At 49.9% G+C, this 97,560-nt stretch carries 89 protein-coding genes and 1 tRNA gene (1 of these 90 cut by a window edge); 49 read left to right on the forward strand and 41 right to left on the reverse strand.

The features are described from left to right. The 3 genes from rho to trxA all read right to left on the reverse strand — a co-directional run. On the reverse strand, window positions 1-757 hold the 5' portion of the coding sequence (gene rho, locus C6Y40_RS19985) for a transcription termination factor Rho (protein ID WP_105936163.1). 509 nt of this gene lie to the left of the window's left edge; the window shows 757 of its 1,266 coding nt (coding positions 1-757); it begins with the start codon at window positions 755-757; its stop codon lies off the left edge, out of view. Window positions 758-957: 200 nt separating this feature from the next. Then, on the reverse strand, window positions 958-2,292 hold the full coding sequence (gene trhP, locus C6Y40_RS19990; RefSeq protein WP_105936164.1) for a prephenate-dependent tRNA uridine(34) hydroxylase TrhP: 1,335 nt from the start codon (window positions 2,290-2,292) through the stop codon (window positions 958-960). A gap of 141 nt (window positions 2,293-2,433) precedes the next feature. Further along, on the reverse strand, window positions 2,434-2,760 hold the full coding sequence (trxA, locus tag C6Y40_RS19995; protein ID WP_105936165.1) for a thioredoxin TrxA: 327 nt from the start codon (window positions 2,758-2,760) through the stop codon (window positions 2,434-2,436). Window positions 2,761-2,859: 99 nt separating this feature from the next. Between trxA and rhlB the strand changes: the two genes are divergently transcribed. Beyond that, entirely contained in the window at window positions 2,860-4,143 is a 1,284-nt protein-coding gene (gene rhlB / locus C6Y40_RS20000) for an ATP-dependent RNA helicase RhlB (protein WP_105936166.1), read from the forward strand. A gap of 17 nt (window positions 4,144-4,160) precedes the next feature. Further along, window positions 4,161-5,672 carry a Ppx/GppA phosphatase family protein gene (locus C6Y40_RS20005; RefSeq protein ID WP_105936167.1) on the forward strand — a complete coding sequence of 504 codons (1,512 nt, stop codon included), beginning with the start codon at window positions 4,161-4,163 and terminating at the stop codon, window positions 5,670-5,672. Window positions 5,673-5,691: 19 nt separating this feature from the next. On the opposite strand, the gene hemB is transcribed toward C6Y40_RS20005, so the two are convergent. Genes hemB through tatA form a run of 7 tightly spaced genes read right to left on the reverse strand, consistent with a single transcriptional unit; the run spans window position 5,692 to window position 11,304 of the window. Next, window positions 5,692-6,693, reverse strand: a complete 1,002-nt coding sequence (gene hemB / locus C6Y40_RS20010) for a porphobilinogen synthase (protein WP_105936168.1) — start codon at window positions 6,691-6,693, stop codon at window positions 5,692-5,694. A gap of 9 nt (window positions 6,694-6,702) precedes the next feature. Continuing rightward, entirely contained in the window at window positions 6,703-8,586 is a 1,884-nt protein-coding gene (locus tag C6Y40_RS20015) for a sensor domain-containing diguanylate cyclase (protein ID WP_105936169.1), read from the reverse strand. A 13-nt stretch (window positions 8,587-8,599) separates the two neighbouring features. Then, entirely contained in the window at window positions 8,600-9,370 is a 771-nt protein-coding gene (locus tag C6Y40_RS20020) for a TatD family hydrolase (RefSeq protein WP_105936170.1), read from the reverse strand. 1 nt (window position 9,371) lies between these two features. Then, complete coding sequence (locus C6Y40_RS20025; protein ID WP_105936171.1) at window positions 9,372-9,947, reverse strand: hypothetical protein; 576 nt, start codon at window positions 9,945-9,947, stop codon at window positions 9,372-9,374. A gap of 59 nt (window positions 9,948-10,006) precedes the next feature. Then, window positions 10,007-10,768, reverse strand: a complete 762-nt coding sequence (gene tatC / locus C6Y40_RS20030) for a twin-arginine translocase subunit TatC (RefSeq protein WP_105936172.1) — start codon at window positions 10,766-10,768, stop codon at window positions 10,007-10,009. After that, entirely contained in the window at window positions 10,769-11,068 is a 300-nt protein-coding gene (tatB, locus tag C6Y40_RS20035; RefSeq protein WP_105936173.1) for a Sec-independent protein translocase protein TatB, read from the reverse strand. Beyond that, entirely contained in the window at window positions 11,068-11,304 is a 237-nt protein-coding gene (tatA, locus tag C6Y40_RS20040; protein WP_105936174.1) for a twin-arginine translocase TatA/TatE family subunit, read from the reverse strand. The genes tatB and tatA overlap by 1 nt, the downstream gene beginning before the upstream one ends. Window positions 11,305-11,604: 300 nt before the next feature. On the opposite strand from tatA, the gene C6Y40_RS20045 reads away from it, so the two are divergent. Both C6Y40_RS20045 and C6Y40_RS20050 read left to right on the forward strand, forming a co-directional pair. Then, window positions 11,605-12,573 carry a hypothetical protein gene (locus C6Y40_RS20045; protein WP_105936175.1) on the forward strand — a complete coding sequence of 323 codons (969 nt, stop codon included), beginning with the start codon at window positions 11,605-11,607 and terminating at the stop codon, window positions 12,571-12,573. 244 nt (window positions 12,574-12,817) lie between these two features. Further along, on the forward strand, window positions 12,818-13,132 hold the full coding sequence (locus C6Y40_RS20050; protein ID WP_105936176.1) for a hypothetical protein: 315 nt from the start codon (window positions 12,818-12,820) through the stop codon (window positions 13,130-13,132). A 44-nt stretch (window positions 13,133-13,176) separates the two neighbouring features. Here C6Y40_RS20050 and ilvN read toward each other — a convergent pair whose 3' ends face one another. Both ilvN and C6Y40_RS20060 read right to left on the reverse strand, forming a co-directional pair. Beyond that, complete coding sequence (gene ilvN, locus C6Y40_RS20055; protein ID WP_105936177.1) at window positions 13,177-13,674, reverse strand: acetolactate synthase small subunit; 498 nt, start codon at window positions 13,672-13,674, stop codon at window positions 13,177-13,179. Further along, the gene (locus C6Y40_RS20060) at window positions 13,674-15,392 is read right to left on the reverse strand and encodes an acetolactate synthase 3 large subunit (RefSeq protein ID WP_105936178.1); all 1,719 of its coding nucleotides are present in this window, start codon (window positions 15,390-15,392) and stop codon (window positions 13,674-13,676) included. Before C6Y40_RS20060 ends, ilvN begins: the two co-directional genes overlap by 1 nt. Before the next feature lie 809 nt (window positions 15,393-16,201). Between C6Y40_RS20060 and C6Y40_RS20065 the strand changes: the two genes are divergently transcribed. The 6 genes from C6Y40_RS20065 to C6Y40_RS20090 are packed head-to-tail and all read left to right on the forward strand — an operon-like array spanning window position 16,202 to window position 23,453. Beyond that, window positions 16,202-17,461 (forward strand): efflux RND transporter periplasmic adaptor subunit, encoded by a 1,260-nt coding sequence (locus tag C6Y40_RS20065; protein WP_105936179.1) that lies wholly within the window; start codon window positions 16,202-16,204, stop codon window positions 17,459-17,461. Between the two features lie 42 nt (window positions 17,462-17,503). Further along, window positions 17,504-18,220, forward strand: coding sequence for an ABC transporter ATP-binding protein (locus C6Y40_RS20070; RefSeq protein WP_105936180.1), 717 nt, complete (start codon window positions 17,504-17,506; stop codon window positions 18,218-18,220). A 1-nt stretch (window position 18,221) separates the two neighbouring features. Beyond that, window positions 18,222-19,535, forward strand: a complete 1,314-nt coding sequence (locus C6Y40_RS20075) for an ABC transporter permease (RefSeq protein WP_105936181.1) — start codon at window positions 18,222-18,224, stop codon at window positions 19,533-19,535. A 10-nt stretch (window positions 19,536-19,545) separates the two neighbouring features. Then, complete coding sequence (locus tag C6Y40_RS20080) at window positions 19,546-20,751, forward strand: ABC transporter permease (RefSeq protein WP_105936182.1); 1,206 nt, start codon at window positions 19,546-19,548, stop codon at window positions 20,749-20,751. A 60-nt stretch (window positions 20,752-20,811) separates the two neighbouring features. After that, window positions 20,812-22,146, forward strand: coding sequence for a sigma-54-dependent transcriptional regulator (locus tag C6Y40_RS20085; protein WP_105936245.1), 1,335 nt, complete (start codon window positions 20,812-20,814; stop codon window positions 22,144-22,146). Beyond that, window positions 22,143-23,453, forward strand: coding sequence for a sensor histidine kinase (locus C6Y40_RS20090; protein WP_240622034.1), 1,311 nt, complete (start codon window positions 22,143-22,145; stop codon window positions 23,451-23,453). The genes C6Y40_RS20085 and C6Y40_RS20090 overlap by 4 nt, the downstream gene beginning before the upstream one ends. A 164-nt stretch (window positions 23,454-23,617) precedes the next feature. Here the strand turns inward: C6Y40_RS20090 and C6Y40_RS20095 are convergent, their stop codons facing one another. From C6Y40_RS20095 to orn, 5 genes are all read right to left on the reverse strand, one after another. Then, window positions 23,618-24,109, reverse strand: coding sequence for a DUF4442 domain-containing protein (locus tag C6Y40_RS20095; RefSeq protein ID WP_105936184.1), 492 nt, complete (start codon window positions 24,107-24,109; stop codon window positions 23,618-23,620). A gap of 178 nt (window positions 24,110-24,287) precedes the next feature. After that, window positions 24,288-27,410: a TonB-dependent receptor domain-containing protein gene (locus C6Y40_RS20100; protein WP_105936185.1), complete on the reverse strand. Its 3,123-nt coding sequence runs from the start codon at window positions 27,408-27,410 to the stop codon at window positions 24,288-24,290. Window positions 27,411-27,648: 238 nt separating this feature from the next. Next, the gene (locus tag C6Y40_RS20105) at window positions 27,649-29,454 is read right to left on the reverse strand and encodes a tetratricopeptide repeat-containing sulfotransferase family protein (RefSeq protein WP_170308547.1); all 1,806 of its coding nucleotides are present in this window, start codon (window positions 29,452-29,454) and stop codon (window positions 27,649-27,651) included. A gap of 251 nt (window positions 29,455-29,705) precedes the next feature. Then, window positions 29,706-29,781, reverse strand: a tRNA-Gly gene (locus C6Y40_RS20110). A gap of 99 nt (window positions 29,782-29,880) precedes the next feature. Next, window positions 29,881-30,426 carry an oligoribonuclease gene (orn, locus tag C6Y40_RS20115; protein ID WP_105936187.1) on the reverse strand — a complete coding sequence of 182 codons (546 nt, stop codon included), beginning with the start codon at window positions 30,424-30,426 and terminating at the stop codon, window positions 29,881-29,883. Window positions 30,427-30,514: 88 nt separating this feature from the next. Here orn and rsgA point away from each other — a divergent pair, with 88 nt between their 5' ends. From rsgA to C6Y40_RS20135, 4 genes are all read left to right on the forward strand, one after another. Next, window positions 30,515-31,561 (forward strand): small ribosomal subunit biogenesis GTPase RsgA, encoded by a 1,047-nt coding sequence (gene rsgA / locus C6Y40_RS20120; RefSeq protein WP_105936188.1) that lies wholly within the window; start codon window positions 30,515-30,517, stop codon window positions 31,559-31,561. A gap of 105 nt (window positions 31,562-31,666) precedes the next feature. Beyond that, window positions 31,667-32,533, forward strand: a complete 867-nt coding sequence (gene asd / locus C6Y40_RS20125) for an archaetidylserine decarboxylase (RefSeq protein WP_105936189.1) — start codon at window positions 31,667-31,669, stop codon at window positions 32,531-32,533. Then, window positions 32,533-33,408, forward strand: a complete 876-nt coding sequence (locus tag C6Y40_RS20130) for a DMT family transporter (RefSeq protein ID WP_105936190.1) — start codon at window positions 32,533-32,535, stop codon at window positions 33,406-33,408. Before asd ends, C6Y40_RS20130 begins: the two co-directional genes overlap by 1 nt. A gap of 5 nt (window positions 33,409-33,413) precedes the next feature. After that, entirely contained in the window at window positions 33,414-34,118 is a 705-nt protein-coding gene (locus tag C6Y40_RS20135) for a glycerophosphodiester phosphodiesterase (RefSeq protein ID WP_105936191.1), read from the forward strand. On the opposite strand, the gene C6Y40_RS20140 is transcribed toward C6Y40_RS20135, so the two are convergent. From C6Y40_RS20140 to gpmI, 4 genes are all read right to left on the reverse strand, one after another. Next, entirely contained in the window at window positions 34,115-34,531 is a 417-nt protein-coding gene (locus C6Y40_RS20140; RefSeq protein ID WP_105936192.1) for a MerC domain-containing protein, read from the reverse strand. The genes C6Y40_RS20135 and C6Y40_RS20140 overlap by 4 nt on opposite strands. A 141-nt stretch (window positions 34,532-34,672) precedes the next feature. Beyond that, on the reverse strand, window positions 34,673-35,491 hold the full coding sequence (locus C6Y40_RS20145) for a divergent polysaccharide deacetylase family protein (RefSeq protein WP_105936193.1): 819 nt from the start codon (window positions 35,489-35,491) through the stop codon (window positions 34,673-34,675). A gap of 125 nt (window positions 35,492-35,616) precedes the next feature. After that, window positions 35,617-36,774 (reverse strand): murein hydrolase activator EnvC family protein, encoded by a 1,158-nt coding sequence (locus C6Y40_RS20150; RefSeq protein ID WP_105936194.1) that lies wholly within the window; start codon window positions 36,772-36,774, stop codon window positions 35,617-35,619. Window positions 36,775-36,782: 8 nt separating this feature from the next. Continuing rightward, window positions 36,783-38,318 carry a 2,3-bisphosphoglycerate-independent phosphoglycerate mutase gene (gpmI, locus tag C6Y40_RS20155; protein ID WP_105936195.1) on the reverse strand — a complete coding sequence of 512 codons (1,536 nt, stop codon included), beginning with the start codon at window positions 38,316-38,318 and terminating at the stop codon, window positions 36,783-36,785. A 345-nt stretch (window positions 38,319-38,663) separates the two neighbouring features. Here gpmI and C6Y40_RS20160 point away from each other — a divergent pair, with 345 nt between their 5' ends. Genes C6Y40_RS20160 through gpsA form a run of 4 tightly spaced genes read left to right on the forward strand, consistent with a single transcriptional unit; the run spans window position 38,664 to window position 40,922 of the window. Further along, a complete protein-coding gene (locus C6Y40_RS20160) occupies window positions 38,664-39,089 on the forward strand; it encodes a rhodanese-like domain-containing protein (protein WP_105936196.1) in 426 nt (141 codons plus the stop codon). A 20-nt stretch (window positions 39,090-39,109) separates the two neighbouring features. Next, window positions 39,110-39,367: a glutaredoxin 3 gene (grxC, locus tag C6Y40_RS20165; protein WP_105936197.1), complete on the forward strand. Its 258-nt coding sequence runs from the start codon at window positions 39,110-39,112 to the stop codon at window positions 39,365-39,367. Window positions 39,368-39,406: 39 nt separating this feature from the next. Next, window positions 39,407-39,913 (forward strand): protein-export chaperone SecB, encoded by a 507-nt coding sequence (gene secB / locus C6Y40_RS20170; protein ID WP_105936198.1) that lies wholly within the window; start codon window positions 39,407-39,409, stop codon window positions 39,911-39,913. A 7-nt stretch (window positions 39,914-39,920) separates the two neighbouring features. Next, window positions 39,921-40,922 carry an NAD(P)H-dependent glycerol-3-phosphate dehydrogenase gene (gpsA, locus tag C6Y40_RS20175; protein WP_105936199.1) on the forward strand — a complete coding sequence of 334 codons (1,002 nt, stop codon included), beginning with the start codon at window positions 39,921-39,923 and terminating at the stop codon, window positions 40,920-40,922. 101 nt (window positions 40,923-41,023) lie between these two features. On the opposite strand, the gene trmL is transcribed toward gpsA, so the two are convergent. Then, window positions 41,024-41,488 (reverse strand): tRNA (uridine(34)/cytosine(34)/5-carboxymethylaminomethyluridine(34)-2'-O)-methyltransferase TrmL, encoded by a 465-nt coding sequence (gene trmL, locus C6Y40_RS20180; RefSeq protein WP_105936200.1) that lies wholly within the window; start codon window positions 41,486-41,488, stop codon window positions 41,024-41,026. Window positions 41,489-41,543: 55 nt separating this feature from the next. Beyond that, entirely contained in the window at window positions 41,544-42,524 is a 981-nt protein-coding gene (locus C6Y40_RS20185) for an alpha/beta fold hydrolase (protein ID WP_105936201.1), read from the reverse strand. Window positions 42,525-42,646: 122 nt separating this feature from the next. Between C6Y40_RS20185 and C6Y40_RS20190 the strand changes: the two genes are divergently transcribed. Next, window positions 42,647-43,021 carry an energy transducer TonB gene (locus tag C6Y40_RS20190; protein WP_240622035.1) on the forward strand — a complete coding sequence of 125 codons (375 nt, stop codon included), beginning with the start codon at window positions 42,647-42,649 and terminating at the stop codon, window positions 43,019-43,021. Window positions 43,022-43,031: 10 nt separating this feature from the next. Here the strand turns inward: C6Y40_RS20190 and C6Y40_RS20195 are convergent, their stop codons facing one another. Next, on the reverse strand, window positions 43,032-43,448 hold the full coding sequence (locus C6Y40_RS20195) for a methylglyoxal synthase (protein ID WP_105936202.1): 417 nt from the start codon (window positions 43,446-43,448) through the stop codon (window positions 43,032-43,034). A gap of 484 nt (window positions 43,449-43,932) precedes the next feature. Between C6Y40_RS20195 and argC the strand changes: the two genes are divergently transcribed. From argC to C6Y40_RS20230, 7 genes are all read left to right on the forward strand, one after another. After that, entirely contained in the window at window positions 43,933-44,952 is a 1,020-nt protein-coding gene (gene argC / locus C6Y40_RS20200; protein ID WP_105936203.1) for an N-acetyl-gamma-glutamyl-phosphate reductase, read from the forward strand. Further along, the gene (gene argB / locus C6Y40_RS20205) at window positions 44,945-45,736 is read left to right on the forward strand and encodes an acetylglutamate kinase (protein ID WP_105936204.1); all 792 of its coding nucleotides are present in this window, start codon (window positions 44,945-44,947) and stop codon (window positions 45,734-45,736) included. Before argC ends, argB begins: the two co-directional genes overlap by 8 nt. A gap of 1 nt (window position 45,737) precedes the next feature. Next, window positions 45,738-46,649: an ornithine carbamoyltransferase gene (locus C6Y40_RS20210; RefSeq protein WP_105936205.1), complete on the forward strand. Its 912-nt coding sequence runs from the start codon at window positions 45,738-45,740 to the stop codon at window positions 46,647-46,649. 14 nt (window positions 46,650-46,663) lie between these two features. Beyond that, window positions 46,664-47,872 carry an argininosuccinate synthase gene (locus C6Y40_RS20215; RefSeq protein WP_105936206.1) on the forward strand — a complete coding sequence of 403 codons (1,209 nt, stop codon included), beginning with the start codon at window positions 46,664-46,666 and terminating at the stop codon, window positions 47,870-47,872. Between the two features lie 2 nt (window positions 47,873-47,874). Beyond that, window positions 47,875-49,257, forward strand: coding sequence for an argininosuccinate lyase (gene argH / locus C6Y40_RS20220; RefSeq protein WP_105936207.1), 1,383 nt, complete (start codon window positions 47,875-47,877; stop codon window positions 49,255-49,257). A gap of 6 nt (window positions 49,258-49,263) precedes the next feature. Beyond that, a complete protein-coding gene (argA, locus tag C6Y40_RS20225; RefSeq protein WP_105936208.1) occupies window positions 49,264-50,574 on the forward strand; it encodes an amino-acid N-acetyltransferase in 1,311 nt (436 codons plus the stop codon). 123 nt (window positions 50,575-50,697) lie between these two features. Continuing rightward, window positions 50,698-51,558, forward strand: coding sequence for an alpha/beta hydrolase family protein (locus tag C6Y40_RS20230; protein ID WP_105936209.1), 861 nt, complete (start codon window positions 50,698-50,700; stop codon window positions 51,556-51,558). A 328-nt stretch (window positions 51,559-51,886) separates the two neighbouring features. On the opposite strand, the gene C6Y40_RS20235 is transcribed toward C6Y40_RS20230, so the two are convergent. Together C6Y40_RS20235 and C6Y40_RS20240 are read right to left on the reverse strand one after the other, a co-directional pair. Then, complete coding sequence (locus C6Y40_RS20235) at window positions 51,887-53,578, reverse strand: NAD-dependent malic enzyme (RefSeq protein WP_105936210.1); 1,692 nt, start codon at window positions 53,576-53,578, stop codon at window positions 51,887-51,889. A 44-nt stretch (window positions 53,579-53,622) separates the two neighbouring features. Continuing rightward, the gene (locus tag C6Y40_RS20240) at window positions 53,623-56,274 is read right to left on the reverse strand and encodes a penicillin-binding protein 1A (protein WP_105936211.1); all 2,652 of its coding nucleotides are present in this window, start codon (window positions 56,272-56,274) and stop codon (window positions 53,623-53,625) included. Window positions 56,275-56,413: 139 nt separating this feature from the next. Between C6Y40_RS20240 and pilM the strand changes: the two genes are divergently transcribed. The 9 genes from pilM to C6Y40_RS20285 all read left to right on the forward strand — a co-directional run bounded on the left by pilM (window position 56,414) and on the right by C6Y40_RS20285 (window position 65,386). After that, window positions 56,414-57,484, forward strand: a complete 1,071-nt coding sequence (pilM, locus tag C6Y40_RS20245) for a type IV pilus biogenesis protein PilM (protein WP_105936212.1) — start codon at window positions 56,414-56,416, stop codon at window positions 57,482-57,484. Then, window positions 57,472-58,053: a PilN domain-containing protein gene (locus tag C6Y40_RS20250; RefSeq protein ID WP_105936213.1), complete on the forward strand. Its 582-nt coding sequence runs from the start codon at window positions 57,472-57,474 to the stop codon at window positions 58,051-58,053. Before pilM ends, C6Y40_RS20250 begins: the two co-directional genes overlap by 13 nt. Continuing rightward, on the forward strand, window positions 58,050-58,658 hold the full coding sequence (locus tag C6Y40_RS20255; protein ID WP_105936214.1) for a type IV pilus inner membrane component PilO: 609 nt from the start codon (window positions 58,050-58,052) through the stop codon (window positions 58,656-58,658). Before C6Y40_RS20250 ends, C6Y40_RS20255 begins: the two co-directional genes overlap by 4 nt. Beyond that, window positions 58,658-59,182, forward strand: a complete 525-nt coding sequence (locus tag C6Y40_RS20260; protein ID WP_105936215.1) for a pilus assembly protein PilP — start codon at window positions 58,658-58,660, stop codon at window positions 59,180-59,182. Before C6Y40_RS20255 ends, C6Y40_RS20260 begins: the two co-directional genes overlap by 1 nt. Window positions 59,183-59,197: 15 nt before the next feature. After that, the gene (locus C6Y40_RS20265; protein WP_105936216.1) at window positions 59,198-60,973 is read left to right on the forward strand and encodes a type IV pilus secretin PilQ; all 1,776 of its coding nucleotides are present in this window, start codon (window positions 59,198-59,200) and stop codon (window positions 60,971-60,973) included. A gap of 290 nt (window positions 60,974-61,263) precedes the next feature. Continuing rightward, a complete protein-coding gene (gene aroK, locus C6Y40_RS20270) occupies window positions 61,264-61,779 on the forward strand; it encodes a shikimate kinase AroK (RefSeq protein WP_105936217.1) in 516 nt (171 codons plus the stop codon). Window positions 61,780-61,799: 20 nt separating this feature from the next. After that, window positions 61,800-62,867, forward strand: coding sequence for a 3-dehydroquinate synthase (gene aroB / locus C6Y40_RS20275; RefSeq protein ID WP_105936218.1), 1,068 nt, complete (start codon window positions 61,800-61,802; stop codon window positions 62,865-62,867). 38 nt (window positions 62,868-62,905) lie between these two features. Beyond that, window positions 62,906-64,342, forward strand: coding sequence for an SPOR domain-containing protein (locus C6Y40_RS20280; RefSeq protein ID WP_105936219.1), 1,437 nt, complete (start codon window positions 62,906-62,908; stop codon window positions 64,340-64,342). A gap of 186 nt (window positions 64,343-64,528) precedes the next feature. Further along, window positions 64,529-65,386, forward strand: a complete 858-nt coding sequence (locus C6Y40_RS20285) for a Dam family site-specific DNA-(adenine-N6)-methyltransferase (RefSeq protein ID WP_105936220.1) — start codon at window positions 64,529-64,531, stop codon at window positions 65,384-65,386. 22 nt (window positions 65,387-65,408) lie between these two features. Here the strand turns inward: C6Y40_RS20285 and C6Y40_RS20290 are convergent, their stop codons facing one another. From C6Y40_RS20290 to C6Y40_RS20300, 3 genes are all read right to left on the reverse strand, one after another. Beyond that, window positions 65,409-65,600 (reverse strand): DUF2970 domain-containing protein, encoded by a 192-nt coding sequence (locus C6Y40_RS20290; protein WP_105936221.1) that lies wholly within the window; start codon window positions 65,598-65,600, stop codon window positions 65,409-65,411. A 21-nt stretch (window positions 65,601-65,621) separates the two neighbouring features. Then, the gene (locus C6Y40_RS20295; protein WP_105936222.1) at window positions 65,622-65,879 is read right to left on the reverse strand and encodes a hypothetical protein; all 258 of its coding nucleotides are present in this window, start codon (window positions 65,877-65,879) and stop codon (window positions 65,622-65,624) included. A 154-nt stretch (window positions 65,880-66,033) separates the two neighbouring features. Further along, window positions 66,034-66,777: a TorF family putative porin gene (locus tag C6Y40_RS20300; protein WP_105936223.1), complete on the reverse strand. Its 744-nt coding sequence runs from the start codon at window positions 66,775-66,777 to the stop codon at window positions 66,034-66,036. A gap of 424 nt (window positions 66,778-67,201) precedes the next feature. Here C6Y40_RS20300 and rpe point away from each other — a divergent pair, with 424 nt between their 5' ends. From rpe to C6Y40_RS20340, 8 genes are all read left to right on the forward strand, one after another. Further along, entirely contained in the window at window positions 67,202-67,879 is a 678-nt protein-coding gene (rpe, locus tag C6Y40_RS20305) for a ribulose-phosphate 3-epimerase (RefSeq protein WP_105936224.1), read from the forward strand. A gap of 25 nt (window positions 67,880-67,904) precedes the next feature. After that, on the forward strand, window positions 67,905-68,912 hold the full coding sequence (gene trpS, locus C6Y40_RS20310) for a tryptophan--tRNA ligase (RefSeq protein ID WP_105936225.1): 1,008 nt from the start codon (window positions 67,905-67,907) through the stop codon (window positions 68,910-68,912). Window positions 68,913-68,927: 15 nt separating this feature from the next. Further along, window positions 68,928-69,581: an anthranilate synthase component II gene (locus C6Y40_RS20315; RefSeq protein WP_170308548.1), complete on the forward strand. Its 654-nt coding sequence runs from the start codon at window positions 68,928-68,930 to the stop codon at window positions 69,579-69,581. 111 nt (window positions 69,582-69,692) lie between these two features. Further along, window positions 69,693-70,853 carry an HDOD domain-containing protein gene (locus tag C6Y40_RS20320; RefSeq protein WP_105936226.1) on the forward strand — a complete coding sequence of 387 codons (1,161 nt, stop codon included), beginning with the start codon at window positions 69,693-69,695 and terminating at the stop codon, window positions 70,851-70,853. 359 nt (window positions 70,854-71,212) lie between these two features. Further along, window positions 71,213-72,421 (forward strand): aspartate aminotransferase family protein, encoded by a 1,209-nt coding sequence (locus C6Y40_RS20325; RefSeq protein ID WP_105936227.1) that lies wholly within the window; start codon window positions 71,213-71,215, stop codon window positions 72,419-72,421. 17 nt (window positions 72,422-72,438) lie between these two features. Then, a complete protein-coding gene (astA, locus tag C6Y40_RS20330) occupies window positions 72,439-73,476 on the forward strand; it encodes an arginine N-succinyltransferase (protein ID WP_105936228.1) in 1,038 nt (345 codons plus the stop codon). A gap of 38 nt (window positions 73,477-73,514) precedes the next feature. Beyond that, window positions 73,515-74,990 (forward strand): succinylglutamate-semialdehyde dehydrogenase, encoded by a 1,476-nt coding sequence (gene astD / locus C6Y40_RS20335; protein WP_105936229.1) that lies wholly within the window; start codon window positions 73,515-73,517, stop codon window positions 74,988-74,990. Window positions 74,991-75,005: 15 nt separating this feature from the next. Further along, window positions 75,006-75,812: a DUF1338 domain-containing protein gene (locus tag C6Y40_RS20340; protein ID WP_105936230.1), complete on the forward strand. Its 807-nt coding sequence runs from the start codon at window positions 75,006-75,008 to the stop codon at window positions 75,810-75,812. Window positions 75,813-75,852: 40 nt separating this feature from the next. Here the strand turns inward: C6Y40_RS20340 and C6Y40_RS20345 are convergent, their stop codons facing one another. From C6Y40_RS20345 to parC, 5 genes are all read right to left on the reverse strand, one after another. Beyond that, window positions 75,853-77,136: an EAL domain-containing protein gene (locus C6Y40_RS20345; RefSeq protein ID WP_240622036.1), complete on the reverse strand. Its 1,284-nt coding sequence runs from the start codon at window positions 77,134-77,136 to the stop codon at window positions 75,853-75,855. Window positions 77,137-77,199: 63 nt separating this feature from the next. Continuing rightward, the gene (locus tag C6Y40_RS25445; RefSeq protein WP_276309527.1) at window positions 77,200-77,322 is read right to left on the reverse strand and encodes a hypothetical protein; all 123 of its coding nucleotides are present in this window, start codon (window positions 77,320-77,322) and stop codon (window positions 77,200-77,202) included. A gap of 283 nt (window positions 77,323-77,605) precedes the next feature. Then, a complete protein-coding gene (locus tag C6Y40_RS20350) occupies window positions 77,606-78,046 on the reverse strand; it encodes a heme NO-binding domain-containing protein (protein ID WP_240622037.1) in 441 nt (146 codons plus the stop codon). Beyond that, window positions 78,009-78,149: a hypothetical protein gene (locus C6Y40_RS25300; RefSeq protein WP_240622038.1), complete on the reverse strand. Its 141-nt coding sequence runs from the start codon at window positions 78,147-78,149 to the stop codon at window positions 78,009-78,011. The genes C6Y40_RS20350 and C6Y40_RS25300 overlap by 38 nt, the downstream gene beginning before the upstream one ends. A 169-nt stretch (window positions 78,150-78,318) precedes the next feature. Then, on the reverse strand, window positions 78,319-80,571 hold the full coding sequence (parC, locus tag C6Y40_RS20355; protein ID WP_105936231.1) for a DNA topoisomerase IV subunit A: 2,253 nt from the start codon (window positions 80,569-80,571) through the stop codon (window positions 78,319-78,321). A 232-nt stretch (window positions 80,572-80,803) separates the two neighbouring features. Here parC and C6Y40_RS20360 point away from each other — a divergent pair, with 232 nt between their 5' ends. After that, the gene (locus C6Y40_RS20360) at window positions 80,804-83,938 is read left to right on the forward strand and encodes a hybrid sensor histidine kinase/response regulator (RefSeq protein WP_420836948.1); all 3,135 of its coding nucleotides are present in this window, start codon (window positions 80,804-80,806) and stop codon (window positions 83,936-83,938) included. Here the strand turns inward: C6Y40_RS20360 and C6Y40_RS20365 are convergent. Next, window positions 83,935-84,624 carry a DUF2982 domain-containing protein gene (locus C6Y40_RS20365; RefSeq protein WP_105936233.1) on the reverse strand — a complete coding sequence of 230 codons (690 nt, stop codon included), beginning with the start codon at window positions 84,622-84,624 and terminating at the stop codon, window positions 83,935-83,937. The genes C6Y40_RS20360 and C6Y40_RS20365 overlap by 4 nt on opposite strands. Before the next feature lie 357 nt (window positions 84,625-84,981). Here C6Y40_RS20365 and C6Y40_RS20370 point away from each other — a divergent pair, with 357 nt between their 5' ends. From C6Y40_RS20370 to C6Y40_RS20385, 4 genes are read left to right on the forward strand one after another with little or no spacing between them, the layout of a single operon-like run. After that, window positions 84,982-85,992, forward strand: a complete 1,011-nt coding sequence (locus C6Y40_RS20370; RefSeq protein ID WP_105936234.1) for an aspartate carbamoyltransferase — start codon at window positions 84,982-84,984, stop codon at window positions 85,990-85,992. Between the two features lie 7 nt (window positions 85,993-85,999). Further along, window positions 86,000-87,280, forward strand: coding sequence for a glutamate-1-semialdehyde 2,1-aminomutase (gene hemL, locus C6Y40_RS20375; protein ID WP_105936235.1), 1,281 nt, complete (start codon window positions 86,000-86,002; stop codon window positions 87,278-87,280). A 30-nt stretch (window positions 87,281-87,310) separates the two neighbouring features. Then, window positions 87,311-88,384, forward strand: a complete 1,074-nt coding sequence (locus C6Y40_RS20380; protein ID WP_105936236.1) for an adenylate/guanylate cyclase domain-containing protein — start codon at window positions 87,311-87,313, stop codon at window positions 88,382-88,384. 16 nt (window positions 88,385-88,400) lie between these two features. Continuing rightward, on the forward strand, window positions 88,401-88,610 hold the full coding sequence (locus C6Y40_RS20385; RefSeq protein WP_105936237.1) for a hypothetical protein: 210 nt from the start codon (window positions 88,401-88,403) through the stop codon (window positions 88,608-88,610). A gap of 99 nt (window positions 88,611-88,709) precedes the next feature. On the opposite strand, the gene htpX is transcribed toward C6Y40_RS20385, so the two are convergent. From htpX to ggt, 4 genes are all read right to left on the reverse strand, one after another. Further along, window positions 88,710-89,588, reverse strand: coding sequence for a protease HtpX (gene htpX, locus C6Y40_RS20390; RefSeq protein WP_105936248.1), 879 nt, complete (start codon window positions 89,586-89,588; stop codon window positions 88,710-88,712). 129 nt (window positions 89,589-89,717) lie between these two features. After that, window positions 89,718-90,596 (reverse strand): transcriptional activator NhaR, encoded by an 879-nt coding sequence (gene nhaR, locus C6Y40_RS20395; RefSeq protein WP_105936238.1) that lies wholly within the window; start codon window positions 90,594-90,596, stop codon window positions 89,718-89,720. Between the two features lie 15 nt (window positions 90,597-90,611). Beyond that, a complete protein-coding gene (locus C6Y40_RS20400; RefSeq protein WP_105936239.1) occupies window positions 90,612-91,529 on the reverse strand; it encodes a Dyp-type peroxidase in 918 nt (305 codons plus the stop codon). A gap of 42 nt (window positions 91,530-91,571) precedes the next feature. After that, a complete protein-coding gene (gene ggt / locus C6Y40_RS20405) occupies window positions 91,572-93,260 on the reverse strand; it encodes a gamma-glutamyltransferase (RefSeq protein ID WP_240622041.1) in 1,689 nt (562 codons plus the stop codon). Window positions 93,261-93,594: 334 nt separating this feature from the next. Between ggt and C6Y40_RS20410 the strand changes: the two genes are divergently transcribed. Continuing rightward, a complete protein-coding gene (locus C6Y40_RS20410) occupies window positions 93,595-94,464 on the forward strand; it encodes a glycosyltransferase family 2 protein (protein WP_105936240.1) in 870 nt (289 codons plus the stop codon). 67 nt (window positions 94,465-94,531) lie between these two features. Here the strand turns inward: C6Y40_RS20410 and C6Y40_RS20415 are convergent, their stop codons facing one another. After that, a complete protein-coding gene (locus C6Y40_RS20415; protein WP_105936241.1) occupies window positions 94,532-96,034 on the reverse strand; it encodes a catalase in 1,503 nt (500 codons plus the stop codon). 415 nt (window positions 96,035-96,449) lie between these two features. After that, entirely contained in the window at window positions 96,450-97,487 is a 1,038-nt protein-coding gene (locus C6Y40_RS20420; protein WP_105933382.1) for an IS110 family RNA-guided transposase, read from the reverse strand. Window positions 97,488-97,560: the final 73 nt, after the last annotated feature.

Raw genomic sequence — 97,560 nt, forward strand, 5'->3', positions numbered from 1 at the left:
GGCGCTTGGCTTTTTCAATAACCATCTCAGCGACCTGAACGTGGCGGCTGGCCGGCTCATCAAAGGTAGAGGCAACCACTTCACCACGCACCAGACGGTGCATTTCGGTAACTTCTTCCGGACGTTCGTCAATTAGCAACACCATCAGTTCACAATCGGGGTGATTAGCCGCAATAGATTGTGCGATGTTTTGCAGTAATAAGGTTTTACCCGCTTTCGGTGGTGCCACAATCAGACCACGCTGACCTTTACCAATCGGTGACGCCAGATCCAGTACACGGGCGGTAATATCTTCTGATGAACCATTACCACGCTCCATGCGCAAACGTGAATTTGCGTGCAGTGGGGTTAAGTTTTCAAAGAGGATTTTATTACGGGAGTTTTCTGGCTTGTCGAAGTTAACTTCGCGGATTTTTAACAGGGCAAAATAACGCTCACTGTCTTTCGGCGGGCGAATTTTCCCGGCGATGGTATCCCCCGTGCGCAGGTTAAAGCGTCTGATTTGGCTGGGTGAAACATAAATATCATCTGGCCCCGCAAGATAAGAAGAGTCAGCAGAGCGCAGGAAGCCGAAGCCGTCCTGGAGGATTTCCAGTACGCCGTCGCCAAAAATGTCTTCGCCACTTTTTGCGTGGGATTTTAGAATCGAGAAAATAATGTCTTGTTTTCTCGCGCGGGCCATATTTTCGAGGCCCATTTCTTCGGCAAGGGCGACCAATTCGCTGATTGGCTTATTCTTAAGTTCCGTTAGATTCATACTGGTGGGTCTTTGTGCTTGAACGTCTTTTAGGGAAATTCGTTAATTAATAAGAATAGTGCTTGAGCCCGGAGGCGGGCTAGTAAGGATGCCAGGCAAGCCTAGACTTAGTAAAGGTAGCACCATATTTTACTATCGTCCAGACTAAATCCCGTAAATGTTAAAAAAAGATTGCGAAACCCTCGCAGCCCTTTTTTCTTCTATGCCGGCACCGGCTGTGGTTGCTCAATACAGCGTAACAACATGGCCATCTCAGGAGAGAATCCCGCAACCGCCGGGATCTTAACTTTATAACCACTGCCCGGTGCTACCACTAATGTTTCATCTTGCTGGGAGCGCAAGGTATCAAGGACAATCTCGGTATTTCCGGCCGGTGTCATCACTTCCAGTTTGTCGTTAACGCTGAAGCGGTTCTTTACTTCCACGTACCACCAGTCGTTGTCACCATGGGTTACCTCACCCACCAGCTGACGGGTATCACTGGCTGAATTACCGCGGGCATATTGCTGATAGTCCTGATGGTTATGGCGTTGCAAAAACCCATCGGTATAGCCCCGGTTCGCCAGGTGCTCCAGTTCCAGGAACCAGTCGGCATCGAATGCCTCTCCCCGGCAGGCTGCATCAATAGCCTTACGATAAACCTGAGCGGTACGTGCGCAATAGTAAAAAGACTTGGTCCGCCCCTCTATTTTCAGCGAATCCACGCCAATCTCCACCAGCCGCTGAACATGCTGAATTGCCCGTAAGTCGCGGGAGTTCATTATGTAAGTCCCGTGCTCATCTTCAAAGGCGGGCATGGGTTCATCGGGGCGCTGGGGTTCGGTTAATAAGAATGCCTGGTCAGTAGGTGTGCCCATACCCAGAGTTGGCTCAACGGCATCACGAGCAGGAATAAACTGGCCGACTTGATTATCCACTGCTGCCTCCGCTTTATATTCCCAGCGACAGGCATTGGTGCAGGCCCCCTGATTAGGATCCCGTTTATTTATATAGCCGGATAACAGACAACGTCCCGAGTAGGCCATACACAAAGCGCCATGCACAAACACTTCAAGTTCGATATCCGGGCAGCGCTGGCGAATTTCTTCAATTTCGTTTAATCCCAGCTCCCGCGACAGGATAACCCGCTTGATCCCCTGCTGCTGCCAGAACTTTACAGCCGCCCAGTTCACGGCATTGGCCTGCACTGACAGGTGAATAGGTAAGTCAGGAAAATGCTCGCGAGTGAGCATTATTATGCCCGGGTCCGACATGATCATAGCATCTGGTTGTAACTCAGCCACCGGCGCCAGGTCCTGCACGAAGGTTTTTAACTTGGTGTTGTGCGGCGCAATATTATTAACGATATACAGCTGCTTATGGTGAGCACTGGTGTAATCCCGGGCTTCCTGCAATTTGGCCAGGGTAAATTCGTTGTTGCGTACTCGCAGTGAATAACGGGGCTGACCAGCATATACCGCATCGGCGCCATAGTGCAGTGCGTATCTCAGGTTTTTCATCGACCCGGCGGGTGACAGTAATTCAGGTTTTCGCATAACGTTAAAATGACCGGTTAAAAAAAGCGCCGAAGCTTAACCAACCTATGTAGTAATGGTATTAACCGAGATCAAATAATGCGTTTTTCGGGCACAAAAAAACCGGCTTAAGCCGGTTTTCTCAGTACGATTTTCACCGTATCAGATGTTTTCGTTCAAAAACTCAGTCAGCTGCGCTTTTGACAGTGCACCCACTTTAGTGGCTGCAACATTACCGCCTTTGAACAGCAATAACGTAGGGATACCACGGATACCGTATTTCGGCGGAGTTTCATTATTTTCATCGACATTCAGCTTGCCAACTGTTAACTTTCCTTCAAAGTCGGTTGCGACCTCTTCCAGAATAGGGGCAATCATTTTACACGGGCCACACCATTCAGCCCAGAAGTCAACCAGCACAGGACCTTCAGCATTGATAACATCTGCTTCGAACTTATCGTCAGTCAACTGGATAATTTTGTCGCTCATTCTTTTCTCCGTAATTGGTCTGTCGCTGAATTGTTCAGCTCTACCATAAGTGTTATATAGAAACTGTTTTTTAATGCAAGCACTGATAAGCTATAAGCTATGCAAACAACTCATTTAACCGAAACACATTTTTCCGATTTACCCATCAATAGCAAAGTCATTGATGCCTTAAATGCTGCAAATTTTACGCATTGTACACCAATTCAGGCGCTAAGCTTACCTCCTTTATTAGAAGGTAATGACATAGCCGGCCAGGCCCAAACCGGAACGGGTAAGACCATGGCATTTCTGGTCGCAACTTTCCACCATATTTTGAGCCGGGAACCAAATCCTGACGGTGAAAAGGAAGGGCCAAAAGCCATCATTATGGCGCCTACACGGGAACTTGCCGTACAAATTTACAATGATGCAGAACTGCTTAGTAAGCATACAGGGCTTTCACTTGCTCTCATTTATGGGGGCGAAGGTTACCAAAGTCAACGCGAAACTTTGCAGGATGGGGTAGATATCGTCATAGGTACGACAGGCCGCATACTGGATTATTATAAACAAGGCGTGTTTTCGCTGAATAATATCCAGGTTGCCGTACTCGATGAAGCAGACCGTATGTTTGACCTTGGCTTTATCAAGGACATTCGCTTTTTATTCCGTCGTATGCCGCCTGCCGCTGAACGCCTGAGCATGCTGTTCTCAGCCACGCTAAGCTACCGTGTGCAGGAACTGGCTTACGAGCATATGAACAATCCTACTCACGTACAGGTTGAAGCCCAGCAAATGACCGCAAGTCGCGTGTCAGAAGAATTATTTTACCCGTCAGACGACGATAAAATAAAGCTGCTGCTAACCCTGATGGAAGAAGAATGGCCGGACAAAGCCATTGTATTTTCTAACACCAAGCATGGCTGTGAGCGCGTTGCCGACTGGCTTGAAGCCGACGGTCACCGGGTCGGTCTGTTAAGCGGCGATGTACCGCAGAAGAAACGCCTGGGTATTCTGGAAGACTTTACCGGCGGCAAACTGGACATTCTGGTCGCCACCGATGTAGCAGCCCGAGGCCTGCATATCGAAGCCGTTTCCCACGTTTTCAACTATGATTTACCCGACGACCCGGAAGATTACGTACACCGTATCGGCCGTACCGGTCGGGCCGGAAAAAGCGGCGTAGCAATTAGCTTTGCCTGTGAGAAATACGCGCTCAACTTGCCGGGCATCGAAAGCTATATTCAGCATGCGATTCCGGTTACGGAATATGTGCAGGACGCCTTGCTTGACGATATTAAGCCACCGAAACCGCGCCAGCGTCGCCAGAACCGTCGCCCGTCTTCGCGTCGCAATAACTCAGGCAGAAGTTCAGGTAAGCGCCCACAGCATAAAAAGAATTAATGTCGCAGTAAAACGTTATGCAGCCACAAACCGATTTTGACGCCGAGACGCTCGGCGAATACTACGCCGCCGTAGACCTCGGGTCGAACAGCTTTCATATGGTGGTTGTACATGTTGCCAATGGCAGCGTGCAGATCATCGGTAAGGTAAAACAAAAGGTCCGCCTGGCGGCCGGTCTCGACAAAGACATGGTTTTAAGTAAAGAAGCCATGCAACGGGGCTGGGATTGTTTGCAGACGTTTGCCGAGCGGTTACAGGACATTCCGGCTTCAAACATCCGTATTGTTGCTACGGCAACATTGCGTCTGGCTGTTAATGCTCAGACCTTTATCGATAAAGCAGAGAAAATCCTCCACCATCAGCTCGACGTCATTCCCGGCGAAGAAGAAGCCCGGCAGATTTACCTTGGCGTGGCCTATACGTCGGCTAATCAGGGCAATTCCCTGGTGATTGATATTGGCGGGGCCAGTACCGAAATTATCATCGGTAATGATATGCAGCCTATCCATATGGTCAGCCTCGATATGGGCTGTGTGACTTTTATGGAGCGCTATTTCCTCGACGGCGAGCTTTCGGAAGCTAACTTCCAGCGCGCCAAAGAAGCTGCCTACGAGCTGCTTGACCCGGTTGCCGATGCTTTCCTTTGCTTTGACTGGCAGAACTGTCTGGGCGCGTCTGGTACGCCTCAGGCGATCACTGAAATTCTGGTAAAGCAGGGGATCAGCGATGCTATCCGGATTGACTATCTGTATAACCTTAGACAGCAGTGTATTGACTGTGGCAACCTGAAAGATTTGGTGATCGATGGTCTTGAGCCTAATCGACAGCCTATTTTCCCAAGTGGCCTGACTATTCTGCTGGCCTTGTTTGAACGATTGAAAATCCGCACCATGAATATTTCCGGCGGCGCGCTCCGCGAGGGTTTGATTTATGGCATGCTGGATAACCTTAAACATAACGACCGCCGTACCCAGACCTTAAATACCGCCATTCGCCGGTACCATATTGATAAGCCCCATGCGGTTAACGTAAAGCAACTGGCAATCAATTTGTGTAAGCAGCTCTGTCAGCAATCGACGTTTTGTCATCTGGACACCGAAACGGTGCTGGATGCGGCCGCCATGCTGCACGAAATTGGCTTGCATATTGAGTACAAAAAACACCATGAACACGGTGCCTATATTCTTAACTATATAGATTTACCTGGTTACACCCGCTTACAGCGTGCCGCTATCAGAGACCTGGTGGGCGGCCATCGACAGGCTATCGATTTGCAACCTTTTGCCTTGTATCACGAGGACGTAAAGCCCATGATGGAAGGTTTGCTGCGGATCCTACGGATCGCAGTGGTTGTGTGTTTACGCCGCCATCAGCAACATATTCCTGCCATTGAGCTGAAAGTCGACGGCCTTGACTGGATGCTGACATTCCCGGAGAAATGGCTCAAGGAGCATCCTCTTATTAATGCGGAACTGGTTAACGAAGCCTGGTTACAACATAAAGCAGGCTGGCACCTGACCTGTCGGTAGGGCCAGCCCGTCAGGTAGCTTAGCGGTTTTGCAGCAGATGGGCCGCTTCCGGTGCAAAATAAGTTAAAATGCCATCGGCACCGGCGCGTTTGAAGGCCAGCAGAGATTCCAGGATAACCTGCTCACGGTTAAGCCAGCCATTGTCGAAAGCCGCCACGTGCATGGCATACTCACCACTCACCTGATAAGCAAAGGTTGGCACTGCCAGTTCAGACTTACAGCGACGCACGATATCAAGATAAGGCATGCCCGGCTTAACCATGACCATATCAGCGCCTTCTTCCAGATCCAGTGCAATTTCAGTCATGGCTTCATCGCTATTAGCCGGATCCATCTGATAGGTTTTCTTGTTACCGCCTTTGATATTTGCTGCAGAGCCGACCGCGTCGCGGAAAGGCCCGTAGTAAGCAGACGCATACTTAGCGGCGTAGGCCATGATGCAGGTATGGACAAACCCGGCCTCTTCCAGCGCATCACGAATGGCACCGATGCGGCCGTCCATCATGTCCGACGGCGCGACAATGTCCACACCGGCTTCGGCATGTGATAACGCCTGTTTAATTAAAATTTCGACCGTTTCGTCGTTCATCACATAGCCGTATTCATCAATCAGGCCATCCTGCCCGTGGGATGTGAACGGGTCGAGCGCGACATCAGAAATAAGCATCATTTCTGGTAGTTCGGCCTTCAGCGTGCGGATGGCTGTTTGGGCGATCGCGTCAGCATTAAAAGCCTCACTGGCACACAGGGACTTTTTCTCTATGGGAGTCACCGGGAATAACGCCAGGCTGCGGATCCCCAGTTCATAGGCCTCTTTAGCTGCTTCTACCAACAGATCGGTGGATAACCTTTCTACGCCGGGCATGGAAGGCACGCTTTCGCGCTGGTTACTGCCAGGCAGCACGAATACCGGGTAAATAAGGTCGGCAGCAGTGAGTTGGTTTTCGGCAACCATCACGCGTAATCCCTCGGTGCGGCGTAAACGGCGCATGCGGCGCGGCAGATATTGTGAATAGCTCATAGTTTTGTCTCAATGTGGTTTAACTGAGGTAGCAACAACCCGGTTTCGACCGGCCTGTTTAGCGGCATACAGCCTTTCATCGGCCAGTTTAAGCAATTCTGTTTCGGCATCTTCATGGGAAATAATTGCACTGGCAACACCGCCACTCAGGGTTAGTGAAATGCTTTCATTATCGATAATACAAGGGGTCTCGGCTAACTGCTGACGAATCGACTCTACCAGCTGACCGGCCCCCTCGGTCTCGGTATTGGGTAAAATAATAGCAAACTCCTCGCCACCGTAGCGGCACACGTCGTCGGACGGGCGCTTAAGTAAGCTATGCAGCATTTGCGCAACATGGCGAATACAGGTGTCGCCAACACTGTGACCGTATTGATCGTTAATTTGTTTAAAGTGATCGATGTCTATCATCGCCAGTGCCAGTGGTGTTTGCTCTCGCCGGCTGCGTCGCCCTTCGGCTTGTAAGCGCTTGTCAAAGTGCCTGCGATTGCGGATGCCGGTGAGCGGGTCGATGGTATTGAGTTTTTCCAATTCGCGGTTAGCATCCGACAACTCACGCAGCGCAATTTCAAGCTCCAGCGTGCGCTCCTGCACTTTGTATTCCAACTCATCCTGAGTCCGCCGTTGCAGCTCAATTAGCTCCTGTTTTGCCGACACTGACTCGCGTTCCTGATCAAGCGCCTGCTCCTTTGCCTGCATCATCTGATCGCGCTGGCGACTGTAACTCATGGCGAGGATAAACGATAACATCAGGGCTTCGATAGTGGCACCGTACACCAGCAGTACCTGTGACGGAATGCTGATATTCAATACACCAAGATTATCCAGGCTGGCCGACAAGGCACTGATCAACAGCGCACTCCACGCCAGCGCGTAATATCCGGCAATACTGATGCGGCGCACGGCAAACCAGATGGCCACCCCCATAATCAGAATAACCGTGATAGTAAGCAGCATTAAAAAGACTTTAATCGAGATGGCATAATCGAGCAGCAATGCGCTCACTGTTAATACCAGAAATGATAGCGCCAGGGCTCTGAAGCATTTGGTAAAGAACGGGCTGTGTTGCCGGACTTCCAGCAGTGAACCTGAAAAAATGACCGCAAAGAACAGCGTGGCGCTGGCCAGAAACCCGACGGCCTGGCTTTGAAACCAAACCTGGTTGGGCCACAGGTACTTATAACCAAAGCCATGCAGACTCGCCAGCGTGAGGCCAAGGCACAGTACGTAACCGGTATAAAACAGAAAGGTCAGATTACGGGTGGTAAAAAAGAAAAACAGATTACTCAGCCCAATGGCCAGTAACAGGCCAAAGAACAGGCCCATTATCAGGTTGGTATTGGCGGTATATTCACTGAATGCCTGGCGCTGCCAAACCTTTACCGGTAATTTCACCACACTGGATGACTGCACCCGCACAAACACCTCTGCCGGCCAGTCATTTTCCGGCAGGGCAAATAAAAAGCTGTTGTAACGCAACTCGCGTTGATTAAAGGGTTCGTTATCACCCGCCGAAAAATGGTGCTGCGCTTCACCCTGCACCACCCACAGGTCAATATTATCCAGCAGGGGGTAATCAATTTCGATATAGGACGGCTGACTATCAAGACTGGCAGAGGCTAACGAAAACCTTACCCAATGGGCTTTATCGCTGTAGCCAAAGCTGATTGGGTTGGTAACCGGGTGCCAGTCGGTATTAGTCTGTGCCTCTAGCTCGGTTAAGGTACCTGGCGACGTGCCTGCGACAGCAGCTCGCAAGTCAGGCGAAAAACTGTGCTGGGTATCATCAAGGGCAGACCGGGTGATTACAATAAGCACCGCCACAACCAACAGGCTGGTTAGTATAAATAACCACTTTTCTGTAACCAGTTTGGTTGACGCAAAAAGCTGCATACTATTCGCTCTGTTAGCCAAATAACTGTTTGGCGTTGTTAAAGCTGATATTTTGTACCTGTTCAACACTCAGCGTTTTGATCTGAGCGACAGTTTGGCCAATATGCGGCAAACAGGCCGGCGCATTATTGCGCTGTCTCGGCTTCCGATCCTTAGGATACAGATAGGGCGCATCGGTTTCCAGAATAAGCCGCTCCGGAGGCAGCTCGCTTAGCGCTTCTCGTAGCGACTCTCCGCGTTTAGCATCACACACCCAACCGGTAATCCCTATGTACAGTCCCAGTGCCAGGTAGGCCCGCATTTCTTCAGGAGTACCGGTAAAACAGTGGGCAATCCCGCCTGCCAGCTTACTTTTAAACGGTTCGAGAATAGCCAGTTGTTCGGTAAAAGCGTCCCTTTCATGCAGATATACCGGCTTGTTGAGCTCAACCGCCAACGCCAGTTGTTCAGCAAACACGGCGCGCTGCACATCACGGGGAGAGAAATCTCGGTTAAAATCCAGACCGCACTCCCCCACTGCCACTACGCCGGGCTGTTTAGCTCTTTCCCGCAATTCCTGCCAGTGTTCAGGACGGGCATCTTTAGCATTATGAGGGTGAACACCGAGAGTATAGCAGAGCTGTTCAGGATACTGTTGATAGTAATCTTCAGCCTGCTGCCATTCATTCGGATGCGTGGTGATAAGACAAAGTCTGGAGACACCGGCGGCTAGTGCGTTTTCTATGGTTTGCTCGACGGGCATACGCGCATCGAACATATTTACCCCGGCATCAAACCAGGTCATGTTATCGGATCCGCTTTACTTTTATGCGGCGATTTACGCCGTCATGACTTAAAAAGAACGCGCCGAGAAAACCGCGTTCGATAGTGACTTCCAAACCGGTGGTTAGCCGCATTGGCTGACTATCTTTTTGTTGCCACTGAGTGCCGTTATCCAGAGTGATTAGCAGTTTGCCACGGGCAGTCTTACCGAGTTGTGAGATAATGGCGGTGATTTCATCAATGTCTTCATCTACCGTTTTTGGTGGTAAACCGAAATCGGCTAGTGCCTGACTGCGCGGCTGAGTCTGCTTGCGCTCATCGCGCCGGGCCTGAGCTTGTTCAGACATGTTAGCAGCCTGCTTTTCACGTGCCTTTTCTGTGCCCGTGAAGGCTGGTTTCTGTGGCTTTCTCTGGTTGTTTTCAGATGGGGTATAACGCTCAAGGGCCGGGTATTGGATGGTATCAAAACAAGCCAGGCGCCGGGAGTCATTGTCGATGGCTTTACAGGATGCAATGGCCTGAAGCAGGTTGTCGGCATAGCTATTTCCCGACACCAGCCACAACAAAGCAGGTAAAATCAAAGCAGACAGTTTTTTCATGGCTGGCATCCCTTGGTTTGGTTTTGTTTTAGTGTCTCAGGCCATATGTTGTAAACAGTTTAGTCCTTCGCGGCGGACTCTTCCTCATCATCTTCGTTTTCATCTTCGTCATCGCGACTATACAATGCGCCGATAACTACACCGCACTCAAACAATATCCACATCGGGATAGCCAGTAACGACTGGGAAATAATATCAGGCGGTGTCAGCAACATGCCAATAACAAAGGCCCCGACAATAACGTAAGGCCGTTTCTGACGCAGGCTGTTGGCATCGGTTACGCCGGTCCAGCAAAGCAAAACAATGGCAATGGGAATTTCAAATGACACCCCAAAAGCAAAAAACAGCTTCAATACAAAATTAAGATAACTGTTGATATCGGTAGCAACGGTTACGCCTTCCGGGGCCACCGAGGTAAAGAATGCAAACACCACCGGAAATACCACGTAATAGGCGAACGCCATACCGGCATAAAACAGCAGGGTGCTGGAAAACAGCAGCGGTGCTACCAGCTTTTTCTCGTTGCGATACAACCCCGGCGCAACAAAACCCCACACCTGAAACAGCACATAAGGGATAGCAATGAAAAACGACAGCACCATGGTTAACTTGAAAGGTGCGAAGAAAGGCGAAGCGACATCCGTGGCAATCATGGATGAATTAACCGGTAACGTCCGTAACAGCGGCTGAGCCAGCAACTGATAAAGATCGTTAGAAAAATAAGCCAGGCAGACAAATACCAGAAATACGCTGAGGACAGCGCGCAGCAACCGTGAGCGCAACTCAATCAGATGCGATATAAGACTATTTTCTTCAGACATTTATGGCTTTTTATACGGTTTTTGAACAGATTCGGCAGCTTCTTTGAGTTCGTCCACGCTGTTTTTCAACTCCGGAGACAAATCCTTGAGCCCTTGTTGTTCCGCTTTTTTTAAATTCTCATGCAACTCGTGAACCCGCAGTTGATGCTCGACTTCTTCCTTGAACCCACTGGCCACGTTTCTAATGCTTCGAATCGTTTTCAGGGTAGAACGCATAGCACCGGGTAGCCGTTCAGGCCCCAGCACGACAAGCGCTAATACACCGATTAACAGGATTTCCCAAAACCCAATATCGAACATTAGTGTTTTTCTTTAGTTTCGCTTTCTGTTTTTACAGATTCGCTACCAGCCTTTGGCTTTTCTTCCACTTTTGACTGTGGCTCTTTAAAGTCAGCGTCTTCTTCTGACACGGCTTTCTTAAACCCTTTAATGGCCCCGCCTAAATCCGAACCAATGCCTTTTAATTTTTTGGTACCAAATAACAGCACAACAATTACCAGCACGATGAGTAGTTGTACCCAACCAATATTGCCCATAAAAACCTCTTGCTTACATCAATGACTACAGTATGCCACCGACTGTCAATTCAAACAGCACTTTTATCGATTAATCGCGATATTCTACCGACCTATTTGTGATAAGCCAGTATTGATTAGTCTGCCGGGCAAAATAATCGCAGGTCAGATCTCTGCCAGCCGAATGTGAAAATTTTATTTGCAGCCTTCGGCATTATCACGCAAGCTAACTTAATCAGTTACAAGCATTTTCATGGAAGTCTGGTGCTTAACTACCAATGTCCGAATGAGACACGCTAACAATAAAAGGAACTGGCCATATTGTTTAAATGCAGGCTATTAGCCAGTTTGCTGCTCCTTTGGTTATGGGTGAATAACCAGGCCCTCGGTCAATCTGATACCACATCGGTTGAACGGGATAAACCGCAGCAAAATCCGCCGGCTACAGAAAGCTGGCTGGATAACTGGCACAGTAATTTTAGTGAGTCAATGGATTACACCGCGCAACGTCTCGATGAGTTTTTTGCGTTGGCAGACAGTGACGAGCATGAAAATGCCAGGGCAGAAGGCAGAGTACGATTTGGCTGGGAGCCCCGTACCCGCGATCTGGCTGCACAGGATTTTCGTTTTCGGGTCCGGGTAAAATTGCCGGCGCTGAAAGACCGCGTGGATTTAATGCTCTCGGATGATGAAAGTTACGACCGGCAGGACTCCATCCGTGCAGCAAGGGATGCGGTTAACGAAAACCGCGATTCCACCACACTGTCGCTGCGCTATCAGGAGGAACAGGACTCGCCGATTTCCCACCGTATTGGTGCTGGGCGGCGGGGCCAGCTGTTCGCAAAAAGTCAGTATGAAAGCGATTACCATTTCACAGATTTCCTGAAAATGGATTACGATGCCGAACTTTACTACTACACCCGGGATCAACTGGGGGCAGAGTTAGGCCTCGATTTTACTTACCTGCTGGCCGATGAAAAATACCTGCGCTTTAATAATCGCTATTATTACCGTGACCGCTTTGAAGACTGGTTCTGGCGACATGAAGTGCAATACCTGCGGCCGCTTACTCAGGAAAGTGCGATATTGTATACCTTTGTGACCAAAGGCCTGACCAAACCCAACCACCACCTCAACGAGGTCTACACCAGTGCTCGGTGGCGCACTAACTACTTACGCTCGTGGCTTTATTTTGAACTTGAGCCGTTCGTAATATGGCTTCGCAAAGAAGACTTTAAGCCCTCTTACGGGGTCGCCATGCGCTTTGAGTTTTACTACGGCCGACAGTAATTGGCCATAGTGCGCCGCTTGCTGATGGTTAAGCTCAAACCATAATGTTTACTTTAAGCCTGATGCTTTATCGCTATACCAGCTTAAAAATAAAACAACATGAAATCAGTGTATTACTCTATGTTTATGTCATTTCGTAATAAATATAGTCCCCAGCCCCTTGCTCACAAACACAGAATTGGGTTTAATAGACCATCTGGACTGGTTAATTATTAATCGTTATACGCAACAAGGAGGGGCATAAGTGCTATTTAAAAACTGCATTAAACTATTATTTTGCCTCGGGCTATCCCTGCCAGCGTCTGCCTTGCAACCGAATCACGATGAACTGCTGGTGCAATTCCAGCAAAGTTTCGGTTATCAGAGTCCGCCCCTGTTTTATACACCCCAGCCACAGCTCAGCGCCAAATTTGACGAAAGTCACCTCAGTGTGTTTTTTTCCTTCTTCTCTGTGGCACTCATTGTACTGGCTATTCGCGGTCAGCAACGTCAGGATTTCAGCCAGTTTCGGGATCCCCGCAAACACCACAGGCTGGCCTTACCTAACCACCAGTTTTAGACAAAAAAAGCCCGGCTAAGCCGGGCTTTTTAGTGTTTGAGTGGTTATGGGCGCAGAGCGCGCTCACCCCGGGCCAGGCCACACACGCCGGTGCGGGATGACTCGATGATCTCTGTGCATTGCGCCATGGTGGTAGCAAAGGCATCCAGTTTATCTGTGGTACCGGTTACTTCCATGGTGTAGTTGTTTAACGATACATCAAGGATGTTGGCGCGGAAAATGTCGGCGTTGCGCTTCACTTCTGCACGAATAGCTTCATTACGGGTTGCTACTTTAATCAGCATCATTTCCCGTTCAATGTGCGCATTTTCTGATAAATCGATCACCTTAAGCACGTCCACCAGCTTATTCACCTGTTTGGTAATTTGCTCAATAACCTTATCATCGCCATGGGTGATGATGGTCAGGCGAGACAAGCTCGGATCTTCGGTTGGTGCCACACATAAAGAGTCAACGTTGTAACCGCGCTGTGAAAACACCCCAACAATTCTCGACAGTGCACCTGGTGCGTTTTCCATTAATACTGAAATAATTCTTTTCATCAGGTTCTCTCCGTCTTGCTCAAGCGCATGTCATCCATCGCGCCGTACTTAATTTGCATGGGATATACGTGTTCATTCTGGTCGACTGCAATATCCATAAATACCAGACGATCAGTGATGCTAAAGCACTTTTCCATTGCTGCGTCTAATTCAGACAGCGAGTCAACTTTGATCCCCACGTGGCCATATGCCTCGGCCAGTTTGACGAAGTCGGGCATGGAATCCATATAAGAATGGGAGTGACGCCCTTTATAAATCATATCCTGCCACTGGCGAACCATACCCAGAGCACGGTTATTCAGTGAAATAATCTTGACCGGCAGGTTGTACTGCAAACAGGTAGACAGTTCCTGAATGTTCATCTGAATACTACCGTCGCCGGTCACAACCACTGAGGTCGCATCCGGGTGAGCGAACTGTACGCCCATAGCGGCCGGTAAACCGAAGCCCATAGTGCCCAGGCCACCGGAATTGATCCAGCGACGCGGCTTATCATACGGGTAATAAAGCGCAGCAAACATCTGGTGCTGACCAACGTCAGAACTAACGTACGCTTCGCCATTAGTGTGCTTGTAGAGTGATTCGATAACCTTTTGCGGTTTGATCACCGACTCTCCCTGTTCGAAGTTCAGGCACTTGCGGCTACGCCACTGAGTGATTTGCTCCCACCAGTCAGCCAGTTTAGCTTTCTGCTCTGGCAGCTCTTCAGGGGTTAACAGGTTTAAAATCTGCTCCAGTACAGTTTCTACTGAGCCAACCACCGGAATATGGGCATTCACTGTTTTAGAAATCGACGCCGGGTCAATATCCACATGAATGATATCCGCATGCGGACAGAATTTTTCGACATTATTGGTAACACGGTCATCAAAACGGGCACCCAGCGCTAAGATGCAGTCTGAGTTGTGCATGGTTTTGTTAGCTTCGAGCGTGCCGTGCATGCCCAGCATGCCGACGAACTGTTCGTGAGTGCCTGGGAATGCACCAAGCCCCATCAGCGTGCAAGTTACCGGCGCTTGTAATAACTCAGCCAGTTGGGTAACTAAGCCAGACGCTTCCGCTGTAATGGCACCGCCACCTACGTAAAGTACCGGACGCTCTGCTTTTTTAAGTGAAGCAACGGCTTTTTTCACCTGCTTCATGTGGCCGCGTACGGTTGGATTATAAGAACGCATGGTGACATCCGAAGGGAACACATAAGGGTGTTCTTCCATAACGTTCACAATATCTTTTGGTAAATCAACCACTACCGGGCCCGGACGGCCGGTATTAGCAATGTAGTAAGCTTTCGCGATGGCATCAGGAATATCCTCAGCCCGCTTTACCAGGAAGCTGTGTTTTACGATTGGGCGTGAACAACCCACCATATCCGTTTCCTGAAAGGCGTCTTCACCGATGTGCATCGATGGCACCTGACCAGACAGAATAACCATGGGGATCGAGTCCATATACGCTGTGGCAATACCCGTTAAGGTATTGGTGGCGCCTGGGCCTGAAGTGACGAGGACGGTACCGGTTTTACCTGTCGAACGCGCGTAACCATCTGCCATATGAGCAGCTGCCTGTTCATGACGCACGAGGACATGTTTGACATCATCCTGAGCAAATAATGCATCATAAATGTCAAGAACGGCACCACCCGGGTAACCGAATACATGTGTAACTCCTACATCTTTTAGCGCTTCCACCACCATGGCGGCGCCCGACATCATCTTCACGGTGTTATCTCCTGTTGGATCATTAATTCAAACTAATCATTTAAGTAATTCAATGAATTAGTTAAAGCAAGTTGCTTGGCTGACAATCACAGAAAGTCGATTGTAAATTGACCTTGGTTGTCGTGTACGCGGACTATATCGAAGGCACCGGGAAGATCAAACAACTTTCTTAATAAAAGTGAGATATATATCCCAAATAGTGAATATAGTAGGATATACATCCTATTTTCAACTATCAAAACCACTAAAAACGAAATTTTTATATTTACATGATTTTAACAGAAGTAATTATCAAAACAGCTCTGCAGCGCTTAGTAATTAACCCCTTGCAAATTTATTACGGCGAAAAAATCAATTTAATTTACCGCATCAAATTAGGATGAATATTTCGTTTAATCTTTTCAGCTTTTTTAGCTCTTCCTTTGGCAATAGCTTATTAACAGCTTTATGGGCCACTGCTGCGATGGGCAACAGCTGCCTCTACACATTCCCGTACCCGGCAAAGCACTGTACCAGTGTAATGGATTTCTGCACACAAAACGAACAGAGCATCCGCCCATATTAAGTGTACGAAGGTGTCCGCGCCGGACACTTAAAGTGTCCGGCATTGATAAAACGGACACCTGAAAACAATAAAGTCAATACAAAACATAAGGTTAAAATATGGCACGCATCTGGTATCTGTGCTGGTAACTGTTCGAGGAGGAACATCCTATGTTACTAATTCATTTTCTTGCCGTACCCGCAATGATACTGATTACCGCAGCATGCATTACCCTGTTGGAATCAATGAACCTTGGTGGCCTGAAATGATCAAGGACACCAGCGCCCAGGACTCTGTGGTTATGCCCAAACGTCGCAACGGCATTAAACGATTAGCTATTATCGCAGTAGCACTGATTGCCGTTGCTCTGTCTGCTCACGCCATTCTTAACACAGCGTCGGCAGCGAAATCTGTGGATCGGGCCAGCGTGCAAATTGCTACGGTAGAACGCGGTGATTTAGTTCGTGATATTGCTGCTACCGGCCGAATTGTGGCCGCCAATGCGCCTCAGGTGTACAGCCCCGAAGAAGGACTCGTAACACTCCTGGTACGGGCCGGAGATTCGGTAAGCAAAGGTCAGCAAATAGCCCGGGTAGACAGCCCGCAATTGCAAAACCAGTTGCAACAGGAACGCTCTGAACTGGCGCGCCTGGAAGGTGAACTGGCGCGCAAATCCCTGGATGCCCGCCGCCAGACGCTGCAGTTAAATAAGCAACTGGACTTAGCCAAAGTAGAACTCAAAGCTGCGGAGCGCGAAAGCCGTCGCGCCAACAAGTCGATTAAAACCAATATCATTAGTCAGATTGACTATGAGAAGGCCGAAGATGAGCTGGCCCGCGCCAGACTCACCGTTACCCATGCTGAACAGGAAGTCGCCCTGGCCAAAGACACACTGGCCTTTGAAGTACAGGCTGCCGAGAACACCCTTGCCAGACAGCAACTGGTTGTTGATGAGCTGCAACGTAAAGTTGGTAACCTGACCATAGCGGCCAGTGTAGAAGGCGTGGTGGGCAATTTGTTTGTTACCGGACGCTCTCTGGTAACCGCCAATCAACCGCTGATGACTCTGGTGGACCTCACCGCTTATGAAGCAGAAATAAACGTTGCAGAGAGCTTTGCTAATGAGCTGGGTCTGGGAATGGATGTTGAGCTGAAAATCGGTCGTCAGACCGTGATGGGCAAACTGTCAGCCATTTCACCGGAAGTCGCCGAGCGGGAAGTGACCACCCGGGTGCGCTTTGATCAAAGCAACCTTAACCAAATTCGTCAGAACCAGCAGGTCACGGCGCGGGTACTGTTGGAGAATCGCAATGATGTGCTTAAGGTTCGTCGCGGCAGCTTCCTCCAATCCGGCGGCTATGTAGCCTACAAACTTAACGGCGACATAGCGAGCCGAATCGACATTGAAACAGGCGCAACCAGCATGCGTGAAGTAGAGATCCTGACCGGCGCAATGCCCGGCGATCAAATCATTGTGTCCAGCTATCAGGGCTTTGCACAAGCCGAATCCATTTTATTACGTTAAGCCTTGCGGCCAACCAGCGTACTTAACTGAAAGGAATACTCCATGTTAATAATGAAGAATGTGAGCAAAGTTTATCAAACCGAAATGGTGCAGACCCACGCCTTAAGAGATTTTGACCTGGAGGTTAAAGAAGGCGAATTCATTGCAGTTACCGGCCCTTCAGGCTCTGGTAAAACCACGTTTTTAAACATTGCCGGCATGCTTGAGCCGTATACCAGTGGCGAATATATGTTGGACGACGTAAATGTGGGCGGATTATCCGACAATCAGCGCGCTGATCTACGCAACCAGAAAATCGGCTTTATCTTTCAGGGTTTTAATCTTATCCCCGACCTGAACTTATACGAGAATGTGGAAGTACCGCTGCGCTACCGCGGTATCAAGGCAGCAGAGCGTAAAAAACGGATTGAGTCCTGCCTGGAACAGGTTGGCCTTGGCAGTCGCGCCAAACACCTGCCCCAGCAACTTTCTGGTGGCCAGCAGCAACGCGTAGCCATTGCCAGAGCGCTGGCCGGCGAACCCCGTTTTTTACTGGCCGATGAGCCAACCGGTAACCTCGACAGCCTGATGGCCCGCCAGGTCATGGAACTGCTGGAACAAATTAACCGCGATGGAGCCACCATTGTGATGGTTACGCACGACCCTGAACTGGCCCGCCGGGCGCCCCGCAATATTCAGATTGTTGACGGCCAGGTGGCCGACTTAACCCTGTATCAGGGCGTTACCGGCCAGACGGATCGTCAGGTGGTAGGAGGCTGATATGTTCCTGCACTATATAGATTTAGGCTGGCGCAGCCTGCGCCGTACCCCGCTGGTAAGCTTTTTGATGGTGCTGGCCATTGCGCTCGGCATTGGCATTACCATGACCAGTTTGTCGGTTTATCACATGATGTCGATGGATCCTATTGAGCACAAAAGCAGCCGTTTATTTCATCCTCAATTACAAACCATGGATGACGGCGAAGATACCTGGTCTGAGGATAACCTGCCGTATCAGTTAACCTATCAGGATGCCAAAAACCTGGCTGAAGCCCCTTTTCCGCAGTATAAAGCAGCGATGCTGCGCACCGGCTTTACGGTGCACCTGGACAACTCTGAAATTCGCCCGTTTATTCAGAATACCCGGGTCACTCACAGTGACTTCTTTACACTGTTTGATTTGTCGTTCATTTACGGCTCCGCCTGGACGCAGGAACAGGCTGATGCAGCCAGTCCGGTCGCGGTGATCAGTGAAGAACTTAACCAAAAGCTGTTTGGCGGCGAGAATTCCGTGGGCAGGCAAATCTATCTCGACGATACCAGCTTTCGGATCGTCGGTGTCATTGCCCCCTGGGAAACGCATATGAAGTTTTATGATGTGAATAACGGCGCCTTTAACAGTCAGGAAAGCATTTATATTCCTTTTAGCCTGATTGCAGCCATGGACATTAATACCTGGGGGAACAGCAACGGCTGGAAGTTCCAGAACATCCGTTCTATGAAGGATAAGCGCCAGTCTGAAATCTTCTGGCTGCAGTTCTGGGTGCAGCTTGAGGATGAGGCCGCGGTCAGTCAGTACGGCGATTATCTGATGAGCTACATGGCAGAGCAGCAAAAGTTTGGCCGCTTTAACCGCGAACAGCTCGAATACGGACTGCGCGATGTGAATGCCTGGCTCGATTACCGCAATGTGGTGTCTGAAGATAATGAAGTATTGGTGGCATTGAGCTTTATGTTTCTGGCGGTATGTCTGGCCAATATTCTGGGCCTGTTACTGGCCAAGTTTATGCGCCGGGCGCCGGAAGTGGGTGTGCGCCGGGCATTGGGGGCCAGCAAGCGTCAGGTCTTTTTGCAACACATTATTGAAGTATCCATGTTAGGCCTGATAGGCGGCCTGATGGGGATCGGTATCGCTCAATTGGGCTTATGGGGCGTGCGCCTTACTCAGGAGTACTACTCACCGCTGGCCACCATGGACCTGACTATGCTGCTGTCGGCACCGGTGATAGCCATCTCCGCCTGTGTGATTGCAGGCCTTTATCCGGCCTGGCTGGTTTGCCGCACCACACCTGCCACCTACCTTAAAACCCAATAGGAGCTGCACGATGTTAGAAATTAAACCCATTATCAATGCACTGCGCCGCTCTAAAGTGGGAGCGATTCTACTGCTGATTCAAATCGCCATTACCACGGCAATTGTTAGTAATGCGGCCTTTATCATTCAGGATCGGATGACGTACCTGCAGCAGGAAACCGGTTATCCGGAGCAGGATATCTTCTCTATAACCGTAATGACCTACGGCAAGGATCGAGATTTGTCTCAGCAGTTTGAGGAAGACGAGGCCTTACTGCGTAACCTGCCTGGCGTGGTGGATGCTGCGCTCAGTAATGCAGTGCCGCTCAGCGGCTCCGGCAGCGCCTCAGGTATGGGTCTGAAACCAGCGCCAGAGCCAGGTCGTAACGTTCGTGCCGGTTATCTGTTTGGTGACGATCACATGCTCAATACCCTGGGCGTCGAGCTTATGGAAGGGCGCAACTTTGCGTCTGACGAAGTCATCGTGACTCAGGACCCTGGCAAAGTCCCTAACGTGGCCATTGTCTCGTCGACTTTTGCCCTGGAAGCTTACCCTGATGGCGACGGCCTGGGTAAACTCATGTACATGGGTGACAAGCCGTTCAAAATCATAGGTATTGTCGATAAGATGAAAGGCCCCTGGCTGAAAGACGACCGGCCGGACAACGTAGTGATTTTCCCCTACATTAAAGCCGAAACCTATCAGCATATTATTGTGCGTACCGAGCCTGGACAGCGCGCTACCGTAATGCAAACGGTGGAAGATAAATTACTAGCGGCCTACGACAAACGAGTGTTCACCAATGTGATCACGCTGGACGAAAATAAGCGCCAGTACAACGCCTCGGATACGTTGATGCTGCGGATGCTGATGGTGCTGATAGTTGTACTGGTGGCAATTACCGCACTGGGCATATTTGGTCTTACGCTGTTTAATATCAGTAAGCGAACCCGTCAGATTGGTACGCGCCGTGCGCTGGGTGCCCGCAAATCAGATATTATTCGCTACTTCCTGGTTGAAAATACCCTGATATGTAGCGGCGGGCTGATTATTGGCTGCACCGCGGCAGTGTTAATGGGGCAGCAGTTATTACAACGCTTCTCACTGCCGGCACTGGAATTTCAATATGTTGCAGGTACAGCAATAATGGTACTGGTGATGACGCTGGTAGCGGTAATATTTCCGGCCCGGCGCGCAGCCCAAATCTCGCCGAGCGTTGCGACCCGCAGTATTTAGCGGTAAGGTCTCAATGTGTTGGCACATAACCCATAACAGGCTGATTAAGCGCTGAAAATGATGGATAAAATTCTACTAGTTGATGATAACCCGGCAGTGCTTGACGCACTGTCGTTGTTACTGGAAATTCATGGTTATACCGTGGTGACGGCGACGAACCCCATGGCAGCCCGGCAAATTGTCAATTACCAGGCCATTTCGCTGGTTATACAGGATATGAATTTCAGTGCCGACACCACGTCCGGAGAGGAAGGCAAGCAGTTATTCAGCGCCTTGCGCGAACTCAACCCCCATTTACCGGTGATCCTGATCACTGCCTGGACCGAGCTTGAGCAGGCAGTGGAACTGGTGAAGGCCGGCGCGGCAGATTATATTGCCAAGCCCTGGGACGATCAGAAACTGGTGAATACTGTAGCTAACCTCATTGAACTGGGCAAAGCCCGCTCCCAAAGCGCCCAACTGGTAAAGCAACAAAGTGCCTTTTTAGATACTCGTGAAGCCGCGGCCCGGGTTGGGCTGGTGTATCAGAGCGCAGCGATGCAGCGCCTCACTGACATGGCGATTCAGGTCGCTAAATCCGACATCAGCGTACTGATTACCGGGCCTAATGGCAGCGGCAAGGAGAAAATTGCCCAGCTCATACAGGCCTGCTCTCCTCTAAAAGACAAACCTTTTATCAGTATCAATGCCGGCGCATTACCACCGGATTTAATGGAAGCCGAATTGTTTGGTGCCGAACCCGGTGCCTACACGGGTGCACAAAAAGTGCGGATCGGCCGCTTTGAAGCCGCTGATGGGGGCACCTTATTTCTCGATGAAATAGGTAACCTCTCGCCCGCCGGCCAGATGAAATTACTGCGAGTACTGCAAACCGGTGAATTTGAACGACTGGGATCGGTGCAAACCCGGCGGGTGAATGTAAGGGTAGTCTCTGCAACTAACGCCGATCTCACTACAGATATCCGGCAAGGCCGATTCCGTGAGGATTTATATTACCGGCTCAATGCCATTGAGCTGAGGCTACCGCCACTGAGTGAACGCCCGGATGACGTAATGCCGTTAATTCAGCACTTCCTGCCCGGTCGCGAGATTGGCCTTGATGTGCAAAAGGCCCTGGCCGACTATCCCTGGCCCGGTAATGTCCGCGAACTCGAAAATGCCTGCAAGCGCGTGGCGGTGCTTAAACCGGATGGAGAAATTAGTCTGGCTGATTTTGCCCTGACCGGCTCAACCACGGTAACCAATACAACACCTAACACCGCAGAGCCGTCCCGCCAGGCACTGGAATTTGCAATCGAAAAACACGAGGGGGTGATTGCCCGGGTTGCTAAAGAATTTGGTATGAGCAGGCAATCGCTGTATCGCCGGCTCAAAAAGTTCGGGATTGAATATTGAGAAGTCCATTACCACCCTTTTTTATGGTTTATGCGGTCACCGTATTTACCGTTGTCATCGCCTTTATACCTTTGATGTGGCTGCTCGACTGGGACGTCAGCTATAAACTAGCGTTATTTACTGCCACTCTCATTGTTTGCCTGCTGATATTGAAAAAGGGGCTCACCAGACTTTCCACCTCACTGGAATCGTTAAAAGTAGGCCTGCTTAATTTTAAAGACGGCGAATTCTCAAATCAGCTTGTTTATCGCGATAAGGATCCGCTGGGCGATTTATGCTTATTATATAACGAGTCGGCAGAAAAGCTGCGGCAGGAAAAGCGTTGGTTACATCAGCGCGAGCTGATGCTCGATAAGGTGTTACAGAACTCCCCTGAAATACTGCTGTTACTCAACGACCACCAGCAGGTAGTGTTCAGTAACTATGCGGCCAGAGACTTCTTTGATGCCAGCGACCGGCTGGAAGGCTTCCCGTTATCAGCCTTGCTAAGCAACATCTCAGCGCCAGCGGCCACCGTTCTTAGGGAAGCAAAAGAAGGGTTATTTACCCTGCCCTGCCCGACTGGCGAGAACGAAACCTGGCATTTATCCATAGGCCGTTTTGTATTGAACAATCAGCATCACATACTGTTTATTCTTAAACAAATGACCCGTGAACTGAGTCGACAGGAAGTGGCCGTCTGGAAAAAGGTGATCCGCATTATCAGCCACGAACTGAATAACTCCATCGGACCGGTGTCTTCCATGCTGCACAGTGGGCGCTTGTTGAGTGAGAACCTTAATGAGCCCCGGCTTACCCGGGTCTTTTCGACCATCGCCGAACGGGTGGAGCATTTAAGTGACTTTGTGCAGGGTTACGGTAAATTTGCCAAACTGCCCGAGCCTAAACCAGAAAGGATAAACCGGGTAGCGTTTATCTCTAAGTTGCAACAGCAATGGCCGTTTCATTATCAGGAAAAAGGGGAAGGCGAACTCTATGCCGATATCATTCAGCTGGAACAGTTGCTTATCAATCTGCTGAAAAACGCCCATGAGTCAGACTCCCATGACGAAGATATTACGTTGAGTATTGACCTCAATAAGCAACGCACTGTTATTGAAGTCAGCGATCTTGGCCAGGGCATGTCTGATACCGTGCTGTCGCAGGCGCTTATCCCATTTTATTCTACAAAAAGCTCGGGAAGTGGACTGGGACTGGCCTTATGCAGGGAGATTGCAGAAGCCCACCATGGCCAGATTGCCTTGCAAAACCGCGAGGAGCGAGGGCTGACAGTGCGCGTTACCTTCCCGTCATTCTCCACAGGTTAAGATTTTAAAGTCTAAAAAGACTATTTAAGAACAAACAGCTGCTCAACGGGCACGTTGAAATAAGCTGCTATTCCCAATAGCGATTGCTATATCAGCTTGGTTGCGTAAAACGCTTGCCAGTAAAAAGGGCCCAGTCGAATGCAGACGCATTCGCCTGTGTTTACTTACTTTTTATGCTTAGGCACCCAGGCCCATAGCATTTCACACACCACAGGTTCGATATTATTGGCATCGGTTACGGTGACCTTAACCAACACCTCACCTTTTTCCTGTTGTTGCATCATCTTAATCTGTTCGTCACTGAGCGAGGCTACTGCGGTCATATCGCCTGTTGCCCGCTTTACGTATTGCAGATTCATCGATTTAATCAGCGGCAACTTATCTCCCGGCAGATTTAAGCCAACAATAAAGCCCGTGGCCGATTCTGCCAGCAAAGCCATTGCCGCGGCATGCACACTGCCAATGTGATTCTGCACTTTTTTATAGTTTAGTTGCCTGAAAGTGACTGTAGAAAAGTCGGTAGACACAATCTCCACCCGCGCAGTGCCCGCCAGCTTAACTTTATAACGGAACATCCATGTTAGCAGGCGGCTGCTCAGCCAGGCAGGGTAATGATTTACTTTTTCGGCATAGCGCCTTAAGGGATTACTCGACATAAAAACGGCTCAACTGGTTAGACCAGAAGAGCCTACGTTTTCTTAGCGCACAAATCAAGAGCAAGCCACGCATAAAAACGGCCGAGGATCTTACAATGGTCGGCCGTAATTAGTATCAATAGCTTATAGCCGCCAGGCGCAAAATGCGACTGGCAACTTTGTTGAGCAAGGAGGCGTATTAATTGGCTAACGTGTAGTTAACGCCGAAGAATAACGTACGCCCACGCGGACCTACTGGCCATGCTTCTTGTGTGGCAAAAGGTATTTCATCAGTCAGGTTATTAATACCACCGAACACAGCAAGACCATCGTCAAGCTGATAGCTCACGTTTACGTCATGAATAACGGTGCTCCCGAAGAAACCGCTTCCTGCGCCAAAGAGTTGCTCGTAGTCGTTAATTCCAAGCGCTTCTTCCATTTCACGATAAGCCTGGCGGCTTTGATAAGTGGTTTGGAAGGCCATACTCAGATCGCCACGGCTCCAGCTTAGCTCAATGTTGCCGGCTGTTTTCGGAGTACGAATTTCTTCAATACCAATATCAACGTCTGCGGGATCCGTAGGGTTGAAGTATTCATTCAGCTTATTCTGACGAGTACCCACAACGCTGATCCCAAAGTCGTTTGCATCGACGCTAAAGGTATAGTTAACCGACACGTCATAACCTTCGGCTTCAACCGCAGCAAAGTTAATCTGCCCAGTGGTCAGGCTGTTAAGGCCACCATCGCCACGACGGGTAAACTGATCACAGAATCCCAGGCCAGGATAGTTTGCTGAGTCGTAACAACCATTGAGAATATCAGACGAGCCCACAGCCGAGATAGCATCTTCGATTTCCACGCTCCAGTAATCCACCGACAGAGTTAAGCCTTCGATGAATGTGGGGCGGTAAACCGTACCAATGGTGACGGTTTCTGCGGTCTCAACATCCAGATCAGGGTTACCGCCTGACGTACCAGAGAATCGTGCGGTTAATGGGTTAACCCATATGTAGTTACCGTCACCATCAACAATGTCATCCAGTGGCACACCGGCAGCCTGTAATCCGGCTACACAGTTATCTACACGTGATGAGGTACCTGCGCCAATATTAGCCGGGTCGCAAGGATCAAGGTTTAGGTTAACGGTAATTGGCAACTGTGGATCAAACAGTTCAGAAATGTTTGGCGCTCTCACCGCTTCCGAGTAAGTACCGCGAATATTCAGCTCTTCAACCGGGCTGTAAGACAAGCCTACTTTCCAGGTAGTCGCCTGACCCAGAGTGGAGTAGTCCGCTACGCGAACCGCACCATCGACGGTAAATTCGTAGGCGAATTCTCTGTCCATAAAGATTGGCAAACGAACTTCCAGGAAGGCATCCATCACGTCGTATTCACCAGCCGTATTGAACTGCTGCACATTATCAATACCGGTCAGGAAGTAAAGCCAAGGCGACACTTCATTAACCTGCTGACCTGCAGTGTAAGACGTACCTTCTGGCAAAATACCGCGAGCCAGTGGGTCCAGACGGTTGTCACTGGACTCTTCACGGTACTCGATACCCGCAGCATAGCCCAACGGACCATCCAGTACGCTTTCGAATACTTCAAACTGACCCACACCGGTTAGGTTAATGACAGTTTGTTCAATGGTCAGCTTATCTTCCATTCTGGCAGTGATAAAATCCTGGGCGGCCTGACTGGCAGCGAAGGTACCAAAAGGATTGAGCGGCGCACACTGACCGTCGCCAGGGGTAAATGTGTAGTAACGGTCACTGTAGTAGTTGCCGTTTGCGTAATTGTTGCCTGCCACGAAGTAATCGATTTCGTAGGCGGCATTAGGGTCCAAATCTGAACGACACACGACATTACCATCGGCATCAGTAGTTGCATCCATCGCCGCAAATACCCGGTCTGTCATTTGTTCAGAGTATTCTGTGGTATTGGTAAAGCGACCATAGTTAACGGAGAATTCCAGTGAGTGATCATAGGAATAATCCCAGGTAAAACCACCCACAAAGCGCTGAGTTTCTCGGGTGTAAGTGGTTTCATCGTCATCCCAGCCAATGGCATCCTGGGTAATTAACAAACCACCAGTCTGATCAACTACCCCCGACAGTTCTGATGGAATAAACGGGTTATCCGGCAGAATAAACAGTGTATCGTAGTAGGAGTCATACTCTGCGTAAAAATTCGTTTCAGCTTTTACATATTTAGCTTCGAAAAACGCATTCAGTTCATCGGTGATCTGATAATTACCATTGAGGTTAACAATGGTTTTATCCGTATTTGGCATCAAAGTGTCGTTGTCGAAATTAAATTTGGCGCCGTCACCACCACTACTTAATAACCCATCGTAAATTGGGCCATCACTGTTAACGCTAACGGTTCCATCGGGATTGGTAATCCAGCACCCGGCAAGATAACCTACACGACCACCCTGAGATTCCTGACAGTCAGGCACGCCATTATTGTTGATATCTACATAGGTTACATCACGGCCACCAAAGGTAGGCGCTATGGAACCTTCATTTGATGTTAGCCAGTATCGGACATCACTGGCAAGCTGCAGCTGTGTATCACCATTCGGGTTAGCTACAATGGAGGAAAGTCCGTTATTTCTGGACCAGTCACGGTCGCCATGTAGAAGCTCTTCTTCGGTTTCATAAGACAGGGTCAATACAATGTTACCCTTGTCATCATCAAAGTTTTTACCGAAGGCTGCGTCTAATGCATAGGAGTCGCCGCCAGATTCTTGTGGCAGTGCCCCGGTGGCATTTATTTGTACGCCTTCAAAATCGTCTTTCAGAATAAAGTTAACTACACCCGTTACCGCATCGGCACCATATACTGCCGAGGCACCACCAGTGGTAACTTCTACCCGTTCAACCAGAGCACGTGGAATTGTACCAATATCAACAGCAGACGTGCCTCGGAAACCTGCCACGTGACGACGACCATTGACCAGTGTTAACGTTCTTTCGCCGCCCAGACCGCGAAGGTTCAATGCGTTTGCACCAGTATCTGAGTTTTCGGCTGTTTGTGATGAAATCAATGCCGGAATATCGTTAACCACATCAGCCAGGTTAAGTTCACCGGACATTGCGATATCTTTACTGTCCAGTGACTGAACAGGCACAGAAGACAGTACATTAGGATCAGTTGGGATCCGGGAGCCGGTGATGTTAATCACCTCAACGGCTTTAAGATCTTCTTCCGTTTCCTGTGCAGAAGTATGACTCGAATACCCTGCGCTTAATGCTGCCGCTATACATAACGAAATTGCTGAACGTTTATTATTGTGTTGATGTGTGCTTTTACCCATAGTGGTTCCTCAACGACCTATTTTAATTATGCTTTTAGAATCACAAACGAGTAGCGCAGCATACTTTGTACCATATTATCGAAAACACCGGAGGAGATTGATATCGGTGAAATTTTGAGGAAATTACCCGTTAGCTATGGAACAAGATCAAGCGGAATGCACCAATAAAACAGGAGTTCTGCACCAAAACAATGCAACAGCACGCCAAAATAAGCACTTCATGCTATATTTTGTTAGTTTAATCGAAATAATGACTGCATTGATCAAGAATGTCTGGTCTTAAGCTGCTTTTTAGTGCATTGAGGCCCTGATCAAACTTTTGCCATGTCCCAATACCATTTCGGTTGACGGGCAATCTCACCTGCTCACTACTGGCAGTATGAACCGCTCTGTCGGCAGAGTGAAAGTTGAGACAAGCCGACTCATACTCTAAGCCGATATGCCGAAAGATACGCCTAAGTTCCTGTTCAGGTGAAGCCACCAGTTCTTCGTACTGCACGTTAAGCACCCGGCCAGGCAATACAGACTGCCAGTGTGCCATAAGATCGACGTACTCATTGTAGGCAGCACCGATATGCGCCAGCCGATAGCTGAAATCCACACCCGACTGAAAATACTGCTTATACAGACTCCAGCCACAATCGAGTGGATTACGTCGCATATCGATAATAACAGCGTGAGGTAAGAGCTTGTGGATCAGACCTGTATAGCGAAAATTAAAGGGCTGTTTATCGAGATAAAAAGGACAGTGCTGCTGACGAAATAATTGCCCCTCCTCAATATAGGCACTGCCAAACGAGGTCAGTTCAGTTGCTGACAACTGCTCCAGTGAATCATTCAGGCTAGCGTTATAATGTTGCCTGACATAGCGCTGCATGCGACGCTCGATGGCGGGCAGGGTTGGTTGCTCCAGCGTTCCCTCTATCTGGCTGTGGCTGGCTAACATCTGTTCCAGAAGCGTAGACCCCGACCGCGGTAATCCAACAATGAATACAGGGGTGAGCTGGTTAGCACTGTATTCGGCCTGTACTGATAGCGCCGTTGGAGTGTAGGCCTGACGCAATGCTGAAAACTCTCGGGTCATGGCTTCCGGGTGATATTGAGGGGGAGCTTTGCAAGTGTTCGCCTGGTTATAAAGCGACAGGGTATGCGCAAAGTCGTTGCCTTGTTCGCTTATTTTCGCGGCAGTAAAAAGGGCCTGACACCGAACAAAATCCGGCAAATCAGATTTTATGAGACTGGCCAGTTGTTGTTTCTCACCGTGTGTGAAAGTGTAATTTTTGAAATCGGCCAGTGCCCACCAAGCCTCGCTATTCTGTGGATTAGATTTCAAGCTTGCTCTTAAACTGGCAATACTTTCCTGCCGGCGCCCCAGAATTCGTAACGCCTGCCCACGAATCTGCTCCACCTGACTCTGCCTTGCCTGATTATCAGAGGTATAACTAAGGGCTTGCTCACACTGCTGAAGCAATTCGGTGTACTGGCCATATTTCAACAATAAACAAAGCAAAGCCCAGTGTGCCTCGAAACCAGGGTCCAGCATGGTTAAAACCTGACAGGCATTAATTGCCAATATATACCGTCCCGCGCTGACATAACTGTCTGACAGCAATTTACGCAAGGAGGCATTCGCCGGCAACTGCGTAACCGCCGACGCCAGGATATCGATACTTTGTTCCGGCTGTTGTTCAGCTAACGCAATACTCGCCAACGTAAAACACGCCCTGGGATGAGATGGGTAATCTTCAAGCATTTTTCTGGCGAGTTGCTGAGCATCCTTGCGCTGCCCTTTTTGCATACAAAGCTGAATACCATGAAATTGCTGCTGCAGTGGGTCGACCCGCTCAGCGTGGTGAGCAACCTGTACTGCTTCACTCACATAACCGGCTTCAAACAGGCCTCTGCTGAACAACAGCCATCCCTCATAGCAATCAGGGTATTGACGCACCAGTGTGTATAGCAGTTTGACGGCTTCGGCAGGCTCACCAGCAGCAATGTGGCCTTTAGCCTGAGATAGTAGCCGCTGTAGTGTAGCTTGCTGCATGGAGGCATATCCTGACATATTGCGCTGTGACGATAATGGCGAAAAAGACTATCAGCTAACTTTTTACGGCGCAAGAAAGGCATACCAGTGATAGCGCTGAACCCAGAGCGTGAATTCTCAGGTAGCACTTACAAAACGAATGTGAAACGAATTAAACAGACAATCGCTGAGCGACATTGACGCCGTCGCTAACCCCTTGGGGCTGCTGCAAACTATTATTTTTGATTTTAAAACTTCTCTGAATGAGAAATTGGAGCGGGAAACGAGATTCGAACTCGCGACCCCAACCTTGGCAAGGTTGTGCTCTACCAACTGAGCTATTCCCGCTTAAGAGTGGCACTTCGTTTGAAGTGGTGCGCATTTTACAAAATTATTTTGCCAGTGCAACACCTATTTTCATTTTTTTGCGTTTTTTTGTCTGAATGCTTAAATACTAAACACTTTCTCACGATAGAACTGCATTTCGGCGATAGATTCACGAATATCATCCAGAGCCTGATGAGTGCCCTGCTTGGTAAATCCATCAAGCGCTTCCGGTTTCCAGCGACGAACCAGCTCTTTAATGGTACTGACATCCACATTGCGATAATGGAAATACGCTTCAAGCTGTGGCATGTATTTCACCATGAAGCGGCGATCCTGACCAATAGTGTTGCCACACAGCGGCGATTTACCTGCGTCGACGTATCGGGCCAAAAAGGCAATGGTTTGCTCAGCAGCAGCATCTTCATCCAACTGACTGTCGCGACAACGCTGAGTGAGTCCACTCTCGCCATGAACCCGGGTACACCACTCGTCCATACCATCAAGAATTTCGTCGCTCTGGTGCACAGCAATCACCGGTCCTTCGGCAATAACGTTTAGCTGGGGGTCCGTCACAATAGTGGCAATTTCCAGTACTTTACAGGTTTCATGGTCCAGACCGGTCATTTCCATATCGATCCACACCAGGTTGTCATTGTTTTTTGCCATTAACCTTGCCTATTTTCTCTCAAGAGGTGACACATAAAGTGCACAAAAGGTATCATGCACAGCCTAAAACGCAAACTTCGAGAACGGCGTGGCCAAGAAACCCAAATTATCCCATCGACAAAAGCGACAGGTAGCGGCAAACCGCCAGAAACGCCTGTCTGGCAAACAGCAATCATCCCCTGATTTATCCGCATTGCTGGCTGGCCGGGTCATTGGTCGTTTTGGTAAACAAGCCGATGTTCAGGACACCGAAGGCAACGTGGTTCGCTGTCATATTCGTCGTACCATCAAATCGGTGGTATGCGGCGACGAGGTGCTGTTCGCCCGTTCTGAAGTCCCCGACGAAAATATAGGCGGGGTTATTGAAATTGTACAGGATCGGCGCACCGTGCTGACCCGCCCGGATTTTTATGATGGCGTGAAACCCATTGCTGCCAATATCGACCAGATTATTGTAGTGTCGTCGGTAAAGCCGGAATTGTCGCTGAACATAATCGACCGTTACCTGGTCGCCTGTGAAGATACCGACATTAAGCCCTTGCTGGTGCTTAACAAAGTAGAGCTGTTAAGTGACGATGAACGTGAAACCGTCAGTGCGTCTCTGGCCATCTATCAGGAGCTGGGCTACGAATTATTGTTGACCAGTTGTAAAAGTGGCGAAGGCATTGCTGAGCTGCATGAACGTTTACGTGATAAAACCAGTGTGTTTGTGGGTCAGTCCGGAGTGGGTAAATCGAGTATTATCAATCAGGTACTGCCCGATGCCGACGAATTAGTGGGTGAGATTTCCGAAAACTCAGGTTTAGGGACACACACGACTACCGCAGCAAAATTATTATCCATTCCTTCCGGTGGCGAGTTGATCGACTCTCCCGGAGTGCGTGAATTTGCCTTATGGCACCTGCCACAGGAACGCATTACCTGGGGTTTTGTGGAATTTAGAGATTACCTGGGCGGCTGTAAATTCCGCGACTGCAAACACCTCAACGATCCGGGCTGTATCATTCGTCAGGCCGTAGAAGAAGGTAAAATCAATCAGCAGCGCTATGATAATTACCACCGGATTATCGCCGCCATGGCTGAGCAACGCCCGGCATATGCGAACCGTCTTATATCAAACCCTGATGAACCATAACCTTATGTTGGTATGTTTCCCCGCAAAATCGGCTACAATAGGCACCATTAGGCGCAAATAGCCCTCAAGCCTGTGCCAGACAACATGTAATTAGGAGCATTCACTTTGTTGAATTGGTTTAAAGTCAACCTGCAGTATGTACTGCCTAAACACCTTATATCCCGATTAGTGGGTAAACTGGCTGCCGCTGAGGCAGGCGCCCTGACCACCTGGCTAATCAAGCTGTTTATTAAACAGTTTAAGGTCAACATGGACGAGGCTATGTATTCTCAGCCCGAGGACTACCGTACCTTTAATGCTTTTTTTACCCGTCCGTTAAAGCCCGGTGTGCGCCCTATTGAAGAAAATGAGGACGTGCTGTGTCATTCCGTAGACGGCACCGTCAGCCAGTTTGGTGATATTGTTGGCGAAGATCTTATCCAGGCCAAAGGTCACAAGTATACCTTATCGGCCTTACTGGGCGGTAACCCGGAGCTCGCCCAGCCATTTAAAGGCGGTAAGTTTGCCACCATCTATCTGTCCCCCAAGGACTACCACCGCATTCATATGCCCATTGAGGGCAAGCTCACCGACATGGTGTATGTGCCCGGCGAACTGTTTTCAGTGAATCCACTGACGGCAGAAAATGTACCGGGCTTGTTTGCCCGCAACGAACGGGTAGTCACCATTTATGATACGCCGGTGGGCAAAATGGCCATTGTACTGGTGGGTGCAACGATTGTTGCCAGTATCGATACAGTATGGGCCGGCACTGTTACTCCGCCAACCGGTAAGCATGTTACTCACTGGCACTACGAAGGCGACGAAGGGGTATCCCTGGCGAAAGGCGAAGAGCTTGGTCAGTTTAAGCTTGGGTCAACAATCGTGGTGTGTTTTGAGCCGGATAAGGTCGACTTTGCCGACCTGGCGCTCGAGCAGGTTACCCGATTAGGCCAGCCTTTTGCGACCAAAACAGCCCCTGCCGCTGATTAATGGATCCCGTTAAAAAGAGTCTTGTTACCCTTCATCTTGCGGTAGTGCTTTTAGGCGGTACCGGGCTCTTTTCCAAGATCATCCCGCTAAACGCCATCGACATTACGTTGGGGCGAAGTTTGTTTGCCTGTCTGGCCTTGTGCTTATTCGTCAGGGCTGGCAGAGATCACCTGCGTCTTGAGCGTCGCCTCGATTATTTTATTGCCATTGGGCTGGGCGTGCTGATGGCAGCTCACTGGGCCACCTATTTTGCTTCCATGCAGTACGCTGGTGTCTCGGTGGGGATGATTGCCATGTTCACTTTTCCGGTGATTACCGTATTACTTGAGCCGCTGTTTGAGAAAACCCGACTGGCCTGGCAGGACATGCTCAGTGCTCTGGTGGTTGTTATAGGCATAGTATTAATTGTACCTGAGGTTTCGCTGGATAACGACATAACACTCGGGGTTGGGCTGGGTGTTATATCGGCGGTCCTTTACGCAGTACGTAACCTGTCCTTAAGAAAGTACTTTTCTCACTACAGTGGTGCCCGTTCTATGGCCTGGCAAACACTGATTATCGTGTTATGCCTGCTACCGTTCAGTGACTTACCAAACACTCAGCAGGATACCAGCGTATGGTTGTTGCTGCTGGCGCTGGGTACCGCATTTACCGCGCTGCCTCATGCATTGGTGGCTAATAGTCTGGCTCACCTGCGTGCTAAAACCTTCTCCTTAATCGCCTGTATGCAGCCTTTTTATGGCGTCATCTTTGCCATTATCCTGCTTAACGAGTCGCCGGGATGGCAGACCCTGTTAGGCGGAATTTTAGTGACCTCAGCGTCAATATATGAAACAGTAAACACCCATAAATCAGCATCTGCCACCAATGAGTAATCGTTATGTGGATCTTAGGTCATCGCGGCGCCAGCGCTGCAGCACCTGAAAATACGCTGGCCGCGTTTTCACTGGCCATGACGCAACAGGCAACGGGCATCGAACTTGATGTTTATCAGGTCGAAGATGAAATTGTTATTATTCATGACCGCTGGTTAAACCGCACCACCAACGGCAAGGGCATGGTCACCAGCCATCCGCTTTCATACCTACGTAGTCTGGACGCCGGTAATGGTGAAGTTATCCCCTATCTGGCAGAGGTGTTCGAAATTCTGCCCGCAGAGGCCGTGCTCAATGTGGAAATTAAACACCTGAGTAATGTGGATAGCTGGCTGGAAAAAATTCATCAGGGCCTGACTCAGAGCGGTTTCCCGGCTGAAAACCTAATTATCTCATCATTTAATCACCGCTGGATCCGTCAGATTAAAGCCGCCTGGCCGCAGGTGCACATTGGTGCACTGACCGCTACCTACCCCGAGAATGGTCTGGGTTTCGCCCACGATCTGGATGCCTTTTCGCTACATATGGCCTTGGATGTAGTGGATGAATTCTATGTGAGAGAAGCCCGCCAGGCAGGTTTAAAAGTACTGGTGTATACCGTAGATTATCCGGAAGATATGCTGATGCTGAAAACCTGGGGCGTTGATGGGATTTTTACCAACGTGCCGGACTTAGCCCGACAGGTGCTTAGCCCCAGGGAAGAATCTTAGCGGTGATCACTAGCCAGATGCTGAGAAACCACCTTACCTTTACAACAACGGCATTTACGGCATAAGCGTAAGTTGAGCCAGTGGCCCAGAATAATCAGGCCGGCACCAAAGGCAATGGTAAAGGGCTCGCCGGACTCCCCAAACATGTCTTTAAACCAGTAAATTCCCCCTCCACTTAGCAATAGCAGCAGCGGATAGTATTTACCATGGTACCGCACAGCACCGCTGATAAGGGCAACGCTACCGATAAGAATGGATAAGCTTAAAATGGTCCGTTCAAACCAGGTTTGGCCAAACATACTGGAAGCCAGCAATGGCAGCAGCGGGATCGCAAGACAATGCAAAGCACACAGGCTCGAAATCCAGATCCCAAGCCGGTCTAAAAATGTTGGATTGTCGATGGGTGATTGCATAACTACCTTACCTTCAGCTGATGTTATAATATAACATCCCTGAGTTTTTTCAAGATCCCATCAACGATCTTCATGGAAATAGCGGCAAAATACGACGAATGACATGGGGTGATAGCTTAAAACCTTTCCGGCAGGGATTGCTTAGTTAGGCGCGGCAACACTTACCTGAGTGCTACTGACATATTCACGTTGCGGTGCATCAGGTTTATCAAAGTAGTCGTGCATCGATTTCAGCGCATAGCGTTGTGCCGGAAGATCAGCCAGTTTATTCTGCAGAAACTCGATAGTACCCGGGTGGGGATGAGCAATGATAATCACTTTCGGGTGCTTACGGGTTAGCGCTATCGCCCGCTGCCACTGTTCATTCATAAAGGCTTCGGTTTGTTCATGGTCCAAAAAAACGTGACGTCTGGCATTGGGGATCTGTTTTTCACGGGCCACCTGTTGGGCCACGGTGAAACGGGTAGTGCGACTATCAACAAAAAATAACCCGGTATGTTTAATGACGTTCATCAGTGGTTGTAGTGCCTGGCCCGAGGCAGTGAGCACACTGCCCATGTGATTGTTAACGCCAATAGCATAAGGTACTGAGGCAAGAGCAGCCTCGAAGGTCGCGGTCATTTCGCTGGCATACATCGAAGAGGTGATGGCCCCAGGTCCCAGCGGCTTGTCGGATCGCGCTTCCATTGGCAGATGCAGCATCACATCACGGGACTGGGCATGGGCACGTTCGGCAAAGGCCTGGCCCTGCGGTGTATGAGGCAAAATGGAAAAAGTCACTGATTCAGGCAATGCAAATGCTAGTTCGTCGGTGGCACGATAACCCATATCATCAATAATGATATAAAGCTCTGCAGGTGCCTGGGATGGCTGATGCGCGGTTGTTCGGCTGGCAGCCGATGTTGTTTGGCTAACCAGCATCCCCCACACAATAACGCAATAAATACCGAGCTGTTTCAAGAGCGCACTTAAACCTGACTATTTGTAATTGTTATGGCCGCTAGCATACCAGCCGGGTTCACAATTACCAATATCAACCACCTTATTTGCATCCATACCAGTCTGGCTGAGGCGATACGAAAAGGCTAAATATCCAGCCACTGTAATGGGTTAAGTGCTTTGCCCTTATGGCGTATCTCAAAATACAAATTCGGTGACGACTGACCGCCACTTTGACCCAGTAATGCTACGGTCTCGCCTTTAGCCACCGCATCACCAGCCGAGCGAAGCAGTGCCTGATTGTGTCCGTAAACCGACATATAACCGTCACCGTGTTCTATGATAGTGACCAGACCGAAGCCTCTCAGCCAGTCAGAATAGATTACGCGGCCATGAGCGATGGCTTTTACCGCGCTGCCTTCACGGCCATCTATCATGATCCCTTTCCACCGCACCTGACCCTGACGACGCTTACCAAATAAACGCCGCAGTGTACCGCTGGCAGGTTTTAACAACTTGCCCTTTTCTCCTGATAGGCCGGTTAATTCCTGCGGCACCTGACTGGCCCGCTGAGCACGTTCGATAGCTTCTAGCAATGCCTGCTCCGCTTCTCTTAACTGCGCAATCCGGCTTTCTTCGCTGGCAATTTTACTACGCAGCTTTACCAATGTTTGCTGGCGATCCTGTTGACGAGCTACCAGTTCATTTTGCTGACGCTCCTGATCGCTCAGCAACGCGCTTAATTCCTGAGCCTTGACCTGCAACTGGGTATTAACCTGTTCCAGCTCAGTGACGCTCGCCTTAAACTGAGTGATTTCTTTCTGTCGGGCTTCATTAAGGTATTTGTAGTAAGTCAGTACGCGTTCAAAGCGTGCTGCATCCTCCTGGTAAAACACCATTTTGGCATAGTCGTAGTTACCGGAGATAAAAGCTGTTCTTAACTGACCACCAAGCAGTTCCTGCTGCTGAGCAATGGCTTGCTCGAGCTCATCACGCCGGCTTTTAAGGGCTTCCTGCTGGTCGCGGTTTTCGGCCAACGCGGTTTTGGTGTTATTGAGTCGCCGGGCCACTGCACCGATATCTTTTTCTGATTGTTCCAGTACTGATTGCAGTTCCCTGGCATCGGCTTTACTACCCTGTAATGCCTGTTGCCGGGCTTTTAATTCTTGCTGTAGCTCCGCCAGCTCCTGTTCGGCGTCATCACTTTGTGCTAAGGCAAAACCAGCAGGCGATAGCCCATACAACAATGCCACCAGCACAAGGCTGGTGGCACAGTTCTTCAGCAACGCGACTACGGGCTGCATATCTCTATTTAAGATTTTAAAGTCATAATGGTTTTGCCGGTCATTTCTTCTGGTTGCTCCACACCCATCAGATGCAACATGGTAGGCGCTACATCGCTGAGTGTGCCGCCTTTACGAGGCTCAGCACTACGACCAAAGTAAATAAACGGTACAGGCTCACTGGTGTGAGCAGTGTGGGCCTGGCCAGACTCGTTATCTACCATTTGTTCTGCGTTACCGTGGTCAGCAGTGATCAGACACTCGCCGCCGGTTTTCTTCAGTGCCTTAACTACACGCCCAATGGATTTATCGACCGCTTCACAGGCTTTAACCGCCGCATCGAAATCGCCGGTATGGCCCACCATATCGCCATTCGGATAGTTACAGATGATCACGTCAAACTTGCCGGATTCGATCGCTCCAACCAGTTCGTCGGTGAGTTTTTCTGAATTCATTTCCGGCTGCAGATCATAAGTAGCTACATCGGGTGATGGAATAAGAATACGCTCTTCGCCGTTGAATTCTTTTTCTACACCGCCAGAAAAGAAAAAAGTAACGTGGGCGTACTTTTCTGTTTCTGAAATGCGCAGTTGCGTTTTACCCTGCTTCTCCAACCACTCGCCGAGCACGTTAACCAGTTTTTCGGATGGGAAGGCTACCGGTGCATCGAAGTCAGCCGAGTACTCGGTTAGCATCACAAATGCCGACAGCTCTGGCTTTACTGCCAGCTCAAAACCATCAAAACTCTTATCAACGAACACCTGGGTTAACTGACGTGCACGGTCGGCACGGAAGTTCATAAAAACAATGGCGTCACCATCTTCTACACTCACGCTGTCGCCAATAACAGTAGGTGGCACAAACTCATCGTTTTTGCCTGCCTCATAAGAGGCTTTTAACCCGGCGACCGCCGATTCTGCCGTCGCTTCGCCTTTGCCCTGAGTGATCAGGTCGTAAGCTTTCTGCACCCGATCCCAGCGCTTGTCACGGTCCATGGCAAAATAGCGACCAATGATAGTGGCCGTTTTACCACAGCCTATCTCAGCAAATACCTCATCGGCTTTTTCCAAAGACGCTTCAGCGCTTTGTGGAGGTGTATCACGGCCATCCAGAAAAGCGTGTAAGTAAACTTTTTTCGCACCGCGGTGAGCAGCCATTTTCAGCGCTGCAAAAATATGGTCTTCGTGACTGTGAACACCACCTGGTGAAAGCAGACCCATAATATGTACCGCTTTATCTTTACTTACCGCGTCGTCAATGGCTTTTACCAGTGCCGGATTGTGCTCAAACTCGCCGTCTGCAATGGATTTGGTTACTTTGGTAAAGTCCTGATACACCACGCGGCCTGCGCCGAGGTTAACATGACCTACTTCAGAGTTACCCATTTGACCCTCGGGTAAACCCACATCCAGCCCGGAACCGCTGATTAACGTGTTTGGGTACTCTTTGGTTAAAGCATCCAGATTTGGCGTGTTCGCGGCCAGGATGGCATTTTGATCTGCATCCTCACGATATCCCCAGCCATCGAGTACGATTAGTGCCAGTGTCTTCTTGGATTGCGTCATGGGTTCTCCTGTAAAATTTCGTTGCCCTTATCAGGCGATGCTGTTCGGGTTAGTTATCCGCTTGCCCGGCTTATTATTAGGTACCGATATTGTCAGGCTTTGGATTGTTCCGTAGGGCGAGGCATACATTTATATTACCAAACCCTAGAGGGGATTGAAGAGCAGATGTTGAAAAATACCTCAATCAGTTTAATTGAGAATGTGAATTAACCAACCGAAGTACAGTAATTTAGCGCGCTTAGCGTTGTATTAACTGGGCTTCCTCCGCGCAAAGCTGGTTTCTGTTGTTTTTTTCTATATACTTTGCACTCTTTTTTTAACAAACCGATGCATTGGGAAGACGTAATGGATCAACTCATCGAATTTGCCAGCAATAACATTATACTGGCGGGTATCTGGCTGGCGCTGGTTATTATGCTGATTTACAGCTATGTCAGCGGTCTGATTTCCTCTGTCAAAGAAGTCAGTGTGCACGAAATGACATTGCTGATTAACCGTGAAGATGCAGTGGTTCTTGACACCCGCCCTGCCAACGACTTTAAGGCAGGTCATATCACCGGTGCCCGGCAGATCAAGCCGGAAGAGGTTCGTGAAAAGAACTTCAGCAAGCTTGAAAAATACAAAGACACGCCCATTATTGTTGTTTGTGCCATGGGTAACAGCGCACGCGGCGTAGCTGCTGCAATGACAAAAGACGGTTTCAGTAAAGTAAATGTACTGAAAGGCGGCATGAACGCCTGGTCTCAGGCCGGCTTACCCGTTGCTAAATAATCAACCAAAAGGCCGCTATTGTGAGTAAAGTTGAAATCTACACCAAAGCTTATTGCCCCTTTTGCACCCGGGCAAAAGCCCTGCTCCAGCAAAAAGGTGTTGAATACACTGAGTATGCCATCGATGCCGAGCCTGCCTTGCGCGATGTTATGATTGAGCGCGCAAATGGCGGTTATACAGTGCCGCAAATATTCATTAACGACCAGCACATTGGTGGTTGTGATGATATGTTTGCGCTGGAAAGACAGCAAGAACTCGATCCACTGCTGGCCAGCTAATTATTCTTATAAAATTTAAAATTACACTTAGGTAAAAACATGTCTGAAGAAAACCAAAGCAATCAAGAAAACGCCGCTGCCGGCCAGGGTCAAGCGCCACAATTCAACATCCAGCGTATCTACACAAAAGACATCTCTTTTGAGTCACCAAACGCACCAGGCATCTTCACTAAAGAGTGGAAACCAGAAATCAAACTGGACATCGATACCTCTACTGACAAACTGGATGGTAACCTGTTCGAAGTTGTTCTGTCGGTTACCGTTACAGCCACCATGGGCGAAGAAACTGCATTCCTGTGTGAAGTAGAGCAAGCCGGTATTTTCATGATTGGTGACATGCCAGAACAAAACAAAGCGCACATGCTGGGTTCTTTCTGTCCGAACACGCTGTTCCCATATGCTCGTGAAACTATTTCTAACCTGGTTAATCGCGGTACCTTCCCGCCGTTAAACCTGGCGCCGGTAAACTTTGACGCGATCTTTGCTGCATACATGCAAAAACGTGCTCAGGAAGCTCAGGCATCTCAGCAACAACTGGACGCCTAAGACGCCCATGAATGATGCGTCGGTTACCGTTCTTGGAGCAGGCTCCTATGGCACTGCTCTGGCTATCTGTTTAGCCCGTAACAATACACCCACCGTACTGTGGGGCAGAGACGCCAAACAGTTATCTGTTATGGCTGACAGCCGCCAGAACGAACGGTATCTGCCCGGCGCCTCCTTTCCCGATGCGCTCTCGGTTGAGAGCGATTTAGCCTCTGCTGTTGCGCACAGTCGCGATATTCTGGTGGTGGTACCAAGCCATGCCTTTAAAGGCATGCTTGAGCAATTAGCGCCGTTACTGCACGACTCTCAGCGAATTGTGTGGGCCACCAAAGGCCTAGAGCCGGGCAGCGGTCGTCTGCTCAAAGAAGTTGCTTTGGAAGTGCTGGGTGATAAATACCCGCTGGCAGTGTTATCAGGGCCGACTTTCGCCAAAGAAATGGCGGCGGGCTTGCCCACGGCTATCTCCCTGTCTTCCACGGATGATAAGTTTATCGACGCCATGGCAGCCAAACTGCATTGCGCCCGTTCATTTCGGGTTTACAAAAACCCCGACTTTACCGGTGTGCAACTTGGCGGCGCGGTTAAGAACGTAATTGCCATTGGTGCCGGGCTGGCCGATGGGCTGGGTTTTGGTGCCAATGCCCGTACTGCGTTAATTACCCGCGGACTGGCTGAACTGACCCGTTTGGGCGTTCAGGCCGGCGCGCAGCCAGAAACCTTTATGGGTATGGCCGGGTTAGGCGATCTGGTGCTTACCTGTACTGACAACCAGTCCCGTAATCGCCGCTTCGGCCTTGCTTTGGGTAAAGGCACATCGGTGGACAACGCCATGGAAGAAATCGGTCAGGTAGTAGAAGGCTACCGCAACACCGAAGAAGTGGTTATCCTGGCTCGTAAGCTGGGCGTGGAAATGCCCATTTGCGAACAGATTTATGCCGTGCTTTACGAGGGCAAATCGCCTAAAGACGCCGCCCTGGCCTTACTGGGCAGAGAACTTAAGTCTGAATAACAAGCCTTAGCTTGTTATTCATGCAGGAATTGCAAAGCAATATCCGGTATCCCTTTAAATTATCTGATGAACTAAACAAGCCTTAGCTTGTTATTCACATGTTAGCGCGCGCCGTCGTAGCCAAACTGGCGCCAGGACTCATACACAAATACCGATACCGCATTCGACAGGTTCATGCTGCGACTGTCTGGCAGCATAGGAATGCGCACCCGTTGCCCGGGCGGTAACGAGTCGATGATGTCATCGGGTAATCCGCGGGTTTCCGGCCCGAACAATAACGCGTCACCCTTTTTGTATTGCACATCAGAGTGAAACGCTTTGCCTTTGGTGGTACATGCAAATACCCGTGCTGGCTGACGCTCTTCAAGAAAACGCTCGAAACTGGCATAGCGCTTAACTTCTGCAAACTCGTGATAATCCAGCCCTGCCCGACGCACCCGTTTATCATCCCAGTCAAAACCCAACGGCTCGATAAGATGCAGTGCATAACCGGTATTGGCACACAGGCGAATAATGTTACCGGTGTTAGGTGGAATTTCTGGCTGGTATAACACGATGTCTAACATGCTGGTTCACTCTTTTCTAAGTCGGGCGGCATTATGAGAGGTTTCGTGTAGCCGGTCAAAATTCGCGGCTAAAGAAATCGAATATACACTTCATCACCGGTTGGCGAATGGTGTCTGTCTCAATCAGAAGTTCATGGCGGGCACCCTCTACCAGAATATATTCGGCATCCGGCATGTTCGCTACTACCCTTTGCTGGCGCTTATTGTCGACCACGGTATCTTCGCCGGCTCCGAACACCAGGGCAGGCAATGTAATTTGCTGCGCATGTTGTTCCACCTTCCACATGGCGGCACTGGCCGCGGCAAGCCATTGCGGTGTTACTCCGCCTAGCTGAATCTCGGGCTGTTCAGCGTACAGGTTTCTGAATAACTGATAACGTATCTCACTACTGGTAAGCCGGTTAACCATAAAATCATCGGCATGATAATCGCGCTGACCAAAGAAATAGCCCGAACTTCCCGGCAGCAGCCAGTTAGCACAGCGGTTAACTCCGATTAAAACTTTAGCCAGCCATTCGGGTAAAGCCGGACGAATCCCAAACATGGGCGAACCAAATACTACCCGGTTAAACTGGGTGGGTCGTTGCAGGATGGTTAGCGCACCAATAGCTGAGCCCATGGAATGGCAGAGCAGATTTAACGCCCCGCGCTGCTGTGGGGTAACAATCTCATCGATGAAATGGCACATGTCATCCACATAGTGCTGAAAATCGTCGACATATCCCTGATGAGGATTAACCGTCATACGGCCAGACAGCCCCTGTCCCCGGTGATCCAACACAAATACCGCAAAACCATTGCGGTAAAGCTCATAAATCACTTCTTTATATTTAAGCAGTGATTCAATGCGACCAGAGCTGATAAGCACCGATTGCTTAGCTTGCTCAGGAACACAGTAGGCATAACTCACTCTGATATCGGCGTTTCCCTGAAAACTTCCCAGGCGCACATGCTCCTGCCAGAACGGTGCAATGTAATTTGTGAATTGTTGTTCTAACCGGGATTCGGTACACAGGTACCAGTTATGCTCTGTCATAGGATTTACAGGGATGTTGCCAAATGGTGTTCAGCTTGAATTAATCCCCCCCTGATGGCAATGTAATTTTGGTTATAGCGACATTCACGAAAAAGGAAAATCGAAAGAACAAAGCAATCAGGATGCTGGGATTAGGCGCGTTAATGACGTTTTGTAGCACAGCCTGGGCAGCCACCCAACCGCCACGACAAGCCCCCACAATGTCTGCCGATGATATTGAGCTGGCCGAATCCAGTTTAATTGTGCGTATTGACCCCAAATACCCGTCTCAGGCCGCCCGCGACGGCCTGGAAGGCTGGGTTATACTGTCTTACAACATCGATAAGCATGGCAGCGTTTACGATATTGCGGTGCTCGACGCCAGCCCCAAAGGCATCTTCGACCGCGAAGCTCGCAGGGCACTGGCTAAATGGCGCTATAAACCCGCCGTTAAAGGCGGCAAAGCACAGGCTGTACCCGGCGTAATGGTGTTACTGGAGTTTAACCTTAGCGACTAAATGGCGGTGTTTATTTACCGTAATCCGGCACCAAACGGCGATGACCGGGATCACTGAACAATGGCGAAGTGACCACCAGATCGGCGGTAGCCGGGGTACAGGCTACCGGTACATTCCATACTGAACACAATCTCAGCAACGCTTTAACATCCGGGTCGTGAGGCGCCGGGTTAAGCGGATCCCAAAAGAAAAACAGCGCATCGAGCTTATTTTCCGCGATAAGCGCCCCGATTTGCTGATCCCCGCCGAGCGGCCCGCTTTTATAACGATGCACTGACAGTCCTGTTTCATCACTGATTAATTTCCCCGTTGTGCCAGTGGCAACCAGATTAAACGGGGCTAATAACGCCTTGTGGTGTTTGACCCATTGGAGTAATTCGGCTTTTTTGTGGTCGTGGGCGACCAGAGCAACAGTGCGGGCAGTCATGGGATGTCCTGTATTTTGTATGATTTTTTGCGAACTATGGCAAATCCTGCTACATCCGGCAAGATATACAACATAAATTGTTGAAAAACCATAACGGCATTCACTTCCCGTAAATATTTATACAAATTTATTGCATAAATATGCCAAGATTGTATCATTAGCAGCAATTAAGATTCCGCACATTGTTTGTGCCTGACTAAACTATCAGTGTAGCGGAAGAAAATGACAGGATTAGGACATGAATATTAAAACCAACCGGCATCTCCCAGCGGTTGCTTTATCACAGTTTAGCTCTCCCCTGGCTGGCTACACTATGCAGTGCCTGTGGCGACGATGGAGTACATCAACGCCGAAGAAGTAATGCACTAATATGCGTAGCGCACTTTTTACCTTTGTGGTTTTATCGGCCTGCTCACAAGCACCAACACAAAGGTAAAAAGTGTTTTTTTAATTTTGTAACCCATCAATTTCAAACGATCAGATTATGTTTAACGTAGCAGTGATAGGCGCCAGCGGCTATACCGGGGCGCAGTTAGTGAGTTTAATCAGCGGACATTCACACATGACTTTGCAGCATGTATTGGTATCTGAGAACAGTCAGGATGCCGGCAAGACAATTGCCCAGCTGCACGGCAACCTCGCGCACCTGACCCAGCATGTACTTGAGCCGTTAGCCCCGCACCGACTTGCCGAACTGGCAGGCTCAATGGATGCGATATTCCTGGCCACTCCTCACGAAGCCAGCCACGACTGGATGGCAGAGTTATCTGCCGGTAAAGCTAAAGTGTTCGACCTGTCTGGTGCATTTCGCCTTAAAGATACCGAAGTGTTTGCTAAACACTATGGTTTTGCGCACACCTCGCAGGAGTGTCTGGCCGAGGCGGTTTATGGGCTTGCCGAATATAATGCCGATGCCATTAAACAGGCCAGTATTGTGGCGGTTCCAGGATGTTATCCCACCGCTTCTTTGCTGGCGTTAAAACCTTTACACGATGCCGGTCTGCTGGACAACAGCGTACGTCCAATCATCAATGCCGTTTCCGGCGTAAGTGGTGCCGGTCGTAAAGCCAACCTGGGTACCAGTTTCTATGAAGTGAGCCTGCAGGCTTATGGGGTGCTGGGTCATCGTCATACGCCGGAGATCGAACTCCACCTGGGTACGCCCGTGATCTTCACGCCGCACCTGGGTAATTTCAAACGTGGGATCCTGGCCACGGTTACCGTTAAGCTAACAAGTGGTACCAGCCAATCGACACTGGATAATCTGTATAGCGAAGTGTATGGTGACCAGCCTGTTGTGCGTTTGCGCGAAAGTTTCCCTAAAATTGATGATGTTGTGCATACGCCGTATTGCGATCTGCACTGGAAAGTCGACGAGCAATCAGGCTACGCCGTGATTACCAGCGCCATTGATAACGTGATGAAAGGCGCGGCCTCACAGGCCATGCAGTGTGCCAATTTAGCGCTGGGTTTCCCGGCGACCGAGGGATTAATCAATGGCTGACACATCATCGCCAGTAGTTATAAAAGTGGGTGGTGCTCTGCTGGAAAATCCTCAGATTGCCGGCCAGTTATTGGCTGAGATCAAAACACTGCAAAGCCAGCGTCCGGTAATATTAGTCCATGGCGGTGGCCCGCTGGTGGAAACCTTACTGGCCGCTATGCAACTTACCAGTACCAAGATTGACGGTTTACGGGTAACCCCCGATGAACAAATGCCATTTGTTTGTGGCGCACTGGCTGGCAGTGCCAATAAAAGTTTATGCGGCCTGGCTATTGGTGCCGGTATCACACCGGTGGGACTATCTTTGCTGGACGGTGGCATAACCGATTGTAAAGTACTGAATGAAAAGTACGGCGCAGTGGGCGTACCGGCTGCCGGCAAACCAGAGTTGCTTAATCAACTGCTCAGCGCCGGCTTTCTGCCCGTTATAAGCTCGATTGGCAGCAACGCCGAGGGGCGTCTGCTCAATGTCAATGCCGATCAGGCAGCCACTGTAATTGCTGAACTGATGGGCGGCGATCTGTTGCTGCTGTCAAACGTTGACGGCGTACTTGATGGCGACAAACAACTGATACATGAACTCGACCAGCCACGGCTTGATGAAGAAGTGGCTAAGGGCGTGATCAAAGACGGTATGTTGGTTAAAGTGGCAGCAGCAATGCAGGCCGCCACCGAACTGGCTAAGCCGGTAACTATTGCAAACTGGTCAGCGCCGCTGACAGCAATATTGGACAATCAAACCGGAACCCGCGTAATTCCGGCCTCCCAGACATCTGGAGTATAAAATGAAGCAGGATTTATTGACGTTTGCTAACTGGACACCAGAGCAAATGCAGGAGCTATTGTCATTAGCGGTACAAATTAAACAGGCGCCACAAGCTTATTCACAGGCGTTGGCGGGCAAGTCCATTGTTGCCCTGTTTGAAAAACCATCGCTGCGTACGCGCGTCAGCTTCGATATTGGTATTAACCGTTTAGGCGGACACATGGTTTACTTAGACAGTCAGTCCAACAAGCTGGCTGGCCGTGAAGACTCAGTAGACGTGGCCGCTAACCTGGCTTGTTGGGCAGATGCGATTGTTGCCCGGGTATTTTCTCACAGCACGCTGGAAACCTTTGCCGAAGCGGCCAAGGTTCCGGTAATCAATGCGCTGTGCGACAAGTACCATCCTTGTCAGGGCCTGGCCGACTACCTCACCCTGTTCGAAAAATTTGGCAGTTGTGAAGGCCTGACCATGGCTTATGTGGGCGATGGCAACAATGTTACCCATTCGCTGCTTATCGTAGGCGCGCTGCTGGGATGTCATCAGGTAGTTGTGACTCCTGAAGGCCATGAAGCCAGCCCTGAGATGGTTGCTCAGGCCAAAGCTATCGCCGCCAAGACCGGCGTAAAAATCATTGAGTCAAATGACGTTGCGGCAGCCAAAGGCGCCAACGTGATTTACACCGATACCTGGTTATCAATGGGCGATGACACGCCACTTGAAACCATTAAAGACAAATTCATGCCGTACCAGGTTAACGAAGCCCTAATGGAACTGACCGGTGCAACCCACGTGTTGCACTGTCAGCCTGCTCACCGCGACCTGGAAATTACCGGCAGCCTGATGGACAGCGATGCGTCGTTGTTAATGCAGCAGGCTGAAAACCGGATGCACGGCCAAAACGCAATTTTAACCCATTTACTTGGAGCCTAGTCAGGACATTCATTATGCGCAAAATCAATAAAGTTGTGCTTGCCTATTCAGGCGGTTTAGACACATCAGCCATCATTCCCTGGTTAAAAGAAAACTATGACTGTGAAGTAGTTGCTTTCGCAGCCGATGTCGGTCAGGGTGACGAAGAGCTGGAAGGCTTAAAAGAAAAAGCCATCGCCACCGGTGCCAGCGAATGTTACATCGTTGACCTGAAAGAAGAATTCGTTAAAGAATATATCTTCCCAACCATTACCACCGGCGCGGTTTACGAAGGTGAGTACCTGCTGGGTACGTCTATGGCCCGCCCGGTTATCGCCAAAGCGCAGGTAGAAATTGCCCGTAAAGTCGGCGCCGATGCGCTGTGCCACGGCTGTACCGGCAAAGGTAACGACCAGGTTCGTTTTGAAGGTGCATTCAACGCACTGGCCCCTGATTTAGCCGTTATCGCGCCATGGCGCGAGTGGGATATGGTATCCCGTGAAGATCTGCTGGCGTATCTGGCCGAGCGTAATATCAAAACCACCGCATCAGCCACCAAGATTTACAGCCGTGATGCCAACGCCTGGCACATTTCTCACGAAGGCGGCGAGCTGGAAGATCCATGGTGTGAGCCTAGCAAACAGGTCTGGACCATGACCGTTGATCCGGAAGAAGCGCCGGATCAGGCAGAGCGTATCAACCTGAAGTTTAACGAAGGCGCGCTGACTCACGTAAACGGCAAACAAGTTTCACCGTACGAAGGCCTGGTTGAGCTTAACAAGCTGGCAGCCGCCCACGGTGTTGGCCGTATCGATATCGTTGAAAACCGTCTGGTAGGTATGAAGTCGCGTGGTTGTTACGAAACTCCAGGGGGCACAGTACTGCTCAAAGCGTATAAAGCGCTGGAAACCATGGTACTGGACAAAGCTTCACTGAAATACCGTGAACAACTGGCGCTGGAATTCTCTCACGTAATGTATGACGGCCGTTGGTTTACGCCGCTGAGCGATGCCCTGATTGCTGGCGCAGCGTCTTTTGCCAAGTATGTTACCGGTGAAATTGTGGTTAAGCTTTATAAAGGCCAGGCAACGGTTACTCAACGTCAGTCACCAAACAGCCTTTACTCTGAAGACTTCGCTACCTTTGGCGCCGACGACGTATACGACCAGAAGCACGCTGAAGGCTTTATCCGCCTGTTCAGTTTATCAAGCCGTATTGCGGCCTTGAAAAAGCAGGGAGAGTAATCATGGCATTGTGGGGAGGCCGGTTCGCTGCCGGCAGCAGTAACATGTTCCGTCAGGTCAACGACTCATTGCCGTTCGACCAGGCCATGGCCGCGCAGGATATGGAAGGTTCAATCGTATGGTCACGGGCACTGGCAAAAGCCGGCGTGCTGACCAGCGAGGAACAGCAGCAACTCGAAGCTGCACTCAGCGAATTAAAAGCCCAGGCACAAGCCGGTGAAATCGACTTTAACGCCAGTGGCGAAGAAGACATTCACAGCTTTGTTGAAGCAGCCTTAATTGACAAGCTCGGCGACGTGGGGCGTAAGCTGCACACCGGCCGTAGTCGTAACGATCAGGTTGCAACGGATTTCCGCTTGTGGTGCCGTACCCACATTGAGTCATTAAAAGCCGATGTGACTGCAGTGGTTCGCAGCCTGCTGCATACCGCCAGTCGTCACCAGCAAGCGATTATTCCCGGCTATACGCACTTACAGCGCGCCCAGCCGATTCGTTTCCCGCACTGGTGCTTAGCCTATGTGGAAATGTTTAAACGCGACCTGAGCCGATTAAACGATTTACATGAGCGCATGAATCAGTGTCCGCTGGGCTCTGGTGCACTGGCCGGTACCACGTACCCGGTCGACCGTCATGAAATCGCCGACCAGCTTGGTTTTAGTGGCCCCTGCTTAAACAGCCTGGATGCGGTATCAGACCGTGACTTCGTGCTGGAGCTGCTATTTACCGCCAGCACCAGCATGATGCACCTGTCGCGTCTGGCTGAAGATTTAATTTTCTATAACTCTGGCGAAGCCGGTTTTCTGCAACTGGGCGACAGCGTGACCTCTGGTTCATCACTGATGCCACAGAAGAAAAACCCGGATGCGCTGGAGTTACTGCGCGGCAAATGTGGCCGGGTGTTCGGTCACCTGCAAGCGCTGCTGGTTACCATGAAAGGCCTGCCTCTTGCGTATAATAAAGATATGCAGGAAGACAAGGAAGGTGCTTTCGATGCCGTGAATCAATGGCATTGCTGTCTGTGTATTGCTTGTGAGGTGCTCGACAGTCTGGCGCTTAATGAAGAACGTTGCCGAATTGCCGCCGCCCAGGGCTATTCTAATGCCACTGAGCTGGCCGATTACCTGGTAGGTAAAGGCATTCCGTTCAGAACGGCCCATGATATCTCGGGTCAGGTTGTATTACTGGCACTGGAGCAGGATGCACCCATTGAAGATTTATCGCTGGCGCAACTGCAATCATTGTGCAGTGATATTGATGAAGATGTTTACCCTGTTCTCCAACTCGAATATGGCGTGGACAAGCGCAATATTCTGGGCGGAACCAGTGCTGAGACCGTTACCAAGGCACTGTACGAAGAACTGGAAAAACTGGATAAGTTAGGATAACTGCAAATGGTGCTATCGCATCACGAAAGTATTGGATTATTCAGAAGCTCGGCGCCTTACATCAATGCACACCGGGGTAAAACCTTTGTGCTGATGTTTGGCGGCGAGGCCATTGAAGACGATAACTTTCCCAATATTATTCAGGACATCGCACTGCTGAGCAGTCTGGGTGTACGCCTGGTGCTGGTGCACGGTGCCCGCCCGCAAATTGATCAACGGGTGGCCCTGCGTAAAACCGAGGCGCGCTTTAGTCACGATGTGCGAATTACCGATAAAGAAACCCTGGAATGCGTAAAAGACGCAGCGGGCTCGGTGCGCTGCCATATTGAAGCGCTGCTGACCATGGGCTTGCCTAACTCACCTATGCACGGTGCTCATATTCGTGTGTGTACGGGTAATCTGGTGGTAGCCAAACCAATGGGCGTGCTCGACGGCGTCGACTTTGAGAACACCGGTCAGGTGCGTCGTATCGACACCACCGGTATTAACGACCACCTTAATGATGGCTCCATCGTGCTACTGTCGCCAATGGGCTACTCCTCTACCGGTGAAGTGTTTAACCTGTCTCACGAAGATGTGGCAACCCAGGCCGCCATTGCGCTTGAAGCCGATAAACTGGTGGTATTCTCTAACTATTCAGGCATTTTCCGTAAAGACGGTAAGCTTATTCGCACCATTGAGCGAAACCTGCTTGAACAATTACACCGCGACGATGAACTGATGACCGAAGCCACGGTTATTCGCGCACTGACTACCAGCGTGGCAGCGGGCATTCCTCGCGCTCACTGTGTCAGTTATGAAACCGATGGTGCCCTGCTGCAGGAATTATTTACCCGTGACGGTGCCGGTTCACTGGTAATGGAAAACCACTACGAGCAGCTTCGGGAAGCCACCATCGACGACGTGGGCGGCATCCTCAATCTCATCAAACCGCTGGAAGAAAGTGGTGTATTGGTGAAACGTTCCCGGGAGCGGCTGGAGAATGAAATTCACCAGTTTATAGTGATAGAACGGGATGGCATGATCATCGCCTGTGCCGCACTTTACCTTTACCCTGATGACGGCTCAGCCGAGCTTGCCTGTGTAGCAACCCACTCCGATTATCGGGGTAAGAACCGTGGCGAGCGGATCCTCGATGAAGTGCGTGAACGCGCCATTGCCGCCGGTATTCAGCGCCTCTTCGTGTTAACCACTGTTACCGGTCACTGGTTTCTGGATCAGGGTTTCAAAGCAGCAGATGTTGATGCGCTGCCAGCTCAAAAGAAAGAGCTGTATAACTTTCAGCGTAAATCAAAAGTCTACACCCTCGATTTATAGCTATAGCCTGCGCTGTAGCCGGGTTCCCCGGTTGCAGTAGCAGTATTCCGGAAAATCCCCCTCTTTCATATTGTTAAGAGTTCGTTATAATTGGCTCAAACTGGTTAGACCAGAAGGTCATTTATGCTTTCTCCCCACGCTGTCGCCATTGAGTGTACAGACGATATTGCTTTATCCGGCTTACTCTACAAGCCTTTAAATACGCCTGTTGCGGCGGTAATGATTGCGCCGGCTACGGGCATCAAACAAGGATTCTATACCCGCTTTGCCACCTTTCTGGCCGAACAGGGCATTGCCGTGCTGACCTTTGATAACCGCGGCATCGGAGACTCACCCAAAACCCGCAAAGTGATGCGCGAAACCCGCTTACAGGACTGGGGCCAGAAAGACATGCCGGCAGCACTGGCTTTTTTACAACAACACTATCCCGACCAGCCACTGCACCTGATTGGCCACAGTGCCGGCGGCCAGTTGGCAGGACTAATGCCCAACGCCACCGAGCTGACCAGTATTATTACCTACGGCAGCTCATCCGGTTGTTTACGTAACTTTACCGGTGCCTATAAGTACCAGGCACAATTTTATATGAACGTGTTTATTCCACTGACCAATGCGTTGTTTGGCCGTACTCAGTCCCACTGGATGGGTATGGGCGAACCTCTGCCGAAGGGAGTGGGTGCTCAGTGGCGGCGCTGGTGTAACGGCCAGGGGTATGCCAAAACTGAGTTTGGCAGCCATATTCAGCAGCATTATTATGATCAGCTTACCCAGCCGGCATTATGGATACGCGCGGTCGACGACCAAATCTCTCCACAGATCAATGTGGAAGATATCCTTACCGTTTATGAAAATCTGAAGGTTACACGCAAGATAATCGAACCTGCCCAGCATGGTCTCGGGCATCTTGGTCACATGCGTTTTTTCTCGAAACACGGACTGCCGTTTTGGCCGGAGATTCTGAATTGGATCGTTAAACACTCCTGATCCCAATCCGCTAAAAGCTTGCAAAAAAAAAGAGGGGGCACTCCATCGCCCCCTGAGGATCAAAAGAAGGGAACAACAAGCGCTTCCTCCATCCGGATTGACGCCGTTGTGACACATCTGAAAAGCAATGTGCAATGCATGCCCTAGTGAAGCAAATGCATTACACTTTAGTATAATCAAGAGCCGTGCCAAATAAACTTTATCTATATTTTACAGATAGTTAATCAAATACAGCAGAAAAACAGGCGGATAAAGGGTGGGTAAATGTTGCAAATCGATAACAGTTTTTACCGACTGCGCAGCTGCGCAGCCGGTAATCGGGCCAGAATCAGATACTGACCCGCTTGTAGGGACGGTATTCCGCGCGCCAGTAGTTTTTCTCAATGCTGGCTAGCAGGTTGTCGTCAGTTTGCTCCAGTGCCAGTCCTTGCTGCATTGCCACCTTGGCAACATCAAAGGCAATCTGGCGACTCAGGGCCGAGATCTTACGCAGTGGTGGCAACAACTCCCCCTCACCGGTATTGGCCAGCGGTGAGGCATTGGCCAACGCGTTACTGGCGGCCATCAGCATTTCGTCACTGATTAAGCGTGCCTTTGAGGCAATCACGCCCAGGCCGATCCCCGGGAAGATATAACTGTTATTACACTGGGCAACCGGGTAAACATTGCCTTCGTATTCCACAGGCTTGAAGGGGCTGCCGGTAGCAATAACCACTTCCCCGTCGGTCCATTCGATCACCTGCTCCGGACGAGCCTCAACCTGGCGGGACGGATTGCTGAGCGGGAATATGATAGGCAGTTCTGTATGCCTTTTCATGGCGCGTACCACATGCTCGGTAAATAAGCCGGGCTGACCGGACACACCAATCAGCACATCGGGCTGCGCGCAGTTAACCACATCCAGCAATACCGGATATTCACCGCTGAATGACCACTCAGCAATTTCTTCCTGGGTATGTTGCAGGCGTTGCTGGAAGTCCCGCAGGCCCTCCTGCCCCTCCATAACCAGTCCGTAACGGTCGACCATAAATATTTGCTTACGCGCCTCTGTATCGCTGAGGCCTTCAGAAACCATTTGCTGGATCAGCATTTCGGCAATACCGCAGCCGGCAGAGCCTGCGCCCACAAACACAACCTTCAGATCCGAGAGCTTCGCTTGTTTCATGCGGCATGCCGCCAGAATGGTACCTAGAGTGACTGCCGCAGTGCCCTGGATATCATCATTAAAGCAGCACACCTCGTTGCGATAACGGTTTAACAGTGGCATTGCGTTGGGCTGAGCGAAGTCTTCAAACTGAATCAGCGCTTCCGGCCAGCGTCGGTTAACAGCCCGAATAAACAAATCGAGGAATTCATCGTACTCCGCCTGGCTTATACGAGGGTGACGCGCGCCCATATACATTGGGTCATTAAGCAGTTTTTCGTTATTGGTTCCCACATCCAGCATCACCGGTAAGGTGTAGGCGGGAGAAATACCACCACAAGCGGTGTAAAGGGAAAGCTTACCGATAGGGATCCCCATCCCGCCAATGCCCTGATCACCAAGGCCGAGGATACGCTCTCCGTCAGTTACCACAATGACTTTGACCTTACGTTTAGTCGCATTACGGACAATGTCATCAATCTGGTCGCGCTCTTCCCAGGAAATAAACAGGCCTCGTGAACTGCGATAGATATCGGAGAATTGTTCACAGGCGTCGCCCACGGTAGGGGTATAAATAATCGGCATCATTTCTTCAATGTGCGACTGGATCAGGCGGTAAAACAGGGTTTCGTTGTTATCCTGAATGGCGCGTAAATAAATATGCTTATTCAGGGGCTCATCAAAGGAGTTATATTGCAGATAAGCCCGTTCCACCTGTTCTTCGATGGTTTCGTAGCGCGGGGGTAACAGACCGGTAAGGTTAAAACGGGCCCTCTCTTTAGCGCTGAACGCACTGCCTTTATTAAGTAGGGGGGTTTCCAGCAAAGACGGGCCGGCATGCGGTATATACAAATATCGCTTATCGTCATCAGACATTATTAGTAACCAGTTTCTTATTTTGTTGTTTTTAAGTATAGACGTTAGAAGATTTCCTCTACGTCAGGCGTTGAGTCTTCCTGCTCAGCCGGATCCATGACTTCGTCATCTAAGACATACATGGTCGGCTCAGTGCCCCTCAGGAAATACTCGAATAGTGTGGTATGGTCTGTGCGCCGGGTCAACTTCCCACTGGTACGATCAATCCGTACCCGCACAATATCATCTGGTACCGACATGGCTTCTTCCGGCTCGTCCTCGAGCGCCACCTGCATAAAGCGAATCCACGCTGGTTGTGCCGCCATGGCACCGCTCTCGGTGCCCACCATAGCGTTACCCATCCAGCCAAACCGATCCGGATCGCGCTTGGCCAGCGGATTATTATAAGCCGCGCGACCCAGCTGCCTGGTCATGTCATCAAAACCAACCCAGGCAGTTGCCACCAGGTTACGGCTAAAGCCACTGAACCAGGCATCCCGGGAGTCGTTGGTGGTACCGGTTTTACCTGCCAGGTCGGTGCGCTGCAGAATATTTCTCGCCCGCCAGCCAGTCCCCTGCCAGTAGGTCTTTTTATTCCAGCTACCATTGGCTCTTACAGCGGTGCGCATCATATCGGCAACCAAAAAGGCATTTTGTGGCGTAATCACCCGGGGGGCTGCCAACACTTCATCACTATCGGTCTGAACCGGCAGCGACTGGTTTAACTCGGCGGCCAGCAGCGCTTCGATATCCGCTTCCTCACTGACCGGTTGCTGTTGCGGAGAATTGGTCTCATCACAGTCGCTGCAGGCAACCACCGGATTGGTTTGCCACAGTACTTCACCCGTCTCGTTCAGTACCCGGTCGATAAAGTAAGGTTCAATCAGAAAGCCGCCGTTGGCAATGGTGGCCATACCACGTACTATTTCCAATGGCGTATGGGAGCTTGAGCCCAGCGACACGGTTTCATCGCGGTGAATATCGGCCTTATCGAGACCAAAGCGGGTGAGGTGTTCAATGGTATTATCCAGCCCTACGCCACGCAGTAAGCGCACTGATACGACGTTTTTCGATTTACCCAGAGCCACCCGCATACGGATAGGACCGTCATATTCTGCCGGCGAGTTTTGCGGACGCCAGGCCACACCCGTTGCTTCATCCCATTCATTGATTGGCGCATCGTTGATAATACTGGCCACGGTGTAGCCGTTGTCGAGTGCCGCAGAATAAACGAACGGCTTAATGTTTGAGCCCACCTGACGCTTAGCCTGTGTAGCCCGGTTGAACTGACTTTGGTAAAAACTGTAGCCGCCTACAATAGCCTGTACCGCGCCGTCATAAGGGTCTAACGCCACAAAGGCACCACTGACCTCTGGCAACTGCGCCAGACGCCACTGATTATCCTGTTCCCTGATATAGACAATGTCGCCCGCACTAACAATATCAGAAGCCTGAGACGGAGGCTGCCCTTGTCTGCTATCACTTAAAAACGGCCGGGCCCAGTCCATCCCTTCCCATTCAATCACCCGTTCGATGCCGGTAACGTCTCGGGTGGTAAAAGATTGTTCGTCAACACTGATAACAGCCACCGGAAATACAAAGCCAAAAGCGCCGGCGTTATCCAGTTGGTTGATAAGGGTTTCTTCGGTTACTTCACAGAGCCAGTCAGGGTAGAGCGGCTCACTATCACATTCCGTCGATGTTTCTTCCTGGTTTGGTTCTGCGTTGCTCTGCTCCTGTGGCCATAAACGTGCCACAGCGCCTCGAAAACCGTGACGTTCATCGTAATCGTGTAGATTCTGTTTCACCGCATTTTGCGCGGCTTGCTGTAATTCAGACGAAACCGTCGCGTAAACCTGATAACCGCCGGTTTCAGCTTCTTCCTTGCCGTACAGCGTCACCATTTCTGAGTAAATCAGATCGGCCAGATAAGGCGCGTCCAGTTCGATTTCGGCACCGTGTTTTTCGGCTGTCACCGGTGCGCTGGCTGCTTCATCAAATTGCTGTCGGGTAATATACCCTTCATCCAGCATTCGTAGTAACACGATTCGACGACGCTCCACGGAGCGTTGAGGACGACTAACCGGGTTTAATACCGAAGGTGCCTGGGGCAGACCTGCCAGGGTGGCAATTTGCGCCAGCGTCAGTTCATCAAGCCGCTTACCGTAATACACCTGTGCGGCAGCACCAAAACCAAAGGACCGATGACCCAACTCAACCTTGTTTAAATACAATTCGAAAATTTCGTCTTTGCTGAGCTCAGTTTCCATGTGCAGAGCAATAAAGACTTCCTTAATTTTACGAATATAGGTTTTTTCCCGGGTTAAGAAGAAGCCCCGGGCCAGCTGTTGCGTGAGAGTACTCGCGCCCTGACTTTTCTCACCGGTCAGGACAAGGTTAATGAAAGCCCGGGTGATGCCGATAGGATCAATACCAAAGTGTTCGTAAAAACGATTGTCCTCGGTGGCCAAAATCGCTTTTTGCAGCAGATCCGGGGCCTGGTCAAGGGTTACCGGTATACGCCGCTTTACACCGTACTGGGAGATGAGCTTGCCGTCATGTGTATAAATACGCATAGGCGTTTGCAGCCGCACATCCTTGAGGATTGCAACGCTGGGCAGGTCCGGCTTGATATAAAAATATATACCCGTGAGTGCAATACCGCCGAGCAGTGCACCGATAAATCCGAGTAATAAGAAGGTTTTGATGTACTTCACAATAAGAATAAACAGGGCTTTTTTGCCAGAATGACTTATATTTTATACCTAAGTGTATTTATTAGAACCATTAAATGGAAAAATTTTAAGTAACATCTTATGTTAGAAATTGATCGCAAGTAAATGAGACTCAGTTGATATGCTAAAATCGCTGTTCAAAAAAAAGCAACCGCCCATTGTCGGACTCGACATTGGCACCCGTTGCATCAAGGCAGTTGTGCTGGAAGGCGCCGAAGGCGACTACATGCTAACCGCGTTTGCCTGCGAGCCAATTATTAAAGAGGCATTCAGAGAGCGAGAGATCACCGACTTCGACGCTGTGAGTGTGGCGCTGCGAAAAGTTCGCCTGGCACTTAAGAATAAAATTAAACCAGTAGCCATCGCCGTAGCCGGCACATCCGTCATCAGTAAAATTGTACATATGGAGCCTGATCAAACCGACTATGAGCTGGAAGGCCAGATAGAAGTCGAGGCCGACAGCCTGATCCCCTACCCGCTGGAAGAAGTGTACCTGGACTTCGAGGAAGTGGGTATAAGTGAAACTCATTCTGGCAAAGTGGACGTGTTGCTTACCGCCGCCCACCGTGATGTAGTCGATAACCGCTCCACACTGGCACGTGAACATAGCTTCGACCCGAAAGTAGTGGACGTCGAAACCTACGCTATGGGAAATGCGGTGGATTACTTTTATCCCCATAACGAAGAAGCCCAGCGCATTTGTTGCATTAATATTGGGGCATCACTGTTGCAAGTTTGTATTTGGGACAATGGCAAGACTGTGTATACCAAAGAGCACACTTTCGGCGTTGATTCGCTGCTTCAGGATTTGTCTTTGGTACATATGCTGGACCGCAAAGATACTGAAGAGCAGTTAATCAACAATACACTGCCGAGCAACTGGATTAGCGATACCCTGCCTATTTTTGCGGCAAATCTGCAGCAGCAGATTAATCGTGCCTTACAAATGTACATGAGCACCATGCAGGCTGAGCGCCCGGAAAAAATCGTCCTGACCGGCGCAGGCGCGGTTATACCGGCGCTGGTAGATACCTTACAGCAGGATCTCGGTATTGAGGTGGAAGTCTTCAATCCATTTACCAATATCAAAATTAGCGACAAGCTAAATACTGAGCAGGTCAAGCAGGTTGGCCCATTACTGGCTATTGCTGCAGGCCTGGCCAGCCGGGGGATGTCAAGATGGCACATGTAAACCTCCTGCCCTGGCGCGAACAACGCCGCCAGCAGCAGAAACAACAGTACATTGTGGTGCTGGCGTTTGTGGCCATTATGACCGGTTTGCTGTTCTGGTTTATTGGCCAGATTATCGATACCCAGATCAGTAATCAAAACTCGCGCAATCAGTATCTGCAAACCCAGATCACCGCCCTGGAAAGTCAGATTGCAGAAATTAAACGCATTAAAGAAAGTAAATCGGCCATCGAGCAACGCATGGCCCTGATTGAACAACTGCAAAGTAGCCGAAACCTGGCCCCTCAGGTGCTCGATGAGCTTGCTCGGATAGTGCCCCAGGGCGTCAGCTTTACATCGCTGCAGCGCACCGGCTCCAGTATTCAGGTACGCGGCACCAGCGAGTCGAATAACCGCCTGGCTGAATTTATGCGCCAATTGGAAACATCAAAAGTGTTCACTTCCGGCGAACTGTCATCCATCGTGGCAGACACCAGCGCCACTGATGCGGTTAGCGAATTTACCCTGACCTTTTCGATTAGCGAACAGGTTGCCATGGAAAAAGAACAGCAAGAAAGAGGTGGCAAATGAAGCAGTTTGACTTTGCCAAATTAAAAGAGATTAACGACCTCGACTTTGAACAAATTGCCATTTGGCCGTTTGAGGTAAAGACCGTTGTTGCTTTATTCATTGTGATTGTGGTGTCTGGTATCAGCTATTTCGGTATTGTTAGCCCTAAACTTCCCTCGCTCGATCAGGCTGAGGCCAAGGAAGCCGAGTTAAAAATGCAGTTTCAGGCCAAATACCGTCTGGCCGCTAACCTCTCGGCCTACAAGGAACAACTGACGCAAATTGAAGAGGATTTTTCCTCTATGTTGAAGTCGCTGCCCACCCGCAACGAAACGCCCGGGCTGTTAGATGACATCACCTACGTAGGAACCAGCGCCGGCCTGACTTTCCGGCTGTTAAACTGGGAAAAAGAAATCCCTAAAGAATTTTACACGGAGTTACCCATTCGTATTGAGGTATCCGGTAGCTACCACAATTTTGGTGAATTCGTGTCTAAAGTCGCAGACTTACCGCGCATAGTGACCATGCACGATTTTGAAGTGCATACTGATCAGGGTGGTTTACGCTTCAGTCTGTTAGCCAAAACTTACCGCGCCGCCAACACTGAGAACAAGGAGAGCAAGTAATGTCGCAATTTGCTCGCCTCCTGGGGATCGCAATGGTAGCCTTAACCGCAACAGGTTGTGCGCCGCATATTGACGATCTGGTGGCCTATACCAATGACGTCAAACAGAACACTAAACCCAGCATCGAACCTTACCCGGAATTTGAGCAAAAACCGGTGTTCGTCTATGACGCACAAGGATTTCGCAGTCCGTTTGTCCGCCCGAAAGCCAGCCGGGCGCCTGTGGTTGCACAGGTAAAAGCGAATTGTTCACAACCTGATGCCAACCGAACCCGTGAGCCTCTGGAAGCCTATGGCATCGATGCGCTGTCACTCACCGGTAGTTTCCGCTCCAATGGTGACACCTGGGTATTATTTAAAACCAATGATGGTGGGCTTTACCAGGCTAAAAAAGGCAGTCGACTGGGTTTGTTTTTCGGACAGATCATCAGCATAGGCAAGGACGAAGTGACTATTGAAGAGCTTGTTCCTGACGGCACTGGCTGCTGGCAGAAGAAAGAAACTACGCTAACGATGAAGTCGTGAGCAGGAGATTATTAGATGTCTAAGCGATATATCTTTAACGAAAGACTAAATCGGCAAACCAAACGCCGCTACTGGGTAGCGGGCGCCGTGGTCACGTTTTTACTGTTTAATGCAGTTGCCGCTGAGCTCCGCGCTCAGGAATCTCCGCAATTGATTAACCCGAATGCCGAAGCTGAGAAAGTCTTTAAGTCGACCCTGAAAGACATCGACTTTACCCGTGGCGCTAATGGTCTGGCAGTTACCACGCTGACCATGAATAACCGGGACGTGGAACCTCAAGTGATAGAAGCGAATGGTAAGTTAGTACTTACTTTACCCGCAACTGAGCTCGCAGAAGATCAATTAATCGAACTGGATGTAACGGCGTTTGGCACGCAGGTAACTACTATCGAGACCTTTCAGGAGAAAGACTCATCGCGCATTGAATTTAATTACACCGGTAACGTAATCACTAACACTGAGCAGGACGGTAAAACTCTGACGGTGACGGTCAGTCCCATGAGCCAGGAGCAAATGGCCAAACTGGAAAAGAGCCAGTATGAAGGTGAGCCAATTTCCCTCGACTTCCAGGACGTTCCGGTTCGTCAGGTATTGCAGATTATCGCCAAAGTGAATGGATTTAACCTGGTAACCACCGATACCGTTACCGGTAATGTATCGATTAGCCTGACCGGTGTGCCCTGGGATCAGGCGCTGGATATGATTCTAAAAATTAAGGGGTTAGATAAACGTCAGGAAGGTAACATTTTACTGATCGCCCCCAGCGAAGAGCTTTCTCAGCGTGAGACCCAAAAACTGCAGTCAGACCAGCAGGTTGCACAACTGGCACCACTTGCTTCAGCCAGCATTACGGTTAACTACGCGAAAGCCGCTGAATTATCGCAGATTCTGAAAGCCGAAGAAGGCGCCGGTGGTATTCTGACCGACCGTGGCACCGTTACGGTAGACAGTCGCACCAATACTATTCTGGTTCGTGACACCCAGGCCTCTATCGATGAAGCCCGCCGGGTCATCGAGTCTCTGGATATTCCGGTGAAACAGGTATTAATCGAATCACGCATGGTAACCGTGCGTGATAATGTGGACGAGCAGTTGGGCGTGCGCTGGGGTTTCTCTGACCGTCAGGACGACAACGGCGTGTCAGGTTCACTCTCCGGAGCAGAAACTATAGCGGGCGGCAACGTACCGGCTTTAGGTGATCGCCTTAATGTTAACCTGCCGGTGGCCAGTGCCGCAGGCAGTATCGGTTTTCAGATTGCCAGCCTGGCTGATGGCACCATTTTAGATCTTGAATTATCGGCCCTGGAGTCAGAAAACAAAGGTGAAATCATTGCCAGCCCGCGTATTACCGTGGCTAACCAACAGGAAGCCTACATTGAACAAGGTACAGAAATACCTTATTCACAAGCTACTTCCAGTGGTGCCACCTCCGTAGAGTTTAAAAAGGCCGTGTTAAGCCTCAAGGTAACGCCGCATATTACCCCGGATAACCGTATCATTCTGGATTTGATTGTGACCCAGGATACCCGTGGTGAAACCGTGCAAACCGCTACTGGTGATGCCGTGGCCATCGATACTCAGGAAATTAAAACCCAGGTATTGGTAGAAAACGGTGAAACCATAGTCCTTGGTGGTATCTTTCAACAGGTTAACAGCAATGATGTGAGTAAAGTACCACTGTTTGGCGATCTGCCGGTAGTTGGCGCATTATTCCGCAATAGCTCAACCGTGTACCAAAAACGTGAACTGCTGATTTTCGTAACGCCCAAAATCGTTACCGAAGCACTGTAGTTTTTTATGCCTCTGGCAGGAAATCTCGGCCTGAGGCAATAATTTTCGTCTTTTCTCCCCTCAATCCGGTTCTTAATCCTTTGGCTAAGCTTCATTTTTGGCGCTTTCGCCCTAATCCCTGCAACAAAACTTGCATAGCGGTCTGAGAAACTGAGATAATCCCGCTCTCGAAATTTTTACGAGGTTTTGTGTATGTGCTTATTAGCGACAAAATAAGCACGTGTGAACGGGTGGTTGAGGAAAACAGAACATTCTGCCCTTAACATAGATAAGTTGTGAAATAAGCAAATATGGCTGAAAAACGTAATATCTTTTTGGTTGGTCCAATGGGAGCAGGTAAAAGTACCATTGGTCGTCACTTAGCAGATGAGTTACACCTCGAGTTCTTCGATTCCGATCAGGAGATTGAACGTCGTTCTGGCGCAGACATTACCTGGATCTTTGATCTCGAAGGTGAAGATGGATTCCGCAAACGCGAAGAAAATGTCATTAATGATTTAACTGACAAACAAGGTATTGTGCTGGCCACTGGCGGCGGTTCTATTATGACCAAAGCAGTGCGTAACCGCCTGTCAGCGCGTGGTATTGTAGTGTATCTGCAAACCACCATCGACAAACAGGTTGCCCGTACCCAGCGCGACAAGCGTCGCCCCTTGTTACAAAAGGATGATCCGGAAAAGGTATTAAGAGAACTCGCTGAACTGCGTAACCCACTGTACGAAGAAGTGGCCGATTACGTGGTAGAAACCGACGATCAGTCAGCGCGAGCCGTTGCTAACCAAATTATAAGCAAGATTGGGTTATAACATTTAAAGGAGCTACAGGCGTGTCAACCTTAACCGTAGAACTTGACGAGCGTAGCTACCCTATTCAGATTGAAGCCGGACTGTTATCACAGCCCGGCTTTTTTGTGCCCTACATCAAAGGGCAACGTGCTGTTATCGTCACCAACGAAACTGTAGCACCCCTTTATCTGGAACGGGTACTGGCGGCATGCGGAGACAAGCAAACCGACGTCATCACTTTACCGGATGGCGAACAATATAAAACTCTTGAGCAGTTTGAAGTAGTAATGACCCGCCTGCTGGAAATGAACGCAGCCCGGGATATTACTCTGATAGCCCTGGGCGGCGGAGTTATCGGCGACCTTTGCGGCTTTGTCGCAGCCACTTATCAACGGGGCGTGCCTTTTATTCAGGTACCTACTACCTTGTTGTCACAAGTGGATTCATCGGTAGGCGGTAAAACTGCGGTCAATCATCCCCTCGGCAAAAATATGATTGGGGCATTTTATCAGCCTGTGCTGGTAGCTATTGATATCACCACGCTTAACACCCTGCCAGAACGTGAATTCGCCGCTGGCATGGCAGAAGTCATTAAGTACGGCATTATTTATGACGCGGCGTTTTTTGACTGGCTGGAAAGCAATCAGCAAGATCTGAAATCACTCGAGCCCGAGGCACTTGGCAAGGCGATTTTCCGTTGCTGTCAGATCAAGGCAGAGATTGTTGCTCAGGATGAACGTGAAGGCGGTATTCGAGCGCTACTAAACCTGGGGCATACCTTCGGCCACGCTATCGAAGCCGAACAGGGTTATGGCAACTGGCTGCATGGCGAAGCGGTAGCGGCTGGTATCATCCTTGCTTGTAAAACGGCAGAACACCTTGATTGGTTAACACCGTCAGAAACCCGTCGTATTGAAGCGCTCCAGCAGCAATTTAAGCTGCCGGTTGCCGGCCCCAACAGTATGTCTGTGGCTGACTACATGCGCCATATGGCACGCGACAAGAAAGTCGAGGCAGGCCAGATCCGTTTTGTTATCCCCCAGGGCATTGGCAAAGCGGTGGTAACCAAAGACGTTACCCAGCCTATTCTGGACGCGGTATTAAGTTAATCGGGTAATATAACTGGCCGTTTAATGAGGAAACTACCGTGGCATCTGAGCTGCACAGCAGGCTTGAATATTTAGTCAACTACTCGTCTCAGCTGATTTTTGTCAGCGGAGACAGTATTGCCGAGCAGCAACGCACACTGGAATCCTTCGTTTTTCAGCAGTCCGATAACACCGAACTGGCGTTTATTACCGCTGAACCGGATATGCAGGTCACCGATTACCGTGGCACCCTGTGCAAACAACTCCTGGGCCAGGTTGTGGGCAGTTATATCCGGCCGTTAAATGAATTACTCGCCGGTCTTAATCATCATGATGGACCGGTACTCATCACCATCACTCAGGCGCAACACATTCCCAACAGCTTTCTGCAGGAATTGTGGGATTTGGTTTTACAAAGTCGGTTTGCCAATAATAAACAGCACCTCAATGTGTTGCTATTTGGTGAAAGTGACTGGGCCGAACAAGCCAAAGAGTGGCTGCCGGCGAAGAACACCAACACGCCCCTGTTAATTAGCAGCCAGTCAGTATCTACTCAGCAATACAGTAGTGATGTGGATAAATTACTGGCTGAGCGCCGCGCCGCTTTTGAACGTTACCGTCAGGAACGCGGCGAAGCAGGCGCTCCCCCGCTCACCGATAACCGTTTACGTTCACCCTGGCTGTGGATTGGCGTTACGCTGGTGTTTTTATCCTGCTTTGTTGCGATTATGGGCTGGCAATACGGCGCTACCATGACCACCCTGTTTGATCCGCTTGATAGCAACGAACCGAACACCGCGCAGAACATAACCGATGAGCCAGAAGCGCTTATCAAGCCAACCCGAACACTGAGCATTGTAAAGCAGGATAATACCGACACCAGCGACCAGCAGCCAGTAACAGAATCTGCTCCGCCAGCCGCACAATCGCGCGTTATAGCCAGTTTTAATGATGCAATTAAAGCGATTCCGGCCCCTGCCAACAATCAGGTTACTAACGATAAATCCAATACCGAGGAACCGCTCGCGGCTACCGATGTAACAGAGCCTTCTTCAGCAGAAACCGCCACCGTACCAAACGCTCAGCCACAACAAGTGACTGCATCAGCTGAAACAGAAACGTCCTCAGAGCTTGCTGCGGAAGCCAGCGACCGGGCTGAGCCGCAGGAAGACGCTCTGAATACCGAGGCTGTGCCGTTAGCCAATGAACAACTGGCCAACAGCGATGCCGATCAGTACTGGATTCAGATTGCCGGCATGAAAGACCTGGAGCTGGCCCGGGATTTCTTAACGGATCATCAGCTAACCAACCAGGTCACTATTTACAAAACCTATCGCTACGGTGGTGACTGGTATGTCATTCTGTGGTCGACGCCCGCTGCCTCTTTGCCAGCCGCTCAGCAGCAACTGCAGGCTTTACCGCAATTTCCTGGCAGCGACAAAGCATTCGTTAAAGCCGGAAACCAGGTAAAAGCAGAAATAGCCAGTCTGCCCTAATAATTATCGATTTCTGGCTATTGTCGGTTGTCGAGATCCGCGCTGACAGATACAATCAATGATTCGTTAAAGTTGAATGCCACCCAAGAGTAACCTTTCCGGGTGCGGGATGCTGGGCTTTGTGGCAGTTGTTCACAATATCCCCAATAATAAAAATCATAGCGTCAGTGAGTAGTTACCAACATAATGGCCGTCAGTAAAAACCGGGCTTTCCTCAAATGGGCAGGAGGCAAATACAGTCTGGTTGAACAAATCAATGCACACCTGCCAGAGGGGAAGAAGCTCATCGAGCCTTTCGTTGGCGCAGGGTCGGTGTTTCTCAACTCTGACTTTCAGCACTATGTGCTTAATGATATTAATCCGGACCTGATTAATCTCTACAATCTGCTAAAAGCGCAACCTGATCCACTCATCAATGATCTGAAAGATTTTTTCTCGCCGCACCATAACAACGAAAAAATCTATTATGGCCTGCGTGAAGAATTCAACCAGACCAGCGACCAGTATTACCGTGCTCTGTTGTTTGTGTATCTGAATCGACACGGCTACAACGGCCTCTGCCGCTACAGTCTGAAAGGCCGCTTTAATGTGCCATTTGGCCGCTACAAGCGCCCCTATTTCCCGGAACGCGAGATGTTCGTGTTCGCAGAAAAGGCACAAAAAGCCAGATTCACATGTTTACCTTTTGAAAAAGTGTTTCAGCATGCCCGCAGAGGTAGCGTGATCTATTGCGACCCGCCTTACGCGCCAATCAGTAAAACCGCTTTGTTTACCAGCTACGCGGCCAAGCAGTTCAGCTTATCCTGTCAGCATAAACTGGCCACTCTGGCTCAGCGCGCCGCGTTTAAACGAAACATTCCGGTGCTGATTTCAAATCATGATTTGCCGATGACGCGGCAGATGTACTACGGCGCTCAAATCACTACATTAAATGTGAAACGCTCAATCAGTCAGAAAGGAAGTGCTCGCAAGCCGGTAAGTGAGTTACTTGCGTTATTTAAGCACAAGCCTGTGTACCCAATCACCGCAGTAGACGACGAATAGTTACCACAGCTATAAAACTGATTCAGGGGGTAAGCCAGTTCACCAGGCCAATCAACCCGAGTACCAGCAATACAACGAAGATAATTCCCACCACAATATAAGGGACAATAGTTGTTTGTGAAAAATCCTGCTGGTATTTTTGCTGACTCTGAACACCAAAGGCACTGGCCAGTACGCTTTGTACGACTCTCAGAAAACCCGGTTTATTTGCCACAACGCTTAAACCAGCGAGCGACTACTCGCTGTCTTTGCCTTTGTGACGTGACAGTAATTCGAGAAGATCGAGAAAATGAAAACGGTAGGATGTAGAGCGACCTGTCAACCAACTGACCCAGCTGACTTGCTCAGCTTCATCGAGCACGTTTGCCACTCGGTTTTCCAGACGATCTGCCTCTGGCGATCCTACGCTCAGGTTAAAACTGCCCACGGTTAAAGCCAGAGCAAACACTGCTCCTGCGACCCGCCCGGTTAAGCTTTTCTTTAGCTTTGTCATACTGAAAACCATTCCAGAATAAAATCCATTGGTGTAATTATAATCAGTCTGTTACATCTGGCAATGAAAATTTCAACCAAAAGTGCAAAGGCCACACTAATCTGTGGCCTTTGCGTGCACAAAACATAAACACTGTAAAAGTGTTAAAGGTCTCTTACAGTTCGAAATCTACTGAGTAAGAAACAGTGTATTTGATTGAATCGTTATCAGTCGCATCGGCACCAGAATCATCCAAATCAGTAGTGCTGATCATGAATGCAAAACCGTCTTTAGCGATAGACACATTGAAGTCTCGATAGTCCCCAGGTACGCCGTTAAATGACTCACTAAAATCACCTTGATGTGAACCAACGTGTAGTCCAATTTCAGTGCCACTCTCCAGTGCAAAGCCATAATCTAATGAAATGTATGTCGTCGACCCAAAGTCGAAGTCCAACTCACCAATTACCATGCTATCTTCATCGTAAAGCTTTTCGTCTGCTTCTGTATTAGCCAATACATATAATGAAACGCTAAAACCACCATATCCGATAGTTCCATAAATCTCACCAAAATCGTATTCCGCGACATCATCATAGTTATAATACAGGTAACCGACGTCGTAGCTGATGTCACCAGCTTCGCCAGCATAGCCAAAGTAAACATCATGTTCGTAAGAGTAAACATCATCCGCAGCGTACTGTACGTTAGATGCCCAAGTACCCGCGTAGAAGCCGCTGTCGCTAGCGTAGTCAATACCACCAGATACTGCGGGCTCGTTAGTAGTCTGAGTCAGACCACGCCAGATGTAGTTATTAGCTACGCTTACGTTCGCAGACAGGCTGTCAGCCAGTACAGCTTGTGATGAAAGGCAAGAGCCAACAACGGCTAAAGTTACCAGTGTTTTATTAAATTTCATGTGTGTTCTCCGTATAAATCACGCATAAGTGTTTTTATTTAAATCACTTTTCTGTCTGTATTTTTATTTTTGTGATGTCGGTATACGCAAAACTAGTGCCCAATGTGTCGACACTTGCCAAAGGGTTACATCAACTTAATAAATTGCTGTTTTAAATGCATTTTTATTCACAACTTTTACAGCATAAAAATCTTTGAAAGCGCTTTCGCACAGTCAATTAGCAATAACCTGCACCAAAAAGAAGCAAAATCACCGTTAAGGTGCGAGATAAAACCTTTTGCCAGTTACGATAATCCGTTAAAATATCGTTCAATAAATACGCTGGCCAAGTGTTTGTTTTGTCGTACATATCACATAACAACAGCGCTTCTCATCACTCGCCCGGCATTACTCTGCTTCCCTACACCGTCTATAAGGGTTAATCATGCAACGATTCCTGATAGCACCGTCGATACTCTCGGCGGATTTCGCCCGTCTGGGTGATGATGTACAGCGTGTACTCGACGCCGGCGCTGACGTGGTTCACTTTGACGTGATGGACAATCATTACGTGCCTAACCTGACCTTTGGCCCAATGATTTGTTCTGCGCTGCGTGACTATGGCATTACGGCACCTATAGATGTGCACCTGATGGTTTCGCCGGTGGACGACTTAATTACCCAGTTTGCCGATGCCGGTGCCAGTTATATCAGTTTCCACCCGGAGGCCAGCCAGCATCTCGACCGCAGCCTGCAGTTAATTGCTGATAAAGGCTGTCAGCCGGGTCTGGTATTTAATCCGGCCACGCCGCTGCATTATCTCGACTACGTCATGGACAAACTGCATCACATCTTATTAATGTCGGTTAACCCTGGTTTTGGTGGTCAGTCATTCATTCCTGGTACGCTCGATAAGCTCAGGGAAGTCAGGTCTCGTATCGACGCTTCTGGTCAAAACATCCGTTTGGAAGTTGACGGCGGAGTTAAAGTCGATAATATCGCTGCCATTGCCGCTGCCGGTGCGGATATGTTTGTCGCCGGTTCAGCGATCTTCAATCAGCCGGACTATGCCGCAGTTATCCAGCAAATGCGTGACGAACTGGCTACAGTGTCTTCAAAGTAATTAAGTGTGAATAGGTAAATAAGTAATGAGCGCAAAACCAATCGTATTAAGCGGCTGTCAGCCATCCGGACAGCTTACCCTGGGTAACTACATGGGTGCGCTGAAGCAGTGGGTCTCCATGCAGGAAACACACGACTGTCTGTATATGATTGTGGATTTGCATGCCATAACGGTTCGTCAGGACCCGGCCAAACTCAAAGAAGCTTGTCTGGATGGTCTGGCGTTGTATCTGGCCTGTGGTATCGACCCAACCAGGAGTACGCTGTTTTTGCAGTCTCATGTGCCTGAGCACGCGCAGCTTTCATGGGTACTAAACTGCTTTACCCAAATGGGTGAACTGAACCGCATGACCCAGTTCAAGGACAAGTCGGCCCGCAATGCCAGTAATATTAATGTAGGCCTGTACAGCTATCCGGTTTTACAAGCCGCCGATATCCTGCTTTATCAGGCTAATGAAGTGCCGGTAGGTGAAGACCAGAAACAACACCTGGAGCTTACCCGCGATATCGCCACCCGCTTCAACAACATTTACGGCGACACTTTCCTCATTCCGGAGCCTTATATTCCTGAATTCGGTGCCCGCATCATGAGCTTGCAGGAGCCGGATAAAAAGATGTCTAAATCAGACACCAACCCGAACAACTTTATCGGCTTGCTGGAAGAACCTAAGAAGGTGGCCAAGAAGATCAAACGCGCTGTCACCGATTCTGACGAGCAGGCGCGCATCTATTTTGACTGGGCGGAAAAACCAGGCGTGACCAACCTGCTGACGTTATTATCGCTGGCTACCGGCAAAACAGTAGACGAGCTGGTACCCGCTTACGAAGATAAAATGTACGGCCATTTAAAGTCAGATGTGGCTGATGCAGTGGTTGCGCTGATTGAACCACTACAACAGCGTTACAATGAGCTGCGTGCCGACCGGGCCTATCTGGATGAAGTAATGCGCCAGGGCGCCGAGAAAGCCCAGGTACGTGCGGCCGCTACGCTCAAGGCCACTTACGAGGCGCTGGGATTTATCGCTAAGCCCTGAGCAGTCGATTAAACCTTGATACTACTGATCGACAATTACGATTCCTTTAGTCACAACCTGGCCAGATATTTTCAGGAGCTGGGTTGTGAACTGCAGGTAGTTCGTAACGATGCTATTACAGTGGCCGATATTGATCCGGCAAGCATTCAGGCAATTGTCATCTCGCCAGGCCCCTGCACACCCAATGAATCCGGCGTCAGTCTGGAAGTAATCCGTCAGTTTGCCGGAATCATCCCAATCATGGGCGTGTGTCTTGGTCATCAGGCCATCGGTCAGGTATTTGGCGCGACAGTAACCAATGCCCTGCAGGTTCGCCATGGTAAGCTCTCCGGCGTTAAACACTACGGCGACAGGCTGTTTACTAATATCCCGCAACAGTTTGTGGTCACCCGCTACCATTCTCTGGTTATCGATCCGGCTTCTATCCCCGACTGCCTGCAGGTAATAGCCTGGAGCGATGACGGCGAGACACCTGAAATTATGGCTGTGAAACACAAAGACCTGCCGGTATGGGGTGTTCAGTATCACCCGGAGTCGCTACTCACCGAATATGGCCATCAGGTTCTGCTAAACTTTTTGCTACTGGCTAAGGTTGTCTCGCCTGATGCCGATATCAATTGTGTATCAGAATTCAACGGTCAGTCCGTTACACTGAATAATGCGATGTAAGGCACTGGTTATTTAAACGGTCTGATTGCCTGAACAAACACAAACATGTCCTAGCCTTAGCATTGCAAAACAGATAAGGTTCGGGTATTACATGGATAGAGCGGGACTTCAATGGTAGAGCGGTTACTGACCCCACCAGCTTTTGCTAAACGATTTAACTATTTATTGCTGGCACCTGAGCTTGCCAAAGCGATGGTTGGCCGTCGTGCACCTGGTGAAGTGAGTTACGCCGAGTCCGAGCAAAGCTTTACCCGCCGTCAGTTGCTTAAAGTTGAAAAAGACGCCATTAAAAGCAAACTGGAAACGGCGAAGATCCAGGCCAATTATGTACAGCAAATTAACCAGCAACTGCACTCGGTTATCGACAAAAAGCTGCTACAGACACTGGCCGACACCCAGGATGTATGTGAAAACCTGCTGAACTGGTCAGAACATACTACCAACCTGATAGACTTACTTGCCACACCATCGGCCACCATCAGCAAGGTTGAAGCCATCGCAGTCAATATTCCCTGGCTGGTCGATGAGCTGCTTAAACAGGTAAACCAACCGCAATACCGACGCCGCGATGCCCGCGGTGATGTGATTGCCGTAGATACCCTAAAAACCGCTCTGAGTTTCATTGGTATCGACAACGTAAAACGGGTCATTCCGGCCCTCATTTACAAACAGACCTTGCCGTTAATAAGCGATCCGTTTCCGCAAATAAAGCACAAGGTCTGGGAATACAGCCTTATATGCGCCAGAACCGCCGAAGCCATTGCTAAAAGCCATAAGGTAAACCCCTTTGAGGCTTACACCCTGGCTCTTTTTAGCCAGCTGGGTAGAAGTGCTATTATCAAGCTTTATTTTCGCCTGTTTGAACAGGTGCACCTGGACTTTTTACGCCATGCGCAAAAAGCCAAATTACGCAATCTGCACTCGGCGCTGGTTCAACTGGTACCAGACCCAAAACGCTTACTGCCTTTAATTGATGAACACAGTGACAAAGCAGCCCTGCATTTGTTTGAATACATGGTCTTTAAGCGCGTTGGATATACCAGCGCCATGCAACAGGTGTTGCAGGACGTATTACCAGAGGATGCTGATCCGCTCACACAAGTATTGCAACAGGCCCGTTATTACGCCAAATACCGCATGTTAAAAGACAATAACCTGTTCCTCGATGACGAAAATGACAAATTCATCGCGGGCTGTGCTATTGAGTCCGATTTGCTGCAAAAACTGCATAGCCAGACCCTTCATCAGCTCCCCATACTGACCGATCTATGAACAAAACAGCGGCGAATAAGCCGTTATGAAGACCAAAAATGCGCTTTTTCAACCGATTCATAATCATTCAGCCGTAAAGCCTGTTTTACAGGCAAAAACCTCACTATAGCCAGCATGGCGCAGAATCCGCCGATATTTTTGCCCCGACGGCCGCATATTCACATATATGGATAGTTATTCACATTTTATGCAATAAGTGCCAGACCCCTTGATTTTACTGCCTTTGAAGAAAGGTAATAGACAAGACAACAGCCATTTAAGGTGGCATACTGGAGCGCTTAAAAATGAATTGAAGCCATAAATTCGCCAGCCTGAAAGACGCGGGTTTATGACGATAACTAACAGTTAGAGGTGAAAAAATGCAGGTAACCCGCGAAATGTTTGATCAAGTCATGGTTCCTAACTACAACCCGGCCAAAATGGTCCCGGTACGTGGTCTGGGCTCGCGAGTTTGGGATCAGGCAGGTAACGAGTTTATTGATTTCGCCGGCGGTATTGCCGTAAATGCACTGGGCCATTGTCACCCGGAGCTGGTTAATGCCTTAACTGAGCAGGGTCAGAAGTTATGGCACCTGAGTAACGTTTTCACTAATGAGCCGGCATTACGACTGGCCAAAAAGCTCACTGACTATACCTTTGCTGAGCGCGTTTATTTCGCTAACTCAGGCGCAGAAGCTAACGAAGCCGCTCTGAAACTGGCTCGTCGTTTCGCCCTCGAACAATTTGGTGAGCACAAACAAAAAATCATCGCTTTCACCCAGGGCTTCCACGGCCGTACTTTCTTCACCGTAACAGTAGGCGGCCAGCCAGCTTATTCTGATGGCTTCGGACCAAAACCAGGTGCGGTTGAGCACTGCGATTACAACGACCTGGCAGCATTTGAAGCGCTGATTTCTGATGAAACCTGCGCGGTAATGATGGAGCCGCTGCAGGGTGAAGGCGGTATCATTTCGCCGGATCCAGCCTTTGTAAAGGGTGTTCGTGAACTGTGCGACAAGCACAACGCACTGCTGATTTTCGATGAAGTCCAATCAGGCGTAGGCCGTACCGGCCACCTGTATGCATACATGGGTCTGGACGTAGTGCCGGATATCCTGACCACAGCCAAAGCCCTTGGCGGCGGTTTCCCGGTAGGTGCTATGCTCACCACCACCGCAATTGCCCAACACCTTAAGCCTGGTACTCACGGCAGCACCTACGGTGGTAACCCGTTAGCCTGTGCCGTGGCCGAGCGTACTTTTGATATTGTTAACGATCCGGTTGTACTGAACGGCGTTAAGCAAAAAGAACAACTGTTCCGTGACACCCTGGAAACCATCAATGCCAAGCACAAAGTGTTTGCTGAAATTCGTGGTAAAGGGTTGCTGCTGGGTTGTGCATTAAACGACGACTTCAAGGGCGAATCACGTAAATTCCTCGACGCGTCTGCCGAGCAACAACTAATGTGTCTGGTAGCCGGCGCTAACGTTGTTCGTTTTGCTCCGTCTCTGATTATTCCGGACGAAGACATTGCCGAAGGTCTGACTCGTTTTGAACGTGCTATTGCGAGTGTGGTAGCGGCACGCTAGTTAACCGGGAATTGCTCATGTACATTATTCGCCCTATTCGATCGAGTGATTATGACGCCCTGTATGCAGTAGCAGAAGAATCCGGCATCGGCTTTACGTCGCTGCCGGTCAACGAAGGCCTGCTCAAGCGCAAAATCGGCAAGTCACTGGAAGCGTTCAGTCGCGATGTGTCTGCGCCTGGCAATGAATCCTACCTGTTCGTTATGGAAGATATCGTTACCGGCGAAGTCGTCGGTACAACGGGTATCGAAGCCGCGGTAGGCACTGACGATGCTTTTTACCACTACCATCTGGGTAAGGTGGTACACGCGTCCCGTGAACTCAATATCCATAACACGGTTGAGATCCTAACTTTCTGTAACGACTACACCGGCGTCAGCGAAATCTGCACGCTGTTCTTGCGGGAAAATGCCCGCAAGGGCGTGAACGGCCGGTTCTTATCCAAAGTACGTTTTTTGTTTATGGAAGAGCACCGCGAGCGTTTCGCCGAAATCGTGATTGCCGAAATGCGCGGTGTCAGCGACGAAAATGGCCGCTCGCCATTCTGGGAGTGGCTCGAGGAGCATTTCTTCTCCATGGACTTCCCCACCGCAGATTACATGACCGGCATTGGTAATAAGGTTTTCATTGCCGAGCTTATGCCGAAATATCCGATTTACGTCAATCTGCTCAGCCAGGAAGCCCAGAACGTCATTGGTAAGGTTCACCAGAAAACCGAACCAGCTCTTCGTTTACTGCAGGAAGAAGGCTTTAGTTGCCGCGGTTATGTCGATATTTTCGATGGTGGCCCAACGGTGGAAGCCCGCTTAAGTCACATCAATACCGCCCAGCGTAGCCGCCGTGCGACGGTGCATATTGACGACCAGTCTGCCGCCCAGGACGGCGAACTTTGCTACATCATTAATACTAAAATCGCCGATTTCAGAGCGGTTGTTGCCGATGTCAGTTTTGATGAACAGACCGGCCAGGCAGTGCTTTCTCACAAAGCTGCAGCGACGTTAGACGTGGAAGAAGGCGACTCAATTCGGTTCGCGAGCGTTAAACCCCGCAACTGATATCAATACACAATTACAACAGCATCAGGACAGAAATCATGCAACAAGCCATTCATTTTATTAATGGGCAGTGGGTTGCCGGAGAAGGTTCTCCAATTACTTCGGTCGACCCGACCAAAAATCAAACCTTCTGGCGCGGCCAGGCCGCCTCAGCTACCCAGGTTGACAGCGCCCTCAACGCCGCCCGCGCGGCGCTTCCTCAGTGGTCAGCTAAAACCGTTGAAGAACGCCTGTCACTGATTAAAAAATTTGCCGAATTGCTGGGCGAAAACAAGCAACAACTGGCAGCGCTGATTGCACAGGAAACCGGTAAGCCACTGTGGGAAACCGCCACTGAAATTGGCGCGATGATTGGCAAAATTGCCATCTCAGAAAAAGCTTACTTTGAGCGAACCGGCACGGTAGAAAACCCAATGCCGGTGGGCAAGGCATTCATCCGTCATAAGCCCCACGGTGTCGTGGCGGTATTCGGCCCTTATAACTTCCCGGGTCACCTGCCTAATGGCCACATCGTGCCAGCGCTGATCGCCGGTAACACCGTCGTATTTAAACCCAGTGATTTAACCCCGGCAGTTGCTGAAGCAACCGTTAAGCTATGGGAGCAGGCAGGTATTCCGGCAGGCGTGCTTAACCTGATTCAGGGTGAGGTGGAAACCGGCAAAGCGCTGGCTTCACATCCGCAAATCGATGGCCTGTTCTTTACCGGCAGCTCGCGCACCGGGAAAATCCTACATGAACAGTTTGCTGGCCATCCGGGTAAAATCCTGGCGTTGGAAATGGGTGGCAACAATCCGCTCATCGTTACCGAAGTAACCGATACTAAGGCCGCCGTGCATGACATTATCCAGTCTGCGTTTGTCACCTCAGGACAGCGTTGCACCTGTGCCCGTCGCCTGTTTATCCCGGCTACTGCCGCTGGTGATGCGTTAGTGGATGCCCTTGTTAACGCAACCCGCAAGATTTCGGTGGGTCACTACGACGCCGAGCCACAGCCCTTTATGGGCGCTATGATTAGCGCCGCTGCAGCGAAGGGAATGGTAGCAGCCCAACAGCAACTGCTCGACGCCGGTGCTACAGCACTTGAGCCGCTTAAGCACCTTGACGAGCAAACTGGCCTGGTGACACCGGGCATCGTGGACGTAACCACTATTGCCGACACCATGGAAGACGAAGAACACTTTGGTCCGTTACTTAAGATCATTCGCTATACCGATTTTGATACCGCTATTGCTCAGGCCAACAACACTCGCTTTGGCCTATCGGCCGGACTGTTAAGCGACAGCGAAGCGGATTACCAGCATTTCTTTACTCACATCCGGGCCGGGATTGTAAACTGGAACCGTCCAATTACCGGCGCCAGCAGTGCCGCTCCCTTTGGTGGTATTGGTGAAAGTGGTAATCATCGCGCCAGTGCCTACTACGCGGCAGACTACTGCGCATACCCGGTTGCCTCAGTTGAGCTGGATAAAGTGACTTTACCCGGCACTCTGAGCCCTGGATTAGAATTAGAATAAGGACAGAAATTCGTTATGCATAAGACAACCGATAGCCTGTTTTCGGCGCTCTGGAACGATTACGTTAGTATTACCCCCAGTGCGCTGCGCATTCATAAGCTGCTGGCCGGTGAGGAAAACAGCCCGCAAATCGTTAACGACCATGTGGCGTTTCGTACCTTTGCGCTGGATAAAACCCGCCTCTCTCACCTGGCTGAGCATTTTCTGGCACTGGGTTACGAAGCGAAGGGCGACTACGACTTTAAAGCGAAAAAAGTCACCGCCCAGCACTTCGAACACCCGGATCCAACCGTGCCTAAAGTGTTTATAAGTGAGCTACGCGTAAATGAGTTCTCCGCCGAAACACAGCGTATTATCCATGCGCTGGTAGAACAAATGCCTGCCAGTGTAGTAGAGGCCGAAAACTTTCTTTACTCAGGCCGTCACTGGCAGCTTTCCACCCAGGAATATCAATCGCTCATCAGTGAATCTGAATATGCCGGCTGGCTGGCCGCCTGGGGCTTTAGGGCTAATCACTTTACCGTGAGCGTAAACCACCTGAACAACATCGACACCCTGGCCGATGTAAACACCCTGCTGAAAGAAGCCGGTTTTGTGCTTAACACTTCAGGCGGCGAAATCAAAGGTGGTGAGTCTGTCTACCTGGCGCAGTCATCGACTATGGCTGATGAATACAACCGGGCGTTCAGCGATGGCAGTCTGAATATCCCTAGTTGCTTTTATGAGTTTGCCCAGCGCTACACTATGCCGGATGGCAAGCTATATCAGGGTTTTGTTGAAGCGTCTGCAGATAAGATTTTCGAAAGCACTAACGCGCGTTAATCTTGTATAGCACGGTCGGGTATTATTGTCCCGACCGTGTTTACTTAACCATGCGCCAGCCCTGGGTATGCTTTAATATAAACTGATCATAAGGCAGCGGTTTTTCAAACAGGAAGCCCTGATAAACATTTATGCCTATATTTTCCAGTAATGGCAAATAAGCAGAATTATCCACCCCTTCAATAATGACCTCCAGGCGCAAGCTGTCGAGCATTTTATAAATCCCATTTAACAGCGCACGCGCCCGCTCAGAACCATCTATCCCCTTTACCAGACTGCGATCGAGCTTTATCACATCAAAGTCAAACTTGCGCAAATAACTAAGCGACGAAAAGCCGGAGCCGAAATCATCCAGCGCGAGAATAAATCCATGGGATTTCAAAGCCGCCAGCCCTCTAATTGCCGCCGCTTCATCCTGAATGAAAATAGACTCAGTAATTTCGATCTCCACCAGCTCGGGCGACACAAAATGTTCTGCACAAATAGCAGCGGCATCTTCAGCAAAAGATTCACTTAACAACTGATTAGCACTGATGTTCACCGACAGTGGCAGGCTGATGCGCTCGGTTTCCAGCATGCTGATATATTCACAGGCAGACTCCAGGGCCACCAGCCCGATATCCATATCCAGACCGTGTTGCTCAGCCAGTGGAATGAAGATCCCGGGACTGACGATAATAAATTCGTCGCCACCCCAGCGGGTAACAATCGCCGAGGCAGGAAAGGCACTACTCAACAGGCGGGCAACAATCTGCAGACACTCATCGCCGAGCTCATGACCGGCAATATCATTGATTTGTTTAAAGCCGTCCAGGTCAATGAAAGACAATACAAAATGTTGTTGCTCATCCACCAGCTCTTCCAGCGCGCTACGCAAGCCTAAGCGATTCTTCAAGCCGGTGAGATCGTCGTGATTGGCCAGCACGCGTAGCTGTTGTTCGTTTTTCTTGCGTTCACTGATATCCCGCAAGGTGGCAATTAAGTAAGATGAACTCTGGTGCCTGGCTTCAAATACCGCCAGTGAAACGTCAACCGCAATAGCCTCACCATCCCGGGTAGTGAGTTCGGTTTCAAACCTTTCCTGCCGACTCTGATTAATTCGCTCCAGCGGTTCCTGAGCATCACTTAGAAAACAATCCAGCCGCAACTTTTCGACAGTCTCAGTATCACCGAGCCTGGCTAATCGCCTGAAAGCCTTGTTAGATTCCGTTATTTGCAGACTGGTAGACAACACCAGCATAGGTTCGCGGGAGCTGGAAAAAGCGGAAGCCATAAGCTGAAAGGATTGCTCGGCGCGATGTTCCCGGGTTTTATCCTTAGCCATTCCGACGATGTAGGTGGCGGTACCGGTTTACCCTCTTTCCAGCACCTTGCCTCGGGCGCGGGTCTATTGGTAACCACCCACCCCACGGATCCGGCAAATCAGTTCAATATCGTCGCTTTCACCATTAACCGCCATAGACCAGCTTAGCTGTGCCTGGGGTAAATCATCTGCATGCACCCTACGCATCAGCGCGATGGCATTTTGTTTAACCTCTCGCAGTTGCTTGTGGCGTAAGCCGAAGGAACGGATGATGAAAGCATCTTCCTCTGCATGCCACTCAAAATAGCTCTCCTGACTGGCCCATAGCGCCAGTTCAAGCTTTTCCTGGTCGCTACGACTTGTGGTCAGCGCATCATAAAGGGCCCTACTCTTTTCTGTGAGCAGAGTTTCGGCTTGTTTTCTGGCCGCCTTTTCCCGTTCCAGTCGTCGGGTCAGACTGGCAACACTGGCTGCAGGGGTGAGATATCATTCACGATGCAAGCAATTTAACGTCTATATGATAAGTGTGCGGTACTTCGGTTGGCGTCACATGATGCTCAACCCGTTGCGAGAAATTCGCTGCTGTGCCATCAATAAGCCCCTCAGCCAGGGCATAAAGGTCGTGCATGGAATGATATTCCATCTTAATTGTGTCGGGAGTACGTTCCAGTACCTTAAACGAAGGCAGGTCAGCGTCAGGGTACAACTTCCTGGCCTGCACATGGATATCATCATCCAGGCAATCGAGGATCTCCAGCACCGACTGTCGGTTGGCCATCATCTCGGCATGACCTGCCGATAACACCGTGAACAGGTACTCGCCATAATCGTACAATAAATCGTTCAGTGGCCGGCCGGTCTTATTGACCAGCACCACCATAATTTTTCGCAGCTCACTGAAAGTGATAATAACCCACCGCGGTAAAAGCACCGTCATTCTCCAGGTTTGCCTTAACCAACACTTCGTCGGCAAACTCAGGTGAGATATTGTCCTCGAGCATTTCCACCAATGACGTGAACACAATTCCAAGCATAGCAACTTTCCCTAAATCCTATGGCAATTGGTATTAAGTGTAGAAGAAGTGGCTGAAAGTACACACAAATTGCCCGCTAAAACAGGATTTTTAGACTAAAGGTGATAGCACTGGGGGGACGTTTTACAGAAATGTGTGCGCCCTGTGAAGCGAGGGCGCTAAATAACAGTTAAATTTCGATGTCGACCTGGTCAACGCGCTGTAACCCGCGGGGGAGCTTATTACCGCGACGACCGCGCTCGCCCTGGTAGTGCGCCAGATCGTCCGCGCTCAGGGTCATACTTCGTTTGCCCGCAGTAATTTTAACTGCCGCACCTTCAGGAACGACCGCAAGCACTTTGACATACTCTTCGTGGGTTTGCGCTTTGGCCGATGGGATACTGATAAGCTTGTTCCCCTTACCTTTACCCAGGCTCGGCAAATCCCGTAATGGAAACAGCAACATACGACCTTCGTTTGAAATAGCCATGCACCAGTCAGTTGCCAGGTTATCCACTCGCTGCGGGGCGAGCACTTTGGCACCAGTCGGCAGGTTAAGATAGGCTTTACCTGCTTTGTTTTTACTGATCATATCAGCAAAGGTGCCAACGAAACCGTAGCCAGCGTCGGAGGCCATCAGGTACTTTCCGTCATCTGCGCCCATCACTACATGGCTAAACTGCTCCCCGGCCACCACACTGAAGCGACCGGTCAGAGGCTCACCCTGACTTCGGGCCGATGGCAAGCCATGCGCATCACAGGAGAATGCCCGCCCGGAGGTGTCGAGAAATACCACTGGCTGATTACTGCGCCCCTGCGCACTGGCAAGGTACTTATCGCCTGACTTATAACTTAAGGCCTCAGCATCAATATCGTGCCCTTTAGCGCACCGTGCCCAGCCTTTTTCAGAAAGCACTACAGTAACGGCTTCACTGGGCACCAGTTCTTTCTCGCTCAGAGCCTTAGCTTCCGCTCGCTCAACAATAGGAGAACGGCGGTCATCACCGTAGATTTCAGCATCCTGGAGAATCTCTTTCTTAATCAGTGTTTTTAAACGGCGATCGGAGCCAAGTAACTGCTGCAGATGGTCGCGTTCTTTTTCCAGCTCTTCCTGCTCACCCCGAATTTTCATTTCTTCGAGCTTGGCAAGGTGGCGCAGTTTTAATTCGAGAATGGCTTCGGCCTGTTTGTCACTCAGACTAAAGCGGCGCATTAACTCCGCTTTGGGTTCATCGTGGAAGCGGATAATTTCAATTACCTCATCAATATTCAAAAAGGCAATCATTAAACCTTCAAGAATATGCAGGCGAGCCAGTACTTTATCCAGACGGAATTGTAATCGACGAGTGACAGTATCTTTTCTGAATACCAGCCATTCACTCAGGATAGCCCGCAAATCCTTGACCTGCGGCCGGCCATCCAGGCCAATCATATTCAGGTTAACCCGGTAACTTTTTTCCAGATCGGTGGTGGCAAACAGATGCTGCATCAATTGTTCGGTATCGACCCGGTTAGACCGTGGCACAACCACCAGCCGGGTGGGATTTTCATGATCTGATTCATCGCGCAAATCGCTGACCATGGGTAACTTTTTGGCCTGCATCTGGCCGGCAATCTGTTCCAGAATTTTCGCACCCGAAGACTGATGCGGCAGTGCAGTAATAACCACATCGCCATTTTCTTCATGATACTTAGCGCGCATCTTAATGCTGCCGCGCCCGGTTTCGTAGAGCTTACGAATATCACTGCGCGGGGTAATAATTTCGGCATCGGTGGGATAGTCAGGACCCTGAATATCCTCAAGTAATTCATGTAGCTCGGATTTGCTGTTATCCAGTAATCTGGCACAGGCATTAGCGACTTCACGCACATTGTGCGGCGGAATATCGGTGGCCATCCCCACGGCAATACCGGTTACCCCGTTAAGCAGGATATGCGGTAATCGTGCTGGCAGCACCTGCGGCTCGTTAAGCGTGCCGTCAAAGTTAGGGATCCAGTCAACGGTTCCCTGGCCCAGTTCTGACAACAGTACTTCACTGAATTTAGACAGCCGCGCCTCGGTATAACGCATAGCAGCAAATGACTTAGGATCGTCTGGCGCTCCCCAATTGCCCTGGCCGTCGACCAACGGATAGCGATAGGAAAAAGGCTGAGCCATGAGGACCATGGCTTCGTAACACGCAGAATCACCATGGGGGTGGAATTTACCCAGTACATCACCCACGGTACGGGCTGACTTTTTGTACTTTGCCGTGGAGCTCAGGCCCAGATCGGACATCGCATAAATAATCCGCCGCTGTACGGGTTTGAGGCCATCACCAATATTGGGTAAGGCACGGTCCATGATGACATACATGGAGTAATTCAGATAAGCGTCTTCAGTAAATCGTCGAATGGGGAGCTGTTCGACACCGTCTTGGTTAATGGTAATTTCGTCGCTCATGGGTACTGTTTTATTCTCGTCTTATTATTTACACCAATCCGCCGGGGGAGTGTGAGTTGCCGCAAAGATTTTCACCCCATTGTGAGTGAATCCGCCATGAAGCGCAATAGATCATCTGTGTCACCCCGGGCAGATTAATCCTTATTCAATCAAGCTTTTGCAGACGAGCCAAAGTTAGGGTTTAATAAGCGTTTGGCAACCGCCATCTGTATTTAAAGGCGCACTCATTTTGATCGGCAAATTCTCCGTTATCCGCTGGCTACTTTTGCTTACCTGGCTCAGCCTGCCAGCGCACGCCGGTGTGCATCTGTATGACGGTGAACAAACCCAACTGCTGGCCGACAACTTTGCTATTCAGCATGAGCAGTCTTCGCCCTTTACCATCAGTGACATCCTCAAACGTCGCCACGAATTTATTTACCAGGCCGACAATAACCCCAACTATGGTTTCAGCGATAAAGGTCTGTGGCTGTATGCTGAGCTGTCCAACTTGTCCCACAACACCGACTGGGTATTCTCATTAAACTTCAGTCAGCTCGATACGGTTGACTTCTACCTGGTGATTAACAACGAGGTGGTATCGCAGAGTCATCAGGGCAAGCTACAACGCGAACAGCTTTACCGCGTGCCGACCTTTAACACCAGCATTTCCATTGGGGAAGAAGCTGAACTGTTTATCCGCGTACAGAGCGATTCTTCCAGCCTGATTGCACCGATTTATGTAATGTCTGAGGCGGCCGAAATTCGCATCAGCCAGGTAGATAACCTTATCTGGGGCCTGTTTTATGGCGGACTGTTCATTCTCGCTATCTACAATCTGGTGCTCTACTTTGGTTCCCGTGAGCCAAGCCTGATTGCCTATGTGGCTTATATCGTTACCGTACTGGTCTGGCAGTTTGTATGGGGCGGCCACATCGACTTTTTCTTTCCTGATTCCCTGTCACCACTACTGTCGCCCTATACGTCGCTGATATTCTCATTAATAGGCATCAGTTCCGGCATTTTCTCGCTGATATTTCTGGAAACCAAAGCCAATTCACCGTTCATGCATCCGGTGGTTGTGGCCTTTTTATGGTTGCAGGCCATTATGGGACTGGCTACGCTGGTCGATATCTTCCCACCGGTATGGGAGCATAATCTGGTGTATGGCATTGGCATGTTGTCGATCACCAGTTACATCGCTGCGGGGTTTGAAGCCTACGGTAAACACTACAAACCGGCCCGTTATTTTATTTTTGCCTGGGGTATTCTGGCCACCGGCGCCATCGTTGGCATGCTTAGTCTGGTGGGTATTTTGCCGTCGAACCTGCTTACCACCTATTGTTTTCAGGTGGCGGTATTCTGTGAGGCAGGCCTGTTTTCAATAGCCCTGATGGAGAAAAGCCGCAGCCAGCTTGAGAACGAAGTCAGCCAGGCCACCGACGAACTACGTCATAATATGGAGCTGATAGAAGAGCAAAACGCCCGGCTCGACATCGCCCGTAAAGACGCCATTAAAGCCAGTAATGTTAAGTCACAGTTTCTGGCTAACATGAGTCACGAGATCCGCACGCCGCTGAACGCTATTTTAGGTTTCAGTAAAGAGCTCACTAACCTCACCCTGCCGGTGGATAAAATGGAACAGGTGCGGATCATCAACACCGCGGCCGACAACCTGCTTACCATTGTTAATGACGTGCTGGACTTCTCAAAAATCGAAGCCGGTAAACTACAAATTAATAATCAGCCATTCTCACCCAACTCTTTGATTGAAGAGATGGTGACCATTATGTCGAAGTCGGCACATATGAAAGGACTGGAGTTTATTCTTGAATTGGGCCCGTTACCGGAAAAACTGATTGGCGACGTATTCCGTATCCGGCAAATCCTTAACAACCTATTAAGCAATGCTCTGAAATTTACCTCGTCAGGCTATATCAAATTAGCCGTTCAAGGCAAGGCGCTGCAACACGGCATTCATGAACTGGAGATTAAGATCGAAGATACTGGGATTGGTATCAGCCGTAAGGATAAGAACAAGCTGTTCAGTGCGTTTTCACAAATAGATGATGCGCTGAATCGCAGCTATCAGGGGACCGGCCTGGGCTTGGTGATCTGTCAGGAACTGGTTAAGTTAATGCGCGGCCAACTTACCCTCAAAACCACACCAGGACAAGGCAGCATCTTTACCGTAGTGCTGCGAACCAACCAGTTAAGCCAACGTTACGCACTCTCGCCATTGCCTGAATGGCTTAACAAGCGGGTATTAATTTTTGATCCGCACCCCCAGAGCCGCCGCGCTAGTGCGCAAATGATGATTAGCCTGGGAGCCAGGGTATATTGCGTGGAATCCATTGCCCACCTTCAGTCTCTACAAGAAGCATTTGATTACCTGTTTGCCACCCTGCCAACGATGAAAAAAGCTTCCCGTGAGCAAATGCTCGAAGCCTTGTGCGTATTTAACGCCGGCAAGCGAATTCTATGGTACTCCGGTGACGAGCCACTGACCGATTTTCCTGCCTACACCGAGGATTTTGAGGCCCAGGTCAGAATGCCACTCACCATTACCAAGCTCGAGGGGATTGTTCACGGCAACATTAAAGAAAAAGTATCTCCCCAGCAGAGTAAACTCAACACCTTGCCGAAAGCCCGTATCCTGGCGGTGGACGATATGGACATGAACCTGAAACTGCTGGATACCTGGCTGGCTGATTCGCCGGTGCAACTCACCTTGTCCACCAGTGGTCAGGACTCAGTGAATCGCTGTAAAAATGAAGAGTTTGATTTGATTCTGATGGATGTTCAGATGCCAGGCATGGATGGCATTCAGGCTACCCGCCACATCCGTAAGACGCCGCTTAACGCCGGAACCCCAATTATTGCCGTTACCGCCCATGCATTTAAGGAAGAGCAGGAACGCCTGCTATCATCCGGCATGGAAGATTATCTGCCCAAGCCCATTGAGTTTTCCACGCTTATCACCCTGATTAAACGCTGGTGTCAGGGCGTAGACAGCAGTGCCATGGCGCTGCCAACGCTGGACTGGCAGCTGGCCCTTAAGCGTGCTAATCAGAATCGGGATTTGGCGATGGAACTGCTTCGTGAGTTTATTGCTCATTTACCGCAAGCGGCAGAGATCATCAGAAGTGAATGGGATGCCCGGCATTACAAGGGCGTCCAGGATGAGATCCACCGCCTCCATGGTGCCTGTTGCTACACTGGAGTCCCTAAACTCCAGGCATTGGCCAATGAGATGGAATCAGCCCTCAAACTGGGCAATCATTATGAAGTGGCAGAAATGCTGCCGACCATCATTCTGGAATGTGAAATCGCGGCCGCCCAGGCTGACAAGTTTATCCAGGACAACGGGGCATTTAATTCCCACTAAGCCTGTTCTCGTAAACGCGCTACCTGGCATTCACGTAACAGCCCGACAAACTCGCCCGGCTCACGGTCTAACTCGCTGGCGGAAATAAACACGTCATAGCCCAGCGCACTTCTTACCGCTGTCATGCGATTAGCCAGAATTGCCTTAATACCAGTTAAGGTCTCACCATTTTCCAGTACGAAGGGCTTATCTTCAAACAAACTGCTGCTGTAGCAGCCGCCGGTTGAACAGGACTTGTCCTGAGCGTGAACCATCAGTGGCCGTTGTTCAATAATGATGTGCGAGGCCAGACGCGGCGAGATGGTGGTTAAAAATTCGTCGTACCGTTTTAACTTAAACCCCACTAGTTCCAGGGTGTCATGGTCCAGCCCACGGCTCACCCGGGGGCAATCCACCCGCTGGATATCGTCCCAGGCAATATGCCATTGTCCGCAGCGATGCTGGTAGCTTACTTTATCGCGGCCGATAGCCAGACTATGCGGCGGCTCCCGTAATTTAAACCAGCCCACTAATATGGTCACAATGCCGCCACTTATGGCAAAGATGAGGGGTAGAAACAACCAGTCAGGGCTCAGGCTCAACGCCACTGAAGCAATCAGCAATACGGCTACGCCAACCAGTAGCGTGGTCAGGCCGTTGCGCTTAGCGGTAGAGCGGATAAAAATGTAATCATCGCTGGAAGACATAGAAATACACCACAAACATTAATATTGTCCAAATCACATACAGGCGCATACGTTTACAAAACGGGCAGTTCGTTGACCACCAGCCGGCCTTGTTTTTACTCCCCTTTACAGAGGACTCTGTCTGGCTCTGGTTCGTCATTTTGTTGGGCTCAGGCATACGCGGTACTGTTCATTTAAACGACGGATTTGAGTAAATAGTTTATCATGCCCCGGTTGCAACGCTGAGGGAATATATTTAGCACGCCAATCTTGGCAAGATTTACGCACAGGGATATGATCCCGCGCAACGATAATCCGCACGGCAGTTAGCGATTTTTGCTACACTAGCCACAAATCAATGAGGCCGCAGCTAAATCTATGTCGAGTTTCACCGGTAATCATATTCTTTCTGTCTCTCAGTTCGATCGTGATGCGATAGAACTGGTTTTTAGTGTCGCCCAAAGCATGGAACCTTACGCCAAGCGCCAAAAGAGAACCACTGTTCTTGATGGCGCAATTCTGGGTAACCTGTTTTTTGAACCCAGTACCCGAACCCGGGTGAGCTTTGGGACTGCCTTTAACCTGCTCGGCGGTGAAGTGCGGGAAACCACCGGCATGGCAAACTCTGCGCTGGCTAAAGGAGAATCCCTTTACGATACTGCCCGGGTACTTAGCGGCTACTCCGACATTATTGCCATGCGCCATCCGGCTGCCGGATCGGTTGCTGAATTTGCCCAAGGCAGCCGGGTACCGGTGTTAAACGGCGGTGACGGCGCCAATGAGCATCCCACCCAGGCCTTACTTGATCTGTTTACCATTAAGCGTGAACTGCAGTTTAATAACAAAACCATTGATGGTCTGCATATCGCCATGATTGGTGATTTACGTTACGGGCGAACCGTGCACTCCTTGTCTAAACTGCTGTGTTTATTCAAGAATGTTCGTTTTACTTTGATATCTCCTAAAGAACTGGCGATGCCGGACTATATTCTGGAAGCTATCGAAAATGCCGGCCACTCGTTACAGGTTACCGACCAGCTGGAAGGGAATATGGACGCCGATATTTGTTATCAGACCCGTATTCAGGAAGAGCGCTTCCCTTCGCAGGATGAAGCCAATAAATACCGCGGAAAATTCCGTTTAAATCAGTCGATTTACACCCGGCATTTTCAATCTAAAACCGTTATTATGCATCCGTTACCGAGGGATTCCCGTACAGAGGCTAACGAGCTGGATAACGACCTCAATCTCAACCCTAATCTGGCGATTTTCAGACAAACCGACAACGGCGTATTAGTGCGCATGGCGTTATTCGCTCTCACGCTCGGCGTGGAAAATCTGGTGAGTCAATACGAAAAGCCTGTCATCTGGTATAGCAATAAGAGCTAAAAACATTATGCAACGATCCGAACAACTATTTGAGCGCGCCCAACTTTCTATTCCCGGTGGCGTAAATTCACCTGTGCGAGCCTTTAAAGCAGTCGGCGGAACACCGCGCTTTATTGAAAAGGCAGACGGCCCGTATATCTATGATGTGGATGGCAAGCGATACATTGACTATGTGCAATCATGGGGGCCTATGGTGCTGGGCCACAATAACGACAAAATCCGTGAAGCGGTTATCCATGCCGCCGCTTCGGGTTTGAGCTTTGGCGCCCCCACTGAAGCCGAAATTATTATGGCCGAAAAAGTGCGTGAGATAGTGCCATCCATGGAAATGGTCAGAATGGTGAACTCAGGCACCGAAGCCACGATGTCAGCCATTCGTCTGGCGCGTGGTTATACTGGCAAAAATAAGCTGGTGAAATTTGAAGGCTGCTATCATGGCCACGCCGATTCCCTGCTGGTAAAAGCCGGCTCCGGCGCCCTGACTCTTGGCGTACCGAGCTCTCCGGGCGTACCAGCCGACGTAGCACAGCACACCTTAACCGTTGAATACAATAACCTCGATAGCGTTAAGCAGGTGTTTGCTGAACTGGGCGACGATATTGCCTGTATTATTGTTGAGCCGGTTGCCGGCAACATGAACTGTATTCCTCCTGTCGATGGCTTTTTGCAAGGCCTGCGCGATATTTGTGACGAACACGGCGCGGTACTGATTTTTGACGAGGTGATGACTGGTTTTCGGGTTAGTCGTGGCGGCGCGCAGGAGCGCTATGGCGTGACTCCCGACCTGACTTGCCTGGGCAAAGTCATTGGTGGCGGTATGCCGGTGGGTGCATTTGGCGGTAAAAAGTCCATCCTCACCCATATTGCGCCAACCGGCCCTATCTATCAGGCGGGCACCTTATCAGGTAACCCTATCGCCATGGCGGCGGGTCTGGCAGCAATGGAACAAATTGCTGAGCCTGGCCTTTACGAACCTATCTTCAACAGCACCAAGGCACTGGTAGAGGGATTTCAGGCCATCGCTGATGAGCACGGTATTCCGTTTACCACCAACCACGCCGGTTCAATGTTCGGCCTGTTTTTCACCGACGTAGATAAGGTTGTGAACTATCAGCAGGCAATTAACTGCAATCAGGAGCGCTTTAAGCAGTTTTATCACGGTATGCTCGACGAAGGTGTTTATCTGGCTCCGGCCTCTTATGAGGCGGGCTTTGTGTCTAAAATGCATACGCAGGACATTGTCGACGCTACACTTGAAGCGGCGCGCAAAGTGTTTGCCAACCTTTAAGTTAACGGGCGGGTCAGGAACAATGCAGGGATGACGCTGCTTTACACAGCCTTTGTGTGCGTAACGGTACTCTATGCCGGGATTGTTACCCTGCTGCTTATCAGACAGAAACGGGTAACCCGGCGTATTGCCCGGGCGGCGACCCGCGTTATTACTGAACCGGTCATTCGAAACGACAATAGCGAACAACGTTTTCTGGAAAAGGCAGATGAAGCCATGCGGCTAAATCAGACTTTCCAGAAATTTGTACCGAAACAGTTTGTCGAGCACTTTGCCAAACATGGTATCGACACGCTCGAACTCGGCCGCGCCGATGAAGACGAAGTTGCCATCCTGTTCTGTGACATTCGGGGATTCACCGGCCTGTCGGAGAAAATGAAACCCCAGGAGTTAATGAACTTCCTGAATTCCTATTTCTTGCGCATGAATGACCCCATTCACCAGAACGGCGGCTTCATCGATAAATTTATCGGCGACGCCATTATGGCCCTGTTTGACCACCCCGGCGGCACTGGCACCGACAAAGCCACCGACGCGGTGAATGCAGCGCTCGACCTGCAAAAAGCCCTCAGCATGTATAACAGCCACCGGGCTAAATCCGGCTATGAAGGCATTCGGGTTGGTGTAGGCGTTCATATTGGCCCGGTTATCCTGGGCACTGTGGGCAGCGATGACCGAATGGACACCACTGTGATTGGCGACAGCGTGAATATCGCCTTTCGTCTTGAAGGGCTGGCGCCAAAGTATCACGCCGATATTGTTATCAGTTCGCAGACACTCAAAGCCATTAGCCATAAACAGCAAATAGACTGCCGGGTGTTGGATGTGGTCAGGGTCAAAGGCAGGCAGGCTCCGGTACGGGTTTATGAAGTACTTAATCACCTGAGTGAGGGTGCCCGTAAACAAAAGCTTATCGTGGCGCCCTATATTCGTGATGGCCTGGCTTGTCGCATTACCAGAGATTGGCAGGAAGCGCTCAGCCATTTCAATAAGGCTTTGCTGATAGCCCCCGACGACCGACTGCTGCATCATCATATTCATACCATTGAAACTCTGATGCACACTGACCTCCCGGCCGACTGGGATGGCGCTGTAGCACATTAACCAACAGGAAGCCGAAGTGAGTAATTACGATATACAGACAATTTTTCAATGGCTTATCCCCGTGGCTATCATCATGGCCGTGGTGGGGTTTATTTTAGGTAAACGCAAGACAGACAAACCCATACTGACCGCGCTGTCTCTGGGTATTTCTGTATTCGTGCCGATTGTGGCGATTGTGTATCTTATCTACCTGCTTAATAAACCTGATCAGGCTACCGCAAAATAAGCTGTTTTTGCCAAACCAATAAAAAAGCCGGACGGGAAGTGGAAGCCCGTCCGGCCAAAGCATTCAACCATCACCGGGTAGCGATGGTTGGGTTACTGATTAAACATGCTCAGTAGAGCGCAGCGCCTGGATCCGCTGTTCCAGCGGCGGGTGACTCATAAACAGCTCTGAGAAACTGCGTTTACCGGCAATACCGAAAGCCATCATGGTGCCTTCCAGTTCGCTTTCGCGGTTAGACTTGAGTCGCTCCAGTGCAGCAATCATTTTTTGTTTACCCACTAATGAAGCGGAACCCGCATCGGCACGGAACTCACGTTGACGAGAGAACCAGAACACCACCACACTGGCCAGCGCTCCAAAAATCACTTCCAGAATGATAACCGTGAACATATAAGCGAAACCGCCCACTACCTCACCATCTTCATCGTTTTGCATCAGATTGCTGATTAAGCCTGCAACCACCCGGGCCAGGAAAATCACGAAGGTGTTTACCACGCCCTGAATAAGCGCCAGGGTAATCATATCGCCATTGGCCACGTGAGATACCTCGTGGGCCAGTACCGCCTCAGCTTCATCCTGCGTCATGTTTTGCAGCAAGCCTGTGGACACTGCAACCAACGCGTTATTGCGATTGGCACCAGTGGCAAAAGCATTGATTTCCGGCGAGTCATAAACCGCTACTTCCGGCATGCCGATACCGGCTTTCCGGGCCTGGCGTTTTACGGTTTCCAACAGCCATTGTTCAGTCGCATTTCGCGGCCGTTCTATAACAACAGCACCGGTTGAGCGCTTTGCCAGCCACTTCGACATTAACAGTGAAATAAACGAACCACCAAAACCAAATACAGCAGCAAATATCAGTAAGCCACCCATACTCTGGCTGTTAATACCCAGCACGGCAAACACCACACTGAGCACAATCCCGAGTACCAGTACCACGGCCAGGTTTGTGATCAAAAACAGCACTACACGTTTCATAAAAGCCTCGCTAAACAAGAAACGAAAATTAACACTGTGCATTATATAGGGTCATACGCTGTAAGTTAAAATCGTATATAACTTACATTTAGTCAGGTAAAAACTGATCAAAAATGCCCGATTCTGCTATCAGCTACGCAGGGCTTTTACCAGTTGCAGAACGGCAGGGTGAGTGAGTTTGCGCTCTGGGGAGATCGCGTAGAGCTGCTCGGTAACACGGTTGATAACACCGACTTTAAGCAAGCCAAATTGCTTTTCCAGTTGAGGTGCCAACAGCAAAGGGGCAGAAAACGCGCCCAGCCCTTCCTGGGCAAAAGCCAGCATCAGTGCGCTGTCGTCAAATTCAGCAGTGATATCAGGCTGAATATCCTGGGTGCTGAACCAGCCTAACAACTGTTGTCGAATTAGCGACTTTTTGCCTTGCAGCAGAAAAGGGGCGTTATGCAGTGAGCGGGGAAAATCCTGACTTAGTGTGTCGTATTTATCGGCGGCGGCATACACAGCCATGGGCGACTCGGTGATTAAATGGCTGTATGCCTTAATGTGACTGCCGGTTTGAATGGGCTGATCGGATAACACCATATCCAGACGGTTAACCGCCAACTCGCCGAGCAGCGAGGTCAGTTCCCCCTCCCGGCACACCAGTTTTACCGGTAACTGTAAGACCGGCTTAAGCATTTCGTAGACCAGGGTTTTGGGCAGCACATCGGTGATCCCCACCGTAAAGCTCTGCCACTGGTTGTGCTGCTGATTAAGCACCGACTTGAGTTCTTCTCCGAGCTGAAAAATATCTGCCGCATAGCCCTGCACCAGTATCCCCAGCTCGGTAGGTATCAACCGCCTGGATTGGCGGGTAAATAACGATGCGCCAATAGTGTCTTCCAGCGCACTTATCTGGCCACTGATAGTTTGCGGTGTGATATGCAGTAATTCGCTAACCCGGGCAATAGAGCCGTGCTCGGCCACCATGTAAAAGTAATACAGCTGATTGTAGTTAATTGGCGTCATGGGCGGGTGGTGAGATCAGAGCTTGGCCTGGGCTTTAATAAACGCAATGGACGGTGCGAAAAACGCGCTGCCCGTCTCGGCCGCGGTATAGTCCAGCCAGCGGTCGTACTCGCCGTCGCCACTGCCGTACACCTGACTGTGTAGCATACGTTTAAAAGGCTGTGAACTGGCCGCACAGGTAACCGAAAACATACCCTGCGATGTCATATCGCCGTAAGGCATGCCCTGCTTGAGCAAGTCAGCCTTGCCCTGCTCCGTAGCAATAATACTGGCCCTGACGCTGTGAGAGGAAGGGTTACACTCCACACTCGGCAGATTATGCTCCTTGGTAGTGCCCATGATCTGTTCCTGCTGGCGTTCAGACAGGCTCAACCAACGGCGTAAATCGTGTCTGAAGCGCTGCACATGCACATAGCTGCCACCGGCAAAGCCGTTGTCATCCTCTTCGATAACCGCAACTTTGGCTCGCTGAAGGCCACGGGGATTGTCCTGGGCGTACAAATAGCCATTAAGATCGCGACCGTCCAGATAGCGGAAACCCTGTATCTGTTCCACCAGCTCTACATGGATCCGCAACAGCTCCATGATTTCCAGGCCAATGGCATAGCAAATATCGATGCGATCAGCGCGGATTTGAATAAACAGATCGCAGGGCGTGGAGGGTGCAACGCGGTCTTCGCTTTGCATATCAGGAAACGGCGTCAGTTCAACGGGGATGGGGCCGGGATAAAGTTCACTCCAGTAATTACTGCCCACGGCGATAACCCCTGACACCATGGCTTCGTAGTGTTCATTATCGTAATAATCAATCACTTCCAGTGCCCGACCCAGCTTGGCCCGGACTGCCTGTGAATCGTCGTCAATCACATTGAACAACAAGTACTGCGCATGCAGATTGGGTTCAGCACAAATACCTTTTTGTGGTTGCGACATAGTCTTCCCGTTGTTTTTATCGTTATCGACCGGTGTTGTTATTTAATACCCGGCAGCCTGACCATCTTTGCGGCTTTCTGATGCTCCATAGTATATCTGCTTATCGGCATCATACATAATCGCTTGATAGCCACCGTAAATCCCCAATATATTTTCCAGTTTGTGGCCTCGTTCCAGCAACTCTCTTTCGGTGCTCAGCGAAAAGCCACGTTCCAGACTAATCGAGCCACCGTCTTTCATTAAGGCGCCGGTAGGGCTGCTTGAGCCACTGTGAATAAACCGGGGCGCATCTCCAGCCTCCTGCAAATTCATACCAAAATCAATAAGATTGACGATTATTTGCGCATGCATCTGGGGCTGCGTGGCACCGCCCATGACGCCAAAGCTTAACCAGGGTTTATTATTGCGCGTGACCATAGCCGGGATAATGGTATGAAAGGGACGTTTACCCGGCTGATATTCGTTACTGTGACCGGGCTCCAGAGTAAATAGCTCACCTCTGTTTTGCAGAATAAAGCCCAGCCCTGGCGGGGTCATGCCGGATCCCATGCCGCGATAGTTACTCTGGATTAACGACACCATATTGCCGCGGCTGTCGGCAACGGTGAGATAAACAGTGTCGCCGTCGATAACACCAGCATCATAGCGCTTGGCCGCCTTTTGCGGATCGATAAGTTTACGGCGCTCCCGGGCATATTCTTTACTGATAAGCGGTGCTACCGGGATATCATTAAATGCCGGATCGGCGTAGTACTTAGCGCGGTCCTCAAAGGCCAGTTTTTTTGCTTCAACAAAGGTGTGGATATAGTCGGCAGAATCCAGTCCCATGCCTTCGATATCGTATTGTTCCAGAATATTGAGGATCTGCAGCGCCGCAATGCCCTGACCGTTGGGCGGTAATTCCCAGACATCATAGCCACGATAATTAGCCGATACCGGTGTCACCCAGTCAGAGGTGTGAGCAGCCAGGTCCTCATAACTTAAATATCCCCCCTGCTCTTTCATGTAGGCTGCAATCACCCGGGCAATATCACCTTTGTAAAATGCATCCCGGCCGCCGGTAGCGATTTTTTCGTAGGTCGCAGCCAGCCCAGGATTCTTAAACACATCACCCTTTTGCGGCACCTTGCCGCCCGGCATAAAAGTGGCCGAAAATCCCGGGTAATGACCGATTCGATCAACATTCATCTGCCAGTAATAAGCCACCACCTCACTTACAGGGAAGCCGTTGCGAGCGTAACGTATTGCCGGCGACAACAGTGAGGTCATGGGTAAGCGGCCAAAGCGATTATGCAGTTCAAACCAACCATCTACGGCTCCGGGCACGGATACCGGCAACGGCCCGAAGGATGGAATCTTAGTTAGCCCAGCGGCAGAAAATATCTCAGTAGTCAGCAATTTGGGCGACCGTCCTGACGCATTCAGCCCGTATAGCTGTTTACTCTCAGCATCCCAGACAATCGCAAACAGATCGCCACCAATACCGCTACCGGTAGGCTCAACAAGACCCAGCATGGCGTTTGCTGCAATGGCGGCATCGATGGCGCTGCCGCCTTGCTTAAGGATATCCAGGCCAACCTGGGTTGCCAGCGGCTGACTGGTTGCCACCATTCCTTCCCGGGCAATCACTTCGGAACGACTGGCAAAGGGTTTGCCGGTAATTCTGTCATAAGCACTGGCGGATACAGATATCACCAGCCCCATAGCCACACATGTCAGCTTAATTCCCATGCCTTTTACTAACCTCAACATCATTATTATTTCGTTACCCTTGTTATTGTGAGTATCTGGCTGTCTGTAAGAATTACCAGCCCGGCGTGAATGCTTTGCCTAAGATAACATATTATTACAATCCTTCACTTTTTGCTGAAAAACCAAACACCTTTAAATACGCGGGCTGCGCAACCATCAGCGGGCGCAGGCGAATTGGAATCATGTTTGCAATGCTGTTGGTAATAATGAATTGAGTTGCTATGAGCTAATCATCTGTCCCCTCGCTTGCAGTACTAGTGGACCATTTTTTCAATTTGTCTTGTGAGACACCCAACCGCAGAGAGTCAGTACCATGAGCACAGAATTTAGTATCGTTACTATTGTGAAGCATCGCACCCAGCAGTTGTCTAATTTGCTAAGCAGTATTGAGCGTTCTTCAGTTATCCCCAAAGAGGTGGTGATTGTATGGATGACCTCGCCCAGTGACGAGTCGCTATTAAGCAGTGAGCACTTTGACATTCAGCATTGTTTCACGACGCATTCAGAGTTACCCATAGCTAAAGCCCGTAATCGTGGCTTTGAAGCCTGTACCACAGCAAAGATTATCTACCTGGATGTAGACTGTATATGCCCGGAAACGCTGCTGCAGGAAATGACAGCGCCATTGGTAAACGGCAAGGTGACCACCGCAAACATCACTGACCTGCCGTGCAAAACCGAAGAAGTCTCTGAAAGTGTGTTACAAGGCCTGGCAGCAATACCCGTTCAGGCGCCAAAAGAATTGCCTTTTGTTCATTTTGATGCCACGGCATTTGCTATCACCAGCGATGATTTTGACCGTCTCGGTGGCTTTGATACCGACTACGATGGCTACGGCTTCAGCGATGTGGATTTTGCCATGCGCTGCAGTCAGGCCGGCCTTACATTAGTGAATACCGGCCGCCACGTCTTTAAACAATTTCATATGCATTTTAACCCACCACTTAACCACCTGTGCGATCTCGTTGCCAACGCGGAGCTGTTTAAACAAAAGTGGAGTTGTTATCCCTTCTGCGACTATTTCGAGAAGTTTGCTGAGCTTGGCTATGTGAATGCGGATTATGAACAAGCCGGGATCCGGGTTACCCGCCTGGCATCAGAGGAAGAGCTGGATGAATTTTTTATTGAACAGCCCTGCGAGGAACAACCGGAAGTTGCAGAGGAAATGCGGCAAACCGCTTAAGACGTAAGACATTAAAAAGCCCGGTACCACTCATGAAGTGAAACGGGCTTTTTTGCATTTCGCTGACTTATTTATCTTTCAGCGGTGTATCTTCGGTTACCGGTACCGTATTCACATCGGTATCCAGTGACTCAACCGCCTTTCTAACGCCAGCCGCATAGTCCGGGTGGACCTTTTCGAGTACCGCATACCAGCGTTCTTTTACCCCATCTGAGCATGGCCCCATGGCCGCTGCGTAATTTTTGTATAAGCGGGCCTTTTGTTCGTCGGAAAACATTTCATACAGCGCTCTGGGCTGCACGTAATCAATATCTGCTTCCTCCTGATTGTATCGGTCGGCGTCGCCGTCGATACGCAGCGGTGGTTCGGGGTTTTCCACCTGCGCTTGTGGGCCGCTATGCTGATTAGGTTCGTAATAGGCATCGGGGTTATCAAAATCATTGGTAAAGAATCGCATGGCGCCATCTTTGTGATAGTGATTCACCTTAGCGTTTTTTGGTGCATTAGCAGGCAGGGCTTCATAGTGCGTTCCGAGTCTGTACCGGTGCGCATCTGCATAAGAGAAGATTCTTGCCTGAAGCATTTTATCCGGACTAAACCCAATGCCTGGCACCACATTAGAAGGGCTGTAGGCGGCATTTTCTATCATCTGAAAATAATTTTCCGGTACGGTATGCATTTCCAGCTCACCTACCTCAATCAACGGATAGTCTTTGTGTGGCCAGACTTTGGTTAAATCGAAGGGATTGTAGACCTGATTACCGGCTTCCTCTTCAGGCATTACCTGAATATACAGTGTCCACTTGGGGTCGGTGCCTTCATCAACGGCGTTGATAAGGTCTTCCTGATAAGACTCCCGGGTTTTGCCAATGATGTGCTCGGATTCCTCATTAGTGTAATGCTCGTGACCCTGCTGGGTTTTAAAGTGGAACTTCACCCAGAATCGCTCGCCCTTCGCATTCCACATACTAAAAGTGTGGGAGCCATAGCCATTCATATACATCGGATTTTTGGGAATACCGCGGTCAGACATTAAGATCGTCACCTGGTGCACGGATTCAGGCTGAGCCGCCCAGAAATCAAACATGGCTTCCGGGCTTCTGAGGTTAGTTTTGGGGTGGCGTTTCTGAGTGCGAATAAAGTCAGGAAACTTAAAGGCATCGCGGATAAAGAAAATGGGCGTGTTATTACCCACCATATCCCAGTTGCCCTCTTCAGTATAAAACTTAAGGCTGAATCCACGCACATCGCGTTCTGTATCGGCCGCGCCGGACTCTCCGGCTACCGTCGACCAGCGGCTTAACACGTCGGTTTTCTTGCCGACTTCTGAAAACAAATCGGCGCAGGTGCATTGGGTAATGTCATGAGTAACGGTAAACGTACCCTGCAGCCCCCATCCCTTTGCGTGTACTGCCCGCTCGGGAATACGCTCACGATTTTGATGGGCGAGCTTTTCGATTAGCTGATAATCCTCCAACAAAACCGGACCGCGACTGCCTGCCGTTTTTGAAGTGGAATTTGACGAAACCGGAGCGCCTGCGGTGGTAGTTAGCTTGGATGCTTTAGCCATTTTCTATCCTTTGATTATGAGTTCCTGAATTGGTTCGCCTTCGGGCTCTAAAGCGACCAATCGATTTTATCGGTTGGTTGAGTAAGCGAAAGCGATTGTGCCGTCGGCATTTGCATAACAAAAGAAATTTTGTGGCTCGAATGGGTGGGAGGCAAGGAGCCCAATCGAGTAGGAGGGAGTTTTACAACTCCCGTCCTCTTATATGGACTCCCTGAAGTAATCAACATCTTTTGAAAAATTAGTAGTAGATGCGCTCTTATATACGGGCTTTAAATGGAGAGCTACTCCTGCCCTTCGATGTATACGCACCAACAGTTCAATTCTCACACACAGTGTTTAGTCACTTGAGAGGACTGGCTGAATTCTGCTGGTTGGTCTTACCATTTATTTTCGCAATTTGTTGATTTACTAACTCTTAGGCTGCTAACAGTATCGGATTGTAATCGTCATTATTCTTTATTAGAGCAACAGCGGTTCTCACCGTTTTATTTGCTAACGCGATGGCAGCAACCTTCTTTCCCCTTCGGTCAACTAACGCCTTCAGCCACTGCTCTTTCACAGTCTTAGGCTCTCTGGATACTGCTTTATTCACTACCGACATTGCTCCCTGATAGAGCAAACTTCGCAATCTTTTATCTGCACAGTTTTTAGAAATATGTCCCAATCGCTCTTTACCGCCGGTCGAATGCTGCTTCGGTGTCAAACCTATGCATGCTGATGCATCCCGGCCTGTATTGAACTCTGTCGCATTTCCCAATCGAACGGTTAACCCCAAAGCAATCAAAGGGCCTACGCCTTCGAGTTTACTTAATTTCTGGCAAACAGGATTATGCCGCGTGTGTTCTGCTATGAGCCTGTCATAACTTTCTATTTGAGTCGTATAGAGTTGTAACATTTGTGACTGCGCAGCCAAAGCCTGACGATAATTCATCGGCAAGCCGTTTTCTGCATCTTCTAAAATGTCAGGCAGCGCAGTGACTAAATGATTTAACCCCTTTGCTATCACAATCCCGAATTCCGTCAACAGTCCTCGTATCTGGTTTGCCAACGCCGTCCTTTGCTCCAACTGCAGCATTCGCACCCGCTCCAGGGCCTGAAGACCCTGTTCATCTTCCTCCATGATGCCACAAGAGTTTATATGAGGTAATTGAGCCGCAATACCGATAGCGTAGGCGTCATTTTTATCTGTTTTTTGCTTTAATTGCAGCCCTTTTACTGCGCGAGGCTGAATGATTTTTACTTGATGACCATGCCGCCTCGCTAAACGCGCCCAGTAATTCGAGCCACCACAGGCTTCCATTGCCACTAACGCTGACACATGGTTTCCCAGAAGTGCTATCAATGCTTTACGACTCATTGCTTTGTTATAATCAATTTTTCCGTCACTGTTGAACTTGCAAACCTGAAAGGAATGCTTTGCAAGGTCAATTGCAATAATTGTATTCTTAATCATGTATGGACCCCTTTGGCTAATTTGACAATTAAGACCGTACCCCTTTCAGGGAAGGGAGTCCATACATCTCACA

The sequence above is a fragment of the Marisediminitalea alba genome (assembly GCF_002993365.1).
GTDB lineage: Bacteria > Pseudomonadota > Gammaproteobacteria > Enterobacterales > Alteromonadaceae > Alteromonas > Alteromonas alba.

What these genes read in the sequence shown, in the direction of transcription:
- trhP (WP_105936164.1), bottom strand. Translation starts at nt 2,292, where the DNA reads ATGCGAAAACCTGAATTACTGTCACCCGCCGGGTCGATGAAAAACCTG.
- trxA (WP_105936165.1), bottom strand. Translation starts at nt 2,760, where the DNA reads ATGAGCGACAAAATTATCCAGTTGACTGACGATAAGTTCGAAGCAGAT.
- rhlB (WP_105936166.1), top strand. Translation starts at nt 2,860, where the DNA reads ATGCAAACAACTCATTTAACCGAAACACATTTTTCCGATTTACCCATC.
- C6Y40_RS20005 (WP_105936167.1), top strand. Translation starts at nt 4,161, where the DNA reads ATGCAGCCACAAACCGATTTTGACGCCGAGACGCTCGGCGAATACTAC.
- hemB (WP_105936168.1), bottom strand. Translation starts at nt 6,693, where the DNA reads ATGAGCTATTCACAATATCTGCCGCGCCGCATGCGCCGTTTACGCCGC.
- C6Y40_RS20015 (WP_105936169.1), bottom strand. Translation starts at nt 8,586, where the DNA reads ATGCAGCTTTTTGCGTCAACCAAACTGGTTACAGAAAAGTGGTTATTT.
- C6Y40_RS20020 (WP_105936170.1), bottom strand. Translation starts at nt 9,370, where the DNA reads ATGACCTGGTTTGATGCCGGGGTAAATATGTTCGATGCGCGTATGCCC.
- C6Y40_RS20025 (WP_105936171.1), bottom strand. Translation starts at nt 9,947, where the DNA reads ATGAAAAAACTGTCTGCTTTGATTTTACCTGCTTTGTTGTGGCTGGTG.
- tatC (WP_105936172.1), bottom strand. Translation starts at nt 10,768, where the DNA reads ATGTCTGAAGAAAATAGTCTTATATCGCATCTGATTGAGTTGCGCTCA.
- tatB (WP_105936173.1), bottom strand. Translation starts at nt 11,068, where the DNA reads ATGTTCGATATTGGGTTTTGGGAAATCCTGTTAATCGGTGTATTAGCG.
- tatA (WP_105936174.1), bottom strand. Translation starts at nt 11,304, where the DNA reads ATGGGCAATATTGGTTGGGTACAACTACTCATCGTGCTGGTAATTGTT.
- ilvN (WP_105936177.1), bottom strand. Translation starts at nt 13,674, where the DNA reads ATGAAAAGAATTATTTCAGTATTAATGGAAAACGCACCAGGTGCACTG.
- C6Y40_RS20065 (WP_105936179.1), top strand. Translation starts at nt 16,202, where the DNA reads ATGATCAAGGACACCAGCGCCCAGGACTCTGTGGTTATGCCCAAACGT.
- C6Y40_RS20070 (WP_105936180.1), top strand. Translation starts at nt 17,504, where the DNA reads ATGTTAATAATGAAGAATGTGAGCAAAGTTTATCAAACCGAAATGGTG.
- C6Y40_RS20075 (WP_105936181.1), top strand. Translation starts at nt 18,222, where the DNA reads ATGTTCCTGCACTATATAGATTTAGGCTGGCGCAGCCTGCGCCGTACC.
- C6Y40_RS20080 (WP_105936182.1), top strand. Translation starts at nt 19,546, where the DNA reads ATGTTAGAAATTAAACCCATTATCAATGCACTGCGCCGCTCTAAAGTG.
- C6Y40_RS20085 (WP_105936245.1), top strand. Translation starts at nt 20,812, where the DNA reads ATGGATAAAATTCTACTAGTTGATGATAACCCGGCAGTGCTTGACGCA.
- C6Y40_RS20095 (WP_105936184.1), bottom strand. Translation starts at nt 24,109, where the DNA reads ATGTCGAGTAATCCCTTAAGGCGCTATGCCGAAAAAGTAAATCATTAC.
- C6Y40_RS20100 (WP_105936185.1), bottom strand. Translation starts at nt 27,410, where the DNA reads ATGGGTAAAAGCACACATCAACACAATAATAAACGTTCAGCAATTTCG.
- C6Y40_RS20105 (WP_170308547.1), bottom strand. Translation starts at nt 29,454, where the DNA reads ATGCAGCAAGCTACACTACAGCGGCTACTATCTCAGGCTAAAGGCCAC.
- orn (WP_105936187.1), bottom strand. Translation starts at nt 30,426, where the DNA reads ATGGCAAAAAACAATGACAACCTGGTGTGGATCGATATGGAAATGACC.
- C6Y40_RS20130 (WP_105936190.1), top strand. Translation starts at nt 32,533, where the DNA reads ATGGATCCCGTTAAAAAGAGTCTTGTTACCCTTCATCTTGCGGTAGTG.
- C6Y40_RS20135 (WP_105936191.1), top strand. Translation starts at nt 33,414, where the DNA reads ATGTGGATCTTAGGTCATCGCGGCGCCAGCGCTGCAGCACCTGAAAAT.
- C6Y40_RS20140 (WP_105936192.1), bottom strand. Translation starts at nt 34,531, where the DNA reads ATGCAATCACCCATCGACAATCCAACATTTTTAGACCGGCTTGGGATC.
- C6Y40_RS20150 (WP_105936194.1), bottom strand. Translation starts at nt 36,774, where the DNA reads ATGCAGCCCGTAGTCGCGTTGCTGAAGAACTGTGCCACCAGCCTTGTG.
- gpmI (WP_105936195.1), bottom strand. Translation starts at nt 38,318, where the DNA reads ATGACGCAATCCAAGAAGACACTGGCACTAATCGTACTCGATGGCTGG.
- C6Y40_RS20160 (WP_105936196.1), top strand. Translation starts at nt 38,664, where the DNA reads ATGGATCAACTCATCGAATTTGCCAGCAATAACATTATACTGGCGGGT.
- secB (WP_105936198.1), top strand. Translation starts at nt 39,407, where the DNA reads ATGTCTGAAGAAAACCAAAGCAATCAAGAAAACGCCGCTGCCGGCCAG.
- gpsA (WP_105936199.1), top strand. Translation starts at nt 39,921, where the DNA reads ATGAATGATGCGTCGGTTACCGTTCTTGGAGCAGGCTCCTATGGCACT.
- trmL (WP_105936200.1), bottom strand. Translation starts at nt 41,488, where the DNA reads ATGTTAGACATCGTGTTATACCAGCCAGAAATTCCACCTAACACCGGT.
- C6Y40_RS20185 (WP_105936201.1), bottom strand. Translation starts at nt 42,524, where the DNA reads ATGACAGAGCATAACTGGTACCTGTGTACCGAATCCCGGTTAGAACAA.
- C6Y40_RS20190 (WP_240622035.1), top strand. Translation starts at nt 42,647, where the DNA reads ATGCTGGGATTAGGCGCGTTAATGACGTTTTGTAGCACAGCCTGGGCA.
- C6Y40_RS20195 (WP_105936202.1), bottom strand. Translation starts at nt 43,448, where the DNA reads ATGACTGCCCGCACTGTTGCTCTGGTCGCCCACGACCACAAAAAAGCC.
- argC (WP_105936203.1), top strand. Translation starts at nt 43,933, where the DNA reads ATGTTTAACGTAGCAGTGATAGGCGCCAGCGGCTATACCGGGGCGCAG.
- argB (WP_105936204.1), top strand. Translation starts at nt 44,945, where the DNA reads ATGGCTGACACATCATCGCCAGTAGTTATAAAAGTGGGTGGTGCTCTG.
- C6Y40_RS20210 (WP_105936205.1), top strand. Translation starts at nt 45,738, where the DNA reads ATGAAGCAGGATTTATTGACGTTTGCTAACTGGACACCAGAGCAAATG.
- C6Y40_RS20215 (WP_105936206.1), top strand. Translation starts at nt 46,664, where the DNA reads ATGCGCAAAATCAATAAAGTTGTGCTTGCCTATTCAGGCGGTTTAGAC.
- argH (WP_105936207.1), top strand. Translation starts at nt 47,875, where the DNA reads ATGGCATTGTGGGGAGGCCGGTTCGCTGCCGGCAGCAGTAACATGTTC.
- argA (WP_105936208.1), top strand. Translation starts at nt 49,264, where the DNA reads ATGGTGCTATCGCATCACGAAAGTATTGGATTATTCAGAAGCTCGGCG.
- C6Y40_RS20230 (WP_105936209.1), top strand. Translation starts at nt 50,698, where the DNA reads ATGCTTTCTCCCCACGCTGTCGCCATTGAGTGTACAGACGATATTGCT.
- C6Y40_RS20235 (WP_105936210.1), bottom strand. Translation starts at nt 53,578, where the DNA reads ATGTCTGATGACGATAAGCGATATTTGTATATACCGCATGCCGGCCCG.
- pilM (WP_105936212.1), top strand. Translation starts at nt 56,414, where the DNA reads ATGCTAAAATCGCTGTTCAAAAAAAAGCAACCGCCCATTGTCGGACTC.
- C6Y40_RS20250 (WP_105936213.1), top strand. Translation starts at nt 57,472, where the DNA reads ATGGCACATGTAAACCTCCTGCCCTGGCGCGAACAACGCCGCCAGCAG.
- C6Y40_RS20255 (WP_105936214.1), top strand. Translation starts at nt 58,050, where the DNA reads ATGAAGCAGTTTGACTTTGCCAAATTAAAAGAGATTAACGACCTCGAC.
- C6Y40_RS20260 (WP_105936215.1), top strand. Translation starts at nt 58,658, where the DNA reads ATGTCGCAATTTGCTCGCCTCCTGGGGATCGCAATGGTAGCCTTAACC.
- C6Y40_RS20265 (WP_105936216.1), top strand. Translation starts at nt 59,198, where the DNA reads ATGTCTAAGCGATATATCTTTAACGAAAGACTAAATCGGCAAACCAAA.
- aroK (WP_105936217.1), top strand. Translation starts at nt 61,264, where the DNA reads ATGGCTGAAAAACGTAATATCTTTTTGGTTGGTCCAATGGGAGCAGGT.
- C6Y40_RS20285 (WP_105936220.1), top strand. Translation starts at nt 64,529, where the DNA reads ATGGCCGTCAGTAAAAACCGGGCTTTCCTCAAATGGGCAGGAGGCAAA.
- C6Y40_RS20295 (WP_105936222.1), bottom strand. Translation starts at nt 65,879, where the DNA reads ATGACAAAGCTAAAGAAAAGCTTAACCGGGCGGGTCGCAGGAGCAGTG.
- C6Y40_RS20300 (WP_105936223.1), bottom strand. Translation starts at nt 66,777, where the DNA reads ATGAAATTTAATAAAACACTGGTAACTTTAGCCGTTGTTGGCTCTTGC.
- rpe (WP_105936224.1), top strand. Translation starts at nt 67,202, where the DNA reads ATGCAACGATTCCTGATAGCACCGTCGATACTCTCGGCGGATTTCGCC.
- trpS (WP_105936225.1), top strand. Translation starts at nt 67,905, where the DNA reads ATGAGCGCAAAACCAATCGTATTAAGCGGCTGTCAGCCATCCGGACAG.
- C6Y40_RS20320 (WP_105936226.1), top strand. Translation starts at nt 69,693, where the DNA reads ATGGTAGAGCGGTTACTGACCCCACCAGCTTTTGCTAAACGATTTAAC.
- C6Y40_RS20325 (WP_105936227.1), top strand. Translation starts at nt 71,213, where the DNA reads ATGCAGGTAACCCGCGAAATGTTTGATCAAGTCATGGTTCCTAACTAC.
- astA (WP_105936228.1), top strand. Translation starts at nt 72,439, where the DNA reads ATGTACATTATTCGCCCTATTCGATCGAGTGATTATGACGCCCTGTAT.
- astD (WP_105936229.1), top strand. Translation starts at nt 73,515, where the DNA reads ATGCAACAAGCCATTCATTTTATTAATGGGCAGTGGGTTGCCGGAGAA.
- C6Y40_RS20340 (WP_105936230.1), top strand. Translation starts at nt 75,006, where the DNA reads ATGCATAAGACAACCGATAGCCTGTTTTCGGCGCTCTGGAACGATTAC.
- C6Y40_RS20345 (WP_240622036.1), bottom strand. Translation starts at nt 77,136, where the DNA reads ATGGCTAAGGATAAAACCCGGGAACATCGCGCCGAGCAATCCTTTCAG.
- C6Y40_RS25445 (WP_276309527.1), bottom strand. Translation starts at nt 77,322, where the DNA reads ATGCGTAGGGTGCATGCAGATGATTTACCCCAGGCACAGCTAAGCTGG.
- C6Y40_RS25300 (WP_240622038.1), bottom strand. Translation starts at nt 78,149, where the DNA reads ATGCTTGGAATTGTGTTCACGTCATTGGTGGAAATGCTCGAGGACAAT.
- parC (WP_105936231.1), bottom strand. Translation starts at nt 80,571, where the DNA reads ATGAGCGACGAAATTACCATTAACCAAGACGGTGTCGAACAGCTCCCC.
- C6Y40_RS20365 (WP_105936233.1), bottom strand. Translation starts at nt 84,624, where the DNA reads ATGTCTTCCAGCGATGATTACATTTTTATCCGCTCTACCGCTAAGCGC.
- C6Y40_RS20370 (WP_105936234.1), top strand. Translation starts at nt 84,982, where the DNA reads ATGTCGAGTTTCACCGGTAATCATATTCTTTCTGTCTCTCAGTTCGAT.
- hemL (WP_105936235.1), top strand. Translation starts at nt 86,000, where the DNA reads ATGCAACGATCCGAACAACTATTTGAGCGCGCCCAACTTTCTATTCCC.
- C6Y40_RS20380 (WP_105936236.1), top strand. Translation starts at nt 87,311, where the DNA reads ATGACGCTGCTTTACACAGCCTTTGTGTGCGTAACGGTACTCTATGCC.
- htpX (WP_105936248.1), bottom strand. Translation starts at nt 89,588, where the DNA reads ATGAAACGTGTAGTGCTGTTTTTGATCACAAACCTGGCCGTGGTACTG.
- nhaR (WP_105936238.1), bottom strand. Translation starts at nt 90,596, where the DNA reads ATGACGCCAATTAACTACAATCAGCTGTATTACTTTTACATGGTGGCC.
- C6Y40_RS20400 (WP_105936239.1), bottom strand. Translation starts at nt 91,529, where the DNA reads ATGTCGCAACCACAAAAAGGTATTTGTGCTGAACCCAATCTGCATGCG.
- ggt (WP_240622041.1), bottom strand. Translation starts at nt 93,260, where the DNA reads ATGGGAATTAAGCTGACATGTGTGGCTATGGGGCTGGTGATATCTGTA.
- C6Y40_RS20410 (WP_105936240.1), top strand. Translation starts at nt 93,595, where the DNA reads ATGAGCACAGAATTTAGTATCGTTACTATTGTGAAGCATCGCACCCAG.
- C6Y40_RS20415 (WP_105936241.1), bottom strand. Translation starts at nt 96,034, where the DNA reads ATGGCTAAAGCATCCAAGCTAACTACCACCGCAGGCGCTCCGGTTTCG.
- C6Y40_RS20420 (WP_105933382.1), bottom strand. Translation starts at nt 97,487, where the DNA reads ATGATTAAGAATACAATTATTGCAATTGACCTTGCAAAGCATTCCTTT.